Origin of the sequence: Amphibacillus cookii (assembly GCF_016908375.1) — a bacterium.
Classification (GTDB): Bacteria; Bacillota; Bacilli; order Bacillales; family Amphibacillaceae; genus Amphibacillus_C; species Amphibacillus_C cookii.
In genome coordinates this window covers 115,344-230,686 of sequence record NZ_JAFBDS010000002.1, presented here as the reverse complement: position 1 = coordinate 230,686, position 115,343 = coordinate 115,344, and the positions used below count along the sequence as shown (strand labels likewise).

The 115,343-nt window shown below is 37.4% G+C and carries 118 protein-coding genes and 1 other annotated feature (2 of these 119 cut by a window edge); of the genes, 3 read left to right on the top strand and 115 right to left on the bottom strand.

Annotation, left to right across the window (positions count from 1 at the left end):
• From JOE23_RS04210 to smc, 63 genes are all read right to left on the bottom strand, one after another.
• Positions 1-188, bottom strand: the 5' portion of a protein-coding gene (locus tag JOE23_RS04210) for a proline--tRNA ligase (RefSeq protein WP_204436049.1). 1,513 nt of this gene lie to the left of the window's left edge; only the first 188 of its 1,701 coding nucleotides appear in the window; its start codon is at positions 186-188; its stop codon lies beyond the left edge, outside the window.
• Between the two features lie 33 nt (positions 189-221).
• A complete protein-coding gene (gene rseP, locus JOE23_RS04205) occupies positions 222-1,478 on the bottom strand; it encodes an RIP metalloprotease RseP (RefSeq protein WP_204436048.1) in 1,257 nt (418 codons plus the stop codon).
• 20 nt (positions 1,479-1,498) lie between these two features.
• Positions 1,499-2,647, bottom strand: a complete 1,149-nt coding sequence (dxr, locus tag JOE23_RS04200) for a 1-deoxy-D-xylulose-5-phosphate reductoisomerase (protein ID WP_204436047.1) — start codon at positions 2,645-2,647, stop codon at positions 1,499-1,501.
• 17 nt (positions 2,648-2,664) lie between these two features.
• Positions 2,665-3,456, bottom strand: coding sequence for a phosphatidate cytidylyltransferase (locus tag JOE23_RS04195; RefSeq protein ID WP_204436046.1), 792 nt, complete (start codon positions 3,454-3,456; stop codon positions 2,665-2,667).
• Positions 3,457-3,478: 22 nt separating this feature from the next.
• Positions 3,479-4,204, bottom strand: a complete 726-nt coding sequence (locus tag JOE23_RS04190; RefSeq protein ID WP_420827530.1) for an isoprenyl transferase — start codon at positions 4,202-4,204, stop codon at positions 3,479-3,481.
• Positions 4,205-4,416: 212 nt separating this feature from the next.
• The gene (gene frr, locus JOE23_RS04185; RefSeq protein WP_204436044.1) at positions 4,417-4,974 is read right to left on the bottom strand and encodes a ribosome recycling factor; all 558 of its coding nucleotides are present in this window, start codon (positions 4,972-4,974) and stop codon (positions 4,417-4,419) included.
• Positions 4,975-4,977: 3 nt separating this feature from the next.
• Positions 4,978-5,700 (bottom strand): UMP kinase, encoded by a 723-nt coding sequence (pyrH, locus tag JOE23_RS04180; protein WP_204436043.1) that lies wholly within the window; start codon positions 5,698-5,700, stop codon positions 4,978-4,980.
• A gap of 414 nt (positions 5,701-6,114) precedes the next feature.
• A complete protein-coding gene (gene tsf, locus JOE23_RS04175; RefSeq protein WP_204436042.1) occupies positions 6,115-6,999 on the bottom strand; it encodes a translation elongation factor Ts in 885 nt (294 codons plus the stop codon).
• A gap of 227 nt (positions 7,000-7,226) precedes the next feature.
• Positions 7,227-7,985: a 30S ribosomal protein S2 gene (gene rpsB / locus JOE23_RS04170; protein ID WP_204436041.1), complete on the bottom strand. Its 759-nt coding sequence runs from the start codon at positions 7,983-7,985 to the stop codon at positions 7,227-7,229.
• A 156-nt stretch (positions 7,986-8,141) separates the two neighbouring features.
• The gene (locus JOE23_RS04165) at positions 8,142-8,627 is read right to left on the bottom strand and encodes a DUF6115 domain-containing protein (RefSeq protein ID WP_204436040.1); all 486 of its coding nucleotides are present in this window, start codon (positions 8,625-8,627) and stop codon (positions 8,142-8,144) included.
• Between the two features lie 12 nt (positions 8,628-8,639).
• Positions 8,640-8,945, bottom strand: coding sequence for a hypothetical protein (locus tag JOE23_RS04160; RefSeq protein ID WP_204436039.1), 306 nt, complete (start codon positions 8,943-8,945; stop codon positions 8,640-8,642).
• Positions 8,946-8,965: 20 nt separating this feature from the next.
• Positions 8,966-10,330: a DUF342 domain-containing protein gene (locus tag JOE23_RS04155; protein WP_204436038.1), complete on the bottom strand. Its 1,365-nt coding sequence runs from the start codon at positions 10,328-10,330 to the stop codon at positions 8,966-8,968.
• Between the two features lie 33 nt (positions 10,331-10,363).
• A complete protein-coding gene (locus JOE23_RS04150; protein WP_204436037.1) occupies positions 10,364-11,122 on the bottom strand; it encodes a FliA/WhiG family RNA polymerase sigma factor in 759 nt (252 codons plus the stop codon).
• A gap of 26 nt (positions 11,123-11,148) precedes the next feature.
• On the bottom strand, positions 11,149-11,649 hold the full coding sequence (locus JOE23_RS04145) for a chemotaxis protein CheD (protein WP_204436036.1): 501 nt from the start codon (positions 11,647-11,649) through the stop codon (positions 11,149-11,151).
• Entirely contained in the window at positions 11,646-12,281 is a 636-nt protein-coding gene (locus JOE23_RS04140) for a chemotaxis protein CheC (RefSeq protein WP_204436035.1), read from the bottom strand. The genes JOE23_RS04145 and JOE23_RS04140 overlap by 4 nt, the downstream gene beginning before the upstream one ends.
• 2 nt (positions 12,282-12,283) lie before the next feature.
• The gene (locus JOE23_RS04135) at positions 12,284-12,763 is read right to left on the bottom strand and encodes a chemotaxis protein CheW (protein ID WP_204436034.1); all 480 of its coding nucleotides are present in this window, start codon (positions 12,761-12,763) and stop codon (positions 12,284-12,286) included.
• 16 nt (positions 12,764-12,779) lie between these two features.
• Positions 12,780-14,789, bottom strand: a complete 2,010-nt coding sequence (locus JOE23_RS04130; protein ID WP_204436033.1) for a chemotaxis protein CheA — start codon at positions 14,787-14,789, stop codon at positions 12,780-12,782.
• Between the two features lies 1 nt (position 14,790).
• Positions 14,791-15,870 (bottom strand): protein-glutamate methylesterase/protein-glutamine glutaminase, encoded by a 1,080-nt coding sequence (locus JOE23_RS04125; protein ID WP_204436032.1) that lies wholly within the window; start codon positions 15,868-15,870, stop codon positions 14,791-14,793.
• Positions 15,871-15,876: 6 nt separating this feature from the next.
• Positions 15,877-16,749 (bottom strand): MinD/ParA family protein, encoded by an 873-nt coding sequence (locus tag JOE23_RS04120; RefSeq protein WP_204436031.1) that lies wholly within the window; start codon positions 16,747-16,749, stop codon positions 15,877-15,879.
• Positions 16,736-17,860: a flagellar biosynthesis GTPase FlhF gene (flhF, locus tag JOE23_RS04115; RefSeq protein WP_204436030.1), complete on the bottom strand. Its 1,125-nt coding sequence runs from the start codon at positions 17,858-17,860 to the stop codon at positions 16,736-16,738. Before flhF ends, JOE23_RS04120 begins: the two co-directional genes overlap by 14 nt.
• Positions 17,857-19,890, bottom strand: coding sequence for a flagellar biosynthesis protein FlhA (gene flhA, locus JOE23_RS04110; protein ID WP_204436029.1), 2,034 nt, complete (start codon positions 19,888-19,890; stop codon positions 17,857-17,859). Before flhA ends, flhF begins: the two co-directional genes overlap by 4 nt.
• Positions 19,891-19,914: 24 nt before the next feature.
• Positions 19,915-20,997, bottom strand: coding sequence for a flagellar biosynthesis protein FlhB (gene flhB / locus JOE23_RS04105; protein WP_204436246.1), 1,083 nt, complete (start codon positions 20,995-20,997; stop codon positions 19,915-19,917).
• A gap of 2 nt (positions 20,998-20,999) precedes the next feature.
• Positions 21,000-21,779, bottom strand: a complete 780-nt coding sequence (fliR, locus tag JOE23_RS04100; protein WP_204436028.1) for a flagellar biosynthetic protein FliR — start codon at positions 21,777-21,779, stop codon at positions 21,000-21,002.
• Positions 21,780-21,782: 3 nt separating this feature from the next.
• The gene (gene fliQ / locus JOE23_RS04095) at positions 21,783-22,052 is read right to left on the bottom strand and encodes a flagellar biosynthesis protein FliQ (RefSeq protein WP_204436027.1); all 270 of its coding nucleotides are present in this window, start codon (positions 22,050-22,052) and stop codon (positions 21,783-21,785) included.
• 19 nt (positions 22,053-22,071) lie between these two features.
• The gene (fliP, locus tag JOE23_RS04090) at positions 22,072-22,740 is read right to left on the bottom strand and encodes a flagellar type III secretion system pore protein FliP (RefSeq protein ID WP_204436026.1); all 669 of its coding nucleotides are present in this window, start codon (positions 22,738-22,740) and stop codon (positions 22,072-22,074) included.
• A 2-nt stretch (positions 22,741-22,742) separates the two neighbouring features.
• Positions 22,743-23,411, bottom strand: coding sequence for a flagellar biosynthetic protein FliO (locus tag JOE23_RS04085; protein WP_204436025.1), 669 nt, complete (start codon positions 23,409-23,411; stop codon positions 22,743-22,745).
• Between the two features lie 4 nt (positions 23,412-23,415).
• The gene (locus JOE23_RS04080) at positions 23,416-23,778 is read right to left on the bottom strand and encodes a response regulator (RefSeq protein ID WP_204436024.1); all 363 of its coding nucleotides are present in this window, start codon (positions 23,776-23,778) and stop codon (positions 23,416-23,418) included.
• Positions 23,779-23,797: 19 nt separating this feature from the next.
• Positions 23,798-24,952: a flagellar motor switch phosphatase FliY gene (fliY, locus tag JOE23_RS04075; RefSeq protein ID WP_204436023.1), complete on the bottom strand. Its 1,155-nt coding sequence runs from the start codon at positions 24,950-24,952 to the stop codon at positions 23,798-23,800.
• Positions 24,942-25,943, bottom strand: a complete 1,002-nt coding sequence (gene fliM / locus JOE23_RS04070) for a flagellar motor switch protein FliM (protein WP_204436022.1) — start codon at positions 25,941-25,943, stop codon at positions 24,942-24,944. The genes fliY and fliM overlap by 11 nt, the downstream gene beginning before the upstream one ends.
• Before the next feature lie 28 nt (positions 25,944-25,971).
• Positions 25,972-26,388 (bottom strand): flagellar basal body-associated FliL family protein, encoded by a 417-nt coding sequence (locus JOE23_RS04065; protein WP_204436021.1) that lies wholly within the window; start codon positions 26,386-26,388, stop codon positions 25,972-25,974.
• Positions 26,381-26,599, bottom strand: a complete 219-nt coding sequence (locus JOE23_RS04060) for a flagellar FlbD family protein (RefSeq protein ID WP_204436020.1) — start codon at positions 26,597-26,599, stop codon at positions 26,381-26,383. The genes JOE23_RS04065 and JOE23_RS04060 overlap by 8 nt, the downstream gene beginning before the upstream one ends.
• A 52-nt stretch (positions 26,600-26,651) precedes the next feature.
• Positions 26,652-27,509 (bottom strand): flagellar basal body rod protein FlgG, encoded by an 858-nt coding sequence (gene flgG / locus JOE23_RS04055; protein ID WP_204436019.1) that lies wholly within the window; start codon positions 27,507-27,509, stop codon positions 26,652-26,654.
• 75 nt (positions 27,510-27,584) lie between these two features.
• Positions 27,585-27,959 carry a TIGR02530 family flagellar biosynthesis protein gene (locus JOE23_RS04050; protein WP_204436018.1) on the bottom strand — a complete coding sequence of 125 codons (375 nt, stop codon included), beginning with the start codon at positions 27,957-27,959 and terminating at the stop codon, positions 27,585-27,587.
• A gap of 10 nt (positions 27,960-27,969) precedes the next feature.
• Positions 27,970-28,419 carry a flagellar hook assembly protein FlgD gene (gene flgD, locus JOE23_RS04045; RefSeq protein ID WP_204436017.1) on the bottom strand — a complete coding sequence of 150 codons (450 nt, stop codon included), beginning with the start codon at positions 28,417-28,419 and terminating at the stop codon, positions 27,970-27,972.
• 3 nt (positions 28,420-28,422) lie between these two features.
• The gene (locus JOE23_RS04040; RefSeq protein WP_204436016.1) at positions 28,423-29,730 is read right to left on the bottom strand and encodes a flagellar hook-length control protein FliK; all 1,308 of its coding nucleotides are present in this window, start codon (positions 29,728-29,730) and stop codon (positions 28,423-28,425) included.
• 23 nt (positions 29,731-29,753) lie between these two features.
• Positions 29,754-30,338, bottom strand: coding sequence for a MotE family protein (locus JOE23_RS04035; RefSeq protein WP_204436015.1), 585 nt, complete (start codon positions 30,336-30,338; stop codon positions 29,754-29,756).
• Between the two features lie 5 nt (positions 30,339-30,343).
• Positions 30,344-30,790: a flagellar export protein FliJ gene (fliJ, locus tag JOE23_RS04030; protein WP_204436014.1), complete on the bottom strand. Its 447-nt coding sequence runs from the start codon at positions 30,788-30,790 to the stop codon at positions 30,344-30,346.
• A complete protein-coding gene (gene fliI, locus JOE23_RS04025) occupies positions 30,790-32,103 on the bottom strand; it encodes a flagellar protein export ATPase FliI (protein WP_204436013.1) in 1,314 nt (437 codons plus the stop codon). Before fliI ends, fliJ begins: the two co-directional genes overlap by 1 nt.
• Positions 32,090-32,851, bottom strand: a complete 762-nt coding sequence (fliH, locus tag JOE23_RS04020) for a flagellar assembly protein FliH (RefSeq protein WP_204436012.1) — start codon at positions 32,849-32,851, stop codon at positions 32,090-32,092. Before fliH ends, fliI begins: the two co-directional genes overlap by 14 nt.
• Positions 32,844-33,857: a flagellar motor switch protein FliG gene (fliG, locus tag JOE23_RS04015; protein WP_204436011.1), complete on the bottom strand. Its 1,014-nt coding sequence runs from the start codon at positions 33,855-33,857 to the stop codon at positions 32,844-32,846. The genes fliH and fliG overlap by 8 nt, the downstream gene beginning before the upstream one ends.
• A 13-nt stretch (positions 33,858-33,870) precedes the next feature.
• Positions 33,871-35,469: a flagellar basal-body MS-ring/collar protein FliF gene (fliF, locus tag JOE23_RS04010; protein ID WP_204436010.1), complete on the bottom strand. Its 1,599-nt coding sequence runs from the start codon at positions 35,467-35,469 to the stop codon at positions 33,871-33,873.
• 44 nt (positions 35,470-35,513) lie between these two features.
• On the bottom strand, positions 35,514-35,819 hold the full coding sequence (fliE, locus tag JOE23_RS04005) for a flagellar hook-basal body complex protein FliE (protein ID WP_204436009.1): 306 nt from the start codon (positions 35,817-35,819) through the stop codon (positions 35,514-35,516).
• 20 nt (positions 35,820-35,839) lie between these two features.
• On the bottom strand, positions 35,840-36,298 hold the full coding sequence (flgC, locus tag JOE23_RS04000; RefSeq protein ID WP_204436008.1) for a flagellar basal body rod protein FlgC: 459 nt from the start codon (positions 36,296-36,298) through the stop codon (positions 35,840-35,842).
• Between the two features lie 2 nt (positions 36,299-36,300).
• Positions 36,301-36,693, bottom strand: a complete 393-nt coding sequence (gene flgB / locus JOE23_RS03995; RefSeq protein WP_204436007.1) for a flagellar basal body rod protein FlgB — start codon at positions 36,691-36,693, stop codon at positions 36,301-36,303.
• An 805-nt stretch (positions 36,694-37,498) separates the two neighbouring features.
• Positions 37,499-38,284: a GTP-sensing pleiotropic transcriptional regulator CodY gene (codY, locus tag JOE23_RS03990; RefSeq protein WP_204436006.1), complete on the bottom strand. Its 786-nt coding sequence runs from the start codon at positions 38,282-38,284 to the stop codon at positions 37,499-37,501.
• A gap of 28 nt (positions 38,285-38,312) precedes the next feature.
• Positions 38,313-39,713 (bottom strand): ATP-dependent protease ATPase subunit HslU, encoded by a 1,401-nt coding sequence (hslU, locus tag JOE23_RS03985; protein ID WP_204436005.1) that lies wholly within the window; start codon positions 39,711-39,713, stop codon positions 38,313-38,315.
• A 21-nt stretch (positions 39,714-39,734) separates the two neighbouring features.
• Entirely contained in the window at positions 39,735-40,280 is a 546-nt protein-coding gene (hslV, locus tag JOE23_RS03980) for an ATP-dependent protease subunit HslV (RefSeq protein ID WP_204436004.1), read from the bottom strand.
• Positions 40,281-40,300: 20 nt separating this feature from the next.
• Positions 40,301-41,212 carry a tyrosine recombinase XerC gene (gene xerC, locus JOE23_RS03975; RefSeq protein ID WP_204436003.1) on the bottom strand — a complete coding sequence of 304 codons (912 nt, stop codon included), beginning with the start codon at positions 41,210-41,212 and terminating at the stop codon, positions 40,301-40,303.
• Positions 41,213-41,930: 718 nt separating this feature from the next.
• Entirely contained in the window at positions 41,931-44,009 is a 2,079-nt protein-coding gene (gene topA / locus JOE23_RS03970) for a type I DNA topoisomerase (protein WP_204436002.1), read from the bottom strand.
• Positions 44,010-44,117: 108 nt separating this feature from the next.
• Positions 44,118-45,047: a DNA-processing protein DprA gene (gene dprA, locus JOE23_RS03965; RefSeq protein WP_204436001.1), complete on the bottom strand. Its 930-nt coding sequence runs from the start codon at positions 45,045-45,047 to the stop codon at positions 44,118-44,120.
• 366 nt (positions 45,048-45,413) lie between these two features.
• The gene (locus JOE23_RS03960) at positions 45,414-45,695 is read right to left on the bottom strand and encodes an EscU/YscU/HrcU family type III secretion system export apparatus switch protein (protein ID WP_204436000.1); all 282 of its coding nucleotides are present in this window, start codon (positions 45,693-45,695) and stop codon (positions 45,414-45,416) included.
• Positions 45,692-47,443, bottom strand: a complete 1,752-nt coding sequence (locus JOE23_RS03955) for a hypothetical protein (protein WP_204435999.1) — start codon at positions 47,441-47,443, stop codon at positions 45,692-45,694. The genes JOE23_RS03960 and JOE23_RS03955 overlap by 4 nt, the downstream gene beginning before the upstream one ends.
• 15 nt (positions 47,444-47,458) lie before the next feature.
• Positions 47,459-48,226 (bottom strand): ribonuclease HII, encoded by a 768-nt coding sequence (locus tag JOE23_RS03950; RefSeq protein WP_204435998.1) that lies wholly within the window; start codon positions 48,224-48,226, stop codon positions 47,459-47,461.
• 139 nt (positions 48,227-48,365) lie between these two features.
• Positions 48,366-49,220, bottom strand: coding sequence for a ribosome biogenesis GTPase YlqF (gene ylqF, locus JOE23_RS03945; protein ID WP_204435997.1), 855 nt, complete (start codon positions 49,218-49,220; stop codon positions 48,366-48,368).
• Positions 49,221-49,458: 238 nt separating this feature from the next.
• Entirely contained in the window at positions 49,459-49,803 is a 345-nt protein-coding gene (rplS, locus tag JOE23_RS03940) for a 50S ribosomal protein L19 (protein ID WP_204435996.1), read from the bottom strand.
• A gap of 141 nt (positions 49,804-49,944) precedes the next feature.
• Positions 49,945-50,667, bottom strand: coding sequence for a tRNA (guanosine(37)-N1)-methyltransferase TrmD (gene trmD / locus JOE23_RS03935; RefSeq protein WP_204435995.1), 723 nt, complete (start codon positions 50,665-50,667; stop codon positions 49,945-49,947).
• Positions 50,667-51,182 (bottom strand): ribosome maturation factor RimM, encoded by a 516-nt coding sequence (gene rimM, locus JOE23_RS03930; RefSeq protein ID WP_204435994.1) that lies wholly within the window; start codon positions 51,180-51,182, stop codon positions 50,667-50,669. The genes trmD and rimM overlap by 1 nt, the downstream gene beginning before the upstream one ends.
• 204 nt (positions 51,183-51,386) lie before the next feature.
• Positions 51,387-51,614, bottom strand: a complete 228-nt coding sequence (locus tag JOE23_RS03925; protein WP_204435993.1) for a KH domain-containing protein — start codon at positions 51,612-51,614, stop codon at positions 51,387-51,389.
• A gap of 14 nt (positions 51,615-51,628) precedes the next feature.
• Positions 51,629-51,901, bottom strand: coding sequence for a 30S ribosomal protein S16 (rpsP, locus tag JOE23_RS03920; RefSeq protein ID WP_204435992.1), 273 nt, complete (start codon positions 51,899-51,901; stop codon positions 51,629-51,631).
• Positions 51,902-51,981: 80 nt separating this feature from the next.
• Positions 51,982-53,334, bottom strand: coding sequence for a signal recognition particle protein (gene ffh / locus JOE23_RS03915; protein WP_204435991.1), 1,353 nt, complete (start codon positions 53,332-53,334; stop codon positions 51,982-51,984).
• Between the two features lie 13 nt (positions 53,335-53,347).
• A complete protein-coding gene (locus tag JOE23_RS03910; RefSeq protein WP_204435990.1) occupies positions 53,348-53,674 on the bottom strand; it encodes a putative DNA-binding protein in 327 nt (108 codons plus the stop codon).
• 87 nt (positions 53,675-53,761) lie between these two features.
• Positions 53,762-54,745 (bottom strand): signal recognition particle-docking protein FtsY, encoded by a 984-nt coding sequence (ftsY, locus tag JOE23_RS03905; RefSeq protein ID WP_204435989.1) that lies wholly within the window; start codon positions 54,743-54,745, stop codon positions 53,762-53,764.
• Positions 54,746-54,759: 14 nt separating this feature from the next.
• Positions 54,760-58,329, bottom strand: coding sequence for a chromosome segregation protein SMC (gene smc, locus JOE23_RS03900; protein WP_204435988.1), 3,570 nt, complete (start codon positions 58,327-58,329; stop codon positions 54,760-54,762).
• Positions 58,330-58,507: 178 nt separating this feature from the next.
• On the opposite strand from smc, the gene JOE23_RS03895 reads away from it, so the two are divergent.
• Positions 58,508-58,729 (top strand): DUF1128 domain-containing protein, encoded by a 222-nt coding sequence (locus tag JOE23_RS03895; protein ID WP_204435987.1) that lies wholly within the window; start codon positions 58,508-58,510, stop codon positions 58,727-58,729.
• A 129-nt stretch (positions 58,730-58,858) separates the two neighbouring features.
• On the opposite strand, the gene rnc is transcribed toward JOE23_RS03895, so the two are convergent.
• From rnc to JOE23_RS03840, 11 genes are all read right to left on the bottom strand, one after another.
• Positions 58,859-59,548 carry a ribonuclease III gene (rnc, locus tag JOE23_RS03890; protein ID WP_017471856.1) on the bottom strand — a complete coding sequence of 230 codons (690 nt, stop codon included), beginning with the start codon at positions 59,546-59,548 and terminating at the stop codon, positions 58,859-58,861.
• 198 nt (positions 59,549-59,746) lie between these two features.
• Positions 59,747-59,980 (bottom strand): acyl carrier protein, encoded by a 234-nt coding sequence (acpP, locus tag JOE23_RS03885; RefSeq protein WP_204435986.1) that lies wholly within the window; start codon positions 59,978-59,980, stop codon positions 59,747-59,749.
• Between the two features lie 34 nt (positions 59,981-60,014).
• Complete coding sequence (gene fabG, locus JOE23_RS03880; RefSeq protein WP_239585259.1) at positions 60,015-60,752, bottom strand: 3-oxoacyl-[acyl-carrier-protein] reductase; 738 nt, start codon at positions 60,750-60,752, stop codon at positions 60,015-60,017.
• Positions 60,742-61,689 (bottom strand): ACP S-malonyltransferase, encoded by a 948-nt coding sequence (fabD, locus tag JOE23_RS03875; protein ID WP_204435985.1) that lies wholly within the window; start codon positions 61,687-61,689, stop codon positions 60,742-60,744. The genes fabG and fabD overlap by 11 nt, the downstream gene beginning before the upstream one ends.
• 1 nt (position 61,690) lies before the next feature.
• Positions 61,691-62,692: a phosphate acyltransferase PlsX gene (gene plsX / locus JOE23_RS03870; RefSeq protein WP_204435984.1), complete on the bottom strand. Its 1,002-nt coding sequence runs from the start codon at positions 62,690-62,692 to the stop codon at positions 61,691-61,693.
• Positions 62,693-62,706: 14 nt separating this feature from the next.
• The gene (gene fapR / locus JOE23_RS03865; RefSeq protein WP_204435983.1) at positions 62,707-63,270 is read right to left on the bottom strand and encodes a transcription factor FapR; all 564 of its coding nucleotides are present in this window, start codon (positions 63,268-63,270) and stop codon (positions 62,707-62,709) included.
• A 98-nt stretch (positions 63,271-63,368) separates the two neighbouring features.
• A complete protein-coding gene (recG, locus tag JOE23_RS03860) occupies positions 63,369-65,405 on the bottom strand; it encodes an ATP-dependent DNA helicase RecG (RefSeq protein WP_204435982.1) in 2,037 nt (678 codons plus the stop codon).
• Positions 65,395-66,291 (bottom strand): L-serine ammonia-lyase, iron-sulfur-dependent, subunit alpha, encoded by an 897-nt coding sequence (gene sdaAA, locus JOE23_RS03855; protein ID WP_204435981.1) that lies wholly within the window; start codon positions 66,289-66,291, stop codon positions 65,395-65,397. Before sdaAA ends, recG begins: the two co-directional genes overlap by 11 nt.
• A 25-nt stretch (positions 66,292-66,316) precedes the next feature.
• Entirely contained in the window at positions 66,317-66,982 is a 666-nt protein-coding gene (sdaAB, locus tag JOE23_RS03850) for an L-serine ammonia-lyase, iron-sulfur-dependent subunit beta (RefSeq protein ID WP_204435980.1), read from the bottom strand.
• Positions 66,983-67,391: 409 nt separating this feature from the next.
• The gene (locus tag JOE23_RS03845; RefSeq protein ID WP_204435979.1) at positions 67,392-69,053 is read right to left on the bottom strand and encodes a DAK2 domain-containing protein; all 1,662 of its coding nucleotides are present in this window, start codon (positions 69,051-69,053) and stop codon (positions 67,392-67,394) included.
• A 51-nt stretch (positions 69,054-69,104) separates the two neighbouring features.
• Positions 69,105-69,467 (bottom strand): Asp23/Gls24 family envelope stress response protein, encoded by a 363-nt coding sequence (locus tag JOE23_RS03840; protein ID WP_204435978.1) that lies wholly within the window; start codon positions 69,465-69,467, stop codon positions 69,105-69,107.
• A gap of 371 nt (positions 69,468-69,838) precedes the next feature.
• Here JOE23_RS03840 and rpmB point away from each other — a divergent pair, with 371 nt between their 5' ends.
• Positions 69,839-70,027 (top strand): 50S ribosomal protein L28, encoded by a 189-nt coding sequence (gene rpmB, locus JOE23_RS03835; protein ID WP_017471845.1) that lies wholly within the window; start codon positions 69,839-69,841, stop codon positions 70,025-70,027.
• Between the two features lie 49 nt (positions 70,028-70,076).
• On the opposite strand, the gene spoVM is transcribed toward rpmB, so the two are convergent.
• The 15 genes from spoVM to JOE23_RS03760 form a co-directional block, all read right to left on the bottom strand.
• The gene (gene spoVM, locus JOE23_RS18235) at positions 70,077-70,169 is read right to left on the bottom strand and encodes a stage V sporulation protein SpoVM (RefSeq protein ID WP_204435977.1); all 93 of its coding nucleotides are present in this window, start codon (positions 70,167-70,169) and stop codon (positions 70,077-70,079) included.
• Positions 70,170-70,213: 44 nt separating this feature from the next.
• Entirely contained in the window at positions 70,214-70,879 is a 666-nt protein-coding gene (locus JOE23_RS03825; RefSeq protein ID WP_204435976.1) for a thiamine diphosphokinase, read from the bottom strand.
• Positions 70,872-71,534 (bottom strand): ribulose-phosphate 3-epimerase, encoded by a 663-nt coding sequence (gene rpe / locus JOE23_RS03820; RefSeq protein WP_204435975.1) that lies wholly within the window; start codon positions 71,532-71,534, stop codon positions 70,872-70,874. Before rpe ends, JOE23_RS03825 begins: the two co-directional genes overlap by 8 nt.
• A 2-nt stretch (positions 71,535-71,536) precedes the next feature.
• Complete coding sequence (gene rsgA / locus JOE23_RS03815; RefSeq protein ID WP_204435974.1) at positions 71,537-72,418, bottom strand: ribosome small subunit-dependent GTPase A; 882 nt, start codon at positions 72,416-72,418, stop codon at positions 71,537-71,539.
• 3 nt (positions 72,419-72,421) lie between these two features.
• The gene (gene pknB, locus JOE23_RS03810; protein WP_204435973.1) at positions 72,422-74,485 is read right to left on the bottom strand and encodes a Stk1 family PASTA domain-containing Ser/Thr kinase; all 2,064 of its coding nucleotides are present in this window, start codon (positions 74,483-74,485) and stop codon (positions 72,422-72,424) included.
• Positions 74,479-75,237: a Stp1/IreP family PP2C-type Ser/Thr phosphatase gene (locus JOE23_RS03805; RefSeq protein ID WP_204435972.1), complete on the bottom strand. Its 759-nt coding sequence runs from the start codon at positions 75,235-75,237 to the stop codon at positions 74,479-74,481. Before JOE23_RS03805 ends, pknB begins: the two co-directional genes overlap by 7 nt.
• Positions 75,238-75,277: 40 nt before the next feature.
• Positions 75,278-76,639, bottom strand: a complete 1,362-nt coding sequence (rsmB, locus tag JOE23_RS03800; protein WP_204435971.1) for a 16S rRNA (cytosine(967)-C(5))-methyltransferase RsmB — start codon at positions 76,637-76,639, stop codon at positions 75,278-75,280.
• A complete protein-coding gene (gene fmt / locus JOE23_RS03795; protein WP_204435970.1) occupies positions 76,632-77,579 on the bottom strand; it encodes a methionyl-tRNA formyltransferase in 948 nt (315 codons plus the stop codon). The genes rsmB and fmt overlap by 8 nt, the downstream gene beginning before the upstream one ends.
• Positions 77,580-77,593: 14 nt before the next feature.
• Positions 77,594-80,002, bottom strand: coding sequence for a primosomal protein N' (gene priA / locus JOE23_RS03790; protein ID WP_204435969.1), 2,409 nt, complete (start codon positions 80,000-80,002; stop codon positions 77,594-77,596).
• Entirely contained in the window at positions 80,002-81,204 is a 1,203-nt protein-coding gene (gene coaBC, locus JOE23_RS03785) for a bifunctional phosphopantothenoylcysteine decarboxylase/phosphopantothenate--cysteine ligase CoaBC (RefSeq protein WP_204435968.1), read from the bottom strand. The genes priA and coaBC overlap by 1 nt, the downstream gene beginning before the upstream one ends.
• Before the next feature lie 88 nt (positions 81,205-81,292).
• On the bottom strand, positions 81,293-81,508 hold the full coding sequence (rpoZ, locus tag JOE23_RS03780; protein WP_275581442.1) for a DNA-directed RNA polymerase subunit omega: 216 nt from the start codon (positions 81,506-81,508) through the stop codon (positions 81,293-81,295).
• Positions 81,505-82,125: a guanylate kinase gene (gene gmk, locus JOE23_RS03775; RefSeq protein ID WP_204435967.1), complete on the bottom strand. Its 621-nt coding sequence runs from the start codon at positions 82,123-82,125 to the stop codon at positions 81,505-81,507. The genes rpoZ and gmk overlap by 4 nt, the downstream gene beginning before the upstream one ends.
• Before the next feature lie 79 nt (positions 82,126-82,204).
• Complete coding sequence (gene remA, locus JOE23_RS03770) at positions 82,205-82,465, bottom strand: extracellular matrix/biofilm regulator RemA (RefSeq protein ID WP_204435966.1); 261 nt, start codon at positions 82,463-82,465, stop codon at positions 82,205-82,207.
• 93 nt (positions 82,466-82,558) lie between these two features.
• Positions 82,559-83,440: a YicC/YloC family endoribonuclease gene (locus tag JOE23_RS03765; protein ID WP_204435965.1), complete on the bottom strand. Its 882-nt coding sequence runs from the start codon at positions 83,438-83,440 to the stop codon at positions 82,559-82,561.
• A gap of 317 nt (positions 83,441-83,757) precedes the next feature.
• On the bottom strand, positions 83,758-86,403 hold the full coding sequence (locus JOE23_RS03760) for an HAD-IC family P-type ATPase (protein WP_204435964.1): 2,646 nt from the start codon (positions 86,401-86,403) through the stop codon (positions 83,758-83,760).
• An 89-nt stretch (positions 86,404-86,492) separates the two neighbouring features.
• Here JOE23_RS03760 and JOE23_RS03755 point away from each other — a divergent pair, with 89 nt between their 5' ends.
• Positions 86,493-88,205 (top strand): Rqc2 family fibronectin-binding protein, encoded by a 1,713-nt coding sequence (locus JOE23_RS03755; RefSeq protein WP_204435963.1) that lies wholly within the window; start codon positions 86,493-86,495, stop codon positions 88,203-88,205.
• A 212-nt stretch (positions 88,206-88,417) separates the two neighbouring features.
• Here the strand turns inward: JOE23_RS03755 and JOE23_RS03750 are convergent, their stop codons facing one another.
• The 26 genes from JOE23_RS03750 to JOE23_RS03625 all read right to left on the bottom strand — a co-directional run.
• Positions 88,418-88,591: a hypothetical protein gene (locus JOE23_RS03750; RefSeq protein ID WP_204435962.1), complete on the bottom strand. Its 174-nt coding sequence runs from the start codon at positions 88,589-88,591 to the stop codon at positions 88,418-88,420.
• Positions 88,592-89,039: 448 nt separating this feature from the next.
• Positions 89,040-89,660 carry an orotate phosphoribosyltransferase gene (gene pyrE, locus JOE23_RS03745; protein WP_204435961.1) on the bottom strand — a complete coding sequence of 207 codons (621 nt, stop codon included), beginning with the start codon at positions 89,658-89,660 and terminating at the stop codon, positions 89,040-89,042.
• Positions 89,644-90,360, bottom strand: coding sequence for an orotidine-5'-phosphate decarboxylase (gene pyrF, locus JOE23_RS03740; RefSeq protein WP_204435960.1), 717 nt, complete (start codon positions 90,358-90,360; stop codon positions 89,644-89,646). Before pyrF ends, pyrE begins: the two co-directional genes overlap by 17 nt.
• On the bottom strand, positions 90,353-91,270 hold the full coding sequence (locus JOE23_RS03735; protein WP_204435959.1) for a dihydroorotate dehydrogenase: 918 nt from the start codon (positions 91,268-91,270) through the stop codon (positions 90,353-90,355). The genes pyrF and JOE23_RS03735 overlap by 8 nt, the downstream gene beginning before the upstream one ends.
• Entirely contained in the window at positions 91,267-92,034 is a 768-nt protein-coding gene (locus tag JOE23_RS03730; protein ID WP_204435958.1) for a dihydroorotate dehydrogenase electron transfer subunit, read from the bottom strand. Before JOE23_RS03730 ends, JOE23_RS03735 begins: the two co-directional genes overlap by 4 nt.
• Positions 92,034-95,234, bottom strand: coding sequence for a carbamoyl-phosphate synthase large subunit (gene carB / locus JOE23_RS03725; protein WP_204435957.1), 3,201 nt, complete (start codon positions 95,232-95,234; stop codon positions 92,034-92,036). Before carB ends, JOE23_RS03730 begins: the two co-directional genes overlap by 1 nt.
• Complete coding sequence (locus tag JOE23_RS03720) at positions 95,234-96,316, bottom strand: carbamoyl phosphate synthase small subunit (RefSeq protein WP_204435956.1); 1,083 nt, start codon at positions 96,314-96,316, stop codon at positions 95,234-95,236. Before JOE23_RS03720 ends, carB begins: the two co-directional genes overlap by 1 nt.
• Positions 96,313-97,599: a dihydroorotase gene (locus JOE23_RS03715; RefSeq protein WP_204435955.1), complete on the bottom strand. Its 1,287-nt coding sequence runs from the start codon at positions 97,597-97,599 to the stop codon at positions 96,313-96,315. The genes JOE23_RS03720 and JOE23_RS03715 overlap by 4 nt, the downstream gene beginning before the upstream one ends.
• Positions 97,559-98,494: an aspartate carbamoyltransferase catalytic subunit gene (locus tag JOE23_RS03710; RefSeq protein WP_204435954.1), complete on the bottom strand. Its 936-nt coding sequence runs from the start codon at positions 98,492-98,494 to the stop codon at positions 97,559-97,561. The genes JOE23_RS03715 and JOE23_RS03710 overlap by 41 nt, the downstream gene beginning before the upstream one ends.
• Positions 98,495-98,560: 66 nt before the next feature.
• On the bottom strand, positions 98,561-99,922 hold the full coding sequence (locus JOE23_RS03705) for a solute carrier family 23 protein (RefSeq protein WP_204435953.1): 1,362 nt from the start codon (positions 99,920-99,922) through the stop codon (positions 98,561-98,563).
• A 272-nt stretch (positions 99,923-100,194) separates the two neighbouring features.
• Positions 100,195-100,737, bottom strand: a complete 543-nt coding sequence (pyrR, locus tag JOE23_RS03700) for a bifunctional pyr operon transcriptional regulator/uracil phosphoribosyltransferase PyrR (RefSeq protein ID WP_204435952.1) — start codon at positions 100,735-100,737, stop codon at positions 100,195-100,197.
• 234 nt (positions 100,738-100,971) lie between these two features.
• A complete protein-coding gene (locus JOE23_RS03695; protein WP_204435951.1) occupies positions 100,972-101,886 on the bottom strand; it encodes an RluA family pseudouridine synthase in 915 nt (304 codons plus the stop codon).
• Positions 101,886-102,350: a signal peptidase II gene (gene lspA / locus JOE23_RS03690; protein WP_204435950.1), complete on the bottom strand. Its 465-nt coding sequence runs from the start codon at positions 102,348-102,350 to the stop codon at positions 101,886-101,888. Before lspA ends, JOE23_RS03695 begins: the two co-directional genes overlap by 1 nt.
• 103 nt (positions 102,351-102,453) lie before the next feature.
• Positions 102,454-105,201, bottom strand: coding sequence for an isoleucine--tRNA ligase (gene ileS / locus JOE23_RS03685; protein ID WP_204435949.1), 2,748 nt, complete (start codon positions 105,199-105,201; stop codon positions 102,454-102,456).
• A 190-nt stretch (positions 105,202-105,391) separates the two neighbouring features.
• Positions 105,392-105,622, bottom strand: a binding site (T-box leader).
• Positions 105,623-105,698: 76 nt separating this feature from the next.
• The gene (locus JOE23_RS03680; protein ID WP_204435948.1) at positions 105,699-106,199 is read right to left on the bottom strand and encodes a DivIVA domain-containing protein; all 501 of its coding nucleotides are present in this window, start codon (positions 106,197-106,199) and stop codon (positions 105,699-105,701) included.
• An 86-nt stretch (positions 106,200-106,285) separates the two neighbouring features.
• A complete protein-coding gene (locus JOE23_RS03675; RefSeq protein ID WP_338021886.1) occupies positions 106,286-107,071 on the bottom strand; it encodes a YlmH family RNA-binding protein in 786 nt (261 codons plus the stop codon).
• A gap of 12 nt (positions 107,072-107,083) precedes the next feature.
• Entirely contained in the window at positions 107,084-107,347 is a 264-nt protein-coding gene (locus tag JOE23_RS03670) for a YggT family protein (protein WP_204435947.1), read from the bottom strand.
• Between the two features lie 4 nt (positions 107,348-107,351).
• Positions 107,352-107,792 (bottom strand): cell division protein SepF, encoded by a 441-nt coding sequence (locus JOE23_RS03665; RefSeq protein WP_204435946.1) that lies wholly within the window; start codon positions 107,790-107,792, stop codon positions 107,352-107,354.
• 9 nt (positions 107,793-107,801) lie between these two features.
• Positions 107,802-108,482, bottom strand: coding sequence for a YggS family pyridoxal phosphate-dependent enzyme (locus JOE23_RS03660; RefSeq protein WP_204435945.1), 681 nt, complete (start codon positions 108,480-108,482; stop codon positions 107,802-107,804).
• A 22-nt stretch (positions 108,483-108,504) separates the two neighbouring features.
• Entirely contained in the window at positions 108,505-109,317 is an 813-nt protein-coding gene (pgeF, locus tag JOE23_RS03655; RefSeq protein ID WP_204435944.1) for a peptidoglycan editing factor PgeF, read from the bottom strand.
• A 67-nt stretch (positions 109,318-109,384) separates the two neighbouring features.
• Entirely contained in the window at positions 109,385-109,621 is a 237-nt protein-coding gene (locus JOE23_RS03650; protein WP_204435943.1) for a YlmC/YmxH family sporulation protein, read from the bottom strand.
• A 748-nt stretch (positions 109,622-110,369) separates the two neighbouring features.
• Positions 110,370-111,149, bottom strand: coding sequence for an RNA polymerase sporulation sigma factor SigG (sigG, locus tag JOE23_RS03645; protein ID WP_204435942.1), 780 nt, complete (start codon positions 111,147-111,149; stop codon positions 110,370-110,372).
• A gap of 105 nt (positions 111,150-111,254) precedes the next feature.
• The gene (sigE, locus tag JOE23_RS03640) at positions 111,255-111,974 is read right to left on the bottom strand and encodes an RNA polymerase sporulation sigma factor SigE (protein ID WP_204435941.1); all 720 of its coding nucleotides are present in this window, start codon (positions 111,972-111,974) and stop codon (positions 111,255-111,257) included.
• A gap of 103 nt (positions 111,975-112,077) precedes the next feature.
• Positions 112,078-112,992, bottom strand: coding sequence for a sigma-E processing peptidase SpoIIGA (spoIIGA, locus tag JOE23_RS03635; protein ID WP_204435940.1), 915 nt, complete (start codon positions 112,990-112,992; stop codon positions 112,078-112,080).
• Between the two features lie 413 nt (positions 112,993-113,405).
• On the bottom strand, positions 113,406-115,298 hold the full coding sequence (locus tag JOE23_RS03630; RefSeq protein WP_204435939.1) for a DUF6792 domain-containing protein: 1,893 nt from the start codon (positions 115,296-115,298) through the stop codon (positions 113,406-113,408).
• Positions 115,291-115,343 carry the 3' portion of a hypothetical protein gene (locus tag JOE23_RS03625; RefSeq protein WP_204435938.1) on the bottom strand. The gene runs 640 nt beyond the window's last position, so 53 of the gene's 693 nt are visible here — the last part of the coding sequence; the start codon falls outside the window, past its right edge; the stop codon is at positions 115,291-115,293. Before JOE23_RS03625 ends, JOE23_RS03630 begins: the two co-directional genes overlap by 8 nt.

The following is a 115,343-nucleotide window of genomic DNA, read 5'->3' as shown; positions in this document are numbered from 1 at the left end:
CGATCCATTTCTTGTCGTACAATAGCCTCTATTTTATCAAGCACACGTTTTCCTAAAGGCAGAAAACTATAAACACCAGAAAAATTCTGGCGGATAAACCCTGCTCTTAATAGCCACTGATGACTAGCAGTATCGGCATCTGCAGGTATTTCTTTTAAAGTTGGAATTAATGTTTTACTTTGTCTCATCTCACAATCCACCTTTTCTATCTTTTGGTATTTCTATAAAAATAAGCGTTGAATATCATTCCAAGTCACGATAATCATCAATAACATAAGTAAAGCAAAGCCAACAAAATGAACCAAACCTTCTTTTTCTGGAGAAATCGGTTTGCCTCGAATAGCTTCTACGCCTACAAACATAAGACGTCCACCGTCAAGCGCTGGTAACGGCAACAGGTTAATAATACCTAAATTAACGCTTAAAGCTGCTGTCCATTGTATGAAATTCCATATACCTGTTTGGACAATTTGGTCTGTTGCATCATAGATCCCCACAGGTCCTGATAGCATATCAACGGAAAATTGTCCAGTGACCAACATCCCTAAATTAACTAAAATAAGTTTAGACCACTCGTAAGTTTCTTGAATGCTAAAGGGAATGGCTCGTGCAAAAGATTTCTCCACATACTGCATCACACCAATGCGCCCTACTTCACGATCACCCATTTGTTCCGCTCTTGGCACCACTTCGAGCTCGATTTCTTCACCATCACGATTAATAACCATTGACAGTTGCTGCTCAGGGCGCTCGCTAACATAGGTTTGAAATTCAATCCATTCAGATATTGAAGTTTCATTAATAGAAATAACGTGGTCTCCAGAATGTAAGCCAGCTTCTTCAGCCGGACTATTGGGCTGAATCTCACCAATTCTTGCTTCAGTAACAGGAACGCCTTGCATGGCACCTAAAATTAAAAATAAAACAACAGTTAATATGAAGTTCATCAATGGCCCTGCAAACAATTGCATCGCGCGTTGACGTTTTGTTTTTGAAGCAAATTGGCGATTATATGGTGCAATTTGGGTTTCTACTTCATTCATTAAGTAATCGGCATCTTCAGCCACATAAAATGTCTGAAGTGTCTCTTCACCAGCTAATCTACCTTTAATGGTTAAATCATGAACAAGGTCCGCACTTTCCACTTCAATAACTTGGGCAGTAGGGTGTTTGTCTTTATTATTAACAATAATTTTGTTTACTTTTTGCTCAGCATTGTAGGTTAGACCGATATGTTGTCCTGGTTTTAACTCAACAATTTCCGGATCTTCTCCAGCTACACGTACATACCCACCCATCGGTAGAATACGAACCGTATATAATGTCTCTGATTTTTTAATTGAAAATATCTTTGGTCCAAAACCAATTGCGAATTCTCGCACAAGCATACCTGCTTTTTTCGCAAAAATAAAATGACCAAATTCATGAACAAATACTAATAAACCAAACATTAGTATAAAAGCTATGATCGTGTTCAATCGAACGTCTCTCCTTTATTCTACCTTTTTAGTTGTTCAAGAACCTTTCTTCTTGTTTCTAAGTCAATCGCTTGGATCGTAGCTAAGTCAGGGTTAACGATATTTTGGTGTTGATCAAGCATTTTTTCAATTAACCTTTCAATATCTAAAAAAGATATCTGCTCATCCAAAAATAAGGAAACGGCTTGTTCATTAGCTGCATTTAACACGGTTGGGGTTGATCCCCCTATTTTTCCTGCTTGATAAGCCATTTTCAAACATGGGAAACGATCGAAATCCATTTTTCGGAAATTCAATCGACTAATTGCAGCAAGGTCAAGTTGTTCCGCACCTTCTAATCGTAATCGATTGGGATATGTTAGTGCATATTGGATTGGAATTCTCATATCCGCTAAGCCCAATTGTGCAATGACACTCCGATCAGCAAATTCAACCATTGAATGTATGACACTTTCTTTATGTAAAATAACGTCAATTTTATCATAATCCATTCCAAATAGCCAGTAGGCTTCAATAACCTCTAATCCTTTATTCATCATCGAGGCTGAATCAACCGTAATCTTTGCCCCCATTGACCAATTAGGATGTTTTAATGCATCTTTAACGGTCACTCCTTCCAGTTGATCCCGCGTATAATCTCGAAAACTCCCACCCGATGCAGTAATAACAAGACGATTAACTGCCTTCTCGCTTTCACCTTGTAAACACTGAAAGATAGCGGAATGTTCACTATCAATAGGTAATAAATGAACGTTTTGCCGTTTTGCTAGCGCGGTTACCAAATGCCCAGCTGTTACCAATGTTTCTTTATTCGCTATCGCAATGGTTTTGTTCGCTTCAATTGCCTGTAATGTAGGGGCCAAACCAATACTCCCCATTACCGCATTAACTACTACATCAACAGCTGAATCCGTGCTAACTTCAATTGCACCCTCAACCCCTACTAAAATATTTAACTCTGGTAAATACGTTTTTAATTCATTTCTTGTTTCAACATCTTGTACGACTACTTTTTTAGGTTGAAACGTTTTAATTAGCGGAATAGCTACATCTATCTGTTTTCCAAAAGCTAATGCGTGAATTGAAAATTGTTCAGGATGGGCTTGTATAACTTCCAAGGTTTGAACCCCGATAGATCCAGTTGCTCCTAATAAAGTAATGTTCTTCAATGGCTCACTCCTCTACTTTATGAAACAAATTGAATAAAATGCAAGAATGGGAACACAAATAACCAACTATCAAATCGATCTAATATCCCACCATGCCCTGGTAAGATACGACCGGAGTCTTTAACATTATAGTATCGCTTAAAGGCAGACTCAACTAAATCACCAATTTGCCCCATTAAACTCGCAAATAAAGAAACGATTACGACCACCAACATTGAATCATGGACAGGAACAATAATATGAAAAATCACACCAGCAAACATTGCAATAATTGTCCCACCAATTGCACCTTCAATTGTTTTATTTGGGCTAATTTCTGGCCATAGCTTGTACTTTCCAAATAATCTACCCGAGAAATACGCCCCTGTGTCTGTAGCTAAAATGACCACTATTGCATAAAAAATATAGTGTAAACCACTTGCTTGACTTTCAATAAAATAATAGAATCCTAATCCAATATATACCGCTGATAATAACATAAATCCCGCATCTTCAAAAGTAAATTTATTCTTTACTAAAACCGTATAACTTAATAAAAGTAACGCAATAATTAATAACACTTCAATTTGATGCGTAAAAAGCCAAGTAAATACAGGCCATTCAATATCTGGTAAAATCAATGACCATAATAATATCATCGTAAAAATCATAGGGACAGGATATTTTGTCATTTGACGCATCTTTAATAACTCATAGAGCCCTATTGTGCTAATCAGAAACATTATCAAATAAAAGGGCCAACCACCTATAATAACGAGCGGAAAAAACACCAAAATTGCGATTACAGCTGTAATTATTCTTGTTATCATCATTTTCACACCTTTTTTATGTTTAAAGACCACCGTACCTTCTTTTTCTTTGCTGATAAGCGACGAGTGCAGCTTCAAACTCTTTCTCGTTGAACGAAGGCCAATAAGCTTCGGTAAACCAAAATTCAGTATAAGCAAGTTGCCACAATAAAAAGTTGCTTAATCTTATTTCGCCACTTGTACGAATTAAAAGATCTGGATCTGGCAAGTTAGCAGTAAACAAACGCTGATTCATCATATCTTCATTAATATCTTCAATAGACAAATGCTCATTCTTAACATCTAGTGCTATCGCCTGGACAGCTTTGATCATTTCAGAGCGGCTACCATAGTTTAATGCAATATTTAGGATCAAGCCTGTGTTATCTTTTGTTTGATCAATGGCATGCTGAACAGCCTTCTTCGTATGATAAGGCAATGCCTCAAAATCACCTATTGTCTGAATCTTGACATTCTCCTCAATCAGTTCTGGTAAATACACACTTAAAAACTCTTTTGGTAATTTCATTATGTAATCTACTTCTTGCTTCGGGCGTTTCCAGTTTTCTGTCGAGAAAGCATATAAAGTAAGTACTTGAATTCGGTAACTATTAGCAACTTTGACAATGCGTTTCACATTGTCCATCCCTTCTTTATGCCCAGCAAATCGTGGTAATCCACGTTGATTTGCCCAGCGCCCATTCCCATCCATAATAATTGCAACATGTTTAGGAATGATTGTAATCTCATCATTTGACTGATAGATCATTTTATTTCTATTTTTAAAAGGCCATCTAATGAATGCCATTTTATATCCCCCATTATTAACACTAACTTACTCAATTTTAAATTAGGCTATGGTTTACTCGCCTTTTTACAGTTTACCATGTAATCACTCTAGATTCACTAAGAAACTTTGCTAATAGAAAAAAGGTGTAGCAAAAGATCGAGCTTTTGCTACACCTCACTTTGCTAAATGAATCAAACTTCCATAATTTCCGCTTCTTTTTCCTTGACAAGATTATCAATTTTATTTATTGATTGATCCGTTTCAGTTTGGACATCATCTTGGTAACCTCGAAGATCATCCTCTGTTAGATCACCATTTTTCTCAGCCTTTTTCAATTGATCATTAGCATCACGACGCACATTTCGAACTTGCACTTTTGCCTCCTCAGAAAACTTACCAACCACTTTCACAAGTTCCTTACGACGTTCTTCTGTTAATGCTGGAATAGCAATTCGAACGACATTCCCATCACTGGAAGGCGCTAAACCTAGATCAGCTTTTTGAATGGCTTTTTCAATTTCACCAATAGCCGATTTATCAAAAGGAGTAATTAACAGTAATCGTGCTTCAGGTGCCGAAATCGTTGCCAGTTGGTTTAATGGTGTGGCCGCACCGTAGTAATCAACAAAGACACTATTTAAAATGGCAGGATTGGCTCTACCTGCGCGCACGGTTGCTAACTGTTTTGAAAAAGATTGAATCGCTTGCTCCATTTTTTGTTTAGCCTCTTTAATAATTGAATCAGACATTTTTTATTTCCCCCTAATCATAGTACCGATCTCTTCTCCTAAGACGGCTCGTTTAATATTTCCATTCTCAGTAACTGAAAAAACTAACAGAGGTATATCATTATCCATACATAATGATGAAGCGGTTGAGTCCATTACGCCTAATTCATCATTAAGCATTTTCATGTAAGTAAGTTGATCATATTTTTCGGCACTTGTGTCAAATTTAGGATCAGCATTATAAACGCCGTCAACGTTATTTTTAGCCATTAGAATTACTTCCGCATCCACTTCTGCTGCTCGTAACGCAGCCGTTGTATCTGTTGAAAAATATGGATTCCCTGTTCCTGCAGCAAAAATGACAACGCGTTTTTTTTCAAGATGGCGAATGGCTTTTCGACGAATATAAGGTTCAGCGACTTGTCTCATCTCAATTGATGTCTGAACACGCGTTTCAATACCACAGTTCTCAAGACTATCTTGTAAGGCGAGCGAATTCATAACAGTAGCTAACATCCCCATATAATCAGCATTAGCTCGATCCATGCCCATTTCACTACCTACCTTACCCCGCCAAATATTACCTCCCCCAACAACAATAGCTATCTCAACACCTAAATCGGCTACTTCTTTGACTTGCTTAGCTATAGATTGGATAATATTGGGTTCAAGACCATAACCTTGATCCCCACTTAAAGCTTCTCCACTTAATTTTAACACAATCCTTTTATAACGTGCTGTCGCCATAATAACCTCCATTATGTATAATTTACTTATATCTTACACTATCTTTAGTTATGAAACAAACGAAGTATATCCATTCAAGAAAAACTAATTCTCTCTACCTTTATTTAATTGAATCAATTAAGTATGTTGTCAAATCATGCACGGTTAATACGACTTATTATAAAAACAAGTGTTTAGTCACATGTTGAAAAAACAGAAATTGCTAGACCTTTAGTGGTGTGCTAACTCTTCTTACCCTCGGTATTTTAAAACTTTAACCCCGCTTCCCACTACTTTGCTAAAATTCTATAGCTTAAAGAAAAGGGAACACGATGTGCTCCCCATAACTTAACTGTGTTTATACTTCTAACCGCGGGGCATTGAAGTATTGGAAAACGTTGGCATCACCAGTCATATTCCCTACAGATAGATTGATTATTTATTCATTTGATTCCTTACTTCTTCTGCAAAATTCTCTTCGCGCTTTTCAATACCTTCACCTACTTGATAACGTGTGAAACCTTTGACTGTCGCACCTTTATCAGCAATTAACTTTTTCACTTTTTGATCAGGATCTTTAACGAAACTTTGCTCTAATAAACAAATTTCTTCAAAGAATTTACCAAGTCTACCTTCTACCATCTTCTCAACAATATTCTCTGGCTTTCCTTCATTCAATGCTTGTTGCTTAAGTACGTCACGTTCCTTATCAACCGTTTCAGCGTCAACTGCATCACGAGAAACAAAACGAGGATTAACTGCAGCGATGTGCATCGCAATATCTTTCGCAAAGGCATCATCAGCTGTACCTTCAACCACTGTTAATACACCAATATTCCCGCCCATATGAATATAAGCACCAAAGGCATCTGCATCTGTTTTCTCAGTAATAACAAAGCGACGTAGAGACAATTTTTCTCCAATTTTTGCAATGTTGTTATTAATAAAAGTTTCAACCGTTTCTCCATTTCCATGGAGTGGTTGTTGTAAAGCTTCTTCTAATGTTTCTGGTTTTTGACTTAGCAAATGCTTAGCTAGCTCATCTAACAATGATTTAAATTGATCATTTTTAGTTACAAAATCTGTTTCACAATTAACTTCTAATAATACAGCTGTATTTCCATCTGTTAATGTATATGCTGAACCTTCAGCAGCGATACGATCAGCCTTTTTAGCTGCTTTTGAAATCCCTTTTTCTCGAAGGTAATCAACAGCTTGTTCCATATCACCATTTGTTTCTTGTAACGCCTTTTTACAATCCATCATTCCTGCGCCAGTTTTTTCACGTAGTTCTTTTACCATACTTGCTGTTACTGCCATTTGTAATTCCTCCTTAATTGTTATCTAGCTAAATGCTTACATCAATATAACTGTTCTTACTACAAAATGTTTTTGACATCATTATTTATTTTAATGTCCATACGTCTCGCTTTAATTTTGTAAAATTTCTCCTTTGTCAATAGACATCATCCTCGAAATTTTACCATTTACTAGCGTGTAAAAAAGGTGATAAAAGGTTCCCCTCTTATCACCTCTGTAAACCTTTGTTATTCTTGCTCAGTAGCAACCTCTACAGAGTCAACTGTCTCTTCAGTTGAAACTTCTTCTGCTACTTCAGTTTCTTCACCTTGTTTAACTTCTAAGATAGCATCAGCCATTTTAGAAGTTAATAATTTAACTGCGCGGATCGCATCATCATTTGCAGGGATTACATAATCGATTTCATCAGGATCACAGTTTGTATCTACAATACCTACAATCGGAATGTTCAATTTATGAGCCTCTGCTACAGCAATGCGCTCTTTACGAGGATCAACGATAAACAAAGCATCAGGAATTTTTTTCATTTCTTTAATTCCACCTAAGAATTTAACAAGGCGATCTTTTTCTTTCAAAAGACCAACAACCTCTTTCTTAGGAAGTACATCGAATGTACCATCTTCTTCCATGCGTTCAATATCTTTCAAGCGATTGATACGCTTACGGATCGTGCCAAAGTTAGTTAATGTACCACCTAACCAACGCTGATTGATGAAATATTGACCAGAACGAATCGCCTCATCTTTAACAGATTCTTGCGCTTGTTTCTTCGTTCCCACGAATAAAACAGTTCCACCATTTTCGGCTACTTCTTTAATAAAGTTGTATGCTTCATCAACTTTTTTTACTGTTTTTTGTAAATCAATAATGTAGATGCCGTTTCTTTCCGTGAAAATGTATTTTTTCATTTTTGGATTCCAACGACGTGTTTGGTGTCCAAAGTGTACACCAGCTTCAAGTAGTTGTTTCATTGAAATAACTGCCATTTTAACTTCCTCCTATTTTGGTTTTCCCTCCGCTTATTTCATCTTTACAGAGAAACTAATATATGTTTATACTAGCACCATCTCCATCATCCATAAGCGTGTGTAATTAACACCATGAACAAATATATCATAACGATAGCCTTCTAGCAAGTTTTTTTATTTGTTTTTTTGTTGAAACTTAACAAGTAACTCAACTTCTGTTTTTCCACGGTTTAACTTTTTAGCAATAGCTTCTATCGTTTCCCCTTTAGCGTGTAAAGCAAGGACTTGAGCTGCTAATGACTGTTCAACATGTTCTTCTTGTTCAGGTTGGACTGGTGGTTGATAATCCTGATATTTGTCTCGATTATCAACATTTTCAACACCTGATTGCTGTTGTGTTTGATGACTTTGTCTATCACCTGCTACTTCTTTAGGCTTCGTCAGTGCCCCATTGTTCTCGATATGCTCCAATAATTTTTCATTTTCTTCTCGTATTTCTAATAAATAAACAGCAAGAAGTTCTTCTATTTCCTTCTGCTGCTTAGTTAAATTTTCTTGAATTTGACTAGGTTGATCAAGCTTATTTTTTAATTGTCGTATAATAATAAATGTAATTGCATGGGTAAGAAAACTAATAAACAATAAACCATATTCCATCATTTTAAATCCCTCTTAACCGTTAATATCAATTCGTTTTCCCAAGTATGGATGCTCTAGCTTGATGTGGCTTTCCGCTTCTTTGGGTTGATTTTCTTCTGTGTCTGAATGCAGCTGCTTCTTATCGTGCCGATCATTATTTAACTTTTGCTTTTGTTCAAGATCATTCACTTGTCGACGTTTTATTTCCTCTGACTGTAACTGAGCCTGTGAAATCACATCTTGCATAAATTGGCCACGTTGCTGAATTTGCTCTTGAATTCGACCAGCATCTGACGTACGAGGTAATGCGACTTGTAATTCGATCCCTTTCCAACTCACAGCACACACTTCCCTTCAACTTAAAGAGGTGAAATTTGGATTTCTCCATCATCAAGAAAAACTTGAGAAAATTTATACTCCTTATCCGTTGTCCTTTGATACTTACCAAACCGCAGATCGACATTGGGATGCAGTACACCTTTAACAATTAACTTCGCTTTTTCTTCATCCCCTATCTGCACGTGCAATGATGCAATTTTCTCTTCAATTTTCTTCAACTTATTCTCGGTAACTTGCATCGTGTTCTTTTGCTTTAAAAGTAAAATACGTTCTTTCGAGGATAATCCGGATTTTGCTTTTTTTTCCAATCCATCCCCTAATGCTTTTAATTTCTCTATGTCATTTATAAGCGTATCTTTAGCTGCATTTAATTGACTTTCAATTTGATATTGTTCTTGATCAATGCCAATTGCAATTTCTGTTTTTGTGTCCATTTTATTACCAACATCTTTAGCTTCAATTAATGTTCCTGCTGAACACGCACCACCAATAATATTACCAGATTTACAATAGATATGATCTTTCGCTACACAATAACTGTGCATAATTGAATTTTGAACAATAATATTATTTTCTGCTTCTACTTTCGCTTGATTTATGTAACTAATGGTCACATCGCCACCAGCTTTAATTGAGCCTTTTTTCAATCCGGCAATACCTTCAGTAATAATAACATTACCTCCAGCTATAACATGTCCATCCTCTACAAGCCCATATATGTGAACGTCTCCATCAGCTTCAACACGGTAGCCTGCAGGGACATTACCTCGAATAATAACAGAACCAATAAAATTAACATTACCTGTTTTCATTGATAGATCTTCATTTAATTCATATGTATCAAATACGTTTATCTTATTTGCGCCTACACTTAATTGACCACCTGTTGTGGCAAAGAATGTGTTCGTTTGCTCATCAAAACGTACGTTTTTCCCTGCGCGCATCTTGACAGGCTTTCCCTGCTTAGCTGGTAGCTTTTTATCTAGAACGTCACGGCCTGGCTGCCCCTGAACCGGATCTGTAATCACAGCTATCTTCTCGCCTTCTTCAAGTGAAGGGATCTTTTTCACATCACGAAAATTTCTCTTTTCATCTAAATCAAAGTAGTCATCTTGATCACATACAAAATCAATTTTACCATCTTTCCCATGTTGGGCTGCTACACCTTTTGCAATCTTAATGGGAAAGATCGATGCATCATACTGACTGACAATCTTTTTTACCGCTTCTTCATCCAAGCCAAACTTAATATTTTCACTTACCAACCATTCTCTAAATACTTTTTCTCCAAGCTCATCGGGATTGTATTCTGCCCTTAATTGAATTGTTGCAGACATCTTATCAGCAGATATAAGTAGGTCAAAGTAATCGTTTATATCCTCCATTTTCATATCTCCTTCGTGACTTAATATGTTAGATCAAGATAATACATGCTTTAACTTAAATATCGCTTGCTTATGAATTTGAGAGATTCTTGATGTCGTGAGGGACAGGACGTGTCCAATTTCCGTAAAAGTAAGCTCTTCATGATAAAAAAGGCTAATAACCATTTGTTCATTTTGATTCAACTGTTTAATCGATTGAGCGAGTTCTTCATAATTTTCATCTTTTAAAATTTGATCTTCCGGTGAAAGCTGGTCTTTGTCAACAATCGTGTAACCAATACCTTCTTTATGATCTTCAGAAGATTCACCAACTTTTTCTTCAATGGAAAGTAAATGAGCAAACCATGCATCTTTATAACTTGTTTCTACTTCACTAACTTTCATATTAAGATGTTCTGCTACTTCTGTAACGGATGGATTTCTCTGTAACTTTTGAATTAATTCATGTGATGCTTGATCAATTTTTTTCGCTTTTTCTCGCGTTGATCTAGGAAGCCAATCTTCTTTTCTTAAACCATCAATAATGGCACCACGAATCCGAAACGATGCATACGTGTCAAATTTCAAATCACGCTCTGGTTCAAATTTTTGCAAAGCGTCATATAAACCGAATAAGCCTAGGCTACGAATATCATCTTTCAGAACATTTTTGGGTAAATGGCTGGCTATCCGATTCGTATGATAATCCACTAAGTATAAATAATGTTCAACGAGTCGATCGGCCGCAAATGCATCTTTATCTTCTATCCAGTTTTTCCAAAGTTGATCGATGGTTACCGCCTTATCAAGCAATCCAATCGCCTCGCTTTCATTATTTTTTAAATATCTTTTGTTCCTTGACTAACGGTTCTAATATTTAACAATGTTGTTTCTAGTGAAAACTCAATGGTCCGTCCACTATTACCATAAACATCCTCGGCTAAAATAGGTATACGATATTGATTCAAAACTGTTTTAACCGCTTCTACATTACGTTGACCTACTCGAAGCATATCATTAGATGAGCTGAATGAGAACATTTGCGCACCACCGGCTATTTTAGCCTTTAACGCAAATTTTCTTGCTCCATCTTTAATCAATGTATCAATTAAAATCGGTAATGAAGTATCTGCATATTTAAATTGATTAAGCTCTGATTTTTTTGATGATTTAGAATCAGGAAGCATAACGTGTGCCATCCCGGCTATTTTTGCTGATGCATCAAAGACAACCACCCCAACACAAGATCCTAAACCTGATGTCCGCAAAACATCCGGTGATTTTGCAAATTTTAAATCAGCTATTCCTACTTTAATCAACTTACTTTCGTACGTTTTCACTGCTCTGGCACGCCTAATTTATTGAAAATTTTAGGGAATGAATCCGGATCAGGTAGTAAAAAGAAATGACCTTGTATCGGTTTGTTTTCATCTTCGTGATCATCAATAATCGTATCAATAATTATCGCATAATCACTTACTTGTGATAACTCCAATAGTCCTTCTGCTAAAATTGCCCCTGCCATATCAATTGTTAATAGAGGGACAGATGGCTGTAATAAAACATTGATAAAATCAGACAACGCAGAAAGATACGAGCCTGCTAATATATTCCCCATTTCTTGTAGTGCAGACATGGCCATCTCATCAAAAGGGGGTTCTTGCACTGAAAAATCTTCACTTCCCGTCATTTGCTTAACAAAAGTTTCTGCTTCCTCAGGCGAAAGAACAAAAAACATATTACCTGGTGCTTCTCCTTCGATACGCAAAAAAACTGCAGCAATTAACTTATCGGGTCCACCGACCAATTCCATCATTTCATTATAATCAACGATTCGAACTGCCGGCACCTTCATATCTACTTTATGATTTAACAGCATTGACAATGATGTGGCTGCATTGCCAGAGCCTATATTACCGACTTCTTTAAGTGCATCTAACTGATAATCTGTTAAAGAATCAATAAATGACATGATTACACCTGCTTATCTTGAAAAGCTGTTTTACTTGCCAGTGCTTCGTCTGCTAGCACCTTATCAATGTTTAATAAAATTAATAATCGATCGTCATGTTTAGCTACTCCATCAATATATTCAATTGAGACAGACCCCACTATTTCTGGTGCCGGTTCTAACCGATCTTTAGGTATATCAATGACATCATAAGCCGCATCAACAATAAGGCCAACGTCCATATTATTATGGTGAATAATAATCGTACGCGTACTTTCTGAATAATCGACTGACTCAAAACCGAACCTTTTTCGCAAATCAATAATCGGTGTGACCACGCCTCTTAGATTTAAAACACCTTTGACGAAAGGAGCTGCACCTGGGATTCTGGTAATATGCATCATACGCTCAATTGAACCTACTAGGTCAACAGGCATCGCATATTCTTCATCATTTAATTGAAATACAATAGACTTTAAATACTCTGTTGTCACTTCTGCCATCTCATTTACCCCCTTGTTATTTAATTAATGCATTTGTATCAACAATCAATGCGACTTGTCCATCACCAAGGATGGTTGCACCAGAGATTGCAAATATGTCTGTCAAATAGTTACCGAGAGATTTTAGCACCACTTCATGTTGACCAATAAAGCTATCAACAATAAGGCCAGCCATTTTGTCACCTTGACGTATAATAACAACAGAATAATATTCTTCGTCGTTCGGCTCTCCAGGTATATCAAATACATGCTGTAAAGAGACGAGTGGGACCACCTTACCTCTAAAATCAATCACTTGTTTATTATGTGCGCGCATAATATCTTTTTTATGAACGATAGCTGTTTCAATAATTGATGACAATGGAATTGCATATTTTTCGTCTTGTACTTCAGTTAACATAACTGAAATAATCGAAAGCGTTAATGGTAACTGGATTAAAAATGTTGAACCTTCATTAAAAGTAGAATCAATTGTGATTGTTCCACCTAGTGATTCAATCGTATTCTTTACCACATCTAGTCCTACGCCACGTCCAGAAATATCAGAAATTTTATCAGCAGTAGAGAAACCACTTTCTAAAATGAGCTGATAAACTTGATTATCAGTATACGTTTGGCCTTGTTCCTGTGTAATAACACCATTTTCAATTGCTTTATTAACGACTTTGTCACGATCAATACCAGCACCATTATCTGAAATCTCGATAAACACGTGGTTACCACTATGATAAGCATTTAGTTTTAAAATACCTTCTTCAGGCTTCCCTTTTTGCGTTCTTATATCTGGTGTCTCAATACCATGATCTAATGCGTTTCGAATCAAGTGTACTAATGGATCACCAATTTCATCGATAACCGTACGATCAAGTTCAGTATCTGCACCGTATATTTGCAAATCAATTTTTTTATCAAGATCTTTAGCTAATTGCCTCACCATTCTTGGGAAACGATTAAAAACTTGATCAATCGGTACCATACGCATGTTAAGAATAATATTTTGTAGGTCACCTGAAATTCGAGACATATGCTCAACCGTCTCTTGAAGTTCATTGTCACGTAAAGAGCTTGATATTTGTTCAAGGCGACCACGATCGATAACCAATTCTTCAAACAAATTCATCAGTGCATCCAATCGTTCTATATTAACTCTGATGGTTTTACTTGTTAGTTGTGATTTAGAAGATTCTTTCTTGGCTGTAGCCTCTTCTTTAACTTTAGTAGGCGTTTCTTCTACTACTGCATCTGTTTCTGTGATCGATTGATTGTCAAGTTGCAGTTCATTAACTTGAACCTGCTCAATTTCAGATACCTTCATCACTTTTTGCTGAATGGCTTCTGATGTATCTTGAGCTACTAATATAACTGAAAAATCAAATTCAAAATTCTCGTCTTCTAATTCAGTTACAGTCGGTGTTGACTTAATAACTTCACCAATTTGTTCGAGAATTTCAAAGACCATATACACTCTAGCTGCTTTTAACAAGCATGTTTCTTGAAGTTGAACGGTGATTTGAAAGTTTTTAAAACCTTTTTCTTGGGATTGCTGTAGAACAGCTAATTCAAATTGATCTAATTCTTGATTAACATTAATCGTTGGTTTGTTTGAGTTTGTTGCCACATGATCTGACTTGGTTTCTCCAACTGATTCACCAGTTTCTATAGCTTCTAGTTGTTTAATTAAGTCTGATACATCTTTCTTCCCTTCACCACCGTCGATAATATCAAGGACCATTGCCTCAAGTGCATCAACAGCATTGAAAACAATATCAATAATTCCAGGTGTTAATGTTAACTGCTGATTCCTTACAGCATCAAGTACATTTTCCATTTTGTGAGTTAAGTCAGCGAGATCTTGAAAACCCATTGTTGCCGACATACCCTTTAATGTATGAGCTGATCGAAAGATTTCACTAACAATATCCAAATTGTCCGGTTCTTTTTCAAGTAGTAATAATTGATCATTTAAGGATTGAATATGTTCTTTACTCTCTTCAATAAATACATCTAAGTACTCATTCATTTCCATGCTATTCACCTCTGACTTTCAGTTGATTGACAATTGTATCTGCAATACTTGGAAGCTCAACGACAAAGTCTACTAATTTTGTCTTTTCAGCAGCTTGGGGCATGCCATAGACGACACAAGTTTCCTTATCTTCAGATACAACGATCGTATTACTTTTCTTCGCTTTCATCTCAATAATGCCATTCGCCCCATCAGCCCCCATGCCGGTCATGATAACACTTAATAGCTGGTGCTTGGTTAATTCAGCTAAAGATTCAAATAATACATCAACAGACGGTTGATGACCATTTCTATTCTCTTCTTTTGTCACTTTAGCTTTCAAACCCATTGATGACTCAACCACTCTAAATTGATAGCCACCTGGTGCAATATAAGCTGTTCCATTTTCCAGCCACTCGCCATCAGTTACTTCTCTTACAGATATATGGGATAAATTATTTAAACGATTAGCCAATGATTTAGTGAATCCAGCTGGCATATGTTGGACAATTACAATAGGTGCAGGTATATCTGCCGGTAATCGCGTCACTACTTGCTGAAGGGCGCGAGGTCCCCCTGTCGATGTACCTATAGCTATAATAAATTTATCCGTGTTACTTAACTTAGATCGTTGTTTTTTATCCCTATTAAACGATTGAATAACAGAAGTTTGATAACTTTTAGGCTTTATAGATGTAACTTTGACATGAGTGGCTTGTAAGACCTTACTTATAATTTCGGCTTCTTTTTCCTTAATGTTTAGAGAAATAGAGCCAGAAGGCTTAGTAACAAAGTCCACCGCACCTAATTCCATTGACTCAAGCGTTTTATCAGCACCTTCTTTAGTTAAGCTCGAAAGCATGATAACAGGGCGTTGCTTATTTTTCATAATATGGGATAAAGCGGTTAAGCCGTCCATTACAGGCATTTCAATATCTAAAGTGACCACATCAGGATGCAATGTATCTATCTTATCTAGTGCATCTTGACCATTGCGAGCGGTTCCTACGACTTCTATCTTTATATGTGATTCCAATATATCAGAAATCATTTTACGCATAAATGCAGAGTCATCGACAACGAGTACCTTTACTTTATCCATATTGCCCTACCTTTCTGTCATAAATTTCTTTAATTTTGTTATAAAAGTTGATGATGTTTTCTTATTTATATTGATTGAATCCGTTAAGTATTGAGTAGCGATTTGATTAACAGCTTTCGAGGCTTGAGCACGTGAATCAAATAACGTAAACGGAATTTGTTGAACGACAGCCCTTGAAATGACCTTATCATAAGGAATAATACCTAAAGGTGTAATCGATTTCGATAAAAACTGTTCAATAACTTTTTGAAGTCTTTTCATGATCATCTTACCGTCTTTAAAAGATTCACTTCGATTAACAACCAGATAGAAGGGGAGCTCTGGATTTCTTAAATAAATATGCTTAACCATAGCATAAGCATCCATCATAGCAGTAGGCTCAGGCGTCGTTACAACAAAACATTGATCAGCAGCTAATATATAAAATAAGCTATCATGTGTGGCGCCAGCTCCCATATCAAAAAAGATATAATCATAATCATAAGTGATTTGGTCAAATTGTTCTAAAAAATAGTTAAATTTCTCTTCACTCATGCTAAATACTTCTGAAAGTCCAGAACCAGCTGCGATATAAGCTAAAGCATGTGGTCCTTTTTCTATAATATCATGAATAGAAAGATTATTCTCATACATTTGAACAATCGATTGCTTAGCTTGTAAGCCAAGTAGGATGTCAATATTACCCATCCCGATATCAAGATCAACAATAAGTACTGATTTTTCTTTTTGAGCTAAGCTAAGGGCAAAATTTAATGTGAAATTTGATTTCCCAACGCCACCTTTTCCACTTACGACAGCAATTGTTTTAGCATGTTTATGTTTACTCCGTTTTTCCATCTTTTTACGAAGATTTTCAGCTTGATCATTATACATGTTCATCATGTGTCCCCATTAACAGTTCTACTAGCATGCGTGGTTCAGCTTCCCTAATGTCGTCTGGTACATCTTGACCATGGGTTAAATAGGCTATACCTATTTGATAATGGCTGATTAAGTTCAAAATTGCACCATACGACATGGTTTCATCGGTCTTTGTGAAAATAAGCTTTTTCAATGGAATCGCTTGGAATTGTTTGAATATCGAGACGAGATCGTTCGATTTAGCTGTCAAGGAGAGAACCAAATACGTCTCAATATCATGTTCTAAATCGACGATTTGTCCAAGTTCTGCGACGTACTTAGGATCGCGGAAGTTTCGTCCCGCTGTATCAACAAAAACCACATCATAATGCTGAAATTTCAATCTGGCTTTTTGGTAATCTTCCATCGTATAAGCAATTTCTAATGGAATATCTAAAATTTTTGAATACGTTTTTAACTGCTCAATTGCTGCAATTCGATACGTATCTGTGGTAATTAACGCTACTTTTTTTCCATCCTTGATCATGCTGTTAGCAGCGAGCTTAGCAATGGTTGTTGTTTTTCCAACCCCTGTAGGGCCAACAAGATGAATAAATCTTTTCTCATAAGCTATAGCTCCACAGTCATAATTTGCAAAAAAAGATAATAAGTGTGACTTGACTGCCTGCTTCGCCTCTTGATAAGTTAAATCGTCACGATTCTCTTGTTCATAAACGGCTTTTAATGTTTGTTCGGTAATCGTTTGATCTACCTCTTGTGCTAACAAATGGTCGCGAACCGATTCAAAAGCAGCCGGAAAGACTTGCTGATCATCTTCTGATTTTGATTCCATCCATTTTCTTAATGACCTTAACTCTTCCAATACAATCTTTTGCTCTTTATCCTTTGCTTCCTTTTCTGATTTGAACTGGTGCTTGACTGGTGACTTAACCATATGATTTGAAGACCTTCTAACAGGTTCGGGTTCAATAGCTGCTACCACCTCAATATTTCTTTTTTTAAATAGCCCTAGAAATCCCCCAGTATAAATCACTTTAGAATTAAGAATAACAGCGTCACTTCCTAATTCTTTTCTTACCTTTTGCATCACTTCGGGCATTGTCGCTGCCACATATTTTTTTACTTTCATCCGGCGTTCACCACCCCAACACTTTGAACATCTAGATTTGGTTCTAACTCGTTATAAGACAACACCACCACATGCGGAAAGAAACGATCTAGCAATTGCTTCATATACATTCTGATGGTTGGCGAACATAAAATGATCGGGATCTCTTCTTGTAAGGATACCTGTTCGACTTTCTCTGTTACCGAACGAATAATTCGCTGTTGCGAATCCGGATCTAATGCCAAATAATTTCCATGCTCTGTTTGTTGAACATGATCAGCAATCATTTGCTCTACTTCTCCGGCCACGGTAATGACTCGTAATGATTTAGAGCCTTCCGTATACTGCTTTGTGATCTGTGATGCTAATGCTTGCCTTGCATATTCACCAAGTAATTCAGGATCATTTGTCATTTTTCCGAAATCGGCTAATGTCTCAAAAATCACAGGTAAATTTCTGACAGATACTTGTTCGCGTAATAACTTAGCAAGTACCTTTTGAACATCTCCAACGTTTAATGGTTCTGGTGTAACCTCTTCGACTAAGATTGGATAAGATTCTTTTAAATGATCAATTAATTGCTTAGTCTCCTGACGCCCTAATAGTAAATGTGCATGTTTTTTAATAACTTCTGTTATATGTGTAGAAACGACAGAAGGAGGGTCAACAACTGTATAACCTGCCAGTTCAGCATCATCTTTCACTTCTTCTGTAATCCACTTTGCTGGTAGGCCAAAAGCGGGTTCCTTTGTCTCTATCCCGTCAAGATCATCATCATCTATTCCAGGGGTCATCGCTAAATAATGGTCCAACATTAATTCACCTTGTGCTACTTCATTACCCTTTATTTTAAGTTGATAAGCATTTGGCGGCAATTGAATATTATCACGAATTCGTACAACAGGAATGACAATTCCAAACTCAATGGCTAATTGTCTCCTAATCATAACGATTCGATCCATAAGGTCGCCACCTTGGCTTGCATCAACAAGTGGGATTAAAGCATAACCAAATTCAAATTCAATCGGATCCATACTAATTAAATCAACTACATTTTCTTGTGACTTCATCTGGCTACTTGATTCTTCTTCCTCTTCTAAAGCGTGATCAACTTCAATATCTTTAGCAGGACGCTCTAACAACAAACCTCCAAAAATCAATATTGCAGCTATTGCTGTCGTTAGCCAGAAATTAATTGGTGTTAAACCGAACAGGAATATCGTACCTCCAGCAATGTAAAGTAACTTTGGATACTGAAGTAATTGTCCCGTCACATCACTGCTTAAATTACCTTCTGATGCAGCACGTGTCACAATGATACCTGTAGCAGTTGAAATCAACAGCGCTGGAATTTGACTTACCAATCCATCCCCAACTGTCAATTGCATGTAGGTAGATATGGCTTCTTCAAAGCTCATTCCTAATTGAATCATACCGATGACAAGACCAAAAATGATATTTATAAGTACAATGACAATACCAGCAATTGCATCCCCTTTTACAAACTTACTTGCTCCATCCATCGCTCCATAAAAATCGGCTTCTCGCTCAATTTTTTGTCGGCGTTCTTTAGCCTGTTGTTCATTTATTAATCCTGCATTTAAATCAGCATCAATACTCATTTGCTTACCAGGCATCGCATCTAACGTAAATCGGGCACCTACCTCAGATACACGCTCACTACCTTTTGTTATAACAAGAAATTGGATAATAATTAAAATTGCAAATACAACGAAACCTACCAGTGGACTATCACCAATAACGAAAGTCCCAAATGTATCCACTACATTCCCAGCATCTGCTTCACCTAGTATGGAACGCGTAGTAGAAACATTTAAACCCAATCGAAACAATGTTAAAAGTAGTAATAACGAAGGTAAAATCGAAAATTGCAGTGGTTCTGTTGTATTCATGGCCACTAAAATAACGATTAAAGCCAATGATATATTTGTCAATATTAAAATACTTAATAACCATCCAGGTAATGGGATGATTAGCATAATAATAATTGTAATTACAAATAAAAGTACGGATAGATCTTTTGCCTTCATTATTCCCTCTCCTTACAAGCTGTGTTAAGCTTTTTGTTCAATTTGATAGACATAAGCCAAAACTTCAGCTACAGCTTGATAAAACGATTCATTAATAGCTTGGCCAATCTCAACTTCGGCATATAATGCTCTTGCTAAAGGACGATTTTCTACAATTGCTACTTTATTATTTTTGGCTATATCGCGAATTTTAAATGCTACATAATCGACGCCTTTAGCAACAACATAAGGGGCATCTGCTTTTGATTCATCATATTTAATCGCTACCGCATAGTGAGTAGGATTCGTAATGACTACATCAGCGTTTGGGATTTCACTCATCATACGACGCATTGCCATCTGACGCTGGCGTTCTTTGATTTTAGATTTAATCAAAGGATCCCCTTCAATATTCTTATGTTCATCCTTAATATCTTGTTTCGACATTCGAATATTCTTTTCGTAATCAAAACGTTGATACATATAATCAATAATCGATAGGACAAGTAAAGCTAGCGATGCTGAAATTCCCATTAATGTTACTGTAGAACCAAAAAAAGATAACGCTCCATCAAGGTTTCCATGGGCCAACATCATCATCTCATCTTTATTCATCCATAATATTGAGAACGTGACGGTTGCAACCACAGTAATTTTTAGAATTGATTTAATCAATTCAACTATTGCACGAATTGAAAAAATCTTTTTTGCTCCTGAGATTGGATTTATTTTATCCAACTTCATTTGCAATGGTTCTGTCGTAAATAAAAAACCAATCTGCATTAAATTTGAAGCGAATCCAGCTATAATAGCAATACCCATAACTGGTGCAATCGCAAATCCAATATAGGTGAGAACATCAATAAATATGATGCGCAAATGATCAGGACTTAACTCCCAGAGCATGTATTCAGTAAAGATTTGCTGATACAGGCTTGTGAAACGCTCCTTCCAAAAAGGACCAATAATGATAAAAACGATAAACATAAAAAAGAGTAGAACAGCAGTGTTTACATCTTGACTTTTGCTTACTTGTCCTTTTTTCCTTGTATCTTGACGTTTCTTAGGTGTAGCCTTCTCGGTTTTTTCTCCTGAAAAAAACTGCAAATCTAAAGCCAATCTTTGCATCACTACACCCCTCCTAGCACTTGCATAAATACATGCATCATTTCAATAATGTAACCAAAAAGACTTCTAACAAGTCCCATATACAGAACAATAAACATACTAATCACAAATAACGAAACCGTAATCTTTAATGGAATACCAACAACAAATACATTCAGTTGAGGAACAGTTCGTGCAATAATTCCTAAGGCTACATCTACTAAAAATAAGCAGCCAACAATCGGAATCGCCATCTGGAAAGCAATTAAAAACATTTGGTTAAACATCGTTAACACAGCTAGTATATAGCTTTCTGATCCTATGTTGATCAACTGATCAATTGCTATTAGTTCAAAGCTATAAAAAGCGCCATTAATAAGTAAATGATGACCATCTACAGCCAGTAAAAACAATATAGCAAACGTATAGAAATATTGGCCAATCACTGGGCTTTGTGCCCCTGTTTGAGGATCAATAATATTAGCAATAGCAAATCCCATTTGGAAATCAATAAATCCGCCTGCGATTTGAACAACAGTCAAAATTACATAAGCGACCATCCCCAAAATGATTCCAATAAAAGCTTCTTTAAAAACAAGCAGTAAAAAAGTTAAATCAAGTGAAATATCTGGAATATCAATCGTAAACAATAAAATCCAACTTATAAAAATAGCTATACCGATTTTAAATGGATTGGGGATATTTCGATAAGAAAAAATCGGAACTGTAGCAATAAACGCAACGATTCGAGCCAAGATGAGTAGAAAAGCAGGTAAGAGATTAAGATCTATTAATGTTAGCATCACTTAACCTACATATTGATTGAGATTCTGTAGTATACTTGCGGTAAACTCTATCACTCTCGTAAGCATCCACGGTCCAAAGAAAACGAGACCTAATAATACAGCAACAATTTTAGGAATAAATGCCAATGTTTGTTCTTGGATTTGAGTAGTCGCTTGAAAGATACTAACAAGTAAACCTACACTCAATGCTAAAATTAATAGGGGGCCTGCTACCATTAAAACAGTAAGTATGCCACGCTCAGCAAGTGTTATAACTATTTCTCCACTCATCATTACATTCTCCTTCTCACTAATTAAATCCTGATAATAATGATTCCGTTATCAGATACCAACCATCTACCATAACAAATAGTAATACTTTAAACGGTAATGATATCATAACAGGTGGTAGCATCATCATCCCCATTGACATCAAAATACTAGCCACTGTCATATCGATCACGAGAAAAGGTATGAAAATTAAAAACCCCATCGTAAATGCTGTCTTCAATTCACTAATAGCAAAAGCAGGAACAAGGACAGTTAACGGAATATCGTCAATCGATTCAATATCTTCTGTGTCAGTATAATCTAAAAATAAGGCAAGATCCCTTTGTCGCGTATGGTCTGCCATAAAGCTTTTAATGGGTGCACTCGCTTGATCATAGGCTTCTTCTAAACTAATTTCTTCATTCATTAATGGTGACAAGGCTTGCTGATTAATTTCTTGAAATGTTGGTGCCATGATAAAAAAAGTCAGAAACAGTGCAATTCCAACCAAAACTTGGTTAGGTGGCATTTGTTGCGTCGCTAATGATGTTCTTGTAAAAGATAACACAATAATAATTCGGGTGAAACTTGTCATTAATATTAGAATACTTGGAGCAAGTGAGAAAATCGTTAACAGTAAAAGTAATTGAACTGAAGTTGATACAGCTTCAGGATCTGTTCCAGAAAAGATATCAATAAATTCATTCATAATTATTCTTCTTCCTTATCGTTCGCTCTAATTTCTGCTCTTTTTTTCTTCATAGCATCAAGTTCTCCCTTAAACAATGAAGCAAAAGCTTTATCTTCACTTGAACTTTCATCATTATCTTGTTGATTTCTACTTTTCTGTAACGATTTTAACTTCAATTGATTTAAAAAAGGAATCTGTGTCGATCGATCAGTATACTTCTGTTCAATTAATTGTTGTCTAACTTCTTCATCAGTTATCTCTGTCAATAATGAGACATCGTCTCCTACACCTACTAAATACACTTTCGTCCCAATTTTAATTAGCTGTACAGATTTGCTAGCCCCTAAAGAAAGTCCACCCAAACTTTCCAAATTCTCACCTTGTTTACTAAAACGACCTGAGCGATTAAAGAATTTCAACAACCCGTAGATCAATCCAATAATTAAAGCAAGCGAAATAATGATTTGAAAGATTAACACCGCTAAATTGGTTTGTTGGTTCGTCAATTGTGGTGAGAGATCTTCATCATCTTGCTCAACAACAGGTTGTTCGGGCACATCTGTTTCGGGCGACTCAAGTTGATCTTGGTTAAAAAAATCTGATACCGAATCATTATCTGCATTAGCTAGAGTCGGTTCTATATGTGTCATTAGAAAAAGCAATAGGGTTAGTATAACAATCTTTTTCATTCAATCAGTCCAATGCTTTATTAATCGCCTCAATAACACGTTCAGCTTGAAACGGCTTTACAACAAAATCTTTTGCGCCTGCTTGAATGGCATCAATAACCATTGCTTGTTGCCCCATGGCTGAACACATAATGATCGTTGCGTTTGGCTCAATTTCTTTCATTTCCTTAAGAGCTGCTATCCCATCCTTTTCTGGCATCGTAATGTCTAAGGTAACAAGATCTGGTTTCAACTCTGCGAATTTTTCAACGGCTTGCTGACCGTCTTGGGCTTCCCCCACCACGTTAAAACCATTCTTCGTTAATATATCTTTGATCATCATTCTCATAAACGCTGCATCATCAACAATTAATACTGAGTATGCCATCCTATTTCCTCCTTAACTTTTACTTTAACTTTTTCAATCGATCCGATTGACTAACAATGTCAGTGACTCGCACCCCAAAATTTTCATCGATAACAACAACTTCACCTTGTGCAATTAGCTTGTTATTAACATGAATATCAACAGGTTCACCAGCTAGTTTATCCAACTCTAGGATCGATCCTGATGATAACTCTAAAATATCTTTAACCGCACGCTTTGTTCTTCCGAGTTCAACAGTTACTTGCAACGGTATATCTAATAACATATCTAAGTTGCGTTTTTCTGTTTCAGGCAAATTCACCTCTTCAAAAGTCGAAAATGAAGCATTTTGTACATCAGCTCCAGATTGTGATGGCTCCCCGATATTACGAGGTTCACGACTAACTCTCTCCATATTTTGACTTGATTCTTGATTGGGCGTTGCTGTCGTTGATTTCTCCACTTTTTTCGATTCTTGTTTGTTCGTTTTTTCAGTTGGTGCATTCAATAGACCGTCCACCATTTCTTTAGCAAAATGCGTAGGAAGGAGTTGCATAATTTTCGAATCAATCAGTTCACCAATTTTTAGTTGAAAAGCAACTTGAATTAAGATGTCATCCCCTGGAATGTGTTGCTCACTTGATTCATCTTTAACATCAATCATCATAGTAGATGGTGGAGAGATATCAACTCTTTTGGAAAATACAGTTGACATGCTTGTGGCAGCCGTACCCATCATTTGATTCATCGCTTCTTGAACAGCACTCATGTGGATATCACTTAATTCGGTAGCTTCTGTTTGGCCATCACCACCAAGCATTAAGTCTGCAATAATTGCAGCATCATTTGATTTAATCACAAATAAATTAACACCTTCAAAGCCTTCTGTATATTCAACTTCAACCCCTACATGTGGATGTGGAAATTCATCCTCTAATTCATTGCGGCGAATAACTGAAATGGTTGGTGTTGTAATATCAACCTTTTGGTTAAGCAAAGTTGATAACGTCGTAGCAGAACTACCAAAAGAAATATTACCGATTTCCCCTAAAGCATCTCGTTCTAGATCCGACATGATTGTGGTAATGTCGTCATCTTGATCATTACCATTTTCCACAACTTCGTCTTGACCTTCTTCATCCGTATTTAACAATGCATCAATCTCATCTTGAGAAAGCATACCATCATTCATCATCTGGGGACCCCCCTTTAATTTCTTCTAATATTTGTACAGCAACCTTATTTCGTTTATGTCCAGGTTGAACATAATAGAGTGATTCTTGATCAGATTGCATAACTAATGGTTCATCAATCGATTGATTTAAATGTAATACATCTCCAGTCTGTAATGCTAATAAATCATGGACGGAAATGTTGGTTTGACCGAGTATAACTTGTAAATCTATATCAGTCGCTTCAATATTCTTGGTCAAGTTTTCATATTCTTCAGGTTTTCTGTCTTTTTGTGTTTCTGTCTGCATCCAATAATGGACAGACAAACGAGGCATAATTGGTTCTAGCACCACATGTGGAATACATATATTGATCATCCCACTACTTTCCCCTATCGTTGTATTTAATGAAACCACGACTACTGTTTCATTTGGAGAAACCAACTGTAAGAATTGAGGATTGACCTCAAATTCTTCTAACATTGGATCAATTTCGGCGACAGATGCCCATGCATCACGCAAATTATCTAACGATTTTTCAAATAAATTTGTCATAATCGTTGACTCAATTTCAGTCAAATTCTCAATTTTATTTAGACTCGTTCCTTTCCCACCAAGAATACGATCTAACATCGCATAAGCAATATTTGGATTGATTTCAAAAATAATTCGACCATCCAACGGTGCCATACTGAATATATTCAAAACAGTCATCGTTGGTACAGATCTAACAAATTCTTCATAAGGAATTTGATCAACAGAAGCAACAGAAATATGTACATATGTACGTAACTGTGCTGAAAAATATGTTGTTAACAACCTAGCGTAATTTTCGTTTATTCTAGAAATACTACGAATCTGATCTTTCGAAAAACGAAGTGCGCGTTTAAAATCATAAACCCGAACTTTCTTATCTTGTTCTTCTTGCTTCAATTGATTAGCATCCATTTCGCCTGAAGACAGTGCTGATAATAGTGCATCAATTTCATTTTGGGACAAAACCTCTTCTGCCATTGCTCTCACCTCCCATTAAGGAGCTAAATTACTGTACAATTTTACCCACAATGTAAATGTCGGTAATTTCCCCTTCTTCCATTAATTCATTCATTTCATTTTTTAAATTCGTTTCTAGTTCTGATAAACCTGCTTGAATATCATCTGATGTCATGTTAACTGATTCTTTAATTAAGATATTGTTAAATTGAAACTGACGTTTTTCGACTTCATCCCTTGCATCACTATTGTTCGTAATCAAGTTAAATTGAAGTTGAACAAATCGGCCATCTTGTAAATCAACACTTATTTGTTCAGTCGTGTATGAATATTCGATCTGTTCATCAATGGTTAATTCACGATCTGGATCATCTTCATTCACTAAAATGAAGATGATTGCTGCCATACCTGAAATGGCGATAATAGCTAAAACACCCAAGATAATTTTAAAAACTTTACTATTCACTATGTTCACCCACTTTTTCTTGCCAGCTGTTTATACCAGCTGTTTGATAAAATTTTATAGATAGATCTCTGACTTCGTTTTCAGACTCTCTAACGACCAACTTTTTCCCATTCACTAATGTAATGGTTGTGTCTGGAAAAGATTGAATACGCTCGATGTAGTAAGCATTTAATGTAAACGTCTCACCTTTAAAGTTTGTTAGTTCTATCATAATGTTATGGTAGGAGCAAGTTATTGAACTTGCTCCCTCCTCCTATCTATATCTATCGTTTAAGGTTAACCAATTCTTGCAGAATCTCATCTGAAGTTGTAATAATTCGTGTATTGGCTTGGAATCCACGTTGTGCGACAATCATATCGGTAAATTCTTCAGCCAAATCAACATTTGACATTTCAAGCGCACCGGAAACAATTGCTGCTGCACCATCTGATTCTGGTTCAATTAACTGCACAACATCACCATCTGTAATCATGCCATCATTAACCGTTGAGCGATACATGTTTGAACCGACTTTCTCTAAACCACCCGGATTTGAGAAACTAGCCAACATAATTTGTCCAGCTATTTGTGTTTCCTCTGCCTCGTCAATATAGTTAACAACACCATTACCTTGAATACTGAAACTACCCATGTTTTCAGGCAACTGAATTGGCGACGGGTTGCCATCCTCATCATGACCAATTAAATATTGCCCATTTGCGTTAACGATGAAACCATCATCATCTAAATAAAGGTTTCCAGCACGAGAATATAACAGTTGACTTTGCTGCAAATCAATTCCATCACCATCAGCTACTAAGTCCGTTCCAAACACAAACATACCATCGCCTTCAAGTGCCAGATCAAGGGTACGGTTTGTTGTTTGACGGTTACCTTGTGTATGAATATTATCAATTGAGCCAATTTGAGAGCCTAATCCTACTTGCTGTGCGTTAATACCACCTCGGATATCGGTTGGTGCCGAAGCGCCTGAGACGGTTTGACTCATCATATCTTGAAATGTCGTACGCCCTTTTTTAAAGCCTACGGTGTTGACGTTAGCAATGTTATTACCAACCACGTCTAATTGCGTTTGAAATCCTTTCATACCTGCAATACCTGAGTACATTGAACGTAACATTAAACGATTCCTCCTTATAAAGACTACTGTCTCTTTCAATCGACAGTGTCAACGGCCTCCTATGACGGTCCAGCCCTAATCTAAAATAATGGTTCCATTTATATTGTTGAAAATCCGACTTTGCGCCTCACTACGGTTCATTGCGGTTACAACAGTATTATTTTTTGCGCTAACAAGTAAAGTCGCTTCTTCCGTAATCACAAGTGAGTCGGTAATCCCTTTACTTTTTGCTTCTGATACTTGGTTTGCGATTTCCTGCCACTTAGCGTCTGAGATATCAATATCTCGTTCATTTAATCGTTCCTGTGCATGTTTACTAATCTTTAATGTTGATTGCGCTTGGTTAAATAAAGCTTTAAATGAGTCACCCTGTGCTGTTTGCTTTATATGTTGTGACCGGGTATTTGATAATAACGCTTGGCTCGGTATATGTTGAATCCGATGATCCATTTGATCCCCCCTAATCTACAGAAGGTTCATTGATACGTAAAATTTCATCTGTATATATTTTTTGATTGTTCTCTAACTCTATAACAGCGTAGCCTTCTCGTTCACTGATGGCAACGACTGTGCTTGTTGCAAGTTCCTTTGGTTCGATAATTTTACCTGTATCCTCATCTAGTGCATAATATTGGACTTCTTTACCAATCAAATGACTATATTGAATCACAGGTGACATCATTTGGTTATCCACCAATCTTGATATTGAATCATTCATATTAAGCATTTGCTCAAGCTGAGAGAAAGTTGTCATTTGTGCAATAAACTCTCGATCATCCATTGGGTCTAATGGATCTTGATTTTGGATTTGAGCCATTAATATCCTCAAAAACTCATCTTTACCTAGTTCACCACTTGGCGTACTTCTCGGTTGATTTTTCAAATAATACGATGGATCAATTGATGTCATGCTTTACACCCTTTCATTGAAAAGAATATCTTCGAAGCTTGTCTCTGACTCATCTTGTTGATCTTGCTGATGATATATCGCTTCTTGTTCATGCTCATGAGCGTCTTGCTCATCATTAAAGTGATCATGTGGTGATTGTTGTTCGAGTATTAGTGATGAATCCTCTTGTTTTTCAACCACAACATTTTGAGGTGAAAACATATGACGAAGCTCTCTTATGTTAGCTTCTAAAGCTTCTTTAGCCATTTGAGAAGATGCTGTTAATTTAACCAACATTTCCCCATCGATTTCTGTTAACTCAACCATAATGTTCCCCAAGGATTCAGGTGCCAACTTAATAAGCAACTGGTTGGTCCCATTTTTCCCTTGTAAAAATGTGCTTTGTTCAAGTGCTTGTTCTAACTTAGACATTAACTGTTCAGATAATTGATCAACCGTTTCTGTCTGACTATTTAAGTGAACAGCCAATTGTTCAATCGTTGTATGTCCTTGCTGCTGATTAAATAACGCTCCGAAGTTAGATGATTGCTCACTAGCAGGATTGTTATGACGTGCAACGGCTGCTTTCACCCATTTCATAACGTCTTCTGAAGTAACTGTCGTATCTGCTTGATACGTTGTTCTTTGACTTAATAATTCCTTATTTTGATAATTATTAAGTACATGTAGAAAAGCTTTAAAATGTGGTTTGTGCTCATTATCATTAATAAATTGATCTGTTAATGTCGCATCGCTTTGAGCAACCTCCGTCCATTGTTTCAATGACACAAGTAATTGTTTTGCTTCATTCTGGTTCAGTTCATCAAAATGACTAATCAATTGTTCAATTGAATCCTTTAACGAAGAGAAATCAAGCGTAAGATCACTTATGCCTTCTAAACCACTAAAGATCATGCTCAAATCGACTTCAGTTGGAAGGCTTGAAACAGGTGGTTCAGGTACCCATAAGGAAACAAATTGGTTAACGAGATCATCGTCAATTTCTTCAGGCTGTTCTTCGACTAATTTAACCGCCTCAACAAGGCCTTCTATATCAGTAATCGTTTCACCCGTTTTCTCTTGGAACCAAGCGAAAAGATGATCAAGTTCCTCTTCATCCAAAGATTGAAGAAATTCACTCCATTTATCACTATCTGACGCTTCAGCTACCAACTCTTCTTTAGTTGTAAGTATTTCAGACGACAGGGGGGTGGAAGACCCAAGCAATTGCCCAAATGATACGTTTGTTTGTTTATGATCCGCTGTCACTTTAGAGCGAATGGGATCAACAGAAGAAACCGTATGATTAAAAAGTAACGCATTTATATTCAATATTTCACCTCCTTTCAAGTTAATTAATCTAGTAATTGTTCAGTAAATGTTGCTGCTTGTTCAGGATCCATTGCACTTAATATATCTGCTCGATGCGCATCATCAATTTCTTGTAAAATGGCCAAAGCAACCTGATTGGATGAATTTGATAAGATCACAGCTGCGTTTGCTGGATTCATCTCATCATAACTTTCAATAAGCTTTGCTAGATTTTCCACTTCAGTTTCATCTTCACCGTCTTCTTCAATAGAGTCTTCAATTTGAGCAGTTAATCTGACAATTTCTTGATTCAAATGATCAATCTCAGAATTTTTTGAACTCAAATCACTTTCCATTGCAGTTATCTCTTCTTCAAGACTCTCAATCTTACTCTCATATTGACGTTGCTTTCGTTCAATTTCAGCTTCTTCATCAGTTGTAACCCAATTGCTAACAACTGGGATCGAGTTAGCAAATGCCTTTGTTTTCCCAATAGGATCCATACCAAGCATTGACAATACAATGAATAAAATGACAATAGCTAATACTAAAGGAACTAGAATAAGAAATAACCATTGAAGGACATTCGTTTTTTTCTTTTCTTTTTTAGTTGTTGAAGGATCCGCCATCTTATTCACCTATTTCCATAATTGAAATGCTGTCTCGACGACAGCTCGTCCATTGTTTGATTTTCAAGATATTTGACTTTTAATTCTGATCTTTTTTGTTTGTTCTCAATTATTTTTTCATATTTCTTAACTTCAACATGAGCGGTTGTTAACTTTTGTTGCTTTTGCTCCATGATTGAACGCTTTCGATTAACTTCCATTTCCACTTCATATATTTTCTGCTTAATCTGTTCAATAAAGGCATAATGTGTAGCCAATGTTGTCACTGTACCTGAAGATGTTAAATAATAGTTATACTCTTTTTCGACTTGCTCTTTTTTGTATAGTAGTTGATAAAGTTGCTCAGCAATTAATTCGAATGCACTAACAGCATCTTGGTAATCAAGATATGCTTGATTTTTCAACCGTTCTTGGTGGTTAAGAATTTTATGAAAAGCTTTTACTGTTGTCATTATTTAACTCCCCCATGCAAAACCGTTTTCATCAAATCGACCGCTTCCATTCTTGAACATTTTTCATCAACATGTTGTTTTAGGAATGAAATGATTTTAGGTTGCAATTGAATAGCCTGATCAACGCCCTTACTTGTTCCTTTTTTATAGGCACCTATTTGAATCAATTCATAATTTTCTTCATAGGTCGAAAGATATGATCGCATTTGTGTTGCTAATTGTTGTTCATTTTCATTTGTAATTTGCGGCATTACCCTGCTTATCGATTTTAAAACGTTGATAGCTGGAAACTGCCCTTGCTCAGCAAGTTTACGATCTAGAACGAAATGCCCATCCAATATCCCTCTTGTCGTATCAGCAATTGGGTCATTTAAATCATCACCGTCTACTAATACGGTATAAAAGGCAGTAATTGTACCTTGGTCGCTGGTTCCAGTTCTTTCTAGTAATTTAGGTAGTGTTGCAAATACAGATGGTGGATAACCTTTTGTTGTAGGGGGTTCTCCTGTTGCTAAACCTACCTCACGTTGCGCCATAGCCACACGCGTTACAGAGTCCATCATTAAGTTAACGTTATAACCTAAATCTCGGAAATATTCACTAATTGCTGTTGCGGTATAGGCACCTTTTATCCTCATTAAAGCAGGCTGATCAGATGTAGCCACGACTACGATGGAGCGTTTTAAGCCTTCAGTACCTAAGTCTTTTTCAATAAATTCTCTAACTTCACGTCCTCGTTCTCCAATTAATGCGATGACATTAATATCTGCTTCGCTGTTTCGGGCAATCATCCCTAACAATGTACTTTTACCTACACCACTACCAGCAAAAATACCTACCCTTTGTCCTTTACCAACAGTTAATAATGTGTCAATTGATCTAACGCCCAGTTCTATTGGTTCGGTTATACGTGGCCGCATCAAAGGATTGGGGGGCATCTGTTCTGTATTGACATAATGCAACCCTAATGGTAATTGCGACTGGTCTAATGGCATCCCTAATGCATTAACGACACTTCCAACTAGCGGTCTACCTACTTTTATCATAAGTGGCTTGTTCGTCGCCTCTACTAAACTACCAGGGCCAACATCTGTCATTTGACCATATGGCATCAATAGGACATTCTCATCATTAAATCCAACGACTTCTGCCATGATTTGATCACCGTTTGTTGAATGAATATAGCAAACATTACCTATATTAACAGCTGGGCCAATCGATTCGATCATAAGACCCACGACTCTCTTAATTTTCCCATAGCGTCTATACGAATCTATATGATCAATTGTCTCAATATAGCTATTGATGTCCACGGTTGATCTCCTCCATTAGCTCCATTAAACCGGTACGTATCTTATTCAACTGCTGATCAATTGAAACATCTAATCGCGAATATGGTGTTTCAATAATACAATCACCATCGTTCAGTTTATCTGACGGATAAATAGTCAAACTAACATCTGGTTCAAGCACGGACATTAATTGTTCCTTTCGATCCCTTACAAACTCAAATTGATTGGTACTCGTTTGTACCTTAACAGAGGGCTGGTTTTGAGCGTCTTGAATAGCTTCTTTAACCATGTTGATAAATGCATCATTTTCCCTTACTTCATAACCAATAATTTTACTTGCCACTTTCATTGCTAAAGTTAAAATGACCGGTTCACCTTGATCAATAATAGCAACCCGTTCTTTTTCTGCCGTTGCTATTATTTGATCAGCGAGCATTAATTTATCTTTAAACGTTTGTTCTGCCTTTTCTTCACCTTGTTGAAATCCCTCTTCAAAACCGGTCTTTTTTGCTTCTTCTATCAATATTTGTTTTTCTGATAGCCAACGTTCTTGCGCTTGAGCTATTTGTTCTTCTGTTTGTTTTTTTTTCTGATCCATCTCGTGTTGAATATCTGCTAGCTGCTGTTTTGCTGATTCAACTTGATCAACTAAATTCTCTACTTGCTTCGCTTGATCATCTTCTTGATCAATTTCTTGACTAGGGAATACAATTGGTTTTAATCCAATAACTTTTTTCCTTTGTGGAGTGTTATGTTGCTTGTTAGACAATAACATCATCTCCTCCACCACGAGCGATGACAATTTCGCCAACCTCTTCTAGACGGCGAATAGCTGCAACAATTCGCGTTTGCGCTTCTTCTACATCACGTAAACGAACAGGACCCATGAATTCCATTTCTTCTTTAAAGGTTTCTGCCATTCGTGAGGACATGTTGCTAAATACAATTTCCTGAACATCTTCACTAGCCACTTTCAGCGCAAGACGTAGGTCATCATTCTCAACTTCTCGAATAACGCGTTGAATAGCTCTATTATCAAGCGTAACAATATCTTCAAAGACAAACATACGCTTGCGGATTTCTTCAGCTAATTCTGGATCTTGAATCTCAAGAGCATCTAATATCGTTCGTTCTGTACTTCGATCCACACCATTTAACACTTCTACAACTGCTGGAATACCGCCAGTTTGTGTATAATCTTGTGTAACCGTTGCAGAGAGCTTTCGCTCTAGGATTTGTTCTACTTCATAGATGATTTCTGGAGAAGTAGAATCCATAATAGCAATCCTCTTTGCGATGTCAGCTTGCATCTCTTGAGGTAATTCAGAAAGAATTTGCCCCGCTTGCTCATTGTCTAAATACGACAAAATTAGCGCAATTGTTTGTGGATGCTCACTTTGAATAAAGTTCAATATTTGTCCAGGATCTGCTTTTCGAGCAAAGTCAAATGGCTTCACTTGCAGTGATGAGGTTAACCTTGAAATGATATTTTGGGCTTCTTCATTTCCAACAGCCTTCTCCAGTACTGTTTTAGCATAGCCAATACCACCTTGCGTAATATAATCTTGGGCCAATGCTATTTGGTGAAATTGCTCAAGAATTTCTTCTTTCTGTTCTGTTTCTACTTTTTTCACTGAAGAAATCTCCAATGTTAACTTTTCAATCTCTTCTTCAGTTAAATGTTTATATACTTGTGCTGATACATCGGGACCCAGTGAAATAAGCAGAATTGCTGCTTTTTGGCGTCCGGTAAGTTTTTGGTTTGGCCTAGCCATCAAGCTTCTCCCCCTATTCCTCTGAAATCCAAGATCGAAGTAATTTGGCAAAATCGTCTGGTTTGTCTTTCGCCATTTTTTCGAGTTGTTTTTTCTTTATTGCACCTTCAGTTGCTTCAGGCTCTTCAATCTCTGGAACTTCATTAGATTGTTCTTCAAGTTCTTCTGTATAAGCAAACTCATCTTCTTGATTCCTACGCTTACGAACCAACAAAACGATAAGTGCAATCACTGCTACAAGTAAAATACCTCCAATAATATAGACCCAAATAGGTATCCCCGTTGTCGTTGGTTGTTGTGTTATATCTAATCCAGTAAACTCTTGGAAAACAATGGAGGTATTTTGAGTTGGATCAATCTCTCCATAACTCGCATCTACTGATGTTGAAATTATTGAATCTAATATTGAAGCGATCCCTTCCTCTACTTCAGCTTGTTCTGCAGCTGTTAGCAATTCTGGTTCACCTTCATCATTTAATACATGGCTACGGTTATCAACAGCAACTTGAATACCTAAATCTCTAATTTTATAAGGGCTCTCGTTAATATCTCTTTGAATTCTATTAAATTCATAATTGATCGATTCCTGGATTAGCTCATAGTCACCTTCTCCTGCTTCTCCAGCAGGATAATTCATAATATCTTCTTCTCCTGCGCCGACTTCGCCAGCGAAAGCCCCTTCACCAGAGTAAGTTTCGTGAATGGTTTCAATACTAACAGGTAGGCCTTCAATTTCTTCTTCATCAACAGGTTCAACTAATTGTTCAATCCGTTCTTCTTGTGTAAAATCAATATCTGTTGTCACTGAAACGACGACCTTATCGCCACCAATCATTGTACCTAACATTTGTTGAACACGACGTTGAATATCACGTTCGATATCACGTTTGATTTCCTGTTGATTAGCATAGATATCGCCACTAGAAAACTGATTCCCTTGATCAAGGTCATAATAATTAAAGTTTTGATCCATTATGACGATATTATCAGGAGACAGGTTAGGTACAGATTTAGATATAAGATGGTAGAGTCCATTAATTTGATCAGCTTCAAACTGGTAACCAGGTGCGATCGTTAAGACGATCGAAGCAGAGCCTTCTTCTTGAGCATCACTAACGAAGACTTGTTGTTGGGGCAAACTGATCATAACATTTGCCTGTTCAACACCTGTAATACCCGTAATCAAATTTCCTAACTCCGTTTGCATAGCATCAAGTCTCATAATATCGAATTCATTATCCGTAACACCCCAAGAAGTGTTTTGACTAAAAAATGAGTAATCGATACTGCCGCTATTAGGGATACCTTGTGCAGCTAAATCAACAATTAGGCTGTCCGCCATGCCTTCTGGAACATGTATCGTTGTTCCGGAGTCACTGACTTCGTTTTGAATCCCTCGAGCATCTAATTCTTCCTTGATTTGCCCTGCCTCTTGTACAGAAAGATTATTATATAGTGGAACCATAGTGGAACGCGTTGCTAAGAAACTACCACCGATAACAATTAAGAAAAATAATAGAATTGATGATATGATTAAACCTTTTTGCTTTCTCGTCCTTGAGTTCCATAATTCAATTGTTTTGATCCTGTATTCATTCATTTTCTCTTTCATTATGTGCCTCCATACCAAACAACCTTCAAGTGAAGTGCTTTAATTTAAATTTGCATACGCATCATTTCGTTGTAGGCATCTATAACTTTGCTTTGCACCTCAACGGCTAAACTCATAGACATTGTCGATTTTTGTGCTGTAATCATCACATCATGTAAGTCATCTATTTCACCATTGACTAGCATTTCCGTTTTTATATCTGTCTCAACTTGTGATTGATTCAACTGATTAATCGCTTCTTTTAGTTGATTTGAAAATTGTTGTTGTGATGCGGAACGATCAACCTCTTCGTTTGTATGCATACGCGTCGTTGGTTGGATTGATTGTAAAAATTGAAGATTAACACTCATTATCAGTCACCCTCTCTTTATTATCTACCAATCTCAAGTGCTTTCATTAGCATTCCTTTATTGGCATTTAGTGCTGTTACATTTGCCTCATATGAACGCGTAGAACTCATTAAGTCGACCATCTCTTGCAAAGGATCAACATTTGGCATTTCTACATAGCCTTCATCATTAGCGTCTGGATGTGACGGATTATAAACCATGACAAAGGGTTCTTCGTCCTCGTTAATTGAAGCCACTTTCACTCCATTACTACCAGCATTTCCTTGACGACCACGCACTCTACTAAGTTGATTAGCAAAAGACTGACCTTGTTCTTGAAAGCTAACTGTTTTTCTCCGATAAGGCTCGAATTCCCCATCTTCGTTAATCGTTGCACGAGTTGTTTCAGCATTGGCAATATTTGAAGAGATCGTGTCCATTCTGAGTCGTTGAGCAGTCAACGCTGATCCACTGGTATTTATCCCGTTAAATATACTCATAATTAACGCCCTCCACGTATAACATTTTGTAAGTTACCAAAATCGCCGTTTAACCGATCAATGAGCGCTTGATAGTAAATTTGGTTATTTGCTAACTCTGTCATTTCTTTGTCAATATCAACATTGTTCCCATTATGATTATATTGGGTATTCTGATTAGTAGTTACGCGAAATCCTTGTGAAGCATTACCGAAGTCTATGTGCTGAGGATGAGTTCGCTTCGCTTGGAAGTTTTCCGCTGTTTGTTGCTCTAGTAGACTTTTAAACTGAACATCTTTAGCTTTATAATTGGCAGTGTCAACGTTCGCAATATTATTGTTTATCGTTTGGTTTTTTGCCATTGCGTAATCTAAACCGTGTTGAATATTGTTGACTGAAGCTCCAAATATTGACATAAAGCAACCTCCTTTACTGTTCTTCTACATTTTTTTCGTAATCTAATTGTCATTGTATTGTAAAACAATGCACCTGTCTACGCTGTTTTGAGATATTCTGACTAAAGTTACAGACCTATTTCATGCAATTTGATACTATCGTACTAAATCTTTTCAATTAGTTTGGAATCGGAGCTCTGATTGTATTAATGAATTACATATGATTATTATCACACAAACTTCTTGTCATATGGGCCTTTACTCAATATTCCGCAGCAAAAATCTATACTGAATTTAAAAATGTTTAGTGAAACAAAGGACACAGCTTACTTCCAACTGTTGACTATTATTCATTATTAATAGGACCTATGAATCATTTTTGTTTTTTTGATCAAAATGTCCTATATAATAACGGTTTCAAGTAAATACTTGGGTATAGCAGTGTATTTACTTGATAAATTCAACCATTCTTGAATGAGTAAGCCGATTATATGGAACTTGTTTCCTAGAAAAAAATACTTAGTGTTATTGTCCGATATTGTCGTGTTTTGTAGATGAATCTATAACTATTATCCATGCATGATTAGCTCCCAACGAAGTTATAAGTTTTATTTGTTGTTACAAGCTTTTAAAATGTTCATTTAAAGATGAGTACCTTAACCTTTATAACACCCAAAAACGGCATTGCTATTGTCGCAATGCCAATTTAAGAACTTATCATTTGCTATCAAATTTAGTTGTGTAATTTTAATTGACACCATCTCTTTTGTTTATGTTTTTTAAAAACTAAAAAAAAGACTTGCATGAATTCTCATGCAAAGTCTTTTTAATCATTATTTGTCTTTAATTTTTGTAATTCCATAAGAAATTTACTGTTTAATACTTTAATATATGTTCCTTTCATGCCCAATGATCGAGATTCAATAACACCAGCACTTTCAAGCTTCCTAAGGGCATTAACGATTACCGAACGTGTAATCCCTACCCGATCAGCAATTTTACTTGCTACTAACAATCCTTCTTTGCCATCTAGTTCAGCAAATATATGCTCAATAGCCTCGAGTTCACTATAAGAGAGCGAGCTAATCGCCATTTGAACAACAGCTTTAGACCGTGCTTCTTTCTCTATTGCTTCCGTTTTTTCATGTAGAATCTCCATACCCACTACTGTAGCACCGTACTCTGCTAATAACAAATCATCATTGTTAAAGTCTGCATTTAAACGACTAAGAATTAAAGTTCCTAACCGTTCTCCTCCACCAATAATAGGGACAATCGTTGTTAACCCATCTTTAAATAAATCCTTATTCTCTATTGGAAAGGCCGTATATGGGCTATCTATATCAATATTTGAAGTCGTATCCTGAATGTTAAACAAACTTTCTGTGTAGGCTTCTGGAAATTGCCTTTCCTCTAGCATTGCTTTCATTCGTGCATTCTCTATCTGTTGATTAATTGAAAAACCAAGTAGTTTGCCTCTTCGGCTTACAACAAATATGTTAGCAGCCATAATCTCCTGCAATGTGACTGCCATTTCATTAAAGTTTACAGATTTACTTGTGGTCCCTTGTAAAATTGAATTTATTTTTCTTGCACGATCTAATAACTCCATGTTATTCCTCCATTCGTGATAACTATAGCTATAATATATATTGACTTAAATCTTTATTTTTTGCAATTGAACTTAACTTTTCGTCTACATACTGTGGTGTAATCTCAATTGATGGCATGGTAATATCATTAGCTTCAAACGATAGATCTTCTAATAACTTTTCCAGTATCGTATGAAGTCTTCTCGCTCCAATATTATCTGTCTCTTGGTTAACTTGAAAGGCCACTTCTGCTATTCTTACAATGGCTTCGTCAGTGAAATCGACTTGAACGTCTTCTGTTTTTAATAAGGCCTGATATTGTTTAAGTAAGGCATTCGATGGCTCCATTAATATACGTTTGAAATCATCAACGGATAACTTCTCTAATTCGACTCTAATTGGAAAACGTCCTTGAAGTTCAGGGATTAAATCAGAAGGCTTCGCCATATGAAAAGCTCCTGCTGCTATAAATAAAATATGATCTGTCTTCACCGCACCATACTTCGTTACAATGGTTGAACCTTCGATAATCGGCAAAATATCACGCTGAACCCCTTCACGAGATACATTTGTTTGATGATCACTTTTACCCGCTACTTTATCTATTTCATCAATAAACACCATCCCAGATTGCTCAACGCGATCTAAGGCAATCTGCGCAACTTCATCCATATCAATTAACTTTTGTGCTTCTTGCTGTGATAATACTTTGCGTGCTTCACTCACCGGCAATTTTCGTTTCTTTGTTTTCCTCGGCATAAATTGCCCAAACATATCTTGCATGTTAATACCCATTTGCTCCATGCCTGATCCTTGCATCATATCAAACATCGTGTTGTTTTGTTGCTCTTCTACTTCAATCGTCACCATGGTATCTTCAAGTTCACCAAGAGCAAGCTGGTGGGCGAGTTGCTTCCTTTTTTGAAGCTTTTCCTCATCTACTTGCGACTGATCGTCACTGTCTTCACCTTGATCGTTTTGTGGAAAGAAGACTTCAAATGGGTTTTTTATATGGTTCTGCTGCTTCTTTACTATTGGAACAAGTAATTTTACTAGCTTTTCGTTTGCCTGCTCCTCAGCTTTTAACTGGACTTCTTTCATCTTTTCTTGTTTAACCATTCGAATCGCCATTTCAACTAGATCTCTAATCATCGATTCAACATCACGTCCGACATAACCGACTTCAGTAAATTTTGTTGCCTCCACCTTAACAAAAGGGGCACCAACCAATTTAGCAAGTCGCCTTGCAATTTCCGTTTTACCAACACCTGTAGGTCCAATCATCAAGATGTTTTTGGGGACAATTTCATCTCTCATTTTTTCTTCTAATTTCATTCGTCTGACTCGATTTCTTAAGGCGATAGCAACAGACTTCTTAGCTTGTTTCTGCCCAATAATATATCGATCTAATTCTTTAACAATTTCTTTGGGTGAAAGATCTGCTTTCAACCCCTCCACCTCCAATACGACTTAATCGAGTGTTTCTAAAACTATTTGATCATTCGTAAACACACAAATTTCACCGGCTATTTCTAAAGCTGCTCTAGCAATTTCAGCTGCTGTTTTATCCGGACTGTAACGCTTTAATGCCCTACCAGCTGCTAAAGCATACTGTCCCCCTGAACCAATCGCCAATATACCATCATCAGGTTCAATAACTTCACCGGTCCCTGATACCAACAAAAGCGTTTCTTTGTTCATAACGATTAACATCGCTTCTAACTTACGGAGTGTTTTATCACTACGCCATTCTTTAGCAAGCTCAACCGCAGATCGTTCTAAATTGCCATTAAACGCTTCCAGTTTTGCTTCGAATTTTTCAAATAGGGTGAAGGCATCAGCCACAGAACCTGCAAATCCAGCAAGAACTTGACCTCTAAACAGCTTTCGGACTTTCTTGGCCTTATGTTTCATAACAACGGCGTTTCCCATAGTAACTTGGCCATCCCCACTCATCGCACATTTGCCCTGATGGTGAGTAGCAAAAATTGTTGTCGCATGAAATTGTGTTTCCATACATTCACCTCATTACTTAATTATCGTTTCTTTGCTCGAGGGTGATTTTTCATATAAACTTCTTTTAAGCGATCTTTCGTCACATGGGTATATATTTGGGTTGACGAAAGATGGTCATGACCTAACAGCTCTTGCACGCTTCTCAAATCAGCCCCTTCATTTAATAGATGCGTAGCAAACGTATGACGCAGAGCGTGTGGATGAATATGAATGGTTAATGCAGCATCTTCAACGATCTTATTTAAAATAAAACGGATACCTCTATCCGTTAGCGGTGTTCCTTTAGCATTTAAAAAAATAGCCGAGCTATCTAGGTTGCTTTTAGTTAATAATTGCTTTCTGCCTTCGGATATGTATTGTTGCAATGCTGTAGCTGCAAAAGTCCCAAACGGAACATAACGCTCTTTCCTCCCCTTCCCATAGACAAGGACGGTTTGTAAAGAGAAATCGAGTGCATCAATAGTTAAACGTTGGCACTCACTGACACGGATACCTGTAGCATACATTAATTCTAGTAGCGCTTGATTTCGTTGTCCCAATGGCGATGACAAATCACTAGCCATAAAAAGCTGCGCTAACTCTTCTTTATAAAGAAAGTGAGGTAATGATTGTTCCGCTTTAGGTAAAGCTATTGTCAAAAACGGGTTGTTTTCTACAATCTCTTCACGTTCTAAATATCGGTAAAACGTTCTCAAACTTGAAATCTTACGTGCAACACTTTTTCGACTAAGCTTTTGATCATATAAATAAGTTAAAAAGAGTCGTACAACACGATCATCTACCTCGTTTAATCCATTCATTTGTTCTTTGTGTAAAAATTGAAAAAAATTATTTAAATCTTGTTTATAATTTATTAATGTATTTGGTGAAGCATTCTTTTCAATTTGTAAATACAAAGAAAATTGTTTTTCAATCGAATCATATATTGTCACTATTTCACCTCATTATAGTAGGCGATTAAACCGTATCATATTATGGAAATTAACGCAACTCATTTACCGAATTATGATAAAGTTCTGAATCCTTTCTTGATTGTGATTTTAGCATAATCAATACATGTCAAGCGAATATACTTACCAACAGGAAAGTATATCGTTATTATTTGTCTATGTCAACAAATAAACCTAGTCACCTTTAAAGTAGCGTACAAGTAATGCCCCACTTTAAATTTCATCTATCTACTTAATTTTTCTATCTTAAAATAAAACAATAAAATAAAAGGTTCTTTGTCAAATGACGTTGGTGAGAATTTTGCCGTCAATTTTATAGATGAATTTCACAAATATTCAAGTCGGATTATGCTGCTTGAATGTTTGATTGGTTAGGTGCATTTTGGGCTGATTTCGATTCAATAGATCTTAACTTAATTTGAATGTCTATCTACATGTAAATTCATACGGGTTCGGTCAGGAAGTGATGAGACTCCTGCAGGAATAGCACGAGCTGAAGCCGTGCCTGCGGAAAGCGAATCACTGGATGACTGAACCCATTTCTATAGTTAGAGAAATAGAAATGACGTTAACGAAAGTCTACCCCCCCATTTCACAAACGCATGAAATGGGGAATTCCCTTCACTAACGTCAAATAGTATACAACCAAATAAAAACTGCACAAAAGGGTACCGACCCCAATTGCACAGTTCTATTTCAATTACTTTTGTGGTTCTTCTTTATAATCACAAGATGAACACTGGATTTGCATCCCTTTCTTGACTTTTTTCTCTACAAGCATTTCATTACACTTAGGACATGGACGTGAAATAGGTTTATCCCAAGACAGAAAATCACAGTCTGGATATTGATCACAGCCATAAAACGTTCGCCGCTTTTTCGACTTGCGTTCGACGATCTGCCCTTTCTTGCATTTGGGGCATTCAACGCCTATCTCTTTTAAAATCGGCTTTGTGTTACGACAATCCGGGAAATTTGAACATGCCATAAACTTCCCATAACGCCCCATTTTATAAACCATTTCATGACCACATTTCTCACAGTCTTCACCAGCAGGCTCATCTTTTATTTCAACTTTTTCCATTTCTTTTTCAGCCTTCTCTAAACGCTTTTCGAACTCTTGGTAGAAGTGGTCGATAATTTCTACCCAATTGGTCTTTCCTTCTTCAATAGCATCTAAGTCGTCTTCCATCTTCGCGGTAAAGTCTAAATCAATAATTTCCGGGAAAAATTCAATCACGAGTTCAATAACGATTTGACCAAGTTCAGTTGGGATAAACCTTTTGTTATCTAAAGTTACATAGCCCCTTCGTTGGATTGTATCTAAAGTAGGAGCGTAGGTTGAAGGTCTTCCGATCCCCTTCTCCTCCATTGTTTTTACCAAACGTGCTTCTGTATACCTTGGAGGTGGCTGTGTAAAGTGTTGATTTGGCACTATTTTCTCAGCTTTAACGACCATGCCTTCTTCTAAAGCTGGTAATAATTTGTCTGTCTCTTTTTTATTATCATCATTACCCTCAATATAAACTTTCATAAAACCTTTGAATTTTATTTTCGATCCGGTAGCTCGAAACTGTACACCATTTTGTACTAAATGGACCGTCATGGTGTCCATGATCGCTGGCGCCATTAAACTTGCAATAAATCGATCCCAAATCAATTTATATAGTCGATACTGATCTCGAGATAAAATCGGTTTTAACGAGCTCGGATCGCGAAAGGCCGATGTTGGTCGGACAGCCTCGTGTGCGTCTTGGGCCTTTTCAGAATTTTTATTTTTCCTTGCTGTTCCTAAAAACGATTCACCATATTGTTCCGTAATATAGTTTCTACCTTCAGATTGTGCTGTTTCTGATAATCGCGTGGAATCCGTTCTCATATAGGTAATTAAACCTGTAATTCCACCTTCTTTTTTACCTAAATCAATACCTTCATACAATTGCTGAGCAACCATCATTGTTTTTCTTGCCCGAAAATTCAGCTTTCTAGCCGCCTCTTGCTGTAATGAGGAAGTCGTAAAAGGTAAAGCCGGATTTCTTCTACGTTCTTTCTTCTTTACTTGATCAACTGTAAAAGATTGATTTGATAGTCGACTTAAAATACGATCGACTTCATCTTTATTGGGCAAATCGACTTTCTTTCCGTCTAAACTGTGAAATGATCCTTCAAATTGATCCGCCTCTTTTAAAAATTGACCATCAATCGACCAATATTCTTCAGGCTTAAAATCCTCAATTTCCTTTTCTCGGTCTATAATCATCTTCACAGCGACCGATTGAACTCGCCCAGCACTTAGTCCTTTCTTAACTTTTTTCCAAAGTAACGGACTAATATTATAGCCGACTAAACGATCTAAAATTCGACGACCTTGTTGAGCATCTACTAAATCCATATTAATACGACGTGGATGTTTAAAAGAATCTTTTATAGCATCTTTAGTGATCTCATTAAAAACAACACGACAATCAGATTGATCATCAATCTCTAAGCTATGCGCCAAATGCCAAGCGATCGCTTCTCCTTCGCGATCGGGGTCAGCTGCTAAGTATACTTTTTTTACTTTTTTCGCTGCTGTTTTTAATTCTTTTAAAACAGGGCCTTTTCCTCTAATGGTTATATACTTCGGTGTGTAATCGTCCTCTACATCTACCCCCATCTGACTTTTAGGTAAATCACGAATATGTCCCATCGAAGCTTTCACTTTATACTTTTTGCCTAAATAGCGTTCAATTGTTTTTGCTTTAGCTGGTGATTCAACAATTACTAAATAATCTGCCATCATTTTCCCTCCCAAGAGGTTTTCTATTTAATTGAAACGATATGAAATAAATCTTCACTATTATTAAATACTTTTTAAGTATTTGTCAAATTTATCAGTAAATAAATTTTATCCCATAGCGGGATTTTGATTGCTTTCCAACATCATTCGACACCATTTTCGTCTAAATAATTCCCATTCTTGTAATATATCATGGGTATTTTGAACTAATTTTGCGCCGTTTTGAATTAATTCATGACACCCTTGCGATTGTGATTGACTAATCGCTCCAGGGACAGCAAAAACATCTTTCCCTTGCTCTAAGGCTTGATCCGCGGTAATTAAAGAGCCACTTTTATGTTTGGCTTCAATGACTAGCGTCGCAAAGGTTAGGCCACTTATTAACCGATTTCGTTCAGGAAATTGATAGCGTTTCGGTTTATCAAACGGCGGATATTCAGAAATAACTAACTGATTTTCGATCAGCCGATGATAGAGATTTAAATGGCCAGGTGGATAGGGATACTCTAATCCTCCAGCAAGAACAGCTATTGTTTTTCCACCATAATAATCAGCTAATCGGTGGGCATAACCATCAATCCCGTAGGCCATCCCACTAACTAGCACCCAATCCTTATCAACCAACGGCTTTAATAATTGATACATATGTTTTTTAGCTAATTTCGATGGGTGACGGGTACCAACAACAGCTAGTGATGGCATTTGGTCTATTAAACAAGTCTGCCCTAAACCATATAACACAACTGGTGGGTCAGGAATTAAAGTTAACACTAGGGGAAAATCAGGATCAAGGATCGTCCATATCTTAAAGCGTGACAATCGAGTTAGCAAACGATCGAAGTTATCTTTGTCTTTAATATAACGGTGTAACGTCTGTGCTTTTGTAGTAGACAACTGATATTTATTAACTAAGTCTTTAATGGAAGCGCTGAAGAGGGGTTCTAGTGTGCGGTCTTCTTTCAAAAAGGTAAGGAGAAGCGGGCGGGATAACTGTGGATTTTGGGCAAGGTAAATCAAACGACAGCGTGGATCATTCAATATTAGACACTCCTTATTATTTATACTTATCTTATAGTTTATTGAATCTTAAACCGCTTGTCTATATATAATTTACATAAGTTGGATGGAAGTTGAACCATTACACCATTTATCTCAGATAAACGTCCGTAAAACGCCCGCCTCAAAATAGAGAGTAGAGCTCATCTATTAAGGTGGGAGATAACGGACGCTAATCTCCTGATCCACTCAACGTCCAATCCGTGGGAGAAGAACGAAAACACCTACTGATTGAAGGTTCGTTTTATAAAATAATAAACAGGATTATTTACTGATTTAAGGTCTGGATAAACTGCAACTCTCAAAGAAGAGGCAAGCACCACTTCTTTTTTGAGGGGGGGCGCCTTTTTATTTATCATCATTTTTGCTTTTGTCAATTTGATATATATAAGCAAAAACCTCTGCTACCGCCTGATATAATTCCTCTGGTATCCGGTCATTTATATTTAGTTCAGCTAGCACCTCAACGAGGCTTTTGTCTTGCTGAACAGGAACATCTGCCTGTTTTGCTCGCTTCAAAATTTCTTCCGCAACATAGCCTTTTCCTGTTGCCTTTACAACTGGTGCGGTTTTCTTCTCTTGACTATATTGGAGCGCAACTGCTTTTTTATAATGATTATCCTTCTTCAAATTCTCACATCCAAACGACTCGCTTGATGGGCTTGTTTAGTGATTTCAGTCCGTATTGACAGTTCTGAAGGATCATCTGGAAAAGGTTTATAATGAACCGTAGCTAATGTATAACCTAATTTATCTAATCCTTCTTTTAATGTTGGTTTATAAACGTGTAAGTTTTTAGATATATCTTCATGATTATAGACAGTCATCTGTACAAAACGATTTTGAACATTCATATCAATCATAGTCGTGCCGAGTTGGTCTAATTCAAGATAAAAAGCGATTCGACAATAATTAGGGTCTAACTTTTCATTTTCATCCTTTTTACTATAGAATTCTAGGCCGATATCTTCATTAACACCAAACATTCCTGGAATTTGAGTAGAAATATGAATAAAACTTGCATCTTCATTTACAAGGGATAATTGATGTCCTGTAAACGTATTTAATGCACTTTCTATTTCTCGAATAGAACTTGATTGACTATTTATCACCTGAAGTAATAATTGCTTTAGCTGTGTTGAACTCCCCTCATCACGTGTTATTTGATTATGAATATTATATTCATAATCAAGCCCACTATTTTTGAAATAATCTTTCATTTTAATAAGAAATAAATCACGTGTTGAAAATAGATCCTTAGACACATTCGTAAATTGATTTAATAAGTGAAAGCGTTCAGGTTGATCACTAGGTCGATATTGAGCTTGAAACAGTTGTTCTAACGGTTCAGCTAGTTTTAAAAATTGCTGCCTCGTGGGGTCTTCAACAAATGCCTCTAATTGAGTCGTAACTTCACTATTTAAATGCGCCGTTATCTTTGTGAAATTTATCTTATCGTTTAATAACTTCCCTAATTGCTGTAAACCCTGATCAGATAAGTCTGGGTGATCACTAGAAATCAATGATAGAGCCTTTTGAAATTGGTAAATTAATTTATTACTTAAAGGTAATTGCTTGTTAAAATCCGATAAAAAATTATCTTGATTTGCTATTTGTTTTCCTGAATCTCCTACTACTTGTTCCCCACTATCTGAACGTAGCAAGGTCGTGTTGGTTAATTTATTGGTATGGTTAGCTGATAAATTGACTTGTTGTTGATCACTTGTCTGTCCAATTTCCGAGACATTTTTATTAAGTAAAATAGAAAGCTCAGATAATAATTGTTTTTCAGCATGATTAAGTGATGTTTGCTGATTCAACGTTTGAAATACCTTTGTTAACTGACTTTCGATCGAATCAGCTGCAGTTGCCTTTACAGCCTGAAATGTTTCTTCTGTTACAGGAACCTGCTTTTTTAGCATGTCTGTCAGTACTGCTTTCGTCTGCTCACTCGGATATTGCTTTATGATGGACAGCGCTTCACTTAAATCTTGCAATTTATATGGGGTTTGCTGGGTCATAAGATCTTGCAAAAACGATTGCATTTCTTTTGCATCTGTATAGCCAAGCTTGCTTAACAATGCTACAATTTGATCAGACAGATTCGATTCAGTGACAGGCGTTGGTACTACTTTTAGCTGAGGTATATCATCAATGGAGACGACTTCAAATAAATAGGCCTTCCCTATCGATAATGCAGTCTCAAGTTTAGCCGTCACTTCATGATTTCCTAACTGAACAGTCGCCACTTGATTCGGAAGCAACTTTGTTATCTTACCTAACATAACCTGCCCTTGGCGAAGCACTAAACTATTTGAGTTCTGCGATTTCTCTGCTGATTGGACATAAGAAGAAATAGTAGAAAGCCTTGAGTCCATAATCGTTATACCTCCTTAAATATAGTCTCGAACAGGAGCAAATGATTGACGATGAATAGCAGTGATCCCATGCTGATCGATACCGTTTAAATGTGCACGAGTACCATACCCTTGATTTTTATCAAATTGATAATCGGGATAGCTAAGATGGTAGTCTAGCATGATTTTATCCCTTGTTACTTTCGCTATAATACTCGCAGCTGCTATTGAAATACTTTTTTGATCACCTTTAATAATTGGGGCTTGATCAATCGATAAACGAGGTAAAGAAACCGCATCAATTAATAATTGGTCTGGTTCTGGTGAAAGTTGCTTAATAGCTTGTTCCATAGCCAACAGTGACGCTTGATATATATTAATTTGATCAATCACTTCATTATCAACACGACCAATACCGATACTAATGGCTTGTTCCTGTATCTGTTTTGCAAAATATTCACGTTTTTTCTTTGAAAGCTTCTTTGAATCTGTTAATCCAACTAATTGACACGTCGCTGGTAAAATAACAGCCGCAGCCACCACTGGACCCGCTAATGGTCCTCTCCCGACTTCATCGACACCGGCAATATAATGTTTTCCTTTATCATGGTAGTAACGTTCATACTCTTGCATAAATTGCCACTGTTCCTGCAACTTCGCTTCTTTTTCTAGCATTTTTTTATAGCTTGTTACCGCTTGTTTTACACCTTGGCGTTGATCAGCCTCTAATGATTTTAATAAGGCATCACTTATCTTCTTTGTCTGTAATAATGCTTTTATTTCTTTTATTGTCCGATCAACCAATATCCACACCTCTTGCTTTAATTTAATTTATATATCGACCAAATCAAACCATCTTGAAGTCGCTAATTGAATTGCTGTTCTTTTATGAAATACAAAAACACAAGTGGGATAGGTGAGATCCCGCTTGCGTTTCTAGTTTCTAAATACCTTCGCTTGGTCGCTCTAAAGATATTGATCCTATCTTACCCGAACGAAAATCTCTAATGATTAATTCAGCTGTTTTATCGATATCAACAGTTCCTCCTGTTGTAAGTGCGCCTCGCAATTGACCAATATGTTCAAACATTTTTACGACATCCGCTCTTGTACCTTCGAGTTGATACCTTTCTGCCAACAAATCAGGATAGAAACGATTCATATGTTGCAAAAGATAGCTGGCTATATCTTCTAAAGATAACAGTTGATCCTTTATGGTGCCTAAGGCTGCTAGTTGATAGCCAACGACTTCATCCTCAAATTTAGGCCACAATATTCCGGGTGTGTCTAATAATTCAAAATCTTTTTTAACTTTTATCCACTGTTGAGCGGTGGTGACACCTGGACGATCACCTGTTTTAGTTATTTTTTTATGTGCTAAGCGATTAATTAAGGTTGATTTTCCTACATTAGGAATCCCGATAATCATTGCTCTTCCGGGACGGGGACGAACGCCTTTTTTCTGTAAACGCGTCATCTTATCCACTATCATTTCTTTAGCAACTTCAATCACATGTTGAATATCTTCTTTTTTCTGAACATCAACAGCAATCGCTCGATTACCTTTTGCTTTGATCTCAAGTAACCATGCTTTAGTTATGCTAGCATCAGCCAAGTCTTTTTTCATTAACACTTGTATTTTTGGTTTTTGTTGTAGGACTTGATGAAGCATTGGATTCTGTGATGCTTGAGGTGCACGAGCGTCAACTAATTCAATGACAAAATCAACTAATTTTAATTTCTCTTGTACTTCTCTTCTGGCTTTAGCCATATGGCCAGGAAACCACTGAATCGTCATATTATCACCCCACTAAATTACAATTCCTGCAAATTGAGTTTCGATAGCATCTTTGTTATAACTTAGGCCGCCTTTAGCGAATCGAATAGCTTTTCTTATACTTGGTACTTTAAAAGTTTTCACTCAGCTACCAATCAGTGTGATAGGACGAAACCACCCACTGATTGAAGATTCGTTTTATCATTTCCTAACGTAGAAAAAAGAAGCTTGAATCTTCAAGCTTCTTTCAACTTTCAAATTAGCGAATTTCTTTAATACGTGCTGCTTTACCACGTAACTGACGCAAGTAGTAAAGTTTAGCGCGACGAACACGTCCGCGACGCGTTACTTCAATCTTATCTACGCGTGGTGAATGAACTGGGAAAGTACGTTCAACACCAACACCATAAGAAATCTTACGTACAGTGAATGTTTCACTAATACCACCATTTTGGCGCTTAATGACTACACCTTCAAATACCTGAATACGCTCACGTGTACCTTCGACTACTTTAACGTGAACTTTGACCGTATCACCAGGACGAAAGTTTGGTCTGTCTGTACGCAACTGATCTTTAGTAATGTCTGCGATTAATTGTTGCATGTCTATACACTCCTTCTTAACTAATGCTCATATCCGATAAGTTCATGACAGCGGAACATTGTTTTCTTGCATAAGTATTCACTTAAGCACAACTAATAATATAACACAAAAAAAAGGGCTATTCAAGATCAAACAACCGTTTTATTGATCACCTAGCCAATTCTTTTCTTTTTCAGATAGCGGATAATTATTTAGCAAATCTGGACGTCTATGCTTCGTACGGATTAATGATTGTTTTTTTCGCCATTCTGCTATTTTCTCATGATGACCTGATCTTAATATATCAGGAACTTGATAACCTCTAAACTCTGCCGGTCTTGTATAATGTGGGTGTTCAAGCAAACCAGTGGAAAAAGAGTCTTCTTTTGCAGAATCTATATTTCCTAAGGCATCTGGTAAGAGACGTACGACACTATCAATCACCACCATTGCTCCTAATTCTCCGCCTGTCAATACAAAATCCCCTATAGATATTTCATCGGTAACCAAATGTTCACGAATTCGTTCGTCATATCCTTCATAATGACCACAAATAAAAATCAAATGGTCTTCTTGAGCTAACTCTTCAGCTTTTCGTTGTGTATGCTGCTCACCTTGAGGGCACATTAAAATGATGCGAGGTGGTTTAGATGGATTGATTTCAATATCATCAATCGCTGAAAATATCGGCTGTGGCATTAATACCATACCAGCGCCTCCACCATATGGATAATCATCAACTTTTTGATGCTTATTGGTCGTATACTGGCGGAAATCAATCGTACGATATTGAAATGCCTCTTGCTCTTGGGCTTTTTTCATTATCGAAGCATTCAATACCCCTTCAAACATATCGGGAAACAAAGTTAAGATGTCAATTTTCATCATGACAGTAATCCTTCCATTGGTTGAATGACAATTTTCTTCTCAACAACATCTACCTCTTTAACAACGGGAGTAATATAAGGGATTAATAGATCCTTTTCGCCCTCTCTTTTTATCACCCAAACATCGTTTGCTCCTGGTGATAAAATTTCATTAATTTCTCCAATATATTCGTCGTCGACTGTATAGACGTGGCAGCCAATAATTTCATGATAATAATAGCTATCGTCATCAAGTGCGGACTGATCATCTTTATGGACTTTTAACATACCTTCTTTGAAATGTTCAACATGATTAATCGATGGATAACCTTCAAACAATAGCATATCAAATTGCTTATGTTTACGATGTTGTTTAACGGTTAGCTTGATTGGTTCTTGAGTATCCTTTAAAAATAAGTATAAGGTATTACCTTCATTAAACCGATCTTCAAAATCAGTAATGCGTACGACTTTAACCTCGCCTTTAATGCCATGAGTATTGACTATTTTACCTACGTTAAAAAATGTTGTCATCTTTTCACCTGCTTTTGCAAATAATTGACGATTCTTTGTTATGGTGCTACTTGTTAAGTTTTGAACGGGATGGTTTGTCAAATCAACTTCTTATCCACTTTTAAGTGAATATTGAAATGGATAATTAAGCTTATGTCTTTTTATTAACGGACACGTTTCTTTATACAGAAAACAGGGAAAGGCTCCCCTTCCCCTGTTAATGACTTACATAATGTCAAGATAGACACGTTTCTTTGTATCTGTACACGCGGCATACACGACTGTTCGAATTGACTTAGCAATTCTACCATTCTTGCCGATCACCTTACCAACATCTTCAGGATGAACCGTTAAATGATAAACGACTTTATTCGCTTCTTCTTTAACTGCTACCTGAACATCTTCAGGGTAATCAACAAATGGTTGAACAATTGTGGTTATTAAGGCTTCCATGTTATCACGCCACCTTATTTTTGGTTTTTCTGGTCGTGGAATTTCTTCATGATGCCTTCTTTAGAGAATAAATTACGAACTGTATCACTAGGCTTCGCGCCATTAGACATCCAGTTTAATGCTTTTTCTTCATCTAATTTCACTTCAACCGGATCAACGACCGGATTGTATGTGCCAATTTGTTCGATAATACGCCCGTCACGTGGAGCACGTGCGTCAGCTACAACCACACGATAAAATGGGTTACGTTTAGATCCCATCCGCTTTAAACGAATTTTAACTGCCATGTTTCGCACCTCCATTACTAAATGTTTTACACAAGTTTAGATTTTATCAGATTATTTTATGTCTGTAAAGTGTTTTTACATTACATAAAGGGTAAATTAAAACCTTTTTTCCTTTTTCCCTTTTTTCCACCTTGCATACCAGACATTTGTTTCATCATTTTTTTCATTTCTTCAAATTGTTTCAATAATCGATTTACTTCTGAAACCGGACGTCCTGCCCCTTTTGCAATACGTTTTTTTCGACTTGCATTCATAAGACTTGGATCTTGACGTTCCTGTTTAGTCATTGATTTAACAATAGCTTCAACATGGACCAATTGTTTCTCGTCAATTTGGGCATTTTTTAGACCTTTCATTTTATTAGCACCTGGTATCATGCCAAGTAGGTCTTCTAATGGCCCCATACTTTTAACTTGCTCCATTTGATCTAGAAAATCATCAAAAGTGAAGGAAGCTGATCGCATTTTTTCTTCTAATTCTTTCGCCTTTTTCTCATCAACGTTATCTTGAGCCTTTTCAATTAAAGTAAGGACATCGCCCATCCCTAATATACGAGAAGCCATTCTTTCTGGGTGGAATGCTTCCAGCTCATCTAATTTCTCCCCCATACCTGCAAATTTAATGGGTTTATCCGTAACTGCTCTTATTGATAAAGCCGCTCCACCACGTGTATCACCATCAAGTTTTGTTAAGATAACACCAGATACATTTAATTGCTGATCAAAACTTTCAGCAACATTTACTGCATCCTGTCCTGTCATCGCATCAACGACTAAAAAGATCTCATCAGGGCTTACATCGCCTTTAATACGCGCGAGTTCATCCATTAAGTTATCATCGATATGCAAACGTCCTGCCGTATCGATAAGGACATAGTCATAGTGTTCTTCTTTAGCATGAGCAATCGCTTCATTAGCGATATCAACAGGATTCGCATCCGTTCCTTTCGCAAACACAGGAATGCTTAATTGTTTCCCTACGGTTTGCAACTGATCAATAGCTGCGGGACGATAAACATCAGCCGCAACTAACAATGGCTTACGGTTATGCTTCTTTCTTAGTAAATTGGCTAATTTACCACTTGTGGTTGTCTTACCAGCACCTTGTAAACCTACCATCATAATCACAGTAGGCGGGCGTTCAGAGACAGCAATTTTACTCTGTTCTCCCCCCATTAAGGCAGTGAGTTCTTCTTTAACAATTTTAATGACCTGTTGTCCAGGGGTTAAGCTTTCCATTACTTCTGTGCCAACTGCACGTTCTTTTACGCGCTTGACAAAATCTTTAACAACCTTAAAGTTAACATCTGCTTCAAGTAATGCTAGGCGAACTTCTCGAGTCATTTCCTTTACATCTTGCTCACTTACTTTTCCTTTTCCCGTCATCTTTTTTATTGTACTCTGAAGACGGTCAGCTAAACCTTCAAATGCCATAGAGGAAACCCTCCTAATCTAATTCTTTTAATTGCTCAACATAATTGTTAATCTCTTTAGCGTCATAAGGCTCAACAGCATCACTTAATTTGTTTAACAATGCTTGGCGTTCTAAAAATTTTTTGTAAAGCTTCAATTTGTCTTCATAACTTTCCAGCATTGATTCTGTACGACGTATATTATCGTAAACCGCTTGTCTAGACACATTGAAAGCCTCTGATATTTCTCCTAAAGAATAGTCTTCTAAATAATACAATTCCATATAATTACGTTGCTTTGGTGTCAATAACGCTTGGTAGAAATCTAATAAAAAATTAACGCGCGTTGTTTTTTCTAACATAATAACACCCCTTGTTAAGTAAAGCGCCTTTACATGAAAATACTAGACGATTTCGTTACCATCTGTCAAGTTGAACGACTATTCTTCTTATAACATATCTGCAAATAATCCATATACAAATGCATTAGGATCAAACTTTTCTAAATCCGTCATTTGTTCACCAAGCCCCACAAATTTTACAGGGATCTTTAATTCTTTACGAATCGCTAATACAATTCCACCTTTTGCTGTTCCATCTAGCTTAGTAAGAACAATACCAGAAACATCTGTAGCTTCTGCAAAGTTCTTAGCCTGACTCAACGCATTTTGTCCTGTCGTCGCATCCAATACTAACAACACATCATGAGGAGCACCAGGTATTTCTCGTTCAATAACGCGTTTGACTTTACTTAACTCATTCATAAGATTGACTTTATTTTGTAATCTACCTGCTGTATCGCATAACAGCACGTCTGCGCCTCGTGATCGAGCAGCTTGAATACCATCATACATCACTGCTGCAGGATCACTACCCTCTCGTTGTTTAATGACATCAACACCAACCCGTTCACCCCAAATGCCTAACTGCTCAATTGCACCTGCTCTAAACGTATCACCTGCTACGAGCAGAACTTTCTTACCTTCTTGTTTTAATTGATAAGCTAATTTACCAATTGATGTCGTTTTACCTACACCATTAACACCTACAAATAGTATAACTGATAAATCGTCATTCTGCAGATTCAGTGGCGCTTCTTCAGCGAAATCGCCTGCTGAATAAATCTCCACTAATTTTTCTGAAATCAGCTCTTTTAAATCGACAGCATCTTTAATATTTTGACGTTTAGCTTCCATCTCTAACTCTTCAACTAACTCCATAACCGTATTAACGCCCACGTCAGCCGATATTAATATTTCCTCTAAATCTTCGAAAAAGTCTTCATCTACCTTACGATATCGGGCAATAAGATCATTTAATTTTGTCGAAAATGAAGCTCTTGTTTTTTCTAAACCTGTTTTATATTTATCAGATACTTCTTCATTCTCTGCAGATGCGGAGAATTTTTCTTTTAACTTTTTAAAAAAGCTCATATAATATCCACCTTTTAATTTGATTCAAGTAATGCATTGGTTTCTTCAAGTTTAACTGAGACAAACCGTGAAACACCCGACTCTTGCATGGTCACCCCATATAACACATCAGCACCTTCCATCGTGCCTTTCCGATGTGTAATAACAATAAATTGGGTATCTTGACTATACATTTTTAAATATCGACTAAACCGCTCAACATTTGCTTCATCTAATGCGGCTTCAACTTCATCCAAAACACAAAAAGGAACAGGTCTTACACGTAAAATCGCAAACAGCAGGGCAATTGCCGTTAAAGCTCGCTCTCCGCCAGATAATAGCGCTAACTGCTGCGCTTTTTTACCTGGTGGTTGTGCTTTAATATCAACACCCGTCGTTAATAAATTTTGTGGATCTGTAAGTGTTAAGGCGGCATGTCCGCCCCCAAATAATTGTTTGAAAACAACCGCAAATTCATCTTTTATTTGTGCAAATGTTTGCTCAAAACGCCTCTCCATCTCTTCATCCATCTCAGAAATAACAGCATATAACGTTTGTTTCGCTTCAATTAAGTCTGTTTGCTGCTCTGTTAAAAATTGATAGCGCTCATCAATACGTTGGTATTCATCAATGGAACCTAAATTAATTGTTCCTAACTCTTCAATTGACCGTTTGAGCAATTTAACATCTTGTCGCGATTGTTTAATATCTTCAACCTGAGCATACAATTCTTTTGCTTTCTCAAAACTCATTTGATAATCCTCTTGCAAATGCTTTAAACGACTTTCCAATTCAACATCTAAACGATTGGCTTTCACTTCAATACTTTGCCGTTGTTCAACAATCGCTTGACGTTTATTTTGCAAGGTGCGATGCTTATTTTCACGTTCAGATAAAGCTTCTGTTAACGATAAACGGTTTTTTCGACAGTCTTGGATGGAGCTGGTGACTGTCTGTTTTTCCGCTTCTTCCTTTTCTAATTTGAGATTAATCGTCCCGATCTGATCAATACCTTGTTCTAATTCATTAATCGTTTTCAACTCAGTTTCAAGTTGGTTCTTGCTCGTTTCTAAAGCGGTTCTTTTATCAGCAAACTGTTTCACACGCTCCGCTTGGTAGCCAACTTCTTTATTTTCCTCTGCTAATTTCACTTCAAGTGCTTGTACTTTACTCTGAACACTCGCGCGGTTCTGTTCAAAGTTTTGTTTGCGTTCTTCTAGTGCTTCAGTATCTTTTTGTAAATGCGTAATTTCGTTTTGTAATTGCATTAATTTTTGTTCTTTTGCTGTTTTTTCTTCTACTAATCTCGTCCGTTCAGCATCTTCTTGTGCCTGATCTTGTTCATAGCGCTTTAATTGCTCCTGATAATGAGCGAGCTTAATTTGACAACTTTGCAACTGTCCTTTATGCTCACGGATTTGATCTTGATAGCTTTCACGACTTTTTTCAAGTTCTAATAATTGGCTACGCTGCTGTTCGAGCTGTTCTTCCTTATTAACGACTTCATCTTTAAACTGACTCGTTCTTGTTTGGTAGTCCTTTAGCTTTACAGTTAACTCTTCAATCTCTTGATCTCTTGCAAACAGCGATTGATTGGTCGATTTTTTTGCACCACCAGTCATTGAGCCACCAGGATTAACAATATCACCCTCCAGTGTAACGACACGGTAGCGTCGTTCAACGAGACGGGCAAGTTCATTAGCATCTTTCAACGTTTTTGCCATAATAGTATGACCCAACAAATGATCAATGATAACTTGATAGCGTGATTTTGTATTCACAGCTGTATTCGCCATCTTGATAAAACCAGGATGACTGGTTAACCTCTGCAAGGTAGAAGTTGCCATCTGTTTAGCTTTCATCGTATCAAGCGGTAAAAAAGTGGCACGTCCTTTATTAAATTGCTTCAAATAACTAATCGCCTGTCGCCCTGCTTTTTCATTAGCTACGACAACGTGTTGTGCTTGTGCACCTAACGCTGTTTCTAATGCAGATAGATAAGCTTTAGGGATATCGATCAATTCAATAACTGCACCTTCAATACCATTAATTTCTCCTTGCTCTCTTGCTTTAAGGATTGATTTGACGCCTCCATAAAAACCTTGGAAATCCTCTTTCATTTCTTCAAGCATTTCCTTGCGTGACATCAATTTATCAATATGACGATTACCTTGTTCGAGCTTATTATGCATATCATCTAATAATGACTGTTCCTTAGCAATAAACTTTTGTTTCTCTGCAAACTCCTTCTCTAGCACTGTCAACTTCTGATTCATATGTTGACTTTGTTCACTAAGCTGTTCTTTTTCTATTACCAGTTGTTGATAAGCTTGCTTCTGACCTGATCGTTGCTCATCATAAGATTGTTGGCGTTGATCGATTTGATTAAGTTGTTGGCTCATCGTTTGAATGGCATGTTTAGTCGTTGCTTGTTCATTAAGTAAATCAATGTAGTCAGCTTTATATGACTCTATCTTTTCTTCCAAATCATGAATGTCTAGATTAAAGTCTGCTTTTAGGTGTTCTAGCTCTTTAACAGTAGATGCCTTATTAACTTTCGCCTTATTAAGCTTTTGCTGTTCGTCATTCAGATCTGTTTTTAATTGTGCTAATTCTTCCAATCGCTCTTTTAATTGGTTTTCTAATTTTTCTTTATTTTCAGTTGTGTGTTTTTCGCGTTCGAGCATGACATTCTTTTCGCCAGTTAATTTTTCAATCGATTCAGTTAACGTCAGCAATTGCTGTTGATAGGCTTCAATCGCTTGATCAACTTGTTCAATCTGATGTTGATCATGTTCAACCCGAGCAGCTTCTGATTGAATCTCTACAGAAAATTGAGATTCTTGTTCCTTAAATGTTTCGATTTGCTTTAGATAATGCTGCCAATCATTATGTAACATCTCAATTTCTGTACGAATTAAAGCAACTTCCGTTTCCGTTAACTGCTCTTGTTTCTCTAAATATTCCTTTGCTAACGAAGCTTGTTGCTTTAACGGTTCTAACTGTGTTTCAATCTCATGAATAATATCTTCCACACGATTTAAATTTTCTTGGGTTTCTGCTAATTTATATTCCGCTTTTTTCTTTCGCTGTTTATATTTTAAGACACCCGCTGCCTCTTCAAAGATCGTACGGCGTTCTTCAGCTTTAGAGCTTAATATTTCTTCTACCTTACCTTGGCTAATAATAGAGAAGGCCTCTCGACCAAGCCCAGAATCTAAAAATAAGTCGATAATATCTTTTAACCGACATGGCTGTTTATTTAAAAAGAACTCACTTTCTCCAGAACGATAAACGCGCCTTGTTACATTGACTTCCTGATAATCAATCGGTAACTTCCTTGAAGCATTATCAAGTACAAGCGTGACTTCTGCAACATTTAACGGTTTTCGTGTATCACTGCCTTGAAAGATAATATCTTCCATTTTAGACCCACGTAAAGACTTGGCCGATTGCTCACCTAGTACCCAACGTATGGCGTCAGTAACATTACTCTTACCACTTCCGTTAGGTCCCACAACCGCTGTTACACCAGGTACGAAGTCTACCGATATCCGTTCTGCAAACGATTTAAATCCAACAGATTCTAATTTTTTAAGAAACATAGCTTTCACCTATTCCGTTTAATAACTTTTACCTTAAAAACATGTATGATATGCCTTAGGAACAACATATATCCTAATCAAGCATATTAAAATTTGATCATCTCTTTCTATTTCAACTTATTTATTTTATCATAAAGAGAGACAGGTTAGAAGGTTTGATTAAAAAGGAGGATGCTGATTGGATTTATCAAGTGCTAATCAAAAAAACTTAGCGTATATACTAAAGGAAATAGGAACAAAGTTAGGTGTAGTGAATACGACATTATTCGATCCAGAAGATTATAACTTAGAGAAGTACGATGATTTAAAATGGTTATATGATCATTTAATGGCTAAAGACAGTTTAAGTGTTTCTGAAACCCAAGCCTTTATTGAGGAATTATCGACGATTCGGAAATAAAACGAACCTTTCTCTATTTTGAGGCGAGCGTTTTAGATGGTTGTCTGTGATAGAATATTTCCTTATCGAACGTCGTAACCGTTGGCTTGTTTTTACGAATTTATTTCATAAAAACGAGCCAACGCCCAATTATGATGGTAACTTTTGGTTGTCTAATGCTTTTTTAGCTGCTCGTTGTTCAGCTTCTTTTTTAGTACGACCACGTCCAATCCCTTCTACTTCTTGGTTTATCCTTACATGTGCTACAAATTCACGATCATGGGCTGGACCATGTTCAGCTATAATTTCATAGTCAATCACAGCATGTTTGTTTTGTTGAATTAATTCCTGTAACTGGCTTTTATAATCCATCGCATGTGAAAAAGCACCTTGCTTAACTTTCGGGTAAACATAGCGTTTCAAAAAGCTAACAACCACTTCAAACCCTTGATCTAAGTATAATGCACCAATAAAAGCTTCAAAGACATCAGCTAGTAAAGCTGGTCGTCTTCGGCCACCTGTTCGCTCTTCACCTTTACCTAGAAGTACATATCGATCAAAATTAAGATCGGTCGCAAACTTAACAAGTGCCGGTTCGCATACAATTGATGCCCGCAACTTAGTCAATTCTCCCTCTGCTTTATCAGGGTAAGTACGGTACAAATATTGGGAAATACCTAATTCAAGCACAGCATCACCTAAGAATTCTAAACGCTCATTATCCTGATGAATGCGATTTTTATGCTCATTAACATAAGAAGAATGGGTAAAAGCTTGAATCAAAATTTGTTCGTTTTCAAATGTGATACCTAAAGATTCTTGCAGTGGCTTGAAATTCATCACTCTACACCTCCTTTTCCTCCCATATCTTTCGTTTCTTTTTAATCAAAAAACGGGTATTCACTCGCCCTTTAACGAATGTTTTTTTACACTTGTCACTTTTAAAAATTTAAACGGACTTCTCTATTAAAATTTTATACTTTCCTAATTTAGAATGCAAAGGCCTCGTATCATTTACGAGACCTTATTCATGATTTATTAAGCTTGGCTGTCTATGTACTTAACAGCATCGCCTACTGTTTCAATTTTCTCTGCCTCTTCATCAGCAATCTCCATATCAAACTCATCTTCTAGTTCCATAATAAGTTCTACGACGTCTAATGAATCAGCTTCTAAATCTTCTTTAAATGACGCTTCCATCGTCACTTTATCCTCTTCTACATCGAGGCGATCAACAACAATCTTCTTAACACGATCAAACGTATCTGCCATTCCTTTCACCTCCTTTCAAGATGGTCCATTTTCATTACATAGCCATTCCACCATCAATTTGCAAGGTTTGACCTGTAATATAGTTTGCCTGATCAGAAGCTAAAAAACCTACTGCATGAGCCACATCTTCTGCTTTCCCTAATCTTTGTAAAGGGATAAGTTCCAACAGCTGTGCTTTCAATTCGTCATTTAGTTCATCTGTCATATCTGTTGTGATAAATCCTGGCGCAATGGCGTTAACTAAAATATTTCTCGGAGCCAACTCTTTTGCAGCAGTCTTAGTCATACCAATTACACCAGCTTTAGCTGCTACATAGTTGGCTTGACCTGGATTACCGCTTATCCCTACAACAGAAGAAATATTTATAATTCTTCCTTGCTTTTGTTTCATCATCTGACGCGTAACAGCTTTCATACATAGGAAAACACCTTTTAAATTGGTATCAATAACTTGGTCAAATTCTTCTGTTTTCATGCGCATCAATAAATTATCTCGAGTAATACCAGCATTATTAACTAAAACATCTATCCGACCAAATGTTTCGATGACCTTTTTTACCATTGCTTTGACTTCTACTTCATCAGATACATTTGCTTTATAAGCAAGCGCTTGAGATCCTTTTGCTGTAATCTCTGCAACAACTTCATTAGCCTTTTCTTCATTACCTGCGTAATTGATAGCCACATGATAACCACGTTCAGCTAGATCCAACGCAATGGCACGGCCAATACCTCGTGAGGCACCCGTAACTATTGCAACTTTACTTGTCATTATTTCCCTCTCCTTTATACCAATTGATAAAGTCTTGAAAAGATGCTGGGTCTTGAACAGAAAAAACTTTAGCACGACGTGAAACTTTTTTTACTAACCCGCTCAATACCTTGCCATTACCTACTTCAACAATTGCATCAAGCTGTTCAGCCACTAAATGATTAATAATTTCATGAAATCTAACCGGCGAATATAATTGCTTAACAAGCAAAGATTTTATCACTTCAGCATCTGTTACTTTCTCAGCTGTTACATTGGAATAAATCGGAATGTTAGCATCATTGAAATGAATCGGTGTAAGAAGTTCCTCATAATCATTCGCAACAGGTTGCATCAAGGAAGAGTGGAAAGGTCCACTCACATTGAGAGGAATAACACGCTTTGCCCCTGCATCTTTTAATAGCGTAACAGCTGCATCAATGGCTGTTTTAGTCCCAGAAATAACAATTTGCCCAGGGCAATTAATATTAGCCAGTTCAACTGTTTCTGTCATTGATGATAATTGCTCTTCAATGACCTGCTGATCTAACCCTAGCACAGCCGCCATTCCACCCTGTCCTTCTGGATCAGCGCTTTCCATTAGCTTACCCCGCTGATGGACAAGCTGTATCGCTTCTTCAAATGTTAATACATTCGCAGCGACCAAAGCACTGTATTCACCGAGGCTATGTCCTGCAACGACAGTCGGGGTCACCCCAACCGCGGTTAATTGTTCTAATATCATGGTGCTGACTAATAATAAGGCGGGTTGAGCATATTTCGTTTCTGTTAATAATTCTTCCGGCCCCTCACTCATCATTGTTGATATCGGAAATCCTAATATTTGATCTGCTTTTTCAAACAAAGATCGGGCCTGTTGACTTTCTGCTAAAAATAGGTCGCCCATTCCAACTTGTTGTGATCCTTGTCCCGGAAAAACAAAAGCCACTTGCTTCATTTTATTCCTCCTCTGCTTTATTCGTCGGTGCGATCGTCTTTTCAATTGTTTCTGTCACCTGAAATTCCACCATGTGTTGTGCTTGTTTAATTGCGCTGAAAATAGCCCGAGCATTGGATGAGCCGTGTGCTTTAATTACTGGCGCTGCTAATCCGAACAAACCAGCCCCTCCGTATTCAGCATAATCAAGTTGATTTTTTAATTGTTTCAAATCAGGTTTGAGTACACTGGCTGCTAACTTTGTCTTTAATGATGACATCATAGTTTGTTTTAACATTTTAAACATCGTTAAAGCTGTTCCCTCAATTGTTTTTAAAGCAATGTTACCACTAAACCCATCAGTTACCACAACATCAGCAACACCATCTAATAAATCGCGGGCTTCAATGTTACCAATAAAATGAATCGGTGCATCTTGCAATAATTCAAATGCTTGCTTCGTTAATTCATTTCCTTTACCTTCTTCGGTTCCAACATTCAGTAGACCGACACGCGGACGAGATACACCACGTACTTTCTCACTGTAAATCGAACCCATAATGCCGTATTGTACCAAATGCTTCGGTTTTGCATCAACATTGGCTCCAACGTCCAAAAGTACAAATCCTTGTTGGTCAATCGTTGGCAGGGTAGGGCTTAATGCCGGTCGCTCAATCCCTTTAATGCGGCCAACTTGAAATAATCCAGCACTCATTAACGCACCCGTATTACCTGCTGATATACAAGCATCTGCTCTAGCCTCTTTAACTTCTTTTGCCATCAAAACGAGCGAAGCATCTTTCTTTTTCCTTACCGCACGAACAGGTTCATCTTCTCCGGTAATGACTGAAGTCGTATGTATAACAGATATATTACGATCATTAGTTAAATAAGGAGCAATTTTTTCTTGATCACCAACCAAAGTGATCTCAAGATTCTGAATAGCTTCAACAGCTAGTAGTGCACCTTCTACAATTGCTTGAGGTGCATGATCCCCACCCATCGCGTCAATAACGACTTTCATTTTACTTCTCCTCCTTATTTATCATTAGATCGATACATTATAAAACGTCCAGAGAAAACAAGCTCATTGTCAACATAACTATCTACAGTTACCGATGTACGACTATTTCTTTCAGTTGATGCAACATGAGCTTTAGCTATGACCCGTTCACCTTGTTTAACTTGCCGTGAAAATTTAATATCTGCTCTTTCTGTTAGTGCCAATTCATCATCTATAACCGCAACAGCCAAAGAATTAGCTTGAGCAAAAAGGTGGTGCCCACGAGCAATATTATTTCTTGAAAAGATATGATCTGCTGTAATATCCATAATTGATATCGCACGAAGATCTAACTCCAAATCAATAATTTCACCTATAACATCATCAATAGGCAATGCTTTTACCGTCTCATTCCATTGATCAGTTGCCACCGATTTTATCCGTTCCCTTAATTCTGGTATCGACAGCTCCATGCGATCCAATCGAATCGTTTGAATACTAACTGAAAATGCTTCTGCCAGTGCTTCATCTGTTATAAAAGGTGTTTCTTCAATCTTTGCTTTTAACTGTTCTTGACGTATTTTTTTCGGTAATCTCATACTCGCACCACCTATGTAAACTTCAGTCTTTTATTACATCCTATGACTAGGTACTAATAGTAATATAGCTGACTATTTAAAAATTTGCAACCCCAATCTTAATCAAACCCATGAATATGTTCCTGCAAACGTTGATCAACATAGGCTTTGAGTTGATGATATTCAGGATCATTGTTTAAACGTTCTTCAAATATAATCGTTTGTGCATCTTGTCTAGCTGTTTCTAACGTACGGTAGTCATGAATCAAGTCAGCTAGTTTAAACTCTGGTAGACCACTTTGTTTCTTGCCAAAAAAATCGCCAGGTCCTCTTAGCTTCAAATCGTGTTCAGCAAGCTCAAAACCGTTGGTTGTTTCCGTCATAATACGCATCCGTTCTTTTCCAGTCTCCCCCTGCGGATCAGCAATTAAAATACAATAGCTTTGAGCATCGCCTCGACCAACACGTCCTCTTAATTGGTGCAATTGAGAAAGTCCAAATCGCTCAGCATCATAAATAACCATTACCGTCGCATTCGGTACATTAACACCGACTTCTACCACAGTTGTTGCTACAAGAACTTGAATGTCATTTTGGGAAAAACGTGACATGACTTGTTCTTTCTCATCATTCGTTAAGCGCCCGTGTAACAAGCCTATTTTTATTTGCTCAGACAGGGTAACTTCTAAATGTTGATATAAATCGACTGCATTCTGAATATCGAGCTTATCAGATTCTTCAATTAATGGGGTAATCACATACGCTTGATGTCCACTTGCTACTTCCTTCTCAATAAAAGTTAAAATCCGTGGTAACATTGACGCTTTAACCCAAAACGTATCAATCGCTTTTCGGCCGCTTGGCATTTGATTAATAACAGACACATCCATGTCGCCATAACTTGTTATCGCCAATGTTCTCGGAATTGGTGTGGCTGTCATGAACAGTACATCAGGATCGAAACCTTTCTCCCTTAATGTTTTTCTTTGATTAACCCCAAAACGGTGCTGTTCATCAACAATAACAAGACCAAGGTTATGAAAATCGACGTCATTTTGAATTAGAGCATGTGTACCTATAATAATATCAATTTCCCCTTGTTGAAGGTCGCTTAATAATTGTTCTCTTTTCTTGCCTTTAATTGATCCAGTTAGTAATTCAATCCGTCCGTAATCATGAAATAATGCTTGCAATGATTGGACATGCTGCTCAGCGAGAATTTCAGTTGGTACCATTAACGCCGCTTGTTTGTTCGCATTAATGGTCGCGTACATGGCTACAGCTGCCACAGCGGTTTTACCCGATCCAACATCCCCTTGAAGGAGACGATGCATACGATAAGGTGAACGCAAGTCATATTGAATCTCTTGCCACGCTTTTTGTTGTGCTTCTGTTAATTGGAAAGGTAACTGCTTAATAAATGCAGCCACTTTCTCTTCCTTAAAACAATGCGCATTACCTTGTGTTCGTTCTCGATTGTATTTACGAAAAGCTTGCATCTTTAATTGAAATAGTAAAATTTCTTCATATATAAGTCGGCGTTTGGCTTGTTTAAGATAATTAAAATGATCTGGAAAGTGGATTTGCTTAATGGCTGTAGCGCGATCTAACAACTTATAGCCCTTTAAAAATTGGAGCGGTAATATTTCTTCAATATCACCAATGTAGTCATCAATCGCTTGCTGAACGATTTTTTTGAATTGTGAAGTTTTAACAACTTGCTTAAGCAAATAAACCGGCTGTATCGCTTGAGTGTCGTTTTGATCGCCGACCCGATAACGTTCAATCGTCAATTGTTGGCGGTGTTGATCCCATTTACCTGTAAAGGTAACCGTATCACCAACAACTAAATGCTTTTTAGCGAAAGGACGGTTAAACATGACCCCTTTGACCACAACAGTGTCTACTTGTATCGCAACAGTGAGACGCGATTTTTTTTTGCCGTAGTATGTAACGACCGCTTCACTTAATATCACACCTTCTATCGTTGCTTTTTGTTCATGGACTAATGTTGCTAGTGGTGTTACCTGCTCATGATCGTAACGTGATGGAAATGTATTTAAGACATCTTCAATGGTGTACACATCAAGCAATGCTAACTTATCAGCCATTGCTTGTCCAACCCCTGTTAATTCTGTTACTAACCTATCCTTCACCGCTGACACTTCCCCCTTGCTTATTAAACAATTGAGCCGCAAGTGCTTTCCCTGTCGGTGTTGCTGCTAATCCACCTTCTGCTGTTTCTTTTAATGCAGTCGGCATTTGCTTGCCAATTCGGTACATGGCACCGATAACCTCATCACAAGGTATTTTGCTTTTCACTCCTGCTAATGCCATATCGGCTGACACAATCGCGTTAGCGGCACCTGTCGCATTTCGCTTTACACACGGTACTTCAACCAATCCAGCTACTGGATCACAAACAAGGCCAAGCATATTTTTTAAGGTAATGGCAAAAGCATGGGCACTTTGCTCAGGGGTACCTTGAGCCATTTCAACCACAGCTGCTGATGCCATCGCGGCTGCTGAACCGACTTCTGCTTGGCATCCGCCTGCAGCACCAGAAATAAACGCATTATTAGCGACAACAAAGCCAAAAGCACCTGAGGTAAATAAAAAGTTAATCATTTCTTCTCTTGTTGGATTTAACTTTTCTTTAACCGCAAATAAAGCACCAGGTACACAGCCAGCACTGCCAGCAGTAGGTGTAGCACAAACCACACCCATCGCCGCATTAACTTCGTTTGTGGCAACAGCTTTACTAACTGCATCTAAAAGCAATGGACCAGATAAGGGCTGACTATTTTTCATGTACTGTTGAAGTAATACCGCATCCCCGCCTGTTAAACCAGAATGTGATTCTACACCAGAAAGTCCCCGTTCAACCGCCTCTTCCATCACAGTTAAATTTCGATCCATTCGATCAATAATTTCCTGTCGAGATAAATCATAAATGTCCATTTCTTGCTGGATCATCACTTCCGCAAGACTAATATTATTTTCTTCTGCTTGTGCCACAAGCTCTGCTACTGTACGAAACATCTTGTTCCCTCCACGTATTTGTCTATTAGTTAACGACTTTAACGATTTTTAGAATATGCTTAGCTAACTGTAGTTCTTGCTCTACATCACTCTCAATATTTTGGTCTAATTCAATCGTCATAAGCGCTTCTTTGCCAACGTCCTTACGGTTTACTTCCATTCTACCAATGTTAATTTCATTTTTGGCTAATATTTTTGTTACTGAAGCTATTGCCCCAAAACGGTCATTATGCATAATCAATATTGCTGGATAATTCCCGGACAAGTGAAGTTCAAAACCATTTAACTCAATAATTTCGATTTTCCCTCCACCAATTGATACACCTACCAATTCAAATTGTTGTTGACCATCCCCCAACGTTATTCTAACCGTGTTAGGATGTTCAGTTGCTGTATGCTCTTCAATAAAATGAAAAATCATACCTGCCTTTTTGGCTTCACTTATTGCGTCTGGTATACGTTGATCATTTGTATCAAACCCGAGCAAACCAGCAATTAAGGCGAGATCGGTACCATGCCCTTTATAAGTTTTCGCAAAAGACCCATATAAGTGAATGGTAGCCTTTTCTGGCGTTTTTCCATATAAATGTCTTGCTGCATTTCCTATCTTAACTGCACCAGCTGTATGAGAGCTCGATGGTCCAACCATAACTGGCCCAATTATATCAAAAACTGAATTAAATTTTACCATTTGATCACCTCTATTAACGAAGTCGTATGCACTTAGTATACACTTAGCTGGCCCTAAATTCTATCAAAGCCCATTATATATTGATATTAAACGATAACTGGATCTCGTTCGGTTATCCTTTCTAAAAAATAGCTTTCATTTTTTAGGTTCTCTGTCAAATGTGATGGTGTGCTTTTCACTTCCCCATCTCTTTTTTCTAAAGCCCAAATCGTTGTTTTGATGGAAGACCGCAGCGTGATATATACTCGCTTTCCGCGTGCGAACGCCCGTTTTGGGGATGTTTTTTTACAGGCCTTTCAACCAATAGCTTGATAGCGGGCACCACCACATTTAGTATAGAGCTTTTTTATACAAAAAAGTGTTTCGAAGTAAGCCTTCGAAACACCTAAAGTATCAGTAAAATAATATATTATTCAACTGAAAAGATATAAGCATAGATCGGCTGATTCCCTTTATGAACCTCAACCTCAATATCTTTATAGTTCTCTTCTATAAATGACTGGATCATCTCTGTCTCTTGTTCAGTAGCATCTTCACCTTCTAAAATAGTGATAATTTCAGCATCTTCATCGATAAGTTCAGCAAGTAATTGTTTTGTAGCTACTAATTTATCAGGGTCTGTTGCTTTAATTTTCCCATCAGCGAGCCCCATAAAATTACCATTCTCGATTGTTAAACCGTCAATCTGTGTATCACGAACCGCATATGTGATTTGACCTGTTTTAACTTGCTGGCATGCGTCAGACATGTCTGCTGAATTCTGAGCTAAGCTTGCGTCTGGATTATAGACTAACAATGCACTCATACCTTGAGGTATCGTTTTTGTAGGTATAACCGCAACTTCAGCCTCACTTAATTCTGCAGCCTGTTCCGCTGCCATAATTATATTTTTATTATTTGGTAGAATAATGACTTTTTTTGCATGTGCCTTTTTAATCGCTTCTGTAATATCTTGAGTGCTAGGATTCATGGTTTGTCCACCTTGCATGACAACAGTTGTTCCTAGACTTGTTAACAACTCCTCAATCCCCGAACCCATAGCAACGGCGACAATTCCATAATCTGATTTTGGCTTATCCTTTTTAGCTTCACTCTCTCCAACAATAGAAGAATGTTGCTCACGCATATTTTCAACCTTCAGTTGAACGAAGCTTCCAAAACGCTGAGCAAGATTCAGCGCTTCTCCTGGATATTCAACATGAACATGTACACGAACAAAATCCTCATCAGAGACAACCAATAATGAGTCCCCTAATTGGCCCAGTTCTTCACGAAAAACGGTTTCATCATAAGGGTGTCTTTCCAATTTATCAGCTTCAAATTTGACCATGAATTCAGTACAATAACCAAACTCAATATCTTCGGTATTGAGGTAATCTTGATTGGATTTATGATGCTCAGCACTTACCATATTATCCATTGGTGCAGTTTCTGTATCGGTTTCCGGTAAAGCTTCTCCTTTAAGAGAAGCTAAAAATGCTTCATATATAATGACTAAACCTTGTCCACCACTATCAACAACACCGACTTCTTTAAGAACGGGCAATAAGTCTGGCGTCCGTTCTAATGATTGCTTTGCTGCGTTAACAACACTTTCCATAAATGCAATGAAATCGTCCATTTGAGTGGCAAGTTGCTCTGCTTCATTGGCTGTATCTTTAGCCACTGTTAAAATCGTTCCTTCAACGGGTTTAATGACAGCCTTATATGCTGTACGAACACCATTTTGCAAAGCTTCAGCAAAGGTTTTAGGTGTCAACGTCTCTAAATCACTTACACGTTTAGAGAAACCACGAAATAATTGCGATAAAATGACCCCTGAATTACCACGCGCCCCCATTAATAAACCTTTAGCAAATGCATTGGCTACTTCTGCTACATTATTGTTAGTTACTTTTTTGACTTCTGAAGCACCTGAAGTCATCGATAAATTCATGTTTGTACCTGTATCCCCGTCCGGCACAGGAAACACATTTAGTGCATCAATCATATCTGCGTTATTAGAGAGGTGATTAGCGCCTAATAGAATCATCTCCGCTAGCTTCTCACCCTCTATTCTTGTTAATACCACTGCTACTTCCTCCCTTGTCATTCACGAACACGCGCCACCAATTACAGTTGATTATTCAGCTTGCACACGAACCCCTTGAATATAAATATTTACAGCCTTAATTGGCAAACCTAATGTTTTATCTAATGTGTATTTAACTTGTGATTGGACATTGTGAGCAATTTCAGATATTTTCGTTCCATAGCTGACAATGATATACATATCAATTGATACTTGATCTCCCTCTTGCTGAACAACGACACCTTTAGAGAAATTTTCTTTTCTTAAAATTTCAGCAATGCCATCTTTTAATTGATTTTTTGAAGCCATACCAATAATACCATAGCATTCAATAGCAGCACCACCAGCAACTGTTGAAATCACTTCATTTGTGATCGTAACCCGTCCATCTTTTGTGGTCAACTCAATAGACATATCTTTAACCTCCTCGGTAGTCAATCTTTCTTTAGTATTATTTAAATTTTTTAAGGATAGTCAAAAGTATTATAACCTCAACTAAACATCAATAGCCATTAAACATTTTACAATATTTTTATCAAATAGAAAAGGCTTTAATGCTTCTAGCCTATCGATCAAAATATGCATCCACCATTCTTATTGTCTACAATGGACGAAAAGCCTATGCCTGTCAACCCTTACATATTGATTATAATTATGCTTCATCGCTAAGGTCATACCATAAAAAGTACATACTACTCGCTTAAACTAGTGATTGCATTTAAACTGTAACTATGATAAATTATATAAGTATGAAATCAGATAGTTGCAAATTGGGAGGGATTAATATGAGTCGTAAATGTGCTGTAACTGGACGTCAGACTAAAGCTGGAAATAACCGTTCTCACGCTATGAATGCAAATAAACGTCAATGGAAAGCAAACGTTCAAAAAGTCCGTATTATGGTAGATGGTAAACCTAAACGTGTATATGTTTCTGCCCGCGCCTTGAAGTCAGGCAAAGTTGAACGTGTATAATAACTTTTAACAGAAGAGCACCTTAAATTAAGGTGCTCTTCTGTTTATGTTACTTTTTCTTGTCTTTTCTTTGCGTTGCCCCTGCAAAAAAACGGACAATACCTCCTAGAAATTTTGGGAGCTTTATCGTATAAAAACGCATGTGACCCCTCCTAACCCTATCTAACAGCTCAATGAATCTCTTGTTTAATCATTAAGTTGTTCACTACTCTTTATCAATATTAATATGCCGTTGTCAAACGAAAAATAACCATATTGACTAATCAAATGATTTGATAAAGTTAAAGAGTCTCCACGTTTAACATCCGCGTTAGTCAGTGGATAATAAAACCCTTCCAAATTAAGTTTATGAACCACTTCTGACATAGGTAAGAAGGATAGCTTGGGATAACGGTCATCTTGCTCAAGACGATATCTCCCGGGTAGGTAGACACTTATTTCATTTTGTCGATCTATTACTCTAATTTTAATATCTTCAATAAAGTATTTTTCAAGTATGAAAATAACAAATAGTTCATGATCAAGTCTTCCACCAGTTACGCCAAATAATATGACTTCTTCTATATTTAAGGCATATGCAGCTTCAATAGCCAGCTCCAAGTCACTATAATCTTTCTCTACCGGATACATTTTTGTTCGATCAGCACAGCTTCGAATCTGTTCACATTCTCTTTCGGTCACGGAATCAAAATCACCAATTGCTAAATTTAAAGGTAACTGGTGTTTAAGTATAGTTAGTGCTCCTCGATCACATCCAATCCAATAGTCTATTTCCTTATTAAAATGGCCAATATTTGGAATGAGCGTGTCTGGTCCACCTGCAACGATTGCAATGCGCTTAATATCATTCATTTCCTATAATCACACTTCTAAGTTCTGTAATAGCTTGCGAACGATCATTCGCGTTGAAAATAGCACTCCCTGCTACAAATACATCTACACCTACATCTGCACATTGCTTTGCGGTATCGATATTTATTCCCCCATCTACTTCAAATTCAAGATTTAAACCTAGTGCTTTACGCCATTGATCTGCTTGTTTAATTTTATCAAGTACTGCCGGTATAAATGCTTGCCCACCGAAACCGGGATTGACAGTCATAAATAATAATAAATCAAGCTCTGGAAGAATCGGTTTAACGAGCTCAATCGGGGTTGCAGGATTGATAACTAATCCCGCATTTACACCTTTCTCCTTTATTGCTAAAATCGTTCGATGTAGATGATTACAAGTTTCTACATGTACAGAAATTATATCTGCGCCTGCTGCAACAAAAGCATCAATATACTGGTCTGGGTTATTAATCATTAGATGAACATCTAATGGTAATGTCGTCACTGGACGAATCGCATCTACAATTAATGGGCCGATCGTAATATTAGGGACAAAGTGACCATCCATAACATCAACATGGATATAATCGGCTCCAGCCTGTTCTACCTCTTTTATTTCTTCTCCCAGTTGAGCGAAATTAGCTGATAAGATTGAAGGGGCAATTTTTTTCATAATTAATACCTCGGCTTTCTTGAATGTATTTCTTGCTCAAATTGTAAATAATGCTGGTAGCGATATTCAGCGATCTCACCTTGTTCTAACGCAGCTTTCACCGCACATTTAGGTTCTTCTATATGCATACAACCTCTAAACTTACATTGTGAACGATAGTGCTCAAACTCTGGAAAGCATAGGGGTAGAGCTTCTCGCGATAACTGTTCAAAATCTAAAGAACTAAACCCTGGCGTATCAGCAACTAATCCATTACTTACTTCTACTAATTCCACATGTCTCGTCGTATGCTTTCCTCGGCCTAAGCTAGCTGAAATTTGAGCCGTTTTTATTGATAAGTCTGAGTTTAAGCGGTTCAATAGGGAAGATTTACCCACACCAGATTGTCCAGCGATGACTGAAGTCCGCTTTGCTAACGTTGCTTGCATTTCCTGTAAGTTTTGATCCGGTTTATCAGATAGTAACTTCACTTGGTAACCTAAGCTACGATAATTTTCTACAAACATATTTAAATGTGAAGCTTCTTCTTTTGTTAATAAATCTATTTTGGTTATTAGAATAATCGGTTCAATATGATTAAATTCCACTAAAACTAAAAATCGGTCGAGTAAAATCGTACTGAATTCGGGTTCCTTTGCCGAAACGGTGATTAAGGCTTGATCAACATTTGCGACAGGAGGGCGGATAAGCTGGTTTTTTCTTGGTAACAGTGCGGTTACATACCCATCGGTTAAGTTTTCCGCTTCAAATACAACAAAATCACCAACAAGAGGTGTCTGTTTCTGCTTACGAAACAGACCTCTTGCTCTACACTGATAAGTTATTCCTTGACTGTTCACGTAATAAAACCCGCTTAATGCCTTGATAATTTGGCCTTCAGGCATACACTAATCTCCTTCCACATCTTCATAAGCTATTGTTCGTTGAATAATGACTTGATCATCACGTTCAACTTTATAGGTAGCTGTAGTATCCGGGGCTATGACCAAGCGTATAGTGAACTCTGTATCACTAACAATAGTATCTGTCTCATATAATTCACTGAGATCATTATTCATATCTTCCACATAAATACGTACATCTTGCCTTACTGGATTTGTGTCTTCCTGATCTTCCTCATCATCGGATGGGTTGCTATCACCTGTATAAGGAACATTGAAGGTCACACTATGTGTAATCGGTGACTGCTCTTCTTCACCTAAAGAGATTACTAAGTTGACAATAGCGCCCTCTTCTAATTCGGTACCGGGTTCAGGTGATTGACGTATAACATCCCCTTCATTAACCGTGGCGGAATGTTCTTCTGTTACATTAGCTGTTAAGCCATGATCTTCCAAATATTGTCGTGCACTAGCTTCATCCATTCCAACTAGGTTGTCTAACTCAATCATACGCTCTCCAATACTGACTTCAAATATAACAACTGTTTCAGCAGGTACGACTTCACTATCAGGCTCTGGATCAGAATGAGCAATAATTTGACCTTCTGGTTGATCAGAATAGGAGTCAATTCTTTGCACATCTTGATAGCCACGCTGTAATAATAAACGCTCAACTTGACTATACGATTGCCCGACATAATCAGGGAAGGTTTCCGTTTCTGGACCTTGACTGACAAACACCGTTATCGTCGTTCCTTCCTTCACGGTTGTTTCGGCTTCAGGATCAGTATGGACCACATGATCGATTTCAATATCTTCTGAAAAGATATCCTCTTGTTCCATTTCTAAACCTAATTCTGTTAGTAATTCCTCAGCATCGTCAACATGTTCTCCCTCTAAATCTGGGATCTCAATATCATCAGGTTGTAGCAAGTTCGGCAAAATAAAAAGTGCAAACAAACTAGCGATAAGAACAACCAAAAATGTCATCGTAAGCCAAAAGATAATCCTTCTTTTCTTACTTTTCTTACTTTTCTTTTTTTTCTTGCTTTTTTTATCTTTAGCCTCGGCTTCATCATTTTCAGATTTGGGATTGACAGGCTGGGTCGAGTCTGTCATTTGTTTCGAATGGACAAGCGTCTCATTATCTGTATCACTTTGTGCTAATTGTTTATTTGTCACAACAGGAATGGCCTTAGTCGCCTCACCAGGTTCATCAGGTTGGACATAGGGCGGTTCATTTATTCTTTCTGGGTTCAGTGCAGTAGACAGATCCGCCTCCAATTCGCTTAATGTTTGATAGCGATGAAAAGGATCTTTTGTGGTGGCTTTTAATACAACATTCTCCAGACTTTGCGGAACATTATCTATCCATTGTCGAATCGATGGTGTATTGGACTGTAAATGTTTTAAAGCTATGGAAACTGCAGATTGACCAGAAAACGGGATTCTTCCGGTTAGTAATTCAAACAATACAATCCCTAAAGAATAAATATCTGACTTTTTATCAGCTGTTCCACCCCTCGCCTGTTCAGGTGATAAATAATGAACAGACCCTAACACAGAGTTTGTCTGGGTCAAAGACGTCGCACTCAACGCTAAAGCAATACCAAAATCAGTCACCTTGGCCTGTTGATCTGGGCTTATCAAAATATTTTGGGGCTTAATATCTCTATGCACAATATGATTTTCATGCGCATGTTCAATAGCTGAACAGATTTGCACCATGATATCAATTGACTCTTCTACAGGAATTGGACCATAATGTTGAATATATTCCTTTAATGTCATGCCATCGACATATTCCATCACCATGTAATAAATATCATCTTCATCATCAACATCGAATATATTCACAATATTAGGATGGGATAGACTCGTGGCAGATTGTGCTTCGCGATGAAAACGTGTAATAAATTCCTCATCATTTGCATATTCCAAACGTAATACTTTTATAGCTACCTCACGCTCTAAGATCGAGTCATAACCGAGATACACGTTGGCCATTCCGCCGCCACCTATCAGTTTCTTGACCTGATAACGTTCACTTAACAGTCTCCCTTCTAACAAGTGGCATCACCTTCCTCCGCTTCACTGTGTTCTGCCAATGCTAAGGTAATATTATCCTCACCACCGCGATCATTTGCTTCATTAACCATCTCTTTAGCTATATCACGTAATGATTCATTCGTGGCTAAATAGTCCTTTAACTCCTGATCAGTTAATTTATTTGTCAATCCATCTGAACAAATGATTAAACGATCCCCTTCTTGCCATGCCACGGAAAAGACATCTGGTTCAACCAAAGGGTTTGTACCAAGTGCTTTCATTAGTACATTTTTACGCGGGTGATACTCAGCATCCTGCTTCGATAATTGACCTGATCGCACAAGTTCATTAACGAGTGAATGATCATCTGTAATTTGAGTAAGATCATCTTCACGATATCGGTAACAACGGCTATCTCCAATATGGGCTATCGACAGTTGATCAGCCATGAAAATAACAACAATAACTGTTGTGCCCATACCTCGACATTCAGGATTCTGTTCTGCATGTTGAAAAACGTTAGTATTAGCTTTTAAAATATGTGATTTTAACCATGCTTCGGCCTCTTCAGGTGTAGCTATCCTTTCGGTTGCTTCCCAAACATTTGCGAAATACGTTTTTACCATTTCACTTGCCACATCTCCAGCTTGGTGGCCACCCATTCCATCTGCAACGATACTTAATGTTTGATCAGCTTTATTTTTGAATAGTCCTCCCGCATCTTCATTATGAGGCCTAACTTTACCTTGATCTGTAATAAAGTATTGTTTCATTGTGCCATTCACCTCTTATCTTCAATAACTCATAAGACTTTTATGATTGATCATCTATTCTACGACGTATACGCGTCAAAAAGAAACCATCGGAATTAAAATCATCAGGAAATATTTGCAATCCCACTTTCGTGATACCGGTGCTTCTGTGCAAAAAGCTAGGTAACTCATCAAAAAAGCTAGGATCAATTTCAAAGCTTTGGTGACTAGCCAAAAATTCGGTAATGACTGCTTCGTTTTCAGTAGGATCAACCGTACATGTACTATAAACCAGTTTACCATCCTTTTTTAGCAAAGGAACAATACTTGTCAACAATTCGTATTGAATCTGTGCCAATGAGATAATATCTTCAGCAGTTTTTACATATTTTATATCTGGCTTTCCTCGTACAACACCCAAACCGGAACATGGTGCATCAATTAAAATTCGGTCAAATGAAGCAGGTTGATGGGTGTTACCTAATAAACGAGCATCCATTCCTTTTGTTCTTACATTGATTAAACCATGCAATTCTGCTTTCTTCTTAACGAGATTAGCCTTCTTTTGATGCAAGTCATAAGCAAATACATGCCCCGTATTATTTAGCTTTTCAGCAATATGTGTCGTTTTTCCACCAGGTGCGCTACAGGCGTCTAAAACGTGTTGGTTTTCCGCAACAGCCATCATTTCTACAACAAGCATAGAGCTTTGATCCTGTATGGTAACTGATCCGTTTTCTAGCAACGGGTGCCTAAGGATATTGCCTTTTTCAATGACAATACCTTGGTCAGAAAAAGCTGATTCTACCACTTGATAGCCATCTTCAGTAAGTTGTTCAATCACCACTTTTCGCGTCACTTTCAATGGATTAATACGGATACTTATTGGTTTTGTTTTGAGATTCGCTTTACAGATGGATGTTGCTTTATCTTGTCCATAGCTATCGATCCATCTTTCTACTAACCAATAAGGGTGACTTGTTTCTATCGAAAGGCGTTCAATGGGATCAGCGATATCAGTAAACGCTGGAAACCCCTGACGTTGTGCTGAACGCAACACACCATTTACCAATTTGACAATCCCTTTATGTCCTCTTATTTTACTAATCTCAACCGCTTGGTGGATGATCGCATGATCTGGAACTTTATCTAAATAGTACATTTGATAAAATGATAAACATATTAGCCATCTTACCCATTTTTCCAACTTATCTGTTTTTTTTACAAAATGCTCGAGAAAATAGTCAAGCGTTAATTTATACTGTAATGTCCCATAAACGATTTCAGTAAATAATGCCTGGTCTTTATTCGACCAACCAGATTCTTTCAACGTCTGATCGATGATGAGATGACTAAATGCACCACTATCTCCTACCTTTACTAAAACTTCTAATACTTTTTCTCGTAGTTGATATTTACTCATGTTCGACTCCTAATTGAATACCTACTTTAAACAATGGATCACTTCCATTTAAATAATCTTTCATGGACATCCTCTTTTTTCCGGATATTTGAATATCAGTTAGCTTGATTGCTGTTTGCTCTCCACAAGCAACAATTGCACCATCCGACTCCATTTTTATAATTTCTCCAGGGTTTTTATCCGTTTTTAGATCCACCGTTTCTCCCCACCATATTTTCACATTTCTACTGTTAATGGTTGTGCTAGCAACTGGCCACGGGTGTAAGCCTCTAATATGGTTATATATAGTCATAGCATCGTTGCCCCAATTAATCTTTTCTTGATCACGCGTAATATTAGGTGCGTAACTAGCTTTCGTGTCGTCTTGTTCAACGGGTTCAATCGTTTTATTGAAAATAGCTGGGAGTGTTTCATGTAGAAGCTCAGCCCCAAGCTTTGATAGCTTATCATGTAATGTTCCTACATGATCGTTATATTCAATGGGTAGTGCTTTCTGCGATAATATTGCACCTGCATCTAAAGCTTCGACCATATACATAATCGTGATTCCAGTTTTTTCTTTCCCCTGTTTAATTGCATAGTGGATAGGTGCACCACCCCTCAATTCAGGTAACAATGAAGCATGGACATTCACACAACCAAAGGTAGGTGCATCGAGCAAAGCTTTAGGCAAAATTTGCCCAAAAGCAGCAGTAACAATTAAATCTGGTTTATAAGCTAAAATTTCATGATACGTTTCTTTTATCTTTTCAGGCTGATAAACATGTAAATCATGCTTAATCGCTTCTTCTTTAACAGGTGGTGGTGTAAGTGTGCGCTTTCTACCTTTTGGGCGGTCAGGCTGCGTAACAACAAGAGCGACTTCATAGCCGTCATTGATGATTTGCTGTAATATCGGTACAGCAAAATCTGGCGTCCCCATAAAGATAACTTTCTTCATAAAAACCCTTCTTTCTACATTAATTGATATGGTTGAAGGTCAATTTGAATGAACAGATCTTCTTTTCTCATCTGCTCTTCATAATACGTTAATATTTTCGCTAATACCTGTTTCTGTTTTGGTTCGTATTTATATTTTACCATGCACTGAAAGCGATAGCGATTCTTTATTCTTTCTAAAGGTGATGGTGTGGGTCCTAAAATACGTGCTTGATTTGACAAATGTTTTGCTAATAATTGACTAATCGTCCGTGTGACTTCTAGCGCTTGATTTGGGTTTTGGTGCGACACGGTAATTAACGTCAAAAAATAGTAAGGCGGATATTGAAAAGCTTTTCTCAATGCCATTTCTTTTTCAAAGAAACCAAGATAATCATAGTCTTTAGCAAACGTAATACTATAGTGTTCTGGTGTATACGTTTGAACAATAACTTCACCTTCAAGGTGATGACGACCCGCTCTTCCACTAACCTGTGTCAAAAGTTGAAAAGTTTTTTCCGATGATCTAAAGTCTGGTAAATTTAACAAACTGTCTGCTGCTAATACACCTACTAGCGTGACATCAGGAAAGTCTAAACCTTTAGCAATCATTTGTGTGCCTAGTAAAATATCAGCTTGTTTTTCAGCAAATTGACTAAGCAAACGCTCATGAGCTCCTTTTTTTCGTGTCGTGTCCACGTCCATCCGGATCACTCTTGCCTCAGGTATTAGCTGGTGAATCATTTCTTCTACTTTTTGAGTCCCCGTACCAAAGTATCGAATCGTTTGACTCTCGCAACTCGGACATTTTTGTGGCATTTTTTCTTGATAATTACAATAATGACATTTTAACAGGTTTTGTTTACGATGATAAGTGAGCGATATATCACAATGCGGACATTGAATGACATCTCCACAATCTCTACACATAACAAAGGTTGAGTGTCCTCGTCGATTTAGAAATAAAACAACTTGTTCATTTCTTGCAATCCTTTCTTCGATTGCTGCTTTCAGTTGTCGAGAAAACATGGTCCGATTTCCAGCATGCAATTCTTGCCTCATATCTACAACCGAGACATTTGGCATGTGACTTTCATTCATTCGTGCTGGCATTGATAGTAAATGATAAACCCCTTTATTCGCACGAGCAAATGTTTCTAATGTCGGCGTCGCGGTACCTAGTATAACTGGACATCGATGATATTCACCACGCGCAATCGCTACATCTTTAACATGATAACGCGGATGATCCTCTTGTTTATAGCTTGATTCATGTTCCTCGTCAATAATAATTAAGCCAATATTCTCAAATGGAACGAAAATGGCTGATCGGGCACCAACCACAACCTTAACTTCTTTTCTTTGTATTTTCCGCCATTCATCAAACCGTTCCCCTTTTGACAGTGCACTGTGCATAACAGCCACATCCGCTCCAAATCTCCCTTTAAAACGATTGACCATTTGGGGGGTCAGTGCTATCTCTGGAACAAGTACGATCGCTTCTTTACCAAGGGATAAAGCATGATCAATAGCTTGTAAATACACTTCTGTTTTTCCACTACCCGTTACACCATGTAATAAGAAAACCTGATGCTGTATCTGATCAAGTTTATTAACAATTGGAGTAAGTGCGCGTTGCTGTTGTGGCTTCAATGGTAATGGGCTTGTCGGCTTAATTAAATCATCGCGATATGGATTACGATATAACTCTTCTTGATATAATTCTACTATGCCAGCAGATAAAAGCGGCTTTAACGTTTGACGTGTTGTCTTCATTTTTGCCAAAAATACTTTTAACATAACCGGTTGATCGTGACTTACAAAATAATTTATTAATTCTCGCTGTTTTTTAGCCCGATTTGATAAATTAGCTACATAAGCATCTAAACGTTCGACAGCTACTTTTCGTTTGATCATGGTCACTTTTTTATAGGTTTCTTTACTTTTAACTTGATAGACCATTTCCAGATCGCCATCTGCTATACCTTGTTTAACATACTTAAGCGGAATATCTTGCTCTGATAAATCTTTTTCATCGATGTAATCCCTTCCTGCAAAAACAGACTCTAGTATTGGCACTAAAGGGGCATCGGTTATTCGATGTACTTGTTTACGATAATCTGCTTTTAACGCTTGCGGCAGCATCGCTTGAAATGCTGATATATAAAAACTCATCGTATGATCAGCCAACCACTTACCTAATTCAATTAATTCTTCTGTTAAAATCGGTGTATAATCAAGCAAATCTTTAATCGCCTTTACACGCTCAACCTCTGTATCCTCTGCTATTTCCAATACATAGCCCATGATCGTTCTCGAACCAAAAGGGACAATCACGCGTATACCCACTTCAATCGTCCCTAATAAATGTTCTGGAATTAAGTAGTCAAATACTTTATTAGTTTGTGACGCGGGCACGTCGACAACAACTCTAGCAACCGTCACTAGCGATCTACTCCCATTTCTTTAGCTATCTGATTCAGTAACTGATAGGCAATAGCTTGTTTGCTAGTCAGCTCAATTCTTGTTTTCATTCCAGACTTTGTTAATATAACGACTTCATTGGTGTCTGACTTAAAACCTGCCCCCGCCTTGGTTATATCATTTATCACAATAGCATCTAAATTTTTTCGAGTCAGCTTTTGTTGACCATATGCCTCCATATTTTCTGTTTCCGCAGCAAATCCAACCAAATACTGATCACGCTTTTGGCTACCTAGTGCTTGTAAAATATCTTTTGTTCTTTCTAACTCAAGCGTTAGCGTATCCGCTTGCTTTTTTAATTTATGCTGATGAACCGTGACTGGACGGTAATCAGCAACAGCTGCTGATTTGATGACAATATCTTGTTCAGCAAAGTGGTCCAACATCGTTTGATACATTTCTTCGGCAGTTGTAATATTGATTCGCTCAACAGCTTTCGGCGTAGACAAATCAACGGGGCCACTCACTAAGGTTACGATCGCGCCTAATTGGGCAGCTACTTCTGCAATGGCAAAGCCCATCTTTCCAGATGAATGATTGCTTAGAAAACGAACAGGATCAATGGTTTCCTGTGTCGGTCCAGCTGAGACTAACAGTCGTTTGCCAGCCAAAGGCTTTGCTTTTTCTTGTTCCCTTTTTAAATACTCAATCATTTCTTCAGGTTCCGGTAGTCGCCCTTTCCCATGATAGCCACAGGCTAAATACCCTTCACTCGGATCAATAAAATGGCATCCTCGTTCTTTTAAACGCGCCATATTATCCTGAACTGCTCGATGCTGATACATGTGGACATTCATAGCAGGCGCAAGGTATACTGGTGCTTCAGTCGCTAATAAGGTCGTCGTTAACATATCATCTGCAATACCACTTGCATATTTGCCAATAATATTGGCAGTAGCAGGAGCAATCACAATCAAATCTGCCCAATCAGCTAATTCAATATGTTGAATTTCCTTTGGATCAAGCTCATCAAATGTATCGACATAGACTGGCTGTCGTGAAATCGATTGAAATGAAAGTGGGGTAACAAACTGTTGCGCCCCTTTTGTTAAAATCACTTTTACTATTGCTCCAGCTTGGGTTAACTTGCTTGTTAGTGCAATAGCTTTATAGGCAGCTATTCCACCTGTAACCCCTAATACAATCTTTTTATCTGTTAACATTTGATCACATCCTCTATCTTTAGTACGCTAAAAGTTTAACCCCTCGCCTGCCGATTGGCAAACAAGGGGTCGTTTAACGGCGACGTGATTAGCGTCTTTCTTTATATTCAGTCGATACATACGTTAATTTTCCCGCATGAATTTCTTCTAAAGCAATACCAACATTTTTTGCTGCTGTTGGTGCTTCAATTTGAACAATTTTGGTATTTTGAATCTGTCGAGCACGGCGAGCAGATAAGATAACTAATGTATATTTAGAATTGATTTTTGTTTGTAATTGGTCGATTGACGGCTCTAACATCATGATTGGCTCACCTCCAACAATTTTTTATATTGACTAGCTACGCGTTCACGTTTACAGTGTTCACTCTTGACAATAGCTTGAACTTTGTCTACGGCATGGTCGACTTGATCATTAACAACAACATAATCATAAGCATCCATCAGTTCAATTTCGTCTTTTGCTGCTTTAAGTCGATTCATGACCAGTGATTCTGTTTCTGTACCTCGACTAATAATTCGATTTTTTAGTTCATCTAAGCTTGGAGGTGATAGAAATATAAAAACACCTTCCGGAAAGTTTTCCTTTACTTGTAATGCGCCTTGGACTTCAATTTCAAGAAAAACATCTTTTCCTTGATCAAGTGTTTCTTCAACATAATGACGGGGGGTACCATAATAATTCCCTACATATTCAGCATGTTCAAGCAATTGATTTTTTTCAATCATCGATTCAAATTCTTCTTTCGAACGATAAAAATAATCAACACTTTCTTTTTCACCCGGACGTATCGGGCGTGTGGTCATTGAAATCGAATATTGCAATGCAGTATCTTTTTCAAATAGTGCTTTTCTAACCGTTCCTTTCCCTACCCCCGATGGGCCCGACAAAATAAATAAAATTCCTTTTTGTTCAATCAACGATTTATTCCCTCCATCATTATCTCTTCATCATCTTAATTTAAATTGTTTTATTTAGAAAAATTCGTATAAACACGCATTATTCATCGATCTCTTCTTCATGGCTTAGCACACGTTGTCCAACGGTTTCAGGTTGTACTGCAGATAATACAACATGATCACTGTCTGTTATAATAACCGCACGTGTCCGTCTACCGTAAGTAGCATCGACCAGTTTGTTATTGTCTCGGGCAACCGTAATAATACGTTTAATAGGTGCGGATTCTGGTGAGACGATCGTAATAATACGATTGGCTGAAACAACATTTCCAAAGCCAATATTAATTAATCTTAAACTCAAGCTTGCTCCCCCTCTTATATCCGATTGGATCGTTACGTCCTTCTCCTATGTTATCTATATCATTATATTATAAATGAAGAAGATTTGAAATGTCTATTCAATATTTTGAACCTGTTCCTTTATCTTTTCAATTGTTGCCTTTAATTCTATTACATATTCACTAATAGAAGGATCATTGGCTTTTGCACCGATGGTATTCGCTTCCCTGATCATTTCTTGAACAATGAAATCCAGTTTACGCCCTGTTTCATTAGGTTGCTCAAGTAATGTCTCCATCTGCTCAATATGACTTTGAATACGAACTAATTCTTCTGTTAAATCACCTTTTTCAGCTAGACTTGCCAATTCATAATAGAAGCGTTCATCTTGTTTTAAACCTTGCTTCATTAATAAAGCATTTAATCTTTCTAACATCCGCTCATAGTGATGCGTTTTCACTTGTTCACGCAAGTGAGTGAGTTCAGCTGTAATATTTCTAGCCGTTATTATTCGATACTTTACATCTTCTGCTAATTTTGAACCTTCAGCTTCTCGCATATCATTGACGCGCTGACAGGCACTATTCACAGCATCAAGCATTTGACTAACTAACTTTGCTTCTATTTCATCTGGTTCTGCGATTTGAAAAACATCTGTTAATTCTGGTAATAACGTCAATAATGCTTGTGCAGAATCAGGATATTGATTAGAAATACGTTGAAGTGCGTCATCATATTGCTCGAGTAATGACCAGTTAACAGCTACTGTTTGATTTGCTATACGTTCATCAAAAATATGGATGTAACATTCGATCCTGCCCCGTATAAAATAAGTACGCATCAGTTGTTTAATCTGTTCTTCATATTTATCAATGGAACGAGGCATTTTTATCGATAAATCTAAAAAGCGGTGGTTGACCGATTTTATTTCAACCTTAATCTTTGTCTGATCTAACACTAAGTCTACTTCGCCATAACCTGTCATACTTTTTACCAAACCATCACATCCTATTATCTTCCTTTGCCACTCTTTCTAAAGTAGGTTATTACTAATTTTTTAATTTCAAGCATGAATTAAAAAATTAGCATGCGTTCGCTCTATAGTAAATGCGTTGTGCTAAGGGCTTTATAACGGGGCAAATATTAAAAACTGTGCTTTCTTAACGTGTAAAAATGGATAGTCAAATAACGGCTATCCATTGACCTCACATCATCGTACAATACCCCAAAAAGAGAAGCTACTAAAGGCATTGAGTTAAAAACTCACTAAGCCAAGGAAATTTTTACTTTACGGTATATATTATACACATTAAATTAGCGTCTTGTAAAACCAAACAACAATGTTGGTAACGCACTGAATAGAAGAATGCCTAACCAATCTGTACCGGTTAAAGCAACGGTATGAAAAATGATTTGAAGTGGCTCAAAATAGATAACAGGTAATAATAAAGCAATCGATGAAATAACAGCAATAATTAAATATTTATTACCAAATGGGTTACGATCAAAGACTGATCGATGACTCCTACAATCGAAAACATGAATTAATTGAGCCATGACAAGGGTCATAAATGCTATTGTCCTTGCATAAGCGACGGATTGAGCACCATTTTGAAATGCCATCACAAATGCAAGAAAAGTAATCACACCAATAAATAATCCCCTGGAAACAATTTTGATCCCTAAGCCACGTGCGAAAACACCTTCTTTAACAGGTCTTGGGGGGTGTTGCATTAAATCACGCTCGGGACGATCAAGTCCTAAAGCTAGTGCCGGTAACCCATCGGTAACAAGGTTAACCCACAAAATTTGAACGGGTAATAAAGGCAGGGGTAAAGCGGCTAGCATCGCAAATAACATTACGAGTATTTCACCAACATTTGATGCTAATAAATAACGAATGAACTTTCGAATGTTCTCATAGATATTACGTCCCTCTTCCACAGCTCCAACAATGGTAGCGAAATTATCATCTAACAAAATTAAATCAGATGCCTCTTTAGCCACATCTGTTCCCGTTTTTCCCATGCTAACGCCGATATCACTTACTTTTAAAGCAGGCGCATCATTTACCCCATCTCCTGTCATAGCAACTACATGTCCGTTAGCTTGTAATGCTTGGACAATTCTAAGCTTATCTTTTGGTGTAACTCGAGCAAAAACATGGACATGATCAACCTGTTGTTTTAACATCTCCTCTGACATCACTTCGAGATCTTGCCCAGTAATCACTTGTTGTTCTGAAGAAATGATATCAAGTGACTTTGCGACAGCACTGGCTGTTTTGGCATGATCACCTGTTATCATAATCGTTTTAATCCCGGCATCTTTGCATTGTTTAATCGCTAACTTTGCTTCTCGACGAGGTGGGTCCACCATACCTATTAAACCCATAAAGATCAATTGACTTTCCACCTGCTCAATTTTTAGCGCGTGTGGAGATGGTAAAGGCTTCATACATACAGCGATCGTTCGATAAGCTTGATTGGCCATCGACTCGATTTGTTGTTGTATCTGCCGCTTCATTTGTTGACTTAGTGACTGAACTTGTCCATTCAATGTCAGCTTTGAAGTGCAATCTAATAGCAGATCCGGTGCGCCTTTAACAATCGACATATAGTGATTGTTTCTATCCTTTACAACAACCGACATCCGTTTTCGATTCGCATCAAAAGGAAACTCTTTAACTTTTGTTAACGTCTTCGCTTCGACTAACTGTTGATCTTTTTTTAGGGCTGCCATGATAATTGCCACTTCGGTAGGATCACCTTGTAATGTTATATTTCCATTATTGTCTAACATCTCGGCATTGCAACATAACGAACTGTACATCAACAGTTGATTAAGCATATCCGACTCGACTTGGTTTGTCGCATTTGTAAATGAACCTGTTAAACCATATCCCCCTGATACTTGAAAACTTTTATTATTAGTAAACAGTTCAACGACAGTCATTTTATTTTCTGTGAGTGTCCCTGTTTTATCAGAACAAATGACCGACGTACTACCTAACGTTTCCACGGCACTTAATTTTCTTACGATTGCTTTTCGTTTAATCATCCTTTGTACACCTAATGATAATACGACCGTTACAATAGCCGGTAAACCTTCTGGGATAACGGCAACAGCTAAAGATATTCCTGCAAGGAACATTTGATATAATGGTTGTCCTTGCCAAACACCTGCTAATACAACTAAAGCTGTCAAGACCAAAGAAATAAAGATAAGAACTTTCCCTAAATGTTGTAATCTTTTTTCAAGTGGTGTTTTTTGACTAGGGGCTTGAACAATTAAATCAGCGATTTGACCAACCATTGTTTGCATACCAGTAGCAACAACAATACCTATACCATGCCCAGTAGCAACCATTGAACCCATAAAAGCCATATTGGTTTGATCAGCAATATTCAATTGCTGTGTCTCAATCGCTTGACTTGTTTTTTGAATGGGTAGCGTTTCACCCGTTAAGGCGGATTCTTCAATCGCCAGTTGTGTACTGCTGATAATTCTCATATCAGCTACCACACGGTCCCCATTCTTCAACTTAACAATATCACCAATAACCACATGCTGGGAAGGAATCGTCACCCAATGTCCATTTCTTAATACAAAAGCATTAGGTGTTGCCATTGCTTTTAACTTTGACAACGATCTTTCTGCTTTTTGTTCTTGAAAGAATCCTAATAAACTATTAATTAACACGATAATTACAATGACAATCGCATCAATAAATTCACCTAAATAGGCAGCAATAAAAGTGGCAATAAGAAGAACAATCACCATAAAATCTTGGAATTGTTTAAAAAACAGCATAAACCACAAAGGCTTTTGTTGGTCTGTTAATTGATTACTGCCATTTTTTTTAAGACGCTGTGCTGCTATGTCCTCTGTTAAACCGAAGTTCGCATGACTGCCTAATTGATTAATCACTTCGTTAACTGAAAGTTTATACCATTTCACCTAGCATTCCTCCATCATTGTTCACTCGTACTGATTGATATGCATCTGCAAGTAAAAACATGCTATAATGTTAAGAATGAGGTGATATTATGGCTTTTGATGGCATCGTAACACATGCGATATCAAATGAATTAAACAAACTTTTAACTTCTGGTCGGGTAACCAAAGTCTATCAGCCTACTGCGACAGAGTTAATTTTAACCATTAGGGCACAACGTTCTAACCACAGCTTACTTCTATCTGCACATCCTAGCTATTCGCGGATTCATTTAACCGAAGAACCCTTTCAAAATCCTGCGGAGCCGCCAATGTTTTGTATGTTATTAAGAAAGCATCTGATTGGAAGTTTTATTGAATCCATTCATCAGTACAAGAATGAGCGGATTATTGAAATAAATGTACGGGGTAAGAATGAGATTGGCGATGACATAAGTAAAAAGCTTGTCGTTGAGATTATGGGGAAACACAGCAACATTATTTTGATTGACCGTGAAAAAGGGCATATACTAGACAGCATTAAGCATATTTCCCCCAATCAAAATCGATACCGCACCATACTACCGGGACAAACTTACATCTATCCGCCTGACCAAGATAAGAAGAATCCGTTCTCAACCGATTTGCAGTCGATTGAAGACATTTTAGAAAATACAGGTGGTGACCTCTCTTATCAACAAAAGCTTGTTAATACATTTATGGGAATCTCACCATTACTAGCTAGTGAGATATGTAATCAAGTCCAACCTAAAACGGTTGCCCATATCGCCAAATCCTTTAAACAAATGATTGAACAAATTAACAATGATGAGCTAACACCTGTTATTCATTATGGGGGCAAAGAGGATTTCCACGTCATTGCACTTGAGCGGTTTGATGGTGAATCTAAAGTGTTTGCTTCCGTTAGCGATATGCTCGATAACTTCTATGCTGATAAAGCAGAAAGAGATCGTGTGAAGCAACAGGCTGGGGATTTAATAAAGTTCTTAAATAATGAATATGACAAAAATAAAAGAAAGATAAAAAAACAGAAACAAACATTAAAAAAGGCCGAACGAGCTGAATTCTATCAAAAACAAGGGGAGTTATTGACCGCTCATTTACATCTTGTCAAAGCTGGAGATCAACAAATCGATGTGATCGATTACTATGATCCTGATCAACAATCATTGACGATTGAGCTTAACCCCAATAAAACACCAAGTGAAAATGCACAACATTATTTTAAAACATATCAGAAATTAAAAACATCTAAACAGAAGCTAAAGCATGAAATAAAAAAAGCTGAACAAGAAATGGACTATCTTGATCAGTTGATCCAACAAGTTGAAACCGCACGCGTCGAAGACATTGAAGATATACGTGAGGAGCTTCGGGAACAAGGCTATTTAAAAAAGAAAGTTTACGATCGTAAACAAAAGAAAAAAACGGGCAAACCTGATCCAGAACAGTATTTAGCAACAGATGGGACACCGATTTTAGTTGGACGAAATAATAAACAAAATGAATATTTAACCATGCGCCTTGCTGGTCGTCGAGATATCTGGCTTCATACTAAAGATATTCCTGGCTCGCATGTCGTTATTCGTTCCGATTCACCTAGTGAAGACACCTTAGCTGAAGCAGCACAGTTAGCCGCCTTATTTAGTAAAGCAAGTCAATCTTCTTCTGTTCCTGTTGATTATACAGAAATTCGTCATGTAAAAAAGCCAAATGGCGCTAAACCAGGCTATGTGATTTATGATCACCAAAAAACATTATTTGTCACACCAGACCAGCAGTTTATTAAGAAATTAAAACAATAAGGTAATACACAAACGTGTTGGCGCACCGCAGGCACAAAAGCTACATGGGGTTTAGCTCCTTAACTATGTAGCTCTAGCCTGGAGCATCCCCTCAGCCACTTGAGTAGAAAAAACGCTACTCAAGTGGCTCTTCGACTGATGCTTTCGAGACTGCTGAAAAAGTGTTATTTTTCTCGCGTAACAATAAAATAAAAAATTGAGCGTAATCCTCATTATAAAAGTGAGAAATTACGCTTGTTTTTCAGAGTATAGAGACTCTGTTTTATCTCTTTTTCACGGAAGTCAACAAGATCGTGCATTTGACGAAGAAAGTTGTCTTTTGGAGTAAGCGCATCATAAAGTTGCGTATAAGGACTTAACGAAAGGGATGTTTGTTGTTTTAACATCATTTCACCGCTCTTTTCTTATTACTTTCTCTTTCTATTATACCAAAGAAAAGAGATTAAAACGGAAGTGAAAGACGACGACTCCAGCGGGAATAGCACGCGTCCGAAGATCCACTTCTCCTCGCGTTCTTGGCTAGGAGAAGTTAGCTGAGGCCGTGCCCGCGGAAAGCGATCGTCTGTAACTGGAGTGGAATACACCATACTTTAATTATAAAATACCTCCATGGGTTAGTTTTTCAGCAGTCTCGATGCTTTCCTCATGGAGTCTCACCTTGGTTCCTCTTTTTTTAATCTGTTTCTTTTCAACAAGCCTCTCTCTAATCCTCATTTTCCCACTACATACAATAAACTTGAAATAATTAAATATAAACATTGTTTTCATGCGTCTATATAAAAAAACAATTTGTTCACATGAAAACAACTGACCTATGTATCCGAACATAGTAGATTAACCTAATTGATCACGCCATTCAAGTAAATCAATCGCTTCAGCATTAGTAATTTCATGATTATCTTGTAAAAATTTAATTAATAAATCAAAATCAGCTAACGTCTGATAATGAATATTTAATGAATCAAAAGCTTGCACTGACTTATTTAAACCATAGCTAAATATGGCTAACACGCCAATCACTTTTGCTCCAACCGCTTCAATAGCTTTTACTGTTTCTAGAACAGAACCACCTGTCGAAATTAAATCTTCGATAACCACAACTTTATCACCTTGCTTGATCACACCTTCAATTTGATTTCCTTTACCGTGTGCTTTTGCTTTACCTCTAACATAAGCCAATGGCATATTTAATGCATCGGCTAACCATGCTGCATGGGGAATCCCTGCTGTTGCACAACCTGCTATCACATCAATTTCTTCAATGTAACTTTGGAGTTTTTCAACAAATCCTTGGGTAATCTGTTTACGTACTTTCGGATACGCCATCGTTAACCGATTATCACAGTAGATAGGCGATTTTATCCCCGAAGTCCAAGTGAAAGAACGATCTGGTTTAATCTGGATCGCTTCAATCTCATATAAATTGGCGATCACTTTATTAGCTAAGTTTGTCATCTTGCCACTCCTTTAACGCTGCTAAGTAATTTGCTTTTGGATCATGAGCTGTGGTAATACTTCTACCGATTACTAAGGCATCTGCTCCTTTTTCTTTTGCAAATGCAGGTGTAGCGACACGCTTCTGATCATTTGATGCCGTATCTGACAATCGAATGCCTGGTGTGACTGCGAGAAAAGATTGGCCACATGTTGCTTTAAGTTTGGGTGCCTCATGTGCCGAACATACCACGCCATCAGCCCCGTTATTTTGCGCCAGTTTCGCTAAATCAACAACGATATTTTCTAGTGTATTTGGCATTTTCAACTCGTTATTCACGACTGTTTGATCGATTGAAGTTAGCAGTGTCACCGCTAATAGCTTAGGGGTTTGCTGTCCTTCTGTCCCATCTAATAAGCCTTGTTTGGCAGCTTTCACCATTTCACTACCACCTAGCCCATGAACATTTGTTAGCGCAACATTCAATTTAGCTATGTTTTTCATCGCTTTATAAATCGTTGTCGGAATATCATGAAGTTTTAAATCAAGAAAAACCGCATGACCACGATCATTTAGTCGCTTAATTACATCCGGCCCTTCACGATAAAAAAGTTCCATGCCTACCTTCACTGAAGCTTGTGTGAGTTGATGTCTGTTTAGAAAATGTTCAGTTTCTTGCCAATCTGGAAAATCTAGTGCAATATAAATTGAATTATCCATGTCCATGTCCCTTCCCAATCGCGTCTTTAACTGACGCAAAATGATATTTTTTTAAAGCATGAGGTAATTGTTCAATGATCTCCGAGCAGATCATTGGATTTTTGAAATTAGCGGTTCCAATCGCAACAGCACTTGCACCGGCTAATAAAAATTCAATCACATCATCTGTTGAGGTGATCCCTCCCATGCCAATGATTGGTATCGTAACTGCTTGGTAAACTTGGTATATCATCCGAATCGCAACCGGTTTGATTGCCGGACCGGATAAACCGCCTACTTGATTGGCTAATAATGGTTGTCTTTTCTTTAAATCTATTTTCATGCCTGTTAACGTGTTAATCATCGTTAGCCCATCTGCTCCAGCTTGTTCAACCGCTTGTGCAATTTCTACAATATCAGTGACGTTTGGTGATAGCTTTACGTAAACGGGCACATTACTAGCCGCCTTTACACGTTGGGTTACTTCTGCTGCTAGTTCTGGACGCGTACCAAATTGCACCCCGCCTTCTTTGACATTAGGGCAAGAAATATTCAACTCTATCGCTGAGATAGCTTCAGTTCGCTTTAAAGCACGAGCAACGGATTCATATTCTTCAATGGTTGAACCCGCAACATTTGCGATAACAGGCACATCAAATGTTTGGAGAAAAGGAAGCTCGTGATCAATAATCGCTTCGACACCAGGATTTTGTAAACCAATTGCATTTAACATGCCAGCATGTGTTTCCGCTACTCTCGGTGTGGCATTACCAAGCCGTTTGTCTGCTGTTGCCGCTTTAATCATGATCGCACCAAGCTGACTTAAACAATAAAATTTGCTATATTCACGACCAAAACTAAAACAGCCTGATGCTGGCATAATTGGATTCTTCAAATCTAACCCTGGCAATTGAACGGTTAAATCACTCATATACTCACCTCGTTTGCTTGAAACACAGGACCATCTTGACAAATCTTCTTGTAAGTCGCTTGATCCTTACTCGGTACGACACAAGCATAGCAAGCTCCGATGCCACAACCCATGCGCTCCTCAAGGGAAATATAGCCAGGATAGTTCGTTAGCTCTGCTTGAACCGCGCGTAACATCGCTGTTGGGCCACAACTAAAATAATAATCAAATAGCAAATTTTCCTGTTTAATCACATCAGTCACCACACCCTTATAGCCATAGCTACCATCAATCGTTGTCACAAAACATTGCCCAATAGCTTCGAAATTTTGCTGATAAAAAACATCTGCTTTCGTTTGAAAACCGAGCAATGAAATGACTTCAATGTTTTTTTTCGCCAATTGACGTGCTAAGTAATAGAGTGGGGGGACGCCAATGCCCCCGCCGATTAATAACGCTTTTTTTATCTGCAATTCTTCAATGGGATAACCTTGTCCACAAGGAATCAGAAGGTTGATAGACTGACCTGCTTGGTATACTGCTAATTTAGCTGTACCTTGCCCAAATACTTTAAATACAATCGTTAGCAATTGACGTTCTTGGTCAATATTGGCAACAGAAATGGGGCGACGTAGCATATGCTCTGTTCCATTATTTACTTGAATGTGCACGAATTGACCAGGTTTTATCGTCTGCAATACATTTGCTTCAACTTTTAAATTGACTTGCATCGTATCTCTGGCAATTTGTTTAATATCATCAATCACTGCTTCGCAAACTTTCATTATCGAATAACCTCCTGATTAGCTACAACAGGTTGCGCAGAAAATGTAGTCGAATCAATCACATCTAATATAGCCGTAGCTGTATCAAGACTAGTCAAACAAGCTATTCCATGTTCAACTGCTTCTCTACGAATACGAAAGCCGTCACTTCTTGGTTTCTTACCTGAAGTTAATGTGTTAACGACAAATTGCACTTGATTTTGTTCAATGATTGATAAGACATTCTCTTGATCTGAACCGATTTTGCCAACTTCTTGAACATTCACGTTTTTACTTGATAGATATTGAGCAGTACCAGTCGTTGCATAAATATTAAAACCTAGTTCCTGAAAACGTTGGGCAATGGTGCAGGCTTCTTCCTTGTCTTTATCTGCAACGGTCATCAGCACTGCACCTTCAAATGGTATTTTTAAACCTGAAGCAGTTAAACCTTTAAATAAGGCTTTAGCTAATGTTTTATCACGACCAATTGCCTCACCGGTTGATTTCATCTCAGGTCCTAACATGGTATCTACACTTCTCAATTTTTCAAAGGAGAAGACAGGCACTTTTACTGATACATAATTCGCCTCCGGCAGTAAACCACTTTGATAACCTAATGCCTGCAATTTTTCACCTAGAATCGCACGTGTCGCTAAGTTTGCCATCGTAACACCCGTAATTTTACTGAGGAAAGGAATCGTTCGACTTGCTCTTGGGTTAACTTCCAAGACATAGACATCATTGTGATGAACAACAAATTGAATGTTAATTAATCCTCTTATTTTTAACGTTTCTGCAATCTTAATCGTTGTATCAATTAATTGTTGTTTAATATTTGGAGCAATCCGTTGCGTTGGATAGACCGCAATTGAATCCCCAGAGTGCACACCCGCTCGTTCAATATGCTCCATAATACCTGGTATGATTGTTGTTTCACCATCACTAATCGCATCGACCTCCACTTCGATTCCTGTTAAATATTTATCAATAAGAACCGGGTGTTTACGTTTAATATGTGTTGTTTTGTTCAAATAATGTTGTAATTCATCGTCATTATAAACAATTTCCATTTGGCTACCACCGATGACATACGATGGCCTCACAAGCACCGGATAGCCAATTTTTTTAGCAACTTCTTTTGCGTGCTCAATTTCTCGGACACTTTCCCCTGTCGGCTGTGGAATTTGTAATTGTGATAGCATACGCTCAAATTTATCGCGATCTTCAGCCTGATCAATTGCTTCTAACGAGGTTCCTAAAATCTTTACCCCTCTTCTTTGCAACCCTTCTGCCAAATTAATAGCGGTTTGTCCACCAAACTGAACAATGACTCCCAAAGGTTGCTCTAACTCTACCACATGCATGACGTCCTCTAATGTTAAGGGCTCAAAGTAAAGCTTATCTGACACGCTAAAATCGGTTGAGACGGTTTCTGGATTGCTATTCATAATAATCGCTTCATAACCTAATTCTTTTAAAGCGAGAACGGAGTGTACAGTAGCATAATCAAATTCAATCCCTTGTCCAATTCGGATTGGGCCTGAACCGATCACAATCACTTTCTCCCGATCAGAAACCTTCGATTCTTGTTCACATTCGTAGCTACTATAAAAATAGGGTGTAGCAGACTCAAACTCCGCTGCGCAAGTATCAACCATTTTATAAACCGGTTGAATGTGGTAAGTTTTGCGTAGTTGGTAAATCTGATCTTCTGATTGATCCGTTATTCGAGCCAATTGCGCATCGGAGAAGCCGATTGTTTTGGCGAATTTTAAATAAGCTTTATCTAATGGATGATCTTGTAGTTCTTGTTCAAAATCTATTATTTTAGCTATTTTATTTAAAAAGAAACCATCAATTTGGGTTAAACGATGAAGCGTTTCAACTGTATAATTTCTGCGGAATAGTTCTGCAACAACAAAGATTCTCTGATCATCAGGTTGAGCAACTCGATCTTCTAATTCTTGGTCAGACACTGAAGTAAGTTCACTTAAATAAAAATCATCCGCATTAAAATCTAACGAACGAATTCCTTTTAAAAAGGCTTCTTCAAAGTTTCGACCGATCGCCATAACTTCACCAGTTGCTTTCATCTGTGTCCCTAACCTTCGATTACCTGCTGTAAATTTATCAAATGGGAAACGCGGAAATTTTGTTACGACATAATCCAACGCCGGCTCAAAAGCAGCATACGTTGTTTTCGTGATCGGGTTTTTAATTTCATCTAAAGTCAAGCCGACAGCTATTTTTGCAGCAATTTTCGCAATCGGATAGCCTGTTGCTTTCGAAGCTAAAGCAGATGATCGACTCACACGAGGATTGACCTCAATAATGTAATAGTCAAAACTTTTCGGATCAAGTGCTAATTGAACATTACAACCGCCCTCAATTTTAAGGGCTCGAATAATTTTTAATGATGCATTGCGTAATAATTGATATTCTCGATCACTTAATGTTTGAGAAGGAGCAACAACAACAGAATCACCAGTATGAATACCAACTGGATCAATATTTTCCATATTACAAACGACTATGGCTTGATCCTTATGATCACGCATTACTTCATATTCAATCTCTTTAAATCCGGCAATATTACGTTCAATTAAACATTGTCCCACTGGAGACAAGCTCAAGCCGTTTCTGGTAATCTCTTTTAAATCTGTTTCGTTGAAGCACATTCCACCGCCAGTACCCCCTAAAGTGTATGCAGGGCGAACAATAAGTGGATAACCAATTTGATCGGCAAAATCTAACGCCTCATCAATTGATGTCACAATTTCACTTTCTGGTACCGGTTCATTTAATTGATGCATCAGTTGACGAAATTTTTCACGATCTTCAGCTAATTGAATCGCGTCTAAACTTGTGCCTAACATTTCAGTAGGGTATTGGTCTAATACGCCACTATCCTGTAAAGCAATTGCTAAATTCAATCCAGTTTGACCACCTAATGTAGGTAGAATCGCGTCTGGTCGCTCTTTACGAATAATCTTCGCTAAAAAATCTACGGTCAGTGGCTCCATATATACCGTGTCCGCAATGGTATGATCCGTCATAATTGTAGCAGGATTGGAATTCGCCAAGACAACTTGATAACCTTCTTCCTTTAACGCTTGACAAGCTTGTGTTCCTGAATAATCAAATTCGGCAGCCTGTCCAATAATAATAGGACCAGAGCCAATCACCAAAATCTTTTCTATATCTTGACGTTTAGGCATTATATTGCCCCCTTGTTTTCTTGTTTATTTGCTTTAATTTCTGTAATAAATTGATCAAATAAATAGCTGGTATCTTCTGGTCCTGGTGAACTTTCTGGATGATATTGAACAGAAAAGGCTGAATAATAACGATGACTAACACCTTCTACGGTCTCATCGTTAATCGCTACATGTGTCAACATTAAGTCGGTATCGTTAAGTGAATTCGCCTTTACCGCATAACCATGATTTTGTGAAGTTAAAAATGTCCGATTTAATTGCAAATCTTTTACGGGATGGTTGGCACCACGATGGCCAAATTTCATCTTTTCTGTATTGGCACCACAAGCTAATGCTAAAAGTTGATGGCCTAGACAAATTCCGAAAATAGGGACACGTCCAAGTATAGCTTTAATCATATTAATTGCTTCTGGCACATGTTTGGGATCTCCTGGACCGTTTGTTAGCATAAGCCCATCAGGTTTTAATGCCATAATATCTTGTGCTGAGTACCAATAAGGGACAACCGTTACATGACAATTACGTTTAGTTAAATCCCTCAAAATACCATGCTTCATACCAAAATCGACAAGGACCACACGATAGCCTCGTCCAGGTACTACATAAGGGTTCTTCGTTGACACACGCTTAACTTGATCCTTAATAATCGGAGACCAGTTCACGGCTTCTGTTTGTGCTGATTTAGCACCGGTAAGTATCGCTCGCATCGTCCCATGTTGACGAATTTTTTTAGTTAATTGTCGCGTATCAATTCCTGAAATAGCTGGTATCCCTTTTGAAGCAAGATAAGTATCTAGTCGCATTTCGTGGCGGAAATTTGAAGGTTGATCACACATTTCCTTGACAATCAAACCATGAATGGATGGATTAATCGATTCAAAATCGTCACGATTGATACCATAATTACCGATTAGCGGATAAGTCATCGTTACCATTTGCCCACAATAGGACGGATCAGATAAAATCTCTTGATACCCTGTCATGCCTGTATTAAATACAATTTCCCCTTGTTTCTCACTTAAATCACCTAATGCCTCACCCGTAAAAACGGTCCCGTCTTCTAATATCAAGTCTCTCTTCATGCCATTTGCTCCTCCCCATATACAATCGTTCCATTAGCGATTGTCATCATCGGCTTACCTGTTACCTCCCACTGATTAAAAGGGGTATTTTTACCTTTTGAATAAAAGTCTTGCGCATCAATCGTCCATGTTTTTGCTAAATCGATTAAAACAAGATCAGCATCAGCGCCAACTTCAATCTTACCTTTATTTAAACCAAACACCTCTGCTGGCTTCATTGCTAACCAGTCAATTAATTGATCGATCTGACATTTTCCTGTTTGAACAAGGTGGGTGTGTAAAAGTGCAAAAGCTGTTTCAAGTCCAACGATACCAAAAGGCGCCTTATCAATGGGCTGTTGTTTCTCTAATTTAGTATGTGGCGCATGATCGGTAGCAATAAAATCAATTGTTCCATCAACTAGTCCTTCCCATAAAGCGATTTGATCAGCCTGAGTTCGTAACGGTGGATTCATCTTAAATTGTGGATCAGCTTCCTTAATCGCGGTTTCATTTAATAAGAGATGGTGCGGACTAACTTCAGCTGTCACCTGTATTCCTGCTCGCTTTGCATTTCTAATCACTCGAACAGATTCTTTTGTGCTAACGTGGCATACATGATAATGACAACCTGTAGCCTCAGCTAGCAAAACATCGCGGGCAATTTGAGTTGATTCACAAACAGATGGAATGCCGTTAATCCCTAGCCTTTTACTCACTTCACCTTGGTGTACACTTCCATTATTAATTAATGAATTATCTTCGCAATGAGCAACAATGACTTTGTTGACAGCCTTTGCCCGAGTCATTGCTTCCATCATATCAGCGGCCGATTGAATACCGACACCGTCATCTGTAAAAGCAAATGCTCCTTGATTTGCCAAGGCGTTCATATCTACAAGTTGCTCCCCTTTTAGACCCGTTGTGATCGAGGCGTATGGTAACACATGAATAACCGCATCACGTCTGATAACATCTTGGATGCGTTGTAACACTTCTTTATCATCCGGAACCGGGTTTGTATTTGGCATCGAACAAATGGTGGTATAGCCACCATGGGCAGCTGCTTGTGTCCCTGTTTTAATCGTCTCTTTTTCTTCTCCACCAGGTTCCCGTAGATGGACATGCACATCAACAAAGCCAGGTGCAATCATTTTTCCTTTGGCTTGAATCAATTGATCTTCTTCAGTTACTGTAATATGATCCTTAATCTCAATGATCTTTCCTTGGTCAATCTTTATATCGATTGTTTGCTCTTTAAAATTAGTGAGCGTATGCGAACATTGTTTGATAATCATTGCCATGTCTAGATTCCCCTTTATTTAATAGTTGATGAATAACGGCCATACGAGCATAGACACCGTTTTCCATTTGTTTAAATATCCTTGAGCGCTGACATTCGACTAGCTTATCATCTATTTCAACACCGCGATTGATCGGTGCTGGATGCATAATGATCGCCTCTTTCTTCATTCGTTGTTCCCGCTTCACTGTCAAACCATATTGTGTTAAGTATGCACTAGCCTTTATATCTTTACTCTGCTGATGGCGTTCCAGTTGAATGCGTAACAACATAACGACATCACATTGCTCAATCGCTTGATCTAAATCAACGTAGGGAAAGTCTAAGCTTTGATCTTTCCATTCTGGTTTTGCAGCTAGATACACATTTGCGCCTAGTGCCTTTAACGCATAAGCATTTGATCGGGCGACTCGACTGTGTAAAATATCACCGACAATTAACACATTGAGTCCTTTAATCGCACCGAACTCCTGATACATGGTATATAAATCCAACAACGACTGTGTAGGATGTTCTCCTGCACCGTCTCCTGCATTAATTACCGGTAAATCTAACGCTTCTGCCAACTGTTGGACTTGATTATTGATTGGATGACGAATAACAAGTGCCTCTGCCCCAATCGAAGCAAACGTTTTGGCTGTATCATAAACAGACTCACCTTTTAACACACTTGAACGTTCAGCATGAAAATCCAAAACTTCAAGCCCTAATTTCTTCTCTGCTACCTCAAAGCTCATCTTAGTCCGTGTGCTCGGTTCATAAAATAGATTAGCAATAAAACGCTTTTTACGACTTGATAAATCAAATGATTGTCCATTAGCAAATGCATCTGTTTGCTCTAATAATTTGATAATTTCATTTGCTTTTATCGTTTTCATAGAGACAAAGTTATTCATATGGTTTCACCTCATTTTTTTTTATAAAAAGGACTAGCTAATTATTAATGGCTAGTCCTAAATCATTTACTCTTCTACCTCTTCAGTTTCAAACATTTTTCCGTTTCCATAGCCAACTTCCTTATCAGGTAAAATTAGATTTAAAATTACCCCTGTAATTGCTGCTAACGCCATACCAGCTATTTCAAATTCTACGCCAAAGATTGAAAATCTGATCAATGCGCCACCAATTCCAATTACTAAAATAACTGACGCAATAATAAGATTACGATTATGACCTAAATCGACTTGGTTATCAACAAGCATCCTTAAACCACTTGACGCAATAATTCCAAATAATAGAATTGATACACCGCCCATTACCGGTGAAGGAATTGAGGAGATAACTTCTGAAATAATGCCTGTGAAGCCAAAGATGATCGCTAATACAGCAGCCCCACCGATGACAAAAACACTAAAAATTCTAGTAATCGCTAAAACACCAATATTTTCACCATAAGTTGTATTTGGCGGTCCACCTAGACATGAAGCGATTAGAGTGGCTACCCCATCTCCCATAATCGATCGATGTAAGCCAGGTTTTTTAATAAAATTACGTCCAGCAACTTTAGAGAGAACCATTTGATCACCAATGTGTTCAGCTATCGTTACAATAGCTACAGGTACCATAATGGCAATAATATTCATATTCAGGACATCGATTGGTGAATAATCAATAAATGGAATAACGAAATCTGGCATAACAAATATTGCTGAGAAAAAATCACCAATCGAGTCCGCCCCGGTAATTTGTGCCCAACTTGCACTAATTCCAGTGGTATCCACAATACCTATTATGAGTGCATATACATAGCCAACGACAATCCCAATTAGAATGGGGATAAGACCGAAAAAGCCTTTAAAAAACAAGGATCCGATTATCGTTACAATCAAGGTTAGAATCGCAACTGAGAAATGTGCACCGCTATAGTCGCCATCAACATTCATCGCCATATCAATCGCTGTGGGCGCTAAACCAAGTCCAATCACGATAATAACAGGACCTACTACAATCGGGGGTAAAACTTTCATGATCCAATCTAAACCAAAGGTGCCAATTAGCAATGCTATTGCACCATAAGCAAGTCCAGCCATAAAACTACCCATCATTGCAGCTGGGACGCCGCCTTCATTGATTGCTGTAACTATTGGCGCAATAAAAGCAAAGCTTGATCCTAAATAAGCGGGAATTTTACCTTTTGTAATTAATAAATAGGCAATCGTACCAGACCCACTTGATACGAGGGCTACAGCGGGTGGTAAGCCGGTTAAGAACGGCACCAGTACCGTAGCACCAAACATTGCAAATAAGTGTTGCAAGCTTAACATAAACCATTTTGATTTTTTGGGGATATCCCCAACATCCATCACCATATCTAATCTTTCCATGTTTAACATCCTCCTCTAAACACTCTCTATCTCTAATATTCTTCATTTTTCACTCAAATAAAAAACCTCTTTGCAAAGTCGCAAAGAGGTAGACGTGTACACACACGTATCCCTAAACAACCTTGCAAGCCTCACAGGACTTGTTTTAAAGGTTTAACTATTTTAATTTGATCCTATTTAATAAAACGAACCTTCAATCCGTGGGGAGTTTGGTCTTTTCCCACTGATGGTCAATTGATTGAATCAGGACATTGGCGTCCGTTAACGGACGGTTATCTGTGATAAATACTAACAAGATCCATTTCATCGGTTTCTTCTAATGTCACGACAACAATTTCTTCTTGAGAGGTTGGAATATTCTTTCCGATGTAGTCAGCACGTATGGGCAACTCTTTATGGCCGCGATCGACTAGTACAGCAAGTTGAATTTGTGACGGTCTCCCTAAATCAATTAAAGCATCCATACCGGCCCTCACCGTCCGACCTGTGTATAAAACATCATCAACTAAAATAACGTTCTTTCCACTAATGTCTGCCTGCAAATCCGTATGTTTAACCATTGGTTCGTTTTTAGTAGACGCATGGGTTAAATCATCACGATAAAGCGTAATGTCAATATCACCAATCGGAATATCTACGCCTTCAATCTCCGTAATTTTCTTTCTTAAACGTTGAGCTAAGGGAATGCCTCTCGTTTTAATACCAACGATAACCAGATCATTAACCCCTTTGTTTCGCTCTAATATTTCATGCGCAATTCGTGTTAATGCTCGATTTATAGCCGGTTGATCTAAAATGACCGCCTTTTGCTTCACCGTTCATTGCCCCCCTTGTTCTAAAATAACCTCAACATATTTAACTGTATCATCATCTGTCCAACTCCGCATATTGTGTTCGTTAAACTAAAAAACCCTTTTCTCCGCGCACGAGAAAAGGGTTTAGATAAACGTCAATTATCTAAGTGGTTAATCCATTCCTTTTCAGCCTCACGGGACTGTTCTTAAAGGTTATTTTATTAGTATTCATTATTTCAAACTTCATTTCAAAAGTCAATGTATATCTCGAACTTTTTTTAAAGCATTTTGAAAAATGCTCGGTGGATCAACTTTAAATTCAAGCCACTCGTTTGAGCGCGGATGTTTAAGCCCTAACTCTTGTGCATGTAAGGCTTGTCCTTTCACATCCAATGTTTTTCGCTGACCATATTTAGGGTCACCTACTAAAGGAAAGCCGATATATTTCATATGCACACGGATTTGATGGGTGCGACCTGTTTCCAGTTTGCATTTTACTAAAGTATATTTATGTTCAATCCGTTCAATCACTTCAAAATGTGTGATCGCTTCACGGCCATCATCGACAACAGCCATACTTTGGCGGTCCTTGGGATTTCGTCCGATCGGGGCTTCTATCGTGCCATATTCATGTGGAATATCGCCATGGACTAATGCAAGATATGAACGCTTAATCGTTTTATTCTGTAATTGATCTGCAAGTGATTGATGGGCTTGATCATGCTTGGCAACCATTAGTAATCCACTTGTATCACGATCAATCCGATGTACAATGCCTGGTCGAATCACACCATTAATACCTGATAGATCTTGACAGTGATAGAGTAATGCATTAACTAATGTACCTGAATGATGTCCCGCCGATGGGTGTACAACCATCCCTTTTTCCTTATTTACAATCAAAATATCTTCGTCTTCATAAATAATATCAAGCGGTATTTGTTCGGCTTCAACCTCTAATACTTCTGGTTCCGGTATCGTCCATGTCACATGCGCTCCAGATACACAACGGTAATTTGCCTTTATCACCTCACCGTTGACACGAATATGCCCTGATTTAATCATCGACTGAATTTGCGCCCTTGATGTGTCCGGTATTATCTCGGTCATCACTTTGTCAATCCGTTGGTTTTGTTCATGCTCCTGTATATAATGTTCATCAAGATTCATTATTTTGAACGCCCTTTCTCAAATTCTTCTTTTAAAGTGGCAATCCCTATTACAATTACACCTACGACTAAAGCTGAATCAGCAATATTAAAAATAGGATAATTGTAAGATCCGATGTAAACATCAATAAAATCGACCACTTCTTGATAAAGTAAACGGTCAATAAAATTACCAATCGCACCACCTAAGACAAGTCCTAAACCTATACCTAACCATCTATCTTGTTTAGCAAACTTTTGCATATAATAGACAATGGCCACAATGACGACCACCGTTATAATATAAAAGAAAAGCATTCTTCCTTGCAAAATCCCCCAAGCTGCTCCAGGATTTCGATGTGATGTTATGTACAGTACATTTTCAACAATAGCAAAACTTTCTCTTAATTCCATGTAATTAATAATCCACCATTTAGTTAATTGGTCTAAAATAAGAACACCAACTGCAATTAAATAATAACGCATGTTCTTCCCCCTATTTCTAACAAAGCTTGCTTACTTCTGCATTTTACCACAATTCTTTTAAAAAAAGAAAATGTTCAGGCAAAGACCTGAACATTAACAAATATTAATAGTGTTCAATGACAACCTCTGCGCAACGTTGACATAATTGAGGATGTTGTTCATTTTGCCCAACCGTTTCAGAAGCGACCCAGCAACGTTCACATTTATCGGCATCATATTTTTCCACATTTACTTGCACATAATGATAGTCTTTAGTGCTTTCAATCTGATCTACAACCTCTACTTTAGAGACAATAAATAGCTGATCTAAACGTTCGATTTGCTCTAGCAAAGCTTTAGTGGCGTCATCTTTAGCTTTAACCGTTAACTTGGCTTCCAAAGACTTCCCGATTATTTTATCCGCTCTCGCTTCTTCTAAAGCCTTTAGTATATCGTCTCTCACCGCAATGAACTGATCCCATTTCCCTAAAAGCTGATCAGCATTTCTTATATCTCTTGGTTCTGGCATATCCGTTAACTGGACAAACTCCGCTTCTTTCTCAGGGATATATGCCCAAATTTCTTCAGCAGTATGGGTTAAAATAGGTGTCAGTAATTTAACAAGACTAACAACTGTTTCATAATATACGGTTTGGATTGAACGTCGACGCGGACTATTCTCTGGTTCAATATATAAAATATCCTTGGCAAAATCTAAATAGAATGCACTTAACTCCGCTGAACAGAATTGGTGAATCTGATTATAGACCGTTGAAAAATCAAACGCATCATAAGCCTTCTTCACCTTATTAATAAGTTGCTGTAACTTAATTAACATATAGCGATCCAGTTCATGAAGATCATCATCAGCTACTTGATGTTCTTTAGGGTCAAAATCTGCTAAATTCCCTAATAAGAAACGGAAGGTATTTCTAATTTTTCGATAACCTTCAGATGTTTGTTTAATGATGTCATCTGACACACGCACATCAGCTTGATAGTCGACAGAGGCTACCCACAATCGTAAAATATCAGCACCGTATTGTTTCATTATTTTTGCTGGAACCACCACGTTACCAACAGATTTACTCATTTTACGTCCTTGACCATCTAAGGCAAAGCCATGACTTAAAATCGTTTCATAAGGCGATTTTCCGGTTACAGCTACTGAAGTAGATAATGACGAATTAAACCAGCCACGATACTGATCAGAACCTTCTAAGTAAAGATCAGCAGGTCGCCTAAGTTCAGGTCTTTGTTCGAGAACGCCTTGATGCGAAGAACCCGAATCAAACCAAACATCCATAATATCCATTTCCTTTGTAAATTGTCCATTAGGGCTATGTTCGGAGCGAAAACCGTCAGGTAGCAGGTCTTTCGCTTCCCATTCAAACCAAATATTTGAACCATGTTCGCGAAATAGATTGGCTACATGTTTAATCGTCTCATCTGTAATAATCGGTGTACGATCTTCACCATAAAAAACCGGAATTGGCACGCCCCAAATACGTTGTCGTGAAATACACCAATCCTCACGATCACGCACCATGTTAAATAACCGTGTTTCTCCCCACTTCGGCACCCAATTGATTCGCTCGATTTCAGCCAAAATATCAGCACGGAAATCTTTAATAGATGCAAACCATTGATTGGTCGCACGATAAATAACAGGCTTTTTCGTTCGCCAATCATGAGGATAAGCGTGTGTAATAAAGGTGAGACCGAGTAAGGCATTATTTTCTTCTAATTTTTCAGTAATCAGTTTATTAGCCTTATCATAAAACAAACCTTCAAAACCAGGTGCTTGATCAGTAAAGACACCTTTTTCATCAACCGGACATAATACATCCAATCCATATGCTTTCCCTACAAGAAAGTCATCTTCACCATGACCTGGAGCTGTATGAACGAGTCCTGTCCCTCCATCTGTTGTCACATGCTCACCTAATATAATAAGTGAATCACGATCATAAAATGGATGCTTAGCAACTAAACGCTCCGCTTCTTTTCCTTTAAACGTTTTTAAAATTTGATAGTCTTCCCATTCCAATACTTTTGCTACGTTTTCTACAAGGGCTTCAGCAATAATAAGCTTTTCATTGTTAACATGTACAACGACATAATTTAAATCCGCATGCAGTGCAATCGCTAAGTTAGCTGGAATCGTCCAAGGGGTTGTGGTCCAAATCACAAACTTCTCATCACCCGCTAATAAATCTTTACCTTCTTTTACTTCGAAAGCGACATAGATTGAAGGTGAACGTTTATCTTGATATTCAATTTCAGCTTCTGCTAATGCCGATTCAGATGATGGTGACCAATAAACAGGTTTTAAACCTTTATAAATGTAGCCCTTTTTAGCCATTTCTCCAAAGACTTCAATTTGAGCTGCTTCGTAAGCCTTATCTAATGTTACATAAGGGTTTTCCCAATCGCCTCGAACACCAAGTTGTTTGAACTGGGTCCGTTGATTATCTACTTGCTTTAATGCATATTCTGCACATTTTTGTCTGAATTCTGCTGCTGACATTTTCTTACGATCGACTTTTTTCTTTGCAAGTGCGGTTTCGATCGGTAGTCCATGCGTATCCCATCCAGGTACATACGGTGCATGAAAACCTGACATCGATTTATATTTAACAATAAAATCTTTTAAAATTTTATTTAATGCATGCCCCATATGGAGGTCCCCATTGGCATATGGCGGTCCATCATGAAGTACAAATAAAGGACGACCGTTTGTCCGTTTTTGGGCTTTTTGATAAAGCGCAGCTTCATCCCATTGTTCTTGAATTTTTGGTTCTTTGTTAGGTAAATTCCCTCGCATTGGAAATTCAGTTTTCGGCATTAACAACGTTTCTTTGTAATCCATTTTATTTCCTCCTTCTTTTATAACACTTGCTCGCCAGTAACTCCTTTAAAAGGATTTTGTTATATTGTTAGCATTTAGCGAATGTGTTGTTTTTTCATCATTAGTGTTTTCAAATGGTAACTTCGCCAGTTACCACTTCTTTGCTAACATATTATCCCTTTTCTAACACATAAAAAAGCCCTCACATCCTCGAAGGGACGAGAGAACTCGCGGTACCACCCTAGTTAGTTACAGCATATTGCAACTCACTTATAGCATCGTAACGTGATGAACCGTTCTTTTTTACTAGCTAATAGGTTTAGCGTTCAAAAAGAAAGCTTAAGGATGATCTTCAATTTCTCTACTTATACTAGGCTTTCACCATTTCCTAGCTCGCTTAAATAAGGAATGAAAAATCTACTCTTCCTCGCATTGCTTTTATCGATAATATAGGTTAAATAATATATAATCTTCGTCTATGCATTATATGTAATAAATTCAATTACGTCAAGCTCCACCTACATATCTTCTTCGTCTGTATCTCCAGTGCCAATCGGTAGTTGCAACAGTTGATCCCAATCTCCATTTTCAACTAGTTCAAGCTGAGCTTCTACTAACATTTTCAACCGTGTTCGAAATACTTTGCCTTGCTTCTTTAGTTCTTCGACTTCAATCTCTATTTTTCTTGATTTTTCTAATGCTTCGTTAATAATACGATCAGCATTTTTTTCTGCTTCTCTAACAATTAATTTAGACTCTTTTGTCGCATTACCTTTAACTTCTTCAGCTGTTTGTTGCGCAATTAAAATCGATTTATTTAAAGTCTCTTCAATATTTGAAAAATGTCCTAATTTTTCTTGAAGTTCATCAACTTGTCGCTTTAAATCTTTTTTTTCACGAATAACTAATTCATAATCTTTAATAACCTGATCAAGAAATTCGTTTACTTCATCTTGATCGTATCCCCTAATACCACGGGTAAACTCTTTATTATGAATGTCCAATGGTGTCAATGGCACAACGGCCACCTCCTCTATCTGTTGTTTAACTTAACTGGTGTATTCGACATATTTAATTAAATATCCTGCTAAATATACAAAATTGTTTAATCTTTTAACAAAGCATATTGAATACGCTTTTTTTCTTTTTTGGTTTCTCCAATAATTTCATCCAAACGGCTTCTACCTTTACCGCGGCAAGAAAGGACATCACCCGGTTCAACTAAAAATGCCGGGTCCTCAACAACTTTAAAATTAACTTTAATATAACCTTTGTCAATTAAAGCAGAGGCATCTTTTCTAGAATAACGGTAAAAATGTTTGATAAGCACATCTAACCGAAGTGAAGAAACGGTTGCTTCTTGAACATTCCATTCATTTTCAATCGCAAGCTTCTTTTTTTCGGAAACAATTTGAAATTGTAGTGTGGCCTTTTTAATTGACGTCAGTTGCATCGTAACAAAATCTGCAATATCCGTACTCACAGCCATCTGTATTAGACCACGTTCAGCATCAATGACAATATCTCCAAGTTTCTTTCGATGTAAGCCTAGCGATAAAACGGCACCTAACACATCACGATGCGCTATATTAACAAATTTCACTGGATAACTAGCAGATAGCACACGAATAGGAAAGACGGCTTGATCTACCGCTTCATAATAAGGCGCAAGAAATGCCTGCTTGCGTTCTGCCCCTTCAAAACCACCATTAAAGGTTAATTTAAATGGCGTATCTTGTCCGATAATCGTCCGAAATATCAATTGCTCCCTTGGATCTAAAAAATCACTATATTTTGGAACATACTGGCGATCCACTTGTTCACGCCAGTTTAAAACTTGATCAATAAAACCCTGCTCATCTTTGCGAAAATGCTGATATATATCCATCATGTATCTGCCGCCTTATCGAAAGAATGAGAATAGGACATCTAAACCGGTTGTTGCTAATCGCAATGTAATCAGTGCAACAAGGGCTGAGATATCAAGCATGCCAATGGGTGGTATAATTTTTCTAAATGGTTCAAGGTAAGGTTCTACAATATTTGCAAGCAATCGACCAATTGATGACTCACGTGAACCAGGAAACCACGACATTAAAATATAAATGACAATAGCGATCTGATATAAATTAACTAATTGAAATACTAACCTTTCAAAAAATACCATTCATTTACCACCTTTGCTCAAAATCTTCTTCATCTTCTACCATTTGAGTTATATTTCCTGTTATTTCAACATTGTCAGGCGTACACAAAAAAGTATGAGGCCCTAATTTTTGAATTTCTCCAGAAACAGCATACACCGTACCACTTAGAAAATCAACGATACGCTTCGCTTGTTGATAATCAACCCTCTGTAAGTTAATCACCACTGAGCGACGATTAACAATCTGATCAGCGATATCTTGCGTTTCATCATAAGATCGCGGTTCAGAAAGCACGACTTTTGTTTGAGCTTGAACTGACTTCAAACTAACTACATTTTTCGGGTCTTTTTTGTCCTGCTTTTGACTTCGCCTTGATAATTCTTCCGTTTCATCGGGTGCTAGTTCTTCATAATACTCTTCATCTTCAACTGAAAATAATGTTCTGAATTTATTCTTTATACTCATCTCTCACCCCTACCCTTCTGTTCCCACTAGTTTGGAACCAATTCGGATATACGTTGCCCCTTCTTCTACTGCAATGTGATAATCATTACTCATTCCCATCGACAACTCTGTACACGGTGCATGAGAATAGGCCTTTAACGCAATCTGATCTCTTAATACTCGCAGTGACCGAAAAACATGACGTAACGTTTCCTTATCACTCGTAAACGGCGCCATTGTCATAAGTCCAATAACTTCAATATTTGAGTAAATACCAAGATCAGCAATAAAATCTTCAACCTCATGAGGAGCAAGTCCGCTTTTAGAGGTTTCACCACTTATATTTACTTGAACAAAGCATTGGATTTTTTTAATTGCTCGCTTATTGATTTCTTTAGCAAGTGATAATCGATCTAATGCATGGAAATAATCAACTTCATTAATAACCTTTTTTACCTTTTTGGATTGTAAATTCCCAATAAAATGCCAGCGCACATCTTGATTTTGAATCGCTGACTGTTTTTCAAGTAGCCCTTGATCTCTGTTCTCTGCTATATGATTAATACCTGCTTCAATGACTTGCTTTGTACGATCTATTGTAACATATTTTGTAACTGCGATTATAGTAATTTCGTCAGATGAGCGATTGACTTGATCGCAGCTATATTCAATTTGCTGCTTAATCTGGTCAAGATTAGTTGAAACAGACATTGAATCCTCCTTACTACACCCTTCAATATTTACCAATAAATCCAAGCATGCGACCTGTCTTGCCATGATCACGGCGATATGAATATAGATTATTCGTTTGATAGGTACATCGATGACTTACTAGTATATGCTCACGATTTATCCCTTGATCCATTAACATATGTTTATTAAGTTGGCGTAGGTCTAATAAATACTGTTCGGGCACTTCTTTTATTTTGATCGACACCAGGTCTCTGTAGATTTGAGGAATACAATTGATCACATCTAAGTTAACTTGATAATACATCTGACTAATTGACGGACCGATTGCAACTTGTAAATTCTCAGTTTCTACACCCTCTTGCTGTAATGCCTTAACCATTTCTATTGCCATACCATTAACTGTCCCCCGCCAGCCTGCATGCGCAATACCTAGCCATCCCGTAATCGGGTCATAAAAATAAAGGGGAACACAATCAGCGAAAAAAGCTGCCAATAAAATATTTCTTTCTTTCGTTATTAACCCATCTACCCCTGGAATAGGAGCTTGAGTGGAATTTGAACCTGCTCCTCGTTTTTCACTATTATGATCAATCCGAGCTATTTTCGTACCATGTACCTGTTCACCTAGAACCCAATGATCGATTGCAATATTCACTTGTTTAGCTAATCGATGGCGATTAGCCATAACAGCTTCTGGGGTATCACCAACGTGTAAACCCATATTTAACGAAGCATAACTAGATTGACTAACGCCACCATAACGTGTAGTCAGACCCGCTTGCAAACCGCTATGGCGTTGAATCCATGGTGAAACATGATAGAAAGACTCATGTACTTGTTGAAAAGGTTCCATATCGCACCCCTTTTTTCACTATTCTATCATATCTTTTTGAAAATTTGTTTTCAATCCTATCAATTATTTATGACTTTTCATTTACTAAAATGACATCATGCCCAAAAGTAACAATGTTTTTCCATGGAACAATCACCTCGGTTTGCTTTTGAAAAATATGACTAACGCTAGATCGATTTCCTATAATAATGTCTGTGATTAAGCCCGTCTCTACATCTATCTCTAAATCAATCACATGACCTATCCTAGCACCTGTATCCATCGATACAATCTGTTTCGTTTGTAAAGTTGATAAAGTTACCATATTAATATCACCTTCCTTAGTTAAACTATATGATTCAATAAGTAGAGCCATAACTACCGATCAAAATAACCTGACTAGCTTCACTAAATAAAGTCGAGTGATTAACTTTTAATAAGATTCAAATTTAAAACCACCTAAAGGATAAGAAAGTTCGAGAACTAACTTATCCTTTAGATGGTTTTTTTATCACAGATAACCGTTCGTAAAACGCCTGACTTAAAATAGAGAACAGCGATCAATCAATTGAGGCGGGCGATAACGGACGCTAATGTTCGGATTCACTCAACTACAATCAGCGGGAAAGGACGAAATCACCCGTTAACTGATAGGTTCATTTTATTATTAACTCAACTTTCGCATCTGAATGTTCAGGTTCAGCCAAGCTAGCATAAGGGTAACCCGAAGATTAAATATAAGCGTTGCGTTTGAATATAGATTTTCGATTGATTATAAACCTTTCGTTTTAGACCCACAGGTGAGCTATGTTTCGCTTTCCGTGGGCGTGGCTTGAGCTACTACCACAGGAGTCTACACATAGCTCACCTGCTAAATCGTAACATCTATCAAATTAGCTGAAGCCATCCCCGCGAAAAGCGAATCCAATGCTTCTCGGAACGACATAACGTGCTAAACGTATGAGAAGGTCGCATGCGACACATCCATGCAGAAGTAAAGTCAACAAGCCTATTGAACACGATCAAGGTTGAATGACTATTTTCAGTGTGTGAAAGTTGAGTATTAACTTTTATTATTCAAACATTTCATTATTCATTTCTTTAATTGCCGCCTTTTCAAGTCGAGAAACTTGGGCTTGAGAGATACCTATTTCGTTAGCTACCTCCATTTGAGTCAAACCTTGGAAAAAGCGCTTCGATAAAATTAATTTCTCCCTTGCATTCAACCTTTTCATACCTTCCCTTAAAGATAATTGATCAAGCCAATTTTCTTCTTTGTCTCCATCGTCACTTATTTGATCCATAACGAAGATAGGGTCACCGCCATCATTATATATCGGTTCAAATAACGAAACCGGATCTTGGATAGCATCCATCGCAAACACGATGTCACTTTGTTCTACCCCTAATTCTTTTGCTATTTCTTCAGCTGTAGGTTCTTTTAGCGTTTTGCTCATTATTCGCTCTCTTGCCTGCAATGCCTTGTAGGCGGTGTCTCGCAATGAGCGTGACACACGAATTGGATTGTTATCTCTCAAGTAACGTCTAATTTCTCCAATGATCATCGGAACAGCATAGGTTGAAAATCTGACATTTTGACTAAGATCAAAATTATCAATTGATTTTATCAGGCCGATACAACCAACTTGAAATAGATCGTCTCCATATTCCCCCCGATTCTGAAACCTTTGAATAATGCTCAGTACTAGTCTTAAATTCCCATTAACTAGTGTCTCTCTTGCAAATTGATCTCCTGCTTGCATTTTTCTAAACAACTCTCGCATTTCTTCATTCTTGAGGACCGGTAGCTTTGATGTATCTACACCGCAAATTTCTACTTTATGTCTAACCATTTGTGACCCTCCCATGTTGTCCGTTTCTACATGGAACAGTATCACCATTGGCTATCGCTTTTATGCAGGTAAAAATTTCCGAACCTACCGCATCCTTTATCTGCCTTACATCATTTTTTCAAATTCTTTTTGTAGCCTACGTATGATCTTTTTTTCAAGTCGAGAAATATAAGACTGTGAAATCCCCAATAAATCTGCTACATCTTTTTGCGTCATCTCTGCTTCACCAACAAGTCCAAATCTTAACTCCATAATTTGTTTTTCTCGCCCTGTTAATTGTTCAAGTGCTTTCTCCAATAGTTTTTTATCAACTGATGCTTCTAAATCTTTTTCAATAATGTCATCATCAGTCCCTAAAATATCAGATAACAATAATTCATTACCATCCCAATCAATGTTCAATGGTTCATCAAAAGACACTTCTGATTTTAGCTTGTTCGTTTTTCTCAAATACATAAGAATCTCGTTTTCAATACACCTTGATGCATAGGTTGCCAATTTAATTTTCTTTTCTAAGTTAAAGGTATTAATAGCTTTAATTAAACCAATCGTTCCTATACTAATTAAATCTTCGATATTTATGCCAGTATTTTCGAATTTACGAGCGATATAAACCACTAACCTTAAATTTCTTTCAATTAACATTGCTTTTGCTGCTTTATCACCTTTGGGTAATTTAAGAAGCAACTGGTATTCTTCTTCCTTCGATAATGGAGGTGGTAAAGCTTCACTTCCTCCTATGTAATAAACCTCTTTCGGTTTCATTCCAAGCTTTAATCGGATTCGATAAAAGAATAGTTTTATCTTTATCCACTGTTTTCTCAAAACAAACAACTCCTTTTCATTATTATGCCTTAGGAAGTAAAGGATTACTGCCTGTAAGACGGTTATCTGTGATAAGTCAAAGAAATATGAGCTTTTCTTAAAATCAGGCAGTTTCAGATCGATTAAAGACTTTAGGATTCAGTAAACAGTGATAATGCTGGCCTGATGACAAGGGACCAAAACGTAAGCCAAGTAAAACATTTTTTGTTCGGTAAGCGTGGGTTTGGTTTGAAAATGCAAATAAGTCTGGCTTTAAAGCTAATAATATGCCATTTTCATTTGATACGTCTTGATAAGGGATAAAGTGAATCATATTTGTGATTTGATTATCTTGTTTACTTAAATCAAGTGTTTGATTCATTTGTTTTAAACGTAAGACCATATCCTCACTAAATAGTTGCTTGATAATAACATTATCAATGATGACAACGGGTTTTTGACTAATGGGATCAATTAAGTGATTGGCACTATCCAAATAAGCGGTGCTATTTACCACACGATTTAGCACTTTTATCTGACATGAATAGATTTGTTCAGCTTGATAATTGACTAACGTTTGCTTGTCCATTGTTTGACGGGTAAACCACCAACAAAACGGAAAACCAATGATAACGAACCCCCAACTTATCGGTGTGCCAAATCCTGTTGAAACGGTCAAAAAACCAAAATCATTTAATTCGAAAGATTGTTGAAATAGAAAGTGAGATCCCATTAATGCACCTCCTAAGGTAAAAGAGGCAAAATAAAAAATCATCAATGTTTTGACATAATCGATGAAAGAGACATATTTAAATCCAATAAACAAGATCACACAAGAGAATAAAATTTTCCCCAATGGATGAAGAACAATACTACTCGGATATAGTACGGCAATGAAAACCATTGATGAAGCAAAAAGTGAAGCTAACCAAACGGACCAACCTCGATTTTTCTTCTTTACTAAGTAGCCTGTTAACTGTAAGATCATAAAGTCAATCAATAGATTAAGTAGCCATATTGCGTCTAAATATATAGTCACCAGTTATTCCCTTTCCTTAAACGGATTAACATCATTATATAAAGCTGAGGAAGCAAAGTCTGTCACAGTATGACTGTGAATTTTATATCTTTTTCACGTTTATTAACAAATATTGTCTTAATCAAATTGTGAATTTGCTGGCTTCAGACTAACAAAATCGAGGTCAGTTAGACGTTGTCACTCGATGTGAATTAGCTGAGGTTGTCCTCACCATCCAATGATTGAAGGTTCAATTTTCTAAGACAAACAAAAACACGTTCCACAGTAACTTGAATGCTGTGGAACGTTATATAAGTGAATCGTTTTAATTTGATTTTAGTCCAGTGAACAGTCTAAGTCGTTCACTGGACCAAGCATCGGATTAAAGATATTTAGCTGCGATCATATCTGTATTATAAGTAAGTCGATCCATACTAACCTCCCATTTGAAAATCAAATAATTGAGAAACGTTATACTCTTCTTCAAATAGTTCTTCTACTTTTTCACGAACATGCGTTAAATAATTTCGATATACCGTGGTTTGTGCCTTCAGTTCCTTTGTAATCAGCTCATGCTCTGGTAGAGCGGTTGTCGGCATCTCTTCTTGCACATCGATTTTTACTAACTTGCCCAAACCATAAGCATGCTTACGGTTAGCAAAATATAAGCTAAAGTCGTTTTGGAAGAGGGAAGGATTCTCTTCCATATAGTCAATTTGCCGCTGAAGTGCTTGATTTTTTAAATCAAAATCTTCATTAATCTCACCTTCGTATTGGTTACCATACTTTTGAATCGATTCTTCCATTTCCTCCAGTTTCGCTAGTCCCTTTTGATAAAGGCGAACGACTGATGTAATGTTCCATTTAATCTCTTGATCTGATGAAAGTGACCCACCATAATGAAGGTCACCACCACTATAGCTCACACCAGTTTCGTCAGCTAATTGGTTTAAAATCGGCTCAATCTTGTGACCAGACTCAATCAGGTCAAGCGCGTCTGCTAATTCTTCGTGTATGACGTTTAATGAATCCCAGCTTTCCATAACGTTATCATAGATATCCAGCATAAGAGCACTGGCTATACCTTCTTGATTAATACCTAAGTTTTCTAGATGGTCATAATTGACTCCTATCTTCTCTGCATTTAATTTAATTGATTCGATTTCAGTTCGTAGCTTTTCACTTGTTTCTTGATCAATATAATCATTCTCTAACAACCCATCAATGACTATATCTGCATTGGCGAGGATCACATCCAAAACCTCCAGAAAATCAGGGATTTTTTGTATAATGGTATTGATCATATCCATGTTTTTCAAAGCGACAACAGCAAATCCTGCCTCTCCTTCAGCCTCACTAAATTGATTAATCACCTCTATATCAATACCAGTAATAGCTTCAAGAAAACCATCAGGACCATTAAGCTGATAATCGTCTCGATATTGGCGAAGGAACTGTTGGATTTTACGAACATCAGCTTCATCAAATTGATCGATAATCGTTCGTAGACCCTTCACTTCTGGATGGGTATCAATTAACATCGCTTCGTCGAATCCAAATAAAACAAAGTTACCAATCCCTGAAACCCCATAAAGCGGATCATCTTCAGAAATCCGATGAATAATATTGTCGGTAACCCCTTTGTTGTCGTAATACTCAATGATCGCGCGGCGGAGGTCTTCAAGAGGAATTGAGTCTATGTCTTCTCTAAATTTTAAAAATAAACTCAACTCCAAGTCTCTATCTGCGTCAATAATCTGACTTAAGCTCACTGGAGCACCATTTACGCCATAAACATTATCAAATATAGAATAGATTAACTGAACTGCTAAATTATTATTAAATGCTTTTGAATGCCCTAGAGCAAAAAATGATAAATCACTAGTTTCAGATACTTTTGAGTTGACTTTATCAACAAAAATCCTAGTTGATTCTAACTGTTTTTTATCAATGCCAAGAAAAATATTGAAAAAGTTATCTAACCAATCTTCGGTTCCAACACTGCCTTGTGAAATAATATGGACTTGATTGATCTGATTGTCAGGATCAGATAAGTAAATCGCCGTGCCATCATAACCTGATTGGCGAACATCTTCTGGTAGGTCATCATTATATTTTATTAACTCACTTGATGGATAAATTTCAATATGATCCGGCAAATATTGACGTGTTTCTTCAAGATAAATCCGGCGTACATCTGCTTCGAAATCTAATTTAGCTTGATCAAGTTTAATTTTATCTGTCGTATCAAACGCATTACGATAAGTATATTCTAATTCAATGATTCTTAATTTAACAATTTCATTCTCTAACAGATCTTCAGTCATCGCGATCTACTTCCTCTTGATTAATAAAGGTAATCGAATCGATTA

Excerpts from the sequence above, each read along its gene's own strand:
- JOE23_RS04195 (WP_204436046.1), bottom strand. The coding sequence starts at position 3,456 with ATGATAACAAGAATAATTACAGCTGTAATCGCAATTTTGGTGTTTTTT.
- JOE23_RS04190 (WP_420827530.1), bottom strand. The coding sequence starts at position 4,204 with ATGATCTATCAGTCAAATGATGAGATTACAATCATTCCTAAACATGTT.
- frr (WP_204436044.1), bottom strand. The coding sequence starts at position 4,974 with ATGTCTGATTCAATTATTAAAGAGGCTAAACAAAAAATGGAGCAAGCG.
- pyrH (WP_204436043.1), bottom strand. The coding sequence starts at position 5,700 with ATGGCGACAGCACGTTATAAAAGGATTGTGTTAAAATTAAGTGGAGAA.
- tsf (WP_204436042.1), bottom strand. The coding sequence starts at position 6,999 with ATGGCAGTAACAGCAAGTATGGTAAAAGAACTACGTGAAAAAACTGGC.
- rpsB (WP_204436041.1), bottom strand. The coding sequence starts at position 7,985 with ATGGCAGTTATTTCAATGAAACAACTACTTGAAGCTGGTGTACACTTT.
- JOE23_RS04165 (WP_204436040.1), bottom strand. The coding sequence starts at position 8,627 with ATGATGGAATATGGTTTATTGTTTATTAGTTTTCTTACCCATGCAATT.
- JOE23_RS04155 (WP_204436038.1), bottom strand. The coding sequence starts at position 10,330 with ATGGAGGATATAAACGATTACTTTGACCTACTTATATCTGCTGATAAG.
- JOE23_RS04140 (WP_204436035.1), bottom strand. The coding sequence starts at position 12,281 with ATGTCATTTATTGATTCTTTAACAGATTATCAGTTAGATGCACTTAAA.
- JOE23_RS04135 (WP_204436034.1), bottom strand. The coding sequence starts at position 12,763 with ATGGCAGAAGTGACAACAGAGTATTTAAAGTCTATTGTATTTCAATTA.
- JOE23_RS04130 (WP_204436033.1), bottom strand. The coding sequence starts at position 14,789 with ATGGAAATGAATGAGTACTTAGATGTATTTATTGAAGAGAGTAAAGAA.
- JOE23_RS04125 (WP_204436032.1), bottom strand. The coding sequence starts at position 15,870 with ATGGATAAAGTAAAGGTACTCGTTGTCGATGACTCTGCATTTATGCGT.
- JOE23_RS04120 (WP_204436031.1), bottom strand. The coding sequence starts at position 16,749 with ATGAACATGTATAATGATCAAGCTGAAAATCTTCGTAAAAAGATGGAA.
- flhF (WP_204436030.1), bottom strand. The coding sequence starts at position 17,860 with ATGAAAGTAAAAAAATATGTGGCAGCGACAATGCCCGAAGTGATGCAA.
- flhA (WP_204436029.1), bottom strand. The coding sequence starts at position 19,890 with ATGAAGGCAAAAGATCTATCCGTACTTTTATTTGTAATTACAATTATT.
- flhB (WP_204436246.1), bottom strand. The coding sequence starts at position 20,997 with ATGCAAAGATTGGCTTTAGATTTGCAGTTTTTTTCAGGAGAAAAAACC.
- fliR (WP_204436028.1), bottom strand. The coding sequence starts at position 21,779 with ATGCTAACATTAATAGATCTTAATCTCTTACCTGCTTTTCTACTCATC.
- fliQ (WP_204436027.1), bottom strand. The coding sequence starts at position 22,052 with ATGAGTGGAGAAATAGTTATAACACTTGCTGAGCGTGGCATACTTACT.
- fliP (WP_204436026.1), bottom strand. The coding sequence starts at position 22,740 with ATGAATGAATTTATTGATATCTTTTCTGGAACAGATCCTGAAGCTGTA.
- JOE23_RS04085 (WP_204436025.1), bottom strand. The coding sequence starts at position 23,411 with ATGAAAAAGATTGTTATACTAACCCTATTGCTTTTTCTAATGACACAT.
- JOE23_RS04080 (WP_204436024.1), bottom strand. The coding sequence starts at position 23,778 with ATGGCATACTCAGTATTAATTGTTGATGATGCAGCGTTTATGAGAATG.
- fliY (WP_204436023.1), bottom strand. The coding sequence starts at position 24,952 with ATGATGAATGATGGTATGCTTTCTCAAGATGAGATTGATGCATTGTTA.
- fliM (WP_204436022.1), bottom strand. The coding sequence starts at position 25,943 with ATGGCAGAAGAGGTTTTGTCCCAAAATGAAATTGATGCACTATTATCA.
- JOE23_RS04060 (WP_204436020.1), bottom strand. The coding sequence starts at position 26,599 with ATGATAGAACTAACAAACTTTAAAGGTGAGACGTTTACATTAAATGCT.
- flgG (WP_204436019.1), bottom strand. The coding sequence starts at position 27,509 with ATGTTACGTTCAATGTACTCAGGTATTGCAGGTATGAAAGGATTTCAA.
- JOE23_RS04050 (WP_204436018.1), bottom strand. The coding sequence starts at position 27,959 with ATGGATCATCGGATTCAACATATACCGAGCCAAGCGTTATTATCAAAT.
- flgD (WP_204436017.1), bottom strand. The coding sequence starts at position 28,419 with ATGACATCAATTGATCCATCGTATTATTTGAAAAATCAACCGAGAAGT.
- JOE23_RS04035 (WP_204436015.1), bottom strand. The coding sequence starts at position 30,338 with ATGGCGGATCCTTCAACAACTAAAAAAGAAAAGAAAAAAACGAATGTC.
- fliJ (WP_204436014.1), bottom strand. The coding sequence starts at position 30,790 with ATGACAACAGTAAAAGCTTTTCATAAAATTCTTAACCACCAAGAACGG.
- fliG (WP_204436011.1), bottom strand. The coding sequence starts at position 33,857 with ATGGCTAGGCCAAACCAAAAACTTACCGGACGCCAAAAAGCAGCAATT.
- fliF (WP_204436010.1), bottom strand. The coding sequence starts at position 35,469 with ATGAAAGAGAAAATGAATGAATACAGGATCAAAACAATTGAATTATGG.
- fliE (WP_204436009.1), bottom strand. The coding sequence starts at position 35,819 with ATGAGTGTTAATCTTCAATTTTTACAATCAATCCAACCAACGACGCGT.
- flgC (WP_204436008.1), bottom strand. The coding sequence starts at position 36,298 with ATGAGTATATTTAACGGGATAAATACCAGTGGATCAGCGTTGACTGCT.
- flgB (WP_204436007.1), bottom strand. The coding sequence starts at position 36,693 with ATGTCAATATTTGGAGCTTCAGTCAACAATATTCAACACGGTTTAGAT.
- codY (WP_204436006.1), bottom strand. The coding sequence starts at position 38,284 with ATGGAGTTATTAGATCGTGCAAGAAAAATAAATTCAATTTTACAAGGG.
- hslV (WP_204436004.1), bottom strand. The coding sequence starts at position 40,280 with ATGGAAACACAATTTCATGCGACAACAATTTTTGCTACTCACCATCAG.
- topA (WP_204436002.1), bottom strand. The coding sequence starts at position 44,009 with ATGGCAGATTATTTAGTAATTGTTGAATCACCAGCTAAAGCAAAAACA.
- JOE23_RS03955 (WP_204435999.1), bottom strand. The coding sequence starts at position 47,443 with ATGGACTCAAGGCTTTCTACTATTTCTTCTTATGTCCAATCAGCAGAG.
- ylqF (WP_204435997.1), bottom strand. The coding sequence starts at position 49,220 with ATGACGATTCAGTGGTTTCCTGGCCATATGGCTAAAGCCAGAAGAGAA.
- rplS (WP_204435996.1), bottom strand. The coding sequence starts at position 49,803 with ATGCAACAATTAATCGCAGACATTACTAAAGATCAGTTGCGTACAGAC.
- trmD (WP_204435995.1), bottom strand. The coding sequence starts at position 50,667 with ATGAAAATTGACATCTTAACTTTGTTTCCCGATATGTTTGAAGGGGTA.
- rimM (WP_204435994.1), bottom strand. The coding sequence starts at position 51,182 with ATGACAACATTTTTTAACGTAGGTAAAATAGTCAATACTCATGGCATT.
- JOE23_RS03925 (WP_204435993.1), bottom strand. The coding sequence starts at position 51,614 with ATGGAAGCCTTAATAACCACAATTGTTCAACCATTTGTTGATTACCCT.
- rpsP (WP_204435992.1), bottom strand. The coding sequence starts at position 51,901 with ATGGCAGTTAAAATTCGTTTAAAGCGGATGGGATCTAAACGTAACCCA.
- ffh (WP_204435991.1), bottom strand. The coding sequence starts at position 53,334 with ATGGCATTTGAAGGTTTAGCTGACCGTCTTCAGAGTACAATAAAAAAG.
- JOE23_RS03910 (WP_204435990.1), bottom strand. The coding sequence starts at position 53,674 with ATGTTAGAAAAAACAACGCGCGTTAATTTTTTATTAGATTTCTACCAA.
- ftsY (WP_204435989.1), bottom strand. The coding sequence starts at position 54,745 with ATGAGCTTTTTTAAAAAGTTAAAAGAAAAATTCTCCGCATCTGCAGAG.
- smc (WP_204435988.1), bottom strand. The coding sequence starts at position 58,329 with ATGTTTCTTAAAAAATTAGAATCTGTTGGATTTAAATCGTTTGCAGAA.
- rnc (WP_017471856.1), bottom strand. The coding sequence starts at position 59,548 with ATGAATTTCAAGCCACTGCAAGAATCTTTAGGTATCACATTTGAAAAC.
- acpP (WP_204435986.1), bottom strand. The coding sequence starts at position 59,980 with ATGGCAGATACGTTTGATCGTGTTAAGAAGATTGTTGTTGATCGCCTC.
- fabG (WP_239585259.1), bottom strand. The coding sequence starts at position 60,752 with ATGACAAGTAAAGTTGCAATAGTTACGGGTGCCTCACGAGGTATTGGC.
- fabD (WP_204435985.1), bottom strand. The coding sequence starts at position 61,689 with ATGAAGCAAGTGGCTTTTGTTTTTCCGGGACAAGGATCACAACAAGTT.
- plsX (WP_204435984.1), bottom strand. The coding sequence starts at position 62,692 with ATGAAAGTCGTTATTGACGCGATGGGTGGGGATCATGCACCTCAAGCA.
- fapR (WP_204435983.1), bottom strand. The coding sequence starts at position 63,270 with ATGAGATTACCGAAAAAAATACGTCAAGAACAGTTAAAAGCAAAGATT.
- sdaAA (WP_204435981.1), bottom strand. The coding sequence starts at position 66,291 with ATGTTTCGTACAGTAGCAGAGCTTGTGGCACAAGCAGAAGAAAATAAT.
- sdaAB (WP_204435980.1), bottom strand. The coding sequence starts at position 66,982 with ATGGTAAAATTTAATTCAGTTTTTGATATAATTGGGCCAGTTATGGTT.
- JOE23_RS03840 (WP_204435978.1), bottom strand. The coding sequence starts at position 69,467 with ATGTCTATTGAGTTGACCACAAAAGATGGACGGGTTACGATCACAAAT.
- rpmB (WP_017471845.1), top strand. The coding sequence starts at position 69,839 with ATGAGTCGTAAATGTGCTGTAACTGGACGTCAGACTAAAGCTGGAAAT.
- spoVM (WP_204435977.1), bottom strand. The coding sequence starts at position 70,169 with ATGCGTTTTTATACGATAAAGCTCCCAAAATTTCTAGGAGGTATTGTC.
- JOE23_RS03825 (WP_204435976.1), bottom strand. The coding sequence starts at position 70,879 with ATGAATGATATTAAGCGCATTGCAATCGTTGCAGGTGGACCAGACACG.
- rpe (WP_204435975.1), bottom strand. The coding sequence starts at position 71,534 with ATGAAAAAAATTGCCCCTTCAATCTTATCAGCTAATTTCGCTCAACTG.
- rsgA (WP_204435974.1), bottom strand. The coding sequence starts at position 72,418 with ATGCCTGAAGGCCAAATTATCAAGGCATTAAGCGGGTTTTATTACGTG.
- JOE23_RS03805 (WP_204435972.1), bottom strand. The coding sequence starts at position 75,237 with ATGAAACAATACTTTATTACAGATCAAGGTAAAGTTAGGCCTCATAAT.
- rsmB (WP_204435971.1), bottom strand. The coding sequence starts at position 76,639 with ATGAGTAAATATCAACTACGAGAAAAAGTATTAGAAGTTTTAGTAAAG.
- fmt (WP_204435970.1), bottom strand. The coding sequence starts at position 77,579 with ATGAAGAAAGTTATCTTTATGGGGACGCCAGATTTTGCTGTACCGATA.
- coaBC (WP_204435968.1), bottom strand. The coding sequence starts at position 81,204 with ATGTTAACAGATAAAAAGATTGTATTAGGGGTTACAGGTGGAATAGCT.
- rpoZ (WP_275581442.1), bottom strand. The coding sequence starts at position 81,508 with ATGATGTTAGAGCCGTCAATCGACCAATTACAAACAAAAATCAATTCT.
- JOE23_RS03755 (WP_204435963.1), top strand. The coding sequence starts at position 86,493 with ATGGCTTTTGATGGCATCGTAACACATGCGATATCAAATGAATTAAAC.
- JOE23_RS03750 (WP_204435962.1), bottom strand. The coding sequence starts at position 88,591 with ATGTTAAAACAACAAACATCCCTTTCGTTAAGTCCTTATACGCAACTT.
- pyrE (WP_204435961.1), bottom strand. The coding sequence starts at position 89,660 with ATGACAAACTTAGCTAATAAAGTGATCGCCAATTTATATGAGATTGAA.
- pyrF (WP_204435960.1), bottom strand. The coding sequence starts at position 90,360 with ATGGATAATTCAATTTATATTGCACTAGATTTTCCAGATTGGCAAGAA.
- JOE23_RS03735 (WP_204435959.1), bottom strand. The coding sequence starts at position 91,270 with ATGAGTGATTTAACCGTTCAATTGCCAGGGTTAGATTTGAAGAATCCA.
- JOE23_RS03730 (WP_204435958.1), bottom strand. The coding sequence starts at position 92,034 with ATGAAAGTTTGCGAAGCAGTGATTGATGATATTAAACAAATTGCCAGA.
- carB (WP_204435957.1), bottom strand. The coding sequence starts at position 95,234 with ATGCCTAAACGTCAAGATATAGAAAAGATTTTGGTGATTGGCTCTGGT.
- JOE23_RS03720 (WP_204435956.1), bottom strand. The coding sequence starts at position 96,316 with ATGAAGAGAGACTTGATATTAGAAGACGGGACCGTTTTTACGGGTGAG.
- JOE23_RS03715 (WP_204435955.1), bottom strand. The coding sequence starts at position 97,599 with ATGGCAATGATTATCAAACAATGTTCGCATACGCTCACTAATTTTAAA.
- JOE23_RS03710 (WP_204435954.1), bottom strand. The coding sequence starts at position 98,494 with ATGAATAACTTTGTCTCTATGAAAACGATAAAAGCAAATGAAATTATC.
- JOE23_RS03705 (WP_204435953.1), bottom strand. The coding sequence starts at position 99,922 with ATGGAAAGATTAGATATGGTGATGGATGTTGGGGATATCCCCAAAAAA.
- JOE23_RS03695 (WP_204435951.1), bottom strand. The coding sequence starts at position 101,886 with ATGAATCTTGATGAACATTATATACAGGAGCATGAACAAAACCAACGG.
- lspA (WP_204435950.1), bottom strand. The coding sequence starts at position 102,350 with ATGCGTTATTATTTAATTGCAGTTGGTGTTCTTATTTTAGACCAATTA.
- ileS (WP_204435949.1), bottom strand. The coding sequence starts at position 105,201 with ATGGATTACAAAGAAACGTTGTTAATGCCGAAAACTGAATTTCCAATG.
- JOE23_RS03675 (WP_338021886.1), bottom strand. The coding sequence starts at position 107,071 with ATGATGGATATATATCAGCATTTTCGCAAAGATGAGCAGGGTTTTATT.
- JOE23_RS03670 (WP_204435947.1), bottom strand. The coding sequence starts at position 107,347 with ATGGTATTTTTTGAAAGGTTAGTATTTCAATTAGTTAATTTATATCAG.
- JOE23_RS03665 (WP_204435946.1), bottom strand. The coding sequence starts at position 107,792 with ATGAGTATAAAGAATAAATTCAGAACATTATTTTCAGTTGAAGATGAA.
- JOE23_RS03660 (WP_204435945.1), bottom strand. The coding sequence starts at position 108,482 with ATGTCTGTTTCAACTAATCTTGACCAGATTAAGCAGCAAATTGAATAT.
- pgeF (WP_204435944.1), bottom strand. The coding sequence starts at position 109,317 with ATGGAACCTTTTCAACAAGTACATGAGTCTTTCTATCATGTTTCACCA.
- JOE23_RS03650 (WP_204435943.1), bottom strand. The coding sequence starts at position 109,621 with ATGGTAACTTTATCAACTTTACAAACGAAACAGATTGTATCGATGGAT.
- sigG (WP_204435942.1), bottom strand. The coding sequence starts at position 111,149 with ATGGTTAGACATAAAGTAGAAATTTGCGGTGTAGATACATCAAAGCTA.
- JOE23_RS03630 (WP_204435939.1), bottom strand. The coding sequence starts at position 115,298 with ATGACTGAAGATCTGTTAGAGAATGAAATTGTTAAATTAAGAATCATT.